Source organism: Candidatus Polarisedimenticolaceae bacterium (assembly GCA_036275915.1).
Lineage (GTDB): Bacteria > Acidobacteriota > Polarisedimenticolia > Polarisedimenticolales > DASRJG01 > DASRJG01.
In genome coordinates, this window is sequence record DASUCV010000009.1 from 55,538 (window position 1) to 170,880 (window position 115,343).

Sequence of the window (115,343 nt, forward strand, 5' to 3'; positions counted from 1 at the left end):
GACGTCGTCGTCCTCGACATCTCGATGCCCGGCGAAGATCCGCTCGAGGTCATGAGCGCGATCAAGCAGAGCGACTCGCACGTCCGCTTCCTCGTGTTCAGCCTCCGGGACGACGAGGCGACGATCGGCCGCGCGCTCGCCGCCGGCGCCGACGGTTACGCCGTCAAGGAAGGCAGCTTCGAGGCCCTGGCCCAGACGATCCGCAAGGTGGCGCGCGGCGAGTCGGTCATCGCGCGCGGCGGAGCGACATCCCTGAAGTAAGATCGACCCGTGGGCCTCGTCCCGGGAGAAAAAGTCGGTCCGTATGACGTCGTCGCCCCCCTCGGCAAGGGGGGCATGGGCGAGGTCTACCGTGCGCGCGATCCGCGCCTCTCGCGCGAAGTCGCGATCAAGGCGCTTCCCGCCGAGGTCGCGCAGGATCCGGACCGGCGCGCGCGGTTCGAGCGCGAGGCGCAGCTCCTCGCTTCCCTGAACCACCCGTACATCGCCGCGATCCACGGACTCGAGGAGGCCGGCGGAGCCAAGTACCTCGTCCTCGAGCTGGTCCACGGCCGCACGCTGGGCGAGGTCATCGGCGACGGGCCGCTCCCGCCCGACGAAGCGGCGGCGCTCGCGCTCCAGATCGCCGAGGCGCTCGGCGCCGCCCACGAGAAGGGGATCATCCACCGCGACCTCAAGCCCGGCAACGTCATGGTCACGGCCGACCACCAGGTCAAGCTCCTCGACTTCGGTCTCGGCAAGTCGATCGAGAGCGATGCCAGTGCGAGCAGCTCGGCGCACTCGCCGACGATGACGATCGCCTCGACGCAGGCCGGCCTCATCCTCGGCACCGCCGCGTACATGAGCCCCGAGCAGGCGAAAGGTCGTCCCGCCGACCGCCGCAGCGACGTGTGGGGCTTCGGCTGCCTCCTCTACGAGATGCTCGCGGGCAAGCCCGCGTTCGAAGGCGAGGACGTCACGGAGATCCTCGCGCACGTCGTGCGAGGCGAGCCCGACTGGTCGAGGCTCCCGCCGGGGACGCCGGCGTCGCTGCGCGCTCTCTGCGAGCGCTGCCTCGCCAAGGACCGCGCGAAGCGCCTCTCCGACATGTCGGTCGTGCGCTTCGTTCTCGAGGAGCGCGCCGCCGTCGCGGCGGCGATCCCGCCCGCGGCGCGCGCGCAGCGCTGGCCCCTCATCGCAGCGCTCGTGATCGCGGCGGTGCTGGCGACGGCGGGCGTCACACGTTTTCTCGGGCCGAAGCCCGCGGCATCCACGGGCGTGACGCGCCTCTCCGTCGTCCTCCCCTACGGCGACGAGCTGAGGCTGACGAACTTCCGCCCCGTGGCGATCTCGCCCGACGGCGCGACGATCGTCTACGTTGCGCGGAACTCCGACAACGTCACTCAGCTCTATCGCCGCGCGCTCGACACCGGCGAGACGGCGCCGATTCCCGATACGGACGGGGCGCGCACACCCTTCTTCTCCCCGGACGGCCGATGGATCGGCTTCTTCGCACAGGGCAAGGTCAAGAAGGTCTCGATCGACGGCACAGGCGTCGCGACGCTCGCCGATGCCTCCGATGCGCGCGGCGGGTGCTGGGCCCCGGACGGCACGATCTACTTCGCGCCGACCAACATGGTCGGCCTCTCCAAAGTCAGCGCCTCCGGCGGCGAGACGGCCGTGGTCACCACTCCGGACCGTTCGGCCGGTGAGATCAGCCATCGCTGGCCCCACATGCTGCCCGACGGCAAGTCTCTCCTCTACACCGTGTGGGCCGGACCGGGGACCGACGAGCACTCGGTCGTCCGTCTGGACCTCGGAAGCGGCGCGCGGAGCGTGCTCATCAAGGGAGGCGACGACGGCTCCTACGTCGCTCCCGGGCACCTCGTCTACGGCCGCCTCGACAACCTCCTCGCCGTCCCGTGGAATCCCGGAGAAAGAGCGCCGGCCGCATCCGCGCCGATCACGCTCCACGAGACGCCGCGGATGGAGAACGAAGGCGGCTCCGCGTACGACGTTTCGCCGGCCGGGACGCTCGTCCACGTGCCCGGTGGTCCCGACCGCCTCTCCCGGCAGATCGTCTGGGTCGATCGCTCGGGTCACGAGGAGCCCGTCGCCACGCCCGCGCGCGACTTCGAGGGGATCGCGCTCTCTCCCGACGGTAAGCTTGCGGCGGTGCAGATCTCTTCAGGGACGACCGAGATCTGGCTCTACGACTTCGCCCGCGGCACGATGACGCCGTTCGAGGTGAGCGCCGCGCACAGCAGCCAGGCTCCCGTGTGGTCGGCCGACGGCCGCACGATCTTTTACCGCGGCACGCGGAACGGCCAGCGCAACATCTATGCGAAGGCCGCCGACGGGACCTCCGCCGAAGTTCGCCTCTCCGAGGCGGAAGGGGTGGTGCAGTCGCCGACCTCGGTGAGTGCCGACGGCAAATGGCTCTTCTATACGGAGGGCGGCGCGAGCGTGAAGGGCCGATGCTGGGTGATGAGCCTCGATGGAAGCAAGACCGCGCATCCGATCCTCGACCCGGGGGATATCGACGGCCAGATCTCTCCCGACGGACGTTGGCTATCGTTCGAGTCGGGACGATCGGGTCAGCAGGAGCTTTACGTCACGCCGTTTCCTGGCCCGGGGCCCTCGCGGCAGGTCTCGGTCGGCGGCGGAGTCCAACCGCTGTGGTCGCGCGATGGGCGCGAGCTCTTCTACTCGAACGGCGCGAGCGTCATGGTGGTCGACATGAGCGGTGCCGTGGGCACGCCACGGGTGCTGCACGACGATCGGTACCGGCCGAGCCTGAACGCGAACACCGCGTACGGCATCTCGGCCGACGGCAAGCGCTTCCTTCGGATCCGCCAGACGCGTCCGGAAGGCCCGCTCAACCACATCGATGTCGTGCTGGGGTGGGCCGATCAGCTGAAGAAGTAGTCGATCCGTCTTCGCGATCGCGCGGTGCCGCGCGCCTGCGGCGCTCAGGGTGAATCACCGGGAAAAGTGACGGATTCAGTCGGCCGATCCGGAGTCCGCAGGTGCACGACGGCGCACGAGGCCCGACAATGCTCGAGGAGGGTTCGTCATGAAGATCGCGGAGTTCATGACCCAGGGCGTTTACACCGTGCACTCGCACGACACTCTCGAGAAGGCGGCCGGCGTGATGTGGGAGCACGACTGCGGCGCGGTACCCGTCGTCGATGACGACGGCCGTGTCGTCTCGATGATCACCGATCGCGACGTCTGCATGGCCGCGTACACGCAGGGACAACTCCTCGCCGCGATTCCGGTGGCCAGCGCGATGTCGCAACGGTGCGTCTCGTGCAATGCCGAGGAGACCGCGCAGGCGGCCGAGCGCGCGATGCGCCAGCACCAGATCCGCCGCCTGCCGGTCGTCGACGACATGGGCCGCCTGGTCGGCATCGTCTCGATCAACGACATCGTGCTTGAGGCCACGACGAAGCCCGCCGAGATGGCGGTGACGCTCGCCGCGATCTGCCGGCACCACAATCGCGACCTGTCGCCGGTTTCGACTTAATTCCGGGACGCGCGTATCACCCTCCCTGGGTCCAGGAGGGCTCGAGGGAGGGTGCATGCTAAGGTTCGCCGTCGCTCTTCTCGCTTTCGGGTCCGTCCTCGCGCAGCAGGGCCCTCCGCCCCAGGTCCGCGCCGCGATCCAGTCCGTGGAGGGCATGCTCGAGGGAACGGACGACGCCTCGCTCAAGTCTTTTGCCGACGAGCATTTGAGTCCGGCCTACCGTGCGAGCTTCGGCCCCGACGCGCTCATGGCGCACCTCAAGTCGCTTCGCGCGGCGGTCGGCGGACAGATCGGCGGGCTCCGCGTCGAGCGCGCGGAGGACGGCCTTCGGCTCATGATCCAGGGCGCGAAGGAGGCGACCTTCGCCTTGAAGCTCGACGATGCGGGCCGCGTCGCGCTTCTCGACCTCGTCCCCGGCGAAGCGAAGCCGCCCTCGCCCGAGGCCGCGATCTTCGAGAAGACGACATGGGAGTCGCTGTCCTCCGACCTCGCGAAGTTCGCGGACACCGGATTCAGCGGCGTCGTCCTCGCCCGGCGCGACGGGAAGGAAGTCTTGCGCTCGAGTTACGGCCTCGCCGACCGAGCGGGCGGGCGGCACACCGCCGGCGACACGATCTACTGCATCGGCTCGACGCCGATCGACTTCACGATGACGGGGATCCTCCTGCTCGGTCAGCGTGGACAGCTCGGCCTCGACGATCCGGTCGCGAAGTTCATCCCCGGCGTCCCCGACGACAAGAAGGCGATGACGATCCGGCAGCTCATGAGCGGCAAGTCGGGCCTGCCGAACTTCCACCACATCGAGGGAAAGGACTGGGACGCCGATCTCGCCTGGATCGATCGCGAGACGGCGGTGCGACGGATCCTCTCCCAGCCTCTCCTCTTCGCTCCCGGCGCGGGCGAGGCTCACTCGCACTCGGCGTTCGTCCTCCTCGCGGCGGTGATCGAGAGCATCACCAAGACCAGCTATCAAGGCTTCGTGCGCGGCGAGATCCTGAAGCCGCTCGGGATGGCGCGCACCGGCTTCTACGGAGAGTCGCTGAAGCTCGACGCCTCGCAGTTCGCGGTCGGCTACGGCGCGTCGTCGGTCGGCGTTCCCAACATCCCGCCGAACTGGGGGCCGGTCTCCTGGCTGGTAATGGGAAGCGGCGGGATGTTCTCGACGCTCGACGACATGGACCGCTACGATGCCGCGATCGCCTCGGGCAAACTTCTCACCGGACCCTGGGCGAAGTGGCAGCAGGGCCAGCAGGCGAACGCCGGCGGCTCGGACCGCGGCTTCTTCATCTTCCACGTCACGAACGGGCGCGGAACCGAGGTCCTCTTCCTCATGAACGGCGAGGGACGCGCGGCGGGAGCGCGTGCGATGACGCGAGCGATGGAGAAGCTGGTCAACAGTTGACAGTCAACAGTTCAGAGACCGTCAACTGTCAACGGTCAACTCCCCGCCCGAGGACGCGCCTCAACCCCTCCAGCTCTGAAGGATCTGCATGTAATTGACCCGCTCGTACGCCTTCGGATCGGGGCAGCGTGTCAGGCTCATGCTGCCGCGAACCTGGTCGAGCGAGTCGTACTCGTTGTCGGCGAGCGCGCGCTCGAGCTCGCGGCGGACCTCGGTGAGACGCCCTACCCCTTTCATGAGGAGCGACGACACCATCTGCACGCCGGAGGCCCCGCACATGACAGCCTTCAGCGCGTCGACGCCGGTGTGGACGCCGCCGGTGACCGCGAGCGGAAGCCGCGTCGCGGCGGCGACGATCGCGAGGCCGTGGAGGCGCGGCAGCAGCTCGGAGGACCGCGAGAGCGAGAGCATGCGGAGCACGGTCTGCTCCCGGACGTCGATGTCCGGCTCGTAGAAGCGGTTGAAGAGGACGAGACCGTCGACGTGCTCGGCCTCGAGCCGGCGCGCGAAGTGGGCGACCGACGTGAAGAACGGCGACAGCTTGACCGCGAGCGGGATCGCGATGCACCCGCGGACGGCATGGACGAGCGCGACGAGGCGGTCCTCGATCGCCGCGGCGGACTCCGCGGCATCGGTCGGCACGAGGAAGAGATTGAGCTCGAGCGCATCCGCTCCGGCGTTCTCGAGGGCGTGAGCGTACTCGACCCAGCCGCCCGGCGTCGTGCCGTTGAGCGAGGCGACGACGGGGACGCCGACGGCGCGCTTCACCCGCGCGAGGTGCTCGAGGTAGCTCCCCGGCCCGAACCGGAACGCCTCGGGCGACGGGAGATAGGAGAGCGCTTCGGCGAAGGCGTTCTCGTGCGCATCGATGCCGTGCTGCGCCGCCATTTGCTCGTGGACAAGCTGCTCCTCGAAGAGGGAGCGCAGGACGATCATCGACGCGCCGGCGTCCTCGAGGCGGCGCACGCCGTCGATCTCGTCGGCGAGCGGGGAGGCGCCCGGAATGAGCGGATGCGGGAGGCGGAAGCCGAGGTAGCTCGTCTGAAGGCTCATGGGGCTTCCTTTCCCGCCGTCTCGGATTCGGGCGGCGGCGCCGGCGAGCGGACGTCCTGGGCGACCTTGATCCCGGCGAGCTGCTCGTAGATCGCGACGCGGTGTGCCGCGTGCGCGGCGGCACTGTTCAAGAGCGCCTTGAACCGCGCGGGGTCGATCATCTCGACCATCCGGAAGCGCGCCTCGTTGCGCATGTAGGTGATCGGCGAGACGGTCGGTGCCGCGGCATCGAGCTGGAGGGGCGCCTCACCGCGCGCGCCGCGCTCGGGGTCGAAGCGGTAGAGCGGCCATTGCCCGCTGTCGACCGCGAGCTTCGATTGCTGGCCGGAGAGCGCGAGATCGTACCCGTGCGCGATGCACGGGCTGTACGCGATGACGAGCGACGGCCCGGGATGGGCTTCGGCCTCCGCGAACGCCCGGACCGTGTGCGCGTCCTTCGCCCCCATCGCGACCCGAGCGACGTAGATGTGCCCGTAGGTCATCGCGATCAGGCCGAGGTCCTTCTTCGGCATCTCCTTGCCGGCGGCGGCGAACTTGGCGGAGGCGGCGAGGGGCGTCGCCTTCGACTGCTGGCCGCCCGTGTTCGAGTAGACCTCGGTGTCGAGGACGAGGACGTTGACCTTGCGCCCCGAGGCGAGCACGTGATCGAGCCCGCCGAATCCGATGTCGTACGCCCACCCGTCGCCGCCGACGATCCACACGCTCTTGGGCACGAGGTAGTCGGCGATCGCGTCGAGGGCGGCCGCCTCAGGATCGTCGAGCCTGAGCAGGCGCGCCCGGAGCTCCACGACCGCCGCGCGCTTCCTCCTCACGAAGAGGTCGTCGATCGCGCCTTCGGACGTCAGCTCGCGGACGACCTCGTCGCCGATCCTCCCGGCGAGACGGGAGAGCAGCTCGAGCGCGAGCCGTCGATGCGCGTCGACGCCGGCCCGCAGCCCCAGGCCGAACTCGGCATTGTCCTCGAAGAGCGAGTTCGACCACGCCGGCCCGCGCCCCTCGCGGTTGACCGTCCACGGTGTCGTCGGCAGGTTGCCGCCGTAGATCGACGAGCACCCGGTCGCGTTCGCGACGAGGAGGCGGTCGCCGAACATCTGGCTCAGCAGCTTGAGATACGGCGTCTCGCCGCATCCGGAGCACGCCCCCGAGAACTCGAAGAGCGGCTCGGCGAGCTGCGTGCTCTTGACGTCCGGCGTCATCCACGCACGGTCCATTTCGGGGAGGCCGAGGAAGAAGTCGAAGCTCGCCGCCTCCGGCGCGCGGTGCGCGGCGTGCGGCTCCATGTTGATCGCCTTGTGCTTCGGATTCGACCGGTCGCGCCCCGGGCACACCTGGACGCAGACGTTGCAGCCGGTGCAGTCCTCCGGCGCGACCTGGATCGTGTACTTGAGCCGCGGGTGCTCGCGCGACTTGAACTCCTGCGTGCGGAACGCCGCCGGTGCGCCGTCGAGCGCGCCGGGGTCGTAGATCTTGGCGCGGATCGCGGCGTGCGGGCAGACGAGCACGCACTTGTTGCACTGGATGCAGAACTCGGGATCCCAGATCGGGATCTCGGCCGCGAGGTTGCGCTTCTCCCACTTGGCCGTCCCGGTCGGCCAGGTGCCGTCGACCGGGAAGGCGCTCACCGGAAGTAGGTCCCCCTTTCCTGCCAGGATCATCGCGGTCACGCGTTGCACGAAGTCGGGCGCCTGAACCGGCACGACGGGAGGACGGCTCGACGTCGCGCTCGCCGCCTTCGGCACGGAGACCTCGTGGAGGCGCGAGAGGGCGGCGTCGACCGCCTCGACGTTGCGCTTGACGATCTCCGATCCCTTCTTCTCGTAGCTCTTGTGGATCGCCTGCTTGATCTTGGCGATCGCCGCCTCGCGCGGGAGGACGCCGGAGAGGGCGAAGAACGCCGCCTGCATGATCGTGTTGATGCGGCCACCGAGTCCGGCCTCGCGGGCGGTCGCGGCCGCGTCGATGACGAAGAAGCGAAGGCGCTTCGCGACGATCGTCTGCTGGACCTCGCGCGGGAGGTGCTCCCACACGTCGTCGGGCGGGTACGGCGCGTTCAAGAGGAAGGTCGCCCCCGGAGCGGCGAGGTCGAGCATCTCGTACCGCTCCACGAAGTTCCACTGATGGCAGGCGACGAATCCCGCGCTCCGGATGAGATACGGGGCGCGGATCGGCCGCGGCCCGAACCGGAGGTGCGAGATTGTGATCGCCCCCGACTTCTTCGAGTCGTAGACGAAGTACGCCTGCGCCTCCTGCTCGGTCTCCTCGCCGATGATCTTGATCGAGTTCTTGTTGGCGCCCACCGTCCCGTCCGCGCCGAGGCCGAAGAACACCGCGCGCACGACGTCATCGGGCTCGATCGTGAACTCGGGGTCGTCGTGAAGGGAGGTGTGCGTGACGTCGTCGACGATCCCGACGGTGAAGCGGCGCTTCGGCTGTGCCTTCCGCAGCTCGTCGAAGACCGCCGCGACCATCGAGGGCGTGAACTCCTTCGAGGAGAGCCCGTAGCGCCCGCCGATGACCGGAAGATCGCGGCCCTCCTCGCGGAGCGCCGCGACGACGTCGAGCCAGAGCGGCTCGCCGACCGCCCCCGGCTCCTTCGTGCGGTCGAGGACCGCGATCGCCTTGGCGGTCTTGGGGATCGCGGCGGCAAAGTCACCCGCCGAAAACGGCCGAAAGAGGCGCACCCTGACGAGTCCGAGCTTCGCGCCCTTGGCGTTCAGGTGCTCGATCGTCGCCTCGGCGGTCTCGGCGCCCGAGCCCATCATGACGAGGACCTGCTCGGCGTCCTCGGCCCCGGCGTAATCGAAGAGGCGGTAGCGCCGGCCCGTCCGGGTGTGGAGCGCGTCCATTGCCGCGGCGACGTGACCGGGAACCGCCGCGTGGAAGCCGTTCGCCGCCTCGCGGGCCTGGAAGAAGACGTCGGGGTTCTGCGCGGTGCCGCGGAGGACCGGGCGATCCGGCGTCAGCCCGCGGCCCACGTGCTCGCGCATCCGCTCGGCGGGAAGGAGCGCGCGCAGGTCGTCGTCGTCCAGGAGGCGGACCTTCTGCAACTCGTGGCTCGTGCGGAATCCGTCGAAGAAGTGGACGAACGGCACCCGCGAGGCGAGCGTCGCCGCATGGGCGACCGCTGCGAGGTCGTGCGCCTCCTGCGGCGAGTTCGAGCACAGCATCGCGAACCCAGTGGCGCGGCACGCCATGACGTCGCTGTGGTCGCCGAAGATCGAGAGCGCGTGTGTCGCCACCGTGCGCGCCGCCACGTGCATGACGAACGGCGTCAGCTCGCCGGCGATCTTGTACATGTTCGGAATCATGAGGAGGAGGCCTTGGGACGCCGTGAACGTCGTCCCCAGGGCGCCCGCCTGGATCGCGCCGTGGATCGCCCCCGCCGCCCCGCCCTCGGATTGCATCTCGATGACGTCCGGCACCGCGCCCCAGAGGTTCGGGCGTCCCCTCGACGCCCACTCGTCGGACAGCTCGCCCATCGGCGACGACGGCGTGATCGGGTAGATGGCGATGACCGAGCTGGCGCGATAGGCGACGCTGGCGGCCGCTTCGTTTCCGTCGACGACCTTCGTGGCCATGTGGTTTTCTCCCGGCGGGTGGACGGTCATTCTGTTTCCCGAGCGATCTGCTCGCCGGAAGATTCTGGACCAAAAGAGGCGAGAGGGAATGAGCCTGTCCCCATTTGCGGGGACGGTTCCTCCGTGACCGTCCCCGGGGAAGAGCGCGGCGCGGGAGAAGGGTCAGGCCGCCCGGAGGAACTGCTCAGCGACCTCCCGCCAAGCCTCGGGAGAAAGGAGCGTCGCGGGAGTGCCCGTGAGCGCGCCGCCGTCGGCGGCCGTCAGGCCGAGCCGCGCTTCAAGGAGTCGCGAGAGACGGAGGCTCTCGCCGTTCAGCCACGCCTTCGCCTCGGGCCCCTCGTGGAGACCCTTGGCGGGAGGCGCGTCGCTCTCGACGCGGAGCATCCATCCACGATGGTAGGGTTCGCGCTCGAACAGCGACGGGTGGTCGGTCAGCGCTCGGTTGCGCTCGACGATGACGCCGGCGACCGGCGACGGGATCGCGACCAGGCGGTCGCCGCAGCGGACGGCCGCGATGAGATCCCCTTCGCGGAGACGCAGGCCGATCGGAGGCAGCGCGATGCTCGAGACGCCCGCCAGGACACGCCTGGCGACGTCATCGAGGCCGACCTTCACTTGCCTGCCCCACTGCCGCTTGACCCACGCGTGCGCCGCGGTGTAGGCGACCCCCGGCTTGTAGAAGACGCCGCCGGCGTCGACCGTGCCTCTGACGCGCGCGCGCACCGAGACTACGCCCTGCGCCGCGAAGACGATCGCGGCGACGGGGACCGCGAACGCCGCGAAGAGAAGGACGAAGAGGAGGAGACGGATGCCGAGACCGGCGAAAAACACCATCACGCTTTCCATGACACACCTCCTCCATCGGCGAAGAAGAACTCGCTCTTGATCCGCTCCCACGCCTCGGGCGGAAGCTCGGCGGCGAACCCCGAGACGGGAAGTCCGCCGTCGGCCAGCGCCGGTCCGAGCGTCGGCGCCACGACCCCGCGCAGGCGCTCGGCGACGTCTTCCATGAACGCGCGCGCGGTCGAGCCCGTAAGGAGCTGGCGCCCGTTGGCGGCGAGACGCGGCGCGTGCACGCGGAGAAGCCATCCGTCGCCGTACGGATCGCTCTCGACGGCGTGAAGCCGCGCCGCCGGGTTGCGCGCGACGACGAGCCCGTCGACGGGAGAGACGACGGGAAGCGAGCCCGCGGCTCCGCGCAGCGTGATCGCCGGCTCGCCCTGGCGAATGGGCGTGCCGGCCGCCGGAAGGTCGACGTCGCCGATCGGGCCGATCACCGCTCGGGCGAAGTCGTCGACGCCGACGACGACCTCGCCGTCCGTCGCGGACCGCGCCCAGGCGTGGCCCGGATGCAGCGCGACGCCGTCGGGGACGTGAAACCAACCGGTCGGCACGCGCGCCGCCCGCCGCGCCGGCTGCGCCTCGAGGGCGGGACCGCGCGGCTCCGCGAAGCGCCAGAAGGGAACGAAGAGGACGAGGAAGCCGACCGCGAGCAGGTACTCGATGGTCTTGGCGGCTTGCAGCTCGGCGAGCATCCCGTTGTTCATCGCTCACCTCGCGTCGGCGCCTAGGATCGGCATCCGGTTGACGATCCACCGGAAGGTCATGACCCCGAGCGTGACGATCGTGATCGACCCGATGACTTCCATGACGCTGGGCACGTACTGGAACGGCTGCTTCCAGTTGAAGGCGATGATCGAGACGTCGACGCGGTTCAGGACGACCCCGAGGACGGCGAGCACCGCGGCGATCCGGACGGCCTTCACGTTCCGCGTGCGCGAGCCGTACGCGAACATCAGGGAAGGGACGAGGAAGAGCCCGCCGACCTCGACGAGCCACAGCGCTCCCCAGCCGGTCGCGAGCATCGCCCACGTCCCGCTCTCGGCGAGACCCTGCAGGCGGAGGAAGACGTACGCAAAGAGGACGATCGCCGCCGCGCGCCCGAGCGTCAGCGCGATCCGGTCGACGTCGACGGGGCGTCCTGATCCCGCCCGGTCGTGGAAGATCTTGTGCGAGACGCCGCTCTCGAAGATGACCATCGCGAGACCCGCCGCGATCGAGGAGACGAAGAAGAAGACCGGGATGTACGGTGAGTACCAGAGCGGGTGGATCTTGCCGGGAGCCATGAGGAAGAGGGCGCCGAGCGACGACTGATGCAGCGTCGACAGGACGATCCCGAGCACGATCGCGCCGAGCTCGATCCGATGGAGCGCCCGGAGCGGCACCTTCCAGCCCATCCATTCGAAGAACGCAGGGAGGAACTCGAGTGCCAGGACCGTCGTGTAGAGGGCGACGCACCAGCCGACCTCGAACATCACGGAGGTCGTGCCCCACGAGTAGACGATCGGATAGGGGATCCGCCACGGCTGGCCGAGATCGCAGAGGAGGCCGATCACGGCGAACACGTAGCCCAGGAACCCGGTCAGGATCGCCGCGCGGACGACCGGCTTGAGCTCTCGGAAGCCGAACATGTAGACCGCCGCGGCCAAGGTGTAGCCGCCCGCCGCGAGTGCGACCCCGCAGAGCATGTCGAAGCCGATCCAGAGTCCCCACGGCGTCGCCTGCGAGAGGTGGGTCGCCGCCCCGAGCCCGAAGGCGAAGCGGTAGACGATCACCGGGATCCCGATCGCCAGGATCAGCGCGAACGTCAGGTCGACGGCGTTCAGGTGCCGCCGCGCGTACGCCTTCCACCCCGTTCCGAGGAAGAGACGTCCCGCGAGGGTCGTCGTGGCCTCATTCATGGTCGTTCTCCTCGTCGCGGCGCCGGCTGGCGGTGTAGAGGCCCATGAGGAGCGGGGGCCAGAGGGTGATCACGAACGGGACCGCGCCGAGCGCGCCCCGCGTCTTGTCGAAGCGCGTTTCGTCGCCGACGTCCCTCGGGAGGCCGAAGTCCGAGAGCGGCCGGTCGGCGATATACATCCACGACGTGCCGCCGGCGTCGTGCTCGCCGAAGATCTCCGGAACGTACGTCGAGCCGGGCGCGTAGATCCGGCGCTTCGCCTCGGCGAGCAGCTCGCTGCGCTTGCCGAAGGTGAGCGCCTCCGCGGGGCAGTTCTCGACGCAGGCGGGCTTCCCGCCCTTGGCCAGCCGGGTGGCGCACATCGTGCACTTCCTCACGTAGGGAATCGCGCGGTCGTACTGGTACTTCGGCACGTCGAACGGGCAGGCGACCATGCAGTACCGGCACCCGATGCAGCGGTCCTCGTGGTACACGACGGGGCCGGCTTCCGTCTTGTCGAGGGCCTTCACCGGACACGCCGACGCGCACGCCGGGACGAGGCAATGGAGGCACTGCGATTTCGCATAGCGGTCCTCTCCCCCGCCCTGCGCCTTGTTGACGACAGTGAACTGGCCGGGGGACGTCGTGCGGTGCGTCGCGAAGATCGCGTCGTCGCCCATCGCCTCGGGCGCGGCGAGGCCGTTGGCCTCGGCGCACGCCGCTTCGCAGGTGCGGCAACCCAGGCACTTCGTCGTGTCGACGAGAACGCCGGCCCCGTCGGGCACGGGAGCCGTCTCGCGCGCGGACGCCGGCAGAGCGCTCGCGGCGCCTGCCGCGCCGATCGCGGCGCAGCTCTTGAGGAACGTCCTGCGGGCGATGCGCATCGCCTCACCTCACCCGCGCGGGGCGCGTCGCCCACCAGCAGAAGGCGACGAGGACGAGTCCCATCCACCAGAATGCGGCTGCGAGGATCATGGCCTGGCCTCCGTTTCTCGAACCGACGCGAGACGCGCGATCTCCCGGTACAGCGGGCACGACGCGTAGTCCGACGACGAGCACGGACCGAGCGAGACGACCTGATTGCGCGGGAGGAGCTTGTGCTGAGGGCAAGCGTCGCAGTACAGCATCACGACTTCCCTCAGGAAGGGGCAGGGCGTCTGATCGTTCGTGAGCTTCATGGCGACCGTTCGTACTGCGATTCGCGTGCCGGCGGAAAGCGCGCCGCGGCGTCGCGCAATGACGAGGTTCTCGACGTGCGGGGTGTGAACGCGCGGTGTCGCGGCGCGTGAAGTCGCGGTGCGGACAGCGGTTACGGGCGCTGGTGGAAAATGCGACGGACCGTCGCGATCTTCAACGGCGGGCGATCGGCTCCGGGTCGTCCTCCCGCCTGAGGTCGTACTTGCGGATCTTCGCGTAGAGCGTCGCGCGATCGATGTCGAGGACGCGCGCCGCCTGCGAGACGTTGCCGCCGGTCTGGCGGAGCATCGCGGCGATGTGACGCCGCTCGACATCCTCCAGGGACAGCGGCTTCCCAGTCCCCTCTCCGGCGTCGAACGGGCCCAGATGCTCGGGCCTCAAGACCGTTCCCGACGCGAGCACGATCGCACGCTCGAGGACGTTGCGGAGCTCGCGCACGTTCCCCGGCCAGTCGTGCGCGAGGAGGTGGGACATCGCCTCCTCCGAGACCCCCTCGACCGCCTTCCCGGTCTCGATCGCCAGGTGCTCGACGAGGTGGGCGACGAGGAGCGGGATGTCCTCCTTCCGCTCGCGCAGGGGCGGGAGGGTCAGCGGGATGACGTTCAATCGGTAGTAGAGGTCCTGGCGGAAGGCTCCGTCGCGGATCGCGCGGGGGAGGTCGCGGTTCGTCGCCGCAACGACGCGCACGTCGACCGGAATGGCGACGGTGCCGCCGACCCGCGTGATCTTGCGCTCCTCGAGGACGCGCAGGAGATCGATCTGGAGCTTCGGGCCGATGTCGCCGATCTCGTCGAGGAAGAGCGTGCCCCCGCCGGCCGCCTCGAACTTCCCCTGGTGGCGGTCGACGGCACCGGTGAACGCACCTCGCTCGTGACCGAACAGCTCGGACTCGAGGAGCGTCTCGGTGAGCGCGGCGCACGAGACGGCGACGAACGGCTTGGCCGCGCGCAGGCTCTCGGCGTGGATCGCGCGGGCGAGGAGGTCCTTCCCGGTGCCGCTCTCGCCGAGGATGAGGACGGTCGAGCCGCTCTTCGCCGCGGCCCGCGCCAGCTCAAAGACCGCCTGCATCGCCGGCGATTTGCTCACGAGGTCACGGAAGGTGTAGCCGCGCTTCAAGACCTTCCGGAGGATGAGGTTCTCCCGCCGGAGCGACTGCTGCGCGACGATCTTTTCGACCATGAGCGAGAGCTCCTCGGGGTCGAACGGCTTCATGAGGTAGTCGTAGGCGCCCAGCTTCATCGCGCGTACCGCGGTGTCGACGGTGGCGTACGCGGTCATGATCACGGCCGCGGCGGCGGGACGGATCGTGCGCGCCTCTTCGAGGACCTGGAGTCCGTCCATCGGTGTCATCTTCAGGTCGAGGAGGATCACCGACCACGAGTCCTCGCCGCGGAGCATCGCGAGCGCGGTGGGCCCGTCGGCCGCCGCCGCGACGGTGTAGCCGTCCTTTCTGAGCCAGCTCGTGAGCGACTCGCGGACGATCTCCTCGTCGTCGACGACCAGGATTCGAACGGCTTTCCGGCTCATGCCATCACCTCCCGTGGCGGCGCGACTCGTCGTAGAGCAGTCGGCAGTCCCGGCAGAACGTCTCGCCCTTGACGTCGATCTCCCGGACGCCCGGCGAGCGCGCCATCACGCACCCCGGGCTCCCGCAGTGCACGAGACCGTAGACGTGTCCCAGCTCGTGCAGCGACTCCTTCCGCAGGCGCTCCGCGAGACGTCCCGGCTCCCGCGCCGCGAGGCGCGCCGTCGAGACGACCGCCGCGCGGCCCGCCAGCTGCGCCTCGCCGAAGACGAAGGTCAGGATCGGAATGAAGAGATCGACGTCGGTGATCCCGATCACCTTGGCCGCCTCGGGATGCCTGGTCCCGAGCCACTCGAGGATCGCCCCCGAGTCGTACTGGCCGCGTCGCGGATCGCGCGCCACGCGGGGACGCTCCGGCTCGAAGCCGAGACGGACGCGCTGACGCAGCTCCAGATGGAGGTGCCGGACGAGCGGATCGCAGAGACCCGGCCCGGGGTCGCCCTCCCCGATCCAGCAGGCGACGACGCCGTCCATCGCTCACGCCACCCGCGCTCCGACGGGGACGAGGGGCAGGCGGATGCGCACCGTCGTTCCCAGACCGGGCTTGCTCGCGATCTCGAACTGGCCGCCGAGGTTCTCCACGATCCCGTAGACGACCGAGAGGCCGAGACCCGTCCCCTTCTCCTTCGTCGTGAAGAACGGATCGAAGATCCTGTCGAGATGCTCGGCGTCGATGCCGCTTCCTTGATCCGAGATCACGACGACCGCGTCGCGACCGTCCGGATCGCCCTCGGGCCGGATCCGGATGACGCCGCCTTTCGACGAGGCCTCGATCGCGTTGACGAGGACGTTGACGAACGCCTGGCGCAAGCGGCCGAAATCCGCCTTCACGATCGGGTGCGGCTCGAACGCGAAGTCGATCGTCAGGCCCTGCATCTCGGCCTGGTGCGTCACCAGGTGCACCGATTCTTCCAGGACGGCGCGGACGTCGATCTCGCGGAGGTCGAGCGGGCGCTGGCGCGCGAAGTCGAGGAGGTTGCGCACGATCGCGCTGCAGCGCTCGGTCTCGCGCTGGACGAGCCTCAGACGGGCGAGCGCCTCGCCGCGTGTCTGCTGATCGATCGTCTCCTGGTCGAGATCGCGGACGAGCAGCTTCGAGAACGTCAGGATGCCGGCGAGCGGGTTGTTGATCTCGTGGGCGATCGACGCCGATAGCTTGCCGAGCGACGCGAGCTTCTCTCCTTGAAGGAGCTGGGCGTGGGCCTGTTTGAGCGCCGCCGTGCGCTCCTCGACCTGGCGCTCGAGCCCGCCCAGCAGGCCGTCGATCTCGGCACGGGCGTCCCGCAGCGAGAGGCGCATCCCGTCGAACGACGTGGCGAGCGCTCCCAGCTCGTCGTCGGTGCGCGGGTGGACCGGTTTGTCGAGGTTGCCGCTCCCGATCTCCTGCGTCGCGCGCACGAGCGCCTTCACCGGCTTCACGATGAAGCGCCGGCTCACCTGCAGGATCACGCCGACGAGGAGGAACGTCAGCAAGATCCCGACGCCGAGCGTCTTGAAGCGGAGCGCGGCGATCTCCTCGTCCATGCCGCGGAGCGAGACGCCGAGGTCCACGATCCCGAGGATCGGCTGCTCGGCCGTCGTCGCATGACAGGCCTGACCGGCGCAGGCGGGCTCGTTCCTGATCGGCGTCATGAAGCCGAGGACGCGGTGGTCGCCCGAGCGCACGATGCGCGCCCGCGCCGCCTCGTCGAGCGCCGCGAGCGGCTTCGGCCCGGCGTGGCACGAGGCGCAGAAGTCGGTCGCTCGAGGGAGCGTCGTTCCGATCTCCGCGGGGTCGGTCGAGAAGGTGATCCGCCCTTCCTTATTGATGAGGCGCACCTTGTCGATGCGGGGCAGGCCGCCGATCTCGCGGATGACCTGGTACGCCTCGTCCTTCCGCGCCCGCAGCATCTGGTCGTGCGTCGCGCGGGTGATGCTGTCGCCGAAGAGCGCGGCGCCGTCGATCGCCTGCGCGATGAGGTGGCGCTCCTGCTCTCTCACTCCCAAGACGACCGCGATCGAGATGGCGCCGAACGTCGTCGCTGCGACGAGCGCCGTCAGACGCGTTCCGATGCGGCGGTGCCATGGGACCATCGAGAGACCCCGTGGAGAAATTCAACGTAGGACTTCGCCACGGAGGGTTCAAAACCGAGCTTGTCCGTTGTGTCGTCGCTTTTCGTCCGGGGAACAGCCGCCGGCCCAGCGCCCCCCCGCGCCCCGGCTGTTCCCTCCCTCCTTCGTTATGATGGGGTGTGGCGCTCACCCCGTTCCATCCCACCGTTCAACGCTGGTTCGCCGAAAGGGTCGGCACGCCCTCCCTTCCCCAGGTCGAAGGGTGGCCGCGCATCCGGAGCGGCCGGCACACGTTGATCGCCGCGCCGACCGGGACGGGAAAGACGCTCGCCGCGTTCCTGTGGGCGATCGACGGCTTGCTTCGTCGCGGTCGCGATCTCGAGGACAGGACGTACGTCCTCTACGTCTCTCCCCTGCGCGCCCTCGGCAACGACGTTCAGAAGAATCTCGAGCGGCCGCTCGCCGAGCTGCGCGCGATGCATCCCGATTTCCCCGAGGTCCGCGTGCTCGTCCGGAGCGGCGACACGCCGTCGTCCGCGAGGGCCGCGATGACGAAGAAGCCGCCGCACATCCTGGTGACGACGCCCGAATCGCTCTCGATCCTGCTCACGAGCGACGGCGGCCGGACGATGCTCCGGACGGTGCGGACGGTGATCCTGGACGAGATCCACGCCGTCGCCGGCAGCAAGCGCGGCGCGCACCTGGCGATCTCGGTCGAGAGGCTCGAGGCGCTCGTCGAGGCGCCGCTCCAGCGCATCGGCCTCTCGGCGACGCAGAAGCCGGTCGACGACGTCGCGCGTCTCCTCTGCGGGGTCGACCGTGCGTGCGAGATCGTCGACGTCGGTCACCGTCGCGACCTCGACCTCGCGATCGAGATCCCCGACGGTCCGCTCGAAACCGTCTGCTCGCACGAGACGTGGGGAGAGATCGTCGCGAAGATGGCCGCGCTCATCGGCGCGCATCGCACGACGCTCGTCTTCGTCAACACGCGCAAGCTCGCCGAGCGCATCTCCGCGCGGCTCAGCGAGGCTCTCGGCGAAGGGCTCGTCACGAGCCACCACGGGAGCTTGGCGCGCGAGCGGCGGCTCGACGCGGAAGCGCGCCTCAAGGCCGGGGCGCTCCGCGCGCTCGTCGCGACTTCCTCGCTCGAGCTGGGGATCGACATCGGCGACGTGGACCTCGTCATCCAGGCCGGGGTCACCGCCTCGATCGCCACGCTCCTCCAGCGTGTCGGGCGGAGCGGCCACACGCTGTCGCGCACGCCGAAGGGCCGGATCTTCCCGCTCACGCAGGACGACCTCGTGACGGCCACGGCGCTCGTCGACTCGATCCGCCGCGGCGATCTCGACCGCACGCCGCAGCCCGGGCACCCGCTCGACATCCTCGCGCAGCACATCGTCTCGGCGTGCGTCCCCGAGACGTGGGAGGCGAGCGCCCTCTTCGACGTCTTCCGCCGCGCCTCCCCGTACCGCGATCTTACGCGGGACGACTTCGACGCGGTCGTAGCGCTCCACACCGAGGGACGTTTCGCCCTGCTCCACAAGGACGGGATCCACGGCCGGATCCGCGCGACGAAGCGCGCGCGCATCACGGCGCTGACGTCGGGGGGCGCGATCCCCGACACCGGCCAGTATAAGGTCCTCCTCGAGCCCGAAGGGATCCAGGTCGGGGCCTTGGACGAGGACTTCGCCGTCGAGTCGAACGGGGGCGACGTCTTCCAGCTCGGGAACGCCTCGTGGCGCGTGCTCAAGGTCGAGCCGGGGATCGTCCGCGTCGCCGATGCGCAGGGCGCGCCGCCGAGCCTCCCGTTCTGGCTTGGCGAGGCGGCGGCGCGCACACCCGAGCTCTCGGAGGCGATCGGGCGCGTGCGGGAGAGCGCGCGCGATACGGCCTGGTCCGAGGACGAGCCGCGCCTCTCGCACGAAGCGGCGGTCGAGCTGGCCGCGTACCTGAACGAGGGCGCACGCACGCTCGGCGCCGTCCCGACCCCGAGGCGCGTCGTGGCCGAGCGCTTCTTCGACGAGTCGGGCGGCATGCAGCTCGTGATCCACGCGCCGTTCGGCGGGAGGATCAACCGGGCGTGGGGATTGGCGCTGCGGAAGCGTTTCTGCCGCGGCTTCGGCTTCGAGCTCCAGGCGGCGGCCAACGAAGAGGCGATCGTCCTCTCGCTCGGACCGCAGCACAGCTTCCCCCTCGAAGAGGTCTTCGACTACCTGCACCCCGACACCGCGCACGACCTCCTCGTGCAGGCGCTCCTCGCGGCGCCGATGTTCGGGACGCGCTGGCGGTGGAACGCGACGCGCGCTCTCCTCCTGCCCAGAACGCAGCAGGGCGGGAAGCGCGTGCCGACGCCGCTCCTCCGCATGCGCGCGGAAGACCTCCTCGTGCGCGCGTTTCCCCAGGTCCTCGCATGCCCGGAGACGCTCCCGGAGACGGAGCTGCCGGTCCCGTGGGACCACCCGATCGTCCGCCAGACGATCGAAGATTGCCTGACCGAGGCGATGGACGCCGACGGCTTCCTCGACGTCTTGCGCGACCTCCGCGCGGGACGGATCGAAAAGCTCGCCGTCGACACGACCGAGCCTTCCGCGTTCGCGCGCGGCATCTTGAACGCGATGCCCTACGCCTTCCTCGACGACGCGCCGCTCGAGGAGCGTCGGACGCAGGCCGTGGCCAACCGGCGCACCCTCGACGCGAAGACGGTCGACGTCCTGGGCGCGCTCGACCCGGACGCGGTGGCGCGCGTCCGCGAAGAGGCGTGGCCCGCGCCGGAGAGCGCCGAAGAAGTCCACGAGGCGCTCCAGTGGATGGGCTTCGTCACGCGCGAGGAGGCCGATCGCTCCGGTTGGAGCGCGTGGCTCGACGAGCTACGGAGCGACGGCCGCGCCGCGCTCGAAGACGACCGCTGGTACGCCGCCGACGCGACGCGAGACCCCAAGGCGATTCTCAAGGGAAGGATGGAGGCGCAGGGGCCTCTGCTCGCTCCCACAGCTGATGAGGAAATACTGCTCGCGCAGCTCGAGGTCGAGGGCCACGTCCTCCGGTGCCGTATCGCCGGGCGTTCCGCGTGGTGCGAGCGGCGCCTGCTCGCGCGCATCCACCGTTACACGCTCGAGCGGCTGCGGCGCGAGATCGAGCCGGTCACCGCCGCGGACTTCTGGCGATTCCTCGCCTGCTGGCAGCACGTCGATCCCGGCTTCCGCCTCGAAGGTCCGCGCGGCCTCCACGAGGTGATCCGCAAGCTCGCAGGGTTCGAAGCGCCGGCCGCCGAGTGGGAAGCGGCGCTGCTGCGCGTGCGCCTGCGCGATTTCCGCTTCGACACGCTCGACCACCTCACGCTCACCGGTGAAGTCTCGTGGGGCCGCCTGTGGGGACGCGGCGACAGCCCGGTCCGCTCGACGCCGGTCTGCCTCGTGCTTCGGGAAGATCTCGACATGTGGAAATCGCTCGCGACGCGGAAGGGCGGCGAAGGCCCGCTCGGCACCTACGCGACGGAGATCCTCACCGTCCTCGACCGGCGCGGCGCCTCGTTCACGCAAGACCTGAAGCGCGAGTCGGGCCTCCTTCCCGACCACTTCGAGATGGGGCTCACACAACTCATCGGCCACGGCCGCGTGACGAGCGACTCGTTCGGCGGCCTGCGCCGACTCATCACGCCGCCGAGCAAGCGCCGCGGCGCGATGGCGAAGGCGCCGCTCACCTCCGCGGGCCGCTGGTCGCGCTTCCGCGACGACGACGCGCCTCCCAGCTCCGCCACGGAAGACCAGGTCGCCTTCGTCGGCCAGCGCCTCCTCGACCGCTACGGCGTCGTCTTCAAGAAGCTCCTCGAGCGCGAGCGCATCCCGGTGCCGTGGCGCGACCTCGTGCGTCACTACCGCCTCCTCGAGCTACGCGGCGAGATCCGCGGCGGCCGCTTCGTCCAGCGCTTCTCGGGCGAGCAGTTCGCGAAGGCCGAGGCCGTCGACCTCATGCGCCGCCGTCGCCGCCTCGCCGCGAGCCGGCCGGAGCCCGCGCCGAAGCTCGAGGTCGCCGCCACCGATCCCCTGAACCTGCAGGGCGTGCTCACGCCCGAGCCGAGGATCCCGGCGCAGGCGCGGGGGCGGGTCGAGGTCGCCTGAGCCGATTGGACGATGCTTACCCCCTAAGCGTATATTACGGGCGTGAAGCTTCCCGAGAACATCAAGGAACGCTTTCGACGTTACGGCCGTCAGGGCGGCCAAGAGCGCGCGTCGCGCCTGAGCGCGGTCGCTCGCCGGCGCATCGCGGCCCGAGGCGCCTCCGCTCGTTGGATCCGCCAGCGATTCGGATCGGACCGCTTCGAGAGCCTCGGGCTTCCGGGCGGCGACCTGGTCGATCGCGGATTGAGCGACCTGGCCGCGGACCGCGTCTCGGTCGAGAGCCTTCTCGTCTCGCTCGCCGCGCCGCGCTTGCGGCGTGAGGGCATCCCGGTCGGCGCGACTCTGCCCGAACCGGAACGGAAGCTTCAGGAGCTGCTCGCGCGAGAGGACGGCGACTCGGCGCACTTCCGCTACAACGCCTATCGACGCCGGATCGTCTCATTCGCGGATTCCTGCCGTTTCGCGCGGCGCGATCGGGAGTGACGTGCGTCAGCCGCTGACGCCGGCGCGTGTCCAAGCGTTCCTGAAGGAGCTTGCGCGTTCCGCGCCGGATCGCGGCAGCTATCGCGTCTTCGTCGTGGGCGGTGGGACAGCGATCCTCTTGGGTTGGCGTCCGTCGACCTTCGACCTCGACCTGTACGCTCGCGATGAGCGCGTCTTCCGTGACATCCAGGGAATCAAGGAACGGCTCGACATCAACGTCGAGTTCGCCCGGCCCGAGGACTTCGTGCCCCCGCTTTCGGGGAGCGACGATCGGCACCTCTTCGTGGAGCGCGTCGGCCGCGTCGAGCTCTATCACTACGATCCCTACGCGCAGCTCCTTTCGAAAGTCAGCCGGGGGTTCGCGCAGGATCTCGACGATGCTCGCCGTTTCGTGACCAGCGGCATGGTCGACCCGGAGCGATTCCGCGCCCTCGTCGCCGCGATCCCCGACAAGACCTTCGCGAAATACCCCGCGCTCTCGAAGTCCATCCTCCTCCGGTCCGTCGAGAGGTTCTTGGCGTCGCTCGACGGACTCACGCGATAGACTTCGTCAGCGGATCCCGCGCACGACGCTCAACACCAGCTCCACCAAGATCAACGCAACGATCGCCGCCTCGAGGAGGAACAGCCGCCGATCGCGCGCGACGCCGATGAGCAGCTCGAGCGCGTCCTGGACGGCGTGGAGCTTCGCCTCGAGCGAATCGAAGCGGTCGACGAGGTCGAACTCGGCGCGGAGGTCGTCGTAGATACGGTCCATCGCGGGGTCGTCCCACGTCGCGTCGGGCTTGTCCAGGAGGTAGAGCGTCGACAGCACCTCGCTGCGGCGGCCGACCGCTTCGCCGATGAACCGGTGAAGGTTGCGGGTCCGCATCGGGACCACACCACGCGTCTCGAGGCGGCCGAGCAGCTTCCGCGTGCGGCCGAAGAGATCGTCGACGATGCGCTCGTAGGCTTCCATCGCGGCGCTCTGAGCGACGATGAGCGCGACCACCGCCGAGCGCGTTGGGCGCAGGTCGTCGACGATGAGCTGGCCGTCGGCGAAGCCGACTTTGGCGTCGGGGATCTCGCAGACCGTGAACTCCTCGCGGATGACGTCGGGGATGAGTCGCGGATGACGCGTGCGCAGCTCGTTCCTGAGAGCATCGCGCCGGCCCGGATCGACGTCGTGGAAGACGAGCGCGCCGAAGGAGAACGCGAAGACCTCGCCTCCTTCGGGGAGGGACGCGCGCAGCTCATGAGGCGTGACCTTCGGATGGGGAAGGAGCGCCGCGACCCAGTCGAGCGGCAGATCGTCGACGAAGGCGACCGCGACGAAGGCGTGCGCACGCTGAGTGCGAAACTGCGGTAGGACCACGGCGGCTCCTCTCACTGCATCCTGCCGCTTCGCCCGCCGGGGCGCCAGTCGGATTGTTGCGGAGTTGTAACGTTCGCCGCGTGCGATCCGATGGAACGTTGGAGTTGGGGGTCCATGCGCGCCATTCGCGAACTTTCCGGCCAGGGGCTGCACTGGTCCAGCATCAGCCCATGGCAGCGCCGCTTCGCGCTGCACGCGGCGGGCGAATTGGTGGCGCGCCTCCGCTGGGAGAAGGTGTTCGGCTCGCTCGCCGTCGCCGAGACGTCGGACGCGACATGGACGTTCAAGCGTTGCGGATTCTTGCGACCGGCGGTCTCGGTGCGCGTGTCCGGCGCCGAGTCGGATCTCGCGAGGCTCGAGATGGGATGGGGCGGACGGGGCGTGCTCCACGGCCCCGAGGGGCGCGCCTACGGCTGGGTCAAGACGAGCTTCTGGCGCTCGTCGTGGAGCTTCATCGATGCTTCGGAACGGCCCGTCGTCCTGTTCGAGCCGGAGTTCCTGAAGCGCGCCGCTTCGGTGAGGCTCGAGACCGGAGCGATCGAATCCCCCGACCTCGCCCTGCTCGTCTGCTTGGGCTGGTACCTCATGGTCCTCATGGCCGATGATGCGGGCGCCGTCGTCGCCGCGGCGGCCAGCTAGGAGAGCTCGAGATGACCGAGATCGCGCTCATCGAGGCGACCGATGCATTCACGCACGTGGCCCTGCGCGGGCCGCTCGACAACGTGGGCGTCGGCGCCGTCGAGCTGAAGCTGACGACCCAGACCGTGGCGCGCCGCAAGCCGGCGATCATCGATCTCACCGGCGTCGAGGTGCTCACGTCGCTCGCGATCGGCATGCTCGTCACGATCGCGCGGTCGATGCACGGACACGGCACCGGTCTCGCCGTGATCGCGACCGGACGCGCGAAGCAGATCCTCGAGTCGATGGCGCTGCAGCCGCTGCTTCCCGTTCATCCGTCGCGCGAGGAAGCGCTGCGGTCGCTCGGACTCACGAACCAGAGCGTGTAGGAAAAACTCGGTTCCTGTCCCCTATCCCACTCTAACCGAGAGCATCGAGATGGAGCCGCCGTCGACTCCTTCGACGGGAAAGTTGATCCCGTCGTCGCTCTGGCGCGTGCCGAGGACGTAGAGGAGCGGGAGATAGTGGTCGGGCGTCGGGATCGACAGCATCGCGTCGCGCCCGAGCGTCTCGTAGTTGACGAGCGGTGCGTGATCGCCCGAGGCGAGGAGGCCTCGCGCCTCCGCCTCGAAGCGGACGGCCCAGTCGTACGGCTCGGGCTCGTGGCGGCCCCACGCGTACGTGTGCAGGTTGTGGACGATGTTGCCGCTGCCGGCGATGAGGACCCCTTCGGCGCGGAGCGCTGACAGCTTGCGTCCGATCTCGAAGTGGAACGAGGCGGGGCGGGCCTCGTCGATGCTGAGCTGGACGATCGGCACGTCGGCCGCGGGGTAGACGTGCTTCAAGACCGACCAGGTGCCGTGGTCGAGACCCCACGACTCGTCGAGCGCGACCGGGAGCGGCGCGAGCATCGCTTGGATGCGGCGCGCGAGCGCCGGATCGCCGGGGGCCGGGTACTGGACGCGGTACAGCTCGCGCGGGAAGCCGCCGAAGTCGTGGATCGTCCGCGGCGACGTGCTGACGGTGACGCCGGTTCCCGGCACGTACCAGTGGGCCGAGATCGCGAGGATCGCCTTCGGCTTCGGGATCGAGCGTCCGATGCCGTTCCACGCGTTCGTGTACGCGTTGGTGCTGATCGCGTTCATCGGATTGCCGTGACCGAAGAAGAGGGCGGGCTGGATCGTGCTCATGCGCTCCATCGTAGCGCCGCCCGCCCGCCCTGCTCGCGCGGATCGCCTTGCCGATCTTGAACCGGCGCTTAACGGCCTACGGCGGCGTGGTCGAGCGTTCGACGGCCGGACTTTTCTGACGGTGCACGACGTCACGACCTCGCGCGCCTGGATGACGCTTCCGCCGGAATTCGGGGGAATGCTCGCACGCCTGGTCTGAGTCACCGTAGAATCTCCGGTCATGCGCCCCGGCTTTCTCGTAACGGCCCTCGCGGCCCTCTTGGCCACGAGCGCCTGGGCGCAATCGAGCGGCGGCCTCAAGATCCGCGTCATCGACAACGCCGACAAGGCGCCGATCATCGGCGCTTCGGTGACGATCTCGAACGCGAATCGCCTCGTCGCGACGACGACGCTGGTCGCCGACCGGAACGGCGTGGCGCTCTTTCCGGTGCTTCGATCCGGATCGGGATATGTCGTGACCGTCATCATGGACGGCTACGCGGGGATCCGCCAGGAGACGAGCGTCGGCACCGACGCGCTCAAGGAGCTCGTCATCGCGATGGTTCCCGAGCACGTCGAGCGGGTGACGATCGTCGACGAGAAGATCCCCGTCGACCTCGATCAGAACGAGGCGTCGACGCGATTCACCGCCGAGTTCATCCAGGACCTTCCGGTCGCGGGGCGTTTCTACCAGAACGTGCTCGCGCTCGCGCCCGGCGTCCAGGATCCCGACCACGACGGGAATCCGAATGTGAACGGCGCCAGGGAGCGCGACTTCAAGACGTCGGTCGCGGGGATCAGCAACGTCGATCCCCTCACCGGCCAGTACCTCAACATCATCAACCCGGACTCGATCGAGGACCTGAACGTCGTGACCGCCGGCGCCGGCGCCGAGTTCAGCCGCGCCCAGGGCGGCTTCGCGCAGATCGTGCAAAAGCAGGGATCGAACGATTTCGAGGGCGTCTTCGGGTTCCTCTACTCCTCGCACCTCCTCGACGGGAGCGGGTCGACCGGCATCTCTCAGAAGTTCCTCCCCGATTTCTACCTCTACCAGCCGTCGATCCAGATCTCGGGGCCGATCCTCCGGGACAAGCTCTGGTACCGCCTCTCGCAGGAGTACATCGCGCGCCAGGACCCGGTCGTGCTCGCCACCGGCGGGACGATCCAGACGCAGGGCGTCGAGCAGGTTTCGTCGGACAACCAGATCACCTGGCAGGTCAGCAACCGGAACAAGCTCTCCTTCAATTTCCGCACCGACCCGAAGACGCAGACCCACGTCGGCATCAGCTCGCTCGAGACGGTCGACTCGACGGAGGAGTTCCGCTTCGGCGGCCCCACGTACACGCTCACCTGGACCGCGCCGTACTCCCCGAGCCTCCTCATCGACTCGACCGTCGCTTACCAGAACACGCACCTCGACATCACGCCGACGGCGACCGGGGTCCCGAACAACTGCGGAACGCCGGCCTGGCTCCAGTACGCTCAGTGCTTCAACGTCGACAACGGGACGACGAGCGGCTCGTCGCCGCGCGACTGGGCCGACGTGCGCCAGCGTCTCACCGTGAGGAGCGATGCAACGTACTTCCTCGGGAAGAAGTGGGGCGCGACGCACCAGATCAAGTTCGGCCTGTCGATCGAGAACGAGCGCTACTCGCGCACGCTCGACCGCGGGCCGACGTTTCTGCAGACCTCCGTCTACAACCCATTCGCGCACAAGGCCGTCGTGAACTACGCGATCACCACCGCGGTGACTCCCGGCACCGTCCAGACCTCCACCGGCACGACGTGGGGGATCTACGGCGAGGACATCCTCCGTCCGATCGCGAACGTCTCGATCACCGTCGGGGCGCGGATCGAGAACGAGCAGATCCACGCGCAGGGGTACCAGCCGTTCGACCCGCAGGCCGAGCAGGACGCGTTCCTCGCGGCGGCGGGGAACCGGCCGGCCTCGGAGATCGTCGCGCTCCTCCAGCAGTCGTTCACGACCTACGAGGACGTCACCGGCGCCATGGGCGACGTCGCCGTGCAGTTCCCCGGTGCGACGTTCCAAGGCAGCGGGTACACGTCGCAGCTCGCGTTCTGGCAGAAATTTCGCCGCCCGAGCGACATCGACCTCAACAACGTGAACGTCGCGCCGCGCTTCGCCATCGCGTGGGACCCGTGGAACGACGGCAAGACGAAATTCTCGGCGTCGGCGGGCCGCTACTTCGACAAGATCTTCCTCGCGATCCCCGCAGCGGAGGCCGAGCCGGTCCTCGTCACCTTCAATACCGGCGTCGATCCGACCGTCCCCTTCGATCCCACCTTCTCCTACTCCACCGTCGACCGCAATCTCAAGACTCCCTACCAGGACGAATGGTCGGTCGCGGTCGAGCGCGAGGTCTGGCAGGAGAGCACCCTCTCGCTGCGCTACATCCACCGGAGCTTCAAGAACCAGCTCCAGGACGTCGACATCAACCAGGCGCCGAACGACTACGGGAAGTGCCGCATCCCGCCCGGCGTCGGTCTCTCGTCGCTCGTGCCGAGCCCCGGCGTCGGCCCGGTCGTCGACCCCTACACCGGCCAGACGTACATGGACACCGACCCCGGGATCGGCGATGGACGCCTCGACGACTGCACCGGCCGGCAGGAGAATTTTCCCGGCGCGTTCGGTCCCGGCGCGCCGACCTTCTCGCGCGGCGACGGCTTCGCCGACCTCTACATCCTCGATCCCGGCTGGGGGAACATCTTCAAGATCGGGAACTACAACCAGTCGCAGTACGACGGGGTCACGCTCGAGTTCGTGAGACGCCAGTACAAGAACTGGCAGATGGAGGCGTCGTACACGCTGTCGAAGGCGACGGGGAACGGCGAAGACTACAACCTCATCCTCGGGAACGATCAGTCGACGCTCCACGACGAGGCTGGTTACCAGTCCTACGACGTGCGCCACTCTTTCAAGCTCAACGCGACCACGATCATCCCCGGCGGCTTCCGGCTCGGGGGCTCGATGCAGTACCAGTCCGGGCTCCCCTACTCTCTCCTCTACCGCGATCTCTCCGCGACGACCGGCTCGCCGCGCGTTCCGATCCTCCACACGTTTTACGGGGTCCGCACGGTCTACCCGACGCACCAGCGGAACGACCAGCGGAACGTCGGCGCGTGGAACTTCGACACGAAAATCACGAAGGAGCTGACCCTCGCCAAGGGGATGAACCTTCAGCTCACCGGCGAGATCTTCAACCTCCTGGGCGAGAACACCTACACGATCTACAACTCGTACACGAAGTCGGGCCAGCAGATCAACGGCACGAACGACGCCTACCGCCGCTTCGGCCGCCAGTACCAGGTGGGAATGCGGCTCGCGTTCTGAGAATTGTCCTATGATTCTCGGCACGGGAGCCGTCGCATGACCGAACGCACCGCCGCGGAGCGCCGCCTTGCCGCGCAGCACGCCGCCGCGCTGGCGCTGGCAAGGTCCGCCTCGCTCGCGGACGCGGCGCCCGAGGTCCTGCGCGCACTGTGCCAGGCGCTCGGCTGGGCGCACGGGGCGCTCTGGAACGTGGCGGCCGACGCGGGTGTCCTCCGCTGCGTCACGACGTGGCACGAGGAAGGGGTCGGTGCGTTCGACACGGTGACGCGTGAGAGCGAGTTCCCGCGAGGCGTCGGCCTCCCGGGGCGCGTCTGGGAGAGCGCGAAGCCGGCCTGGATCCACGACGTCACGAAGGACGCGAACTTCCCGCGCGGCCAGATCGCCGCCGCCGACGGGCTCCACGGCGCCTTCGGGTTCCCGATCCGCATCGGGCCGCAGGTGTTCGGCGTCATGGAGTTCTTCAGCCGCGAGATCCAGGAGCCGGATCCTCCGCTGCTCGCGATGCTCGGCACCGTCGGCATCCAGATCGGCCAGTTCCTCTCGCGCAAGCGGGCCGAGCAGCAACTCGACAAGTTCTTCACGATGTCGCTCGACCTCCTCTGCATCGCGGGGGCCGACGGCTACTTCAAGCGGCTCAACGGCGCGTGGGAGAAGACGCTCGGCTTCACGATCGCCGAGCTGCTCGCGAAGCCTTACCTCCACTTCATCCATGTCGACGATCGCGAGGCGACCCTCGGGCAGGCCGCCGGCCTCGCGCGCGGCGAGAACGTCATCTCGTTCCAGAACCGGTACCTCTGCAAGGACGGCTCGTACCGCTGGATCTTCTGGAACGCGACCTACGATCCCAAGGAGGAGCGCGTCTACGCGATCGGGCGCGACGTCACCGAGCGGCGACTGGCGCAGGAGGCGCAGGAGGAGAACGCGCACCGGCTGGCGCTCCTCGTCACCGAGCTCGAGCGCGCGCGTCACCGCGCCGAAGAGGCGGCGCGGGTGAAAGCCGACTTCCTCGCCAACATGAGCCATGAGATCCGCACGCCGATGAACGCCATCATGGGCATGACCGATCTCGCGCTCGGGACGAAGCTCTCCGGCGAGCAGCGCGGCTACTTGACGACGGTGAAGGGCTCGGCGAAGGCGCTCCTGGCGCTCGTCGACGACATCCTCGACCTCTCCAAGATCGAGGCGGGGAAGCTCGAGCTGGACAAGGTCGCCTTCGACTTCCGAGAGACCGTCGAGGACGCGATCAAGGTGCTCGCCGTGCGCGCCGGGGAGAAGGGGCTCGAGCTCGCGTGCCGCATCGCCCCCGAGGTGCCGCCCGCGGTCGTCGGGGACCCGGGGCGCCTCCGGCAGGTGGTCGTCAACCTCGTCGGGAACGCGATCAAGTTCACGGCGAAGGGCGAGGTCGTCCTCGAGGCCGCGGTCGTCACCGCGGGCACCGACGACGTCGACATCAAGGTCGCCGTGCGCGACACGGGAATCGGCATCCCCGAGGACAAGCGGCGGCTCATCTTCGGCGCCTTCACGCAAGCGGACACGTCGACGACGCGCCGGTTCGGCGGCACCGGTCTCGGGCTCGCGATCGCGACGCAGCTCGTCGAGATGATGGGGGGCACGATCGAGGTCGCGAGCGCGGTCGGCCAGGGAAGCACCTTCTCGTTCACCGCGCGGTTCGGCATCACCGAGGACGTGCCGGAGCCGCGACGTCCCCATGCCGAGCCGGCGAATCTCGCCGGCCTTCCGGTGCTCGTCGTCGACGACAACGCGACGAACCGGCAGATCCTCTGCGAGATGCTCGCGAACTGGAGGATGTCCCCGGTCTCCGCCGAGGGCGGAACGGCCGCGCTGGCCCGCATGAAGGCGGCGGAGGCGTCCGGCCGTCCGTTCCGTCTCATCCTCTCCGACGGTCAGATGCCGGAGATGGACGGCTTCATGCTGGCGGCGGCGGTGAAGGGCGATCCCATCCTGAGGCACCTGCCGATGATCCTGCTCACCTCGGCCGGGCGCCCGGGCGACGGCGCGAAGTCGCGCCGCCTCGGGATCGCCGCGTTCCTCACGAAGCCGGTGAAGCAATCCGACCTGCTCGACACGATGACATCCGTGTTGACCGGCATGGAGACCGCCGAGCCCGAGGCGGTGCCAATCGCTCCGGCGGCGCGCCCCCTGCGCATCCTCGTCGCCGAGGACAATCCGCTCAACCAGCGGGTCGCCCGGCACATCCTGGAAAAGCGTGGCCACACCGTCGTGATCGCTCGGAACGGGCGCGAGGCGATCGACGCCCTGGCGCCGGGTGCCGCGCCCGGGTTTAACCTCGTGCTCATGGACGTCCAGATGCCGGAGCTCGACGGGTTCGCGGCGACGGCGGCGATCCGCCAGCGGGAGGCCGGGGCGAAAACGCGGATCCCGATCCTCGCGATGACGGCGCACGCGATGGAGGGCGACCGCGAGCGCTGCCTCGCCGCGGGGATGGACGGATACGTCACGAAGCCGGTCGAGGCCGACCGCCTCCTCGAGGCGGTCGAGGGCGCGGTCGCTTCGTTCGATCCGGCGACCGCGATGGCGCGCCTAAAGGGCGACCGCGCGCTCCTCCGCGAGATGATCGAGATCTTCCTCGCCGATGCGCCGGCGATGGTCGGCGCGATCCGATCCGCGCTCGAGGCCGGCGACGCCGAGACGTTGCGTCGCGCGGCTCACGCGCTCAAAGGCTCGGTTGCCAACTTCGCGGCCGCCCGCGCCGTCGCCGAGGCGAAGACGCTCGAGACGATGGGCGCGTCGGGCGATCTCAGCGGAGCCGCCGCGGTCCTGGCCCGCCTCGAGAACGCCCTCGAGCGGTTCCGGACCGACGCGCTCGAGGAGACGGCACCATGAAATCGATCCTCGTCGTCGACGACGACCGAGTCACCCGTCATCTCCTCTCGTCGGTCCTCGAAAAGGCCGGGTTCCGGGTCACGAGTGCGTCCAACGGCCCCGAGGCGCTCGAGCGCGCGAAGGCGAATCCCGATCTGATCCTTCTCGACATCTGGATGCCCGGCATGTCCGGGCTCGACGTCCTCGAGCGGCTCCGCGCCGACGGAACCTCTTGCCCCGTCGTCGTGACGACCTCCGACGACACGCCCGACACGCTCCTGAAGGCGCTGCGCGGCCAAGCGCTCCATTTCCTCTCGAAGCCGGTCGATCCCGCGGCCCTCGTCGAGATGGTCGAGACGGCGCTCTCCGGCGACGGCCTTCCGGGCATCGAGGTCGTCTCGGCGACGAAGGACTGGGTCGAGCTGGTCGTGCCGTGCACGCGCCAGGCGGCGGCTCGCATCGAGGGATTCCTCGCGCACCTCGACGCGCACCTCACCGCCGACGTCCGCGAGTCGGTCGGCTACGCGTTCCGCGAGCTGCTCCTGAACGCGGTCGAGTGGGGCGGGAAGCTCGACCCCAACCGCAAGGTCCGGATCGCCTACCTCCGGGCCAAGCGGATGCTCCTCTACCGCATCGCCGACCCCGGCACCGGCTTCCGCCTGGAGGATCTCTCGCACGCCGCGATCGCGCACGAGAACGACCCGATCGAGCACATGCGCATCCGGGAAGAGAAGGGCCTCCGCCCCGGCGGATTCGGCCTCCTCCTCGTGCGCGCCAAGGTCGACGAGCTGATCTACAACGAGGCGCGGAACGAGGTCGTGTTCGTCAAGTATCTCGAGGAGCCGAAGGGCTGACCTACTTCGCGGAACCGCCCACGGTCACGTCGACCGGCGCGCCGTCCCGGATCACGGAGATCACGAGCGGACGGAACTGGAAGAGCTGGCCGATCTCGGAGAAGCTCAGCTCGCCGACCGGACGCCCGTTGAGCTTCGTGATCTGATCCCCTTCCTTCACCCCCGCCGCTTCCGCGGGCGATCCGGGGACGACCTTCTCGACCGGCAGCTTTCCCTCCGCGACGCCGTGCGTCATGATCCCGAGCCTCGGCCGCTCGGTCGGCGCCATCGGCTTTCCGTTCGAGACGAGGCGCACGCGCTCGTGCGCGCGGTCGACGGTGACGACGAGCGAGCGGAGGAGATCGCCGCCGATGTTCGCCTGCGGCAGGTCGACGAAGCGGATCTTCGGCTTGTCGAGCGTGAGACTGCCGATCCGAACGGTGCCGTTCAGGCCGGCTTCGAGCACCGGGTAGTCGCCGCTCGCGGTGCGCGCGCGGCCCACCTGATGCGGCGGCCCGTCGAGCGGGAGCTTGTCCGCCGCGGAGAGCGGGAGGCCGATGAACCCGGTCGAGCCCGAGTCGAGGTGCGCCTTGAACGGCGTGCCGGCGACGTCGATCGGGACCGACGGGATGCCGTCGTCGAACGACGCCTTGAGGACGGTCTTCCCGTCGGGCTCGGGAAGCGGCGCAGGCTCGATCGTGATCGACCCGCCGTCGCCGTCGATCGTCACCGGCCGCGGCGCGAACAGGCCGAGGCCGACGACGCCCCGTGGTGCTTCCGGGCCGAGGATGTCGCGCTTCCATGAGATCGTCTCGACGCTCCTCAGGGTCAGCTCGCCGCACTGCACGCGATCGACGTTCAGGAGCTTCGCCTCGATCGCTTCCGGCGTGTTGGGATCTCCGATGCGCCGCGTGCCCGAGGGCGCGAGGCTCAGCGCGTTCGCCAGATCCTCGTCGATGATGAGGCCGGCGCCGGACCCCGTGTCGAAGAGGAACCGGTAGGGCCCTTGATCGTTGAGCTTCAGCTCGATCGTCGGTCGGCCGAAGCTGAGGGTCATCGGCACCTTGACCGCGGCGGGGGCGGCCTCTGGCGCTGGAGCGGATGTTGCGGCGAGCAGACCAAGGCCGAGCGCGAGGAGCAAGGATCACCTCCCGATGGACGCATCATCGTAATACGTCCGCGCGGGGAGGTTGGACGATGGAGCCGGCGGGCGCTTTCTGTCCGAATCATCGGTGAACGCACGCTGGACGCGCGGCGTCCATCGCGAGAGGATGTGGGCGTGCACGCACGGGGCCTCGTGCTCGCGGTTCTCGTCGCCACGAGCGCGGCGCGCGCCGGTGATGCGCCCGCGCCCTGGGCCGGGACGCTCTTCGCGCGTGAGGCGGAGGATCAGCCCGCCCCGAAGCCGGAGAAGAAGGGCTGCGGCTGCTCAGATCCGGAGACGCGCGCGCGTCATTTCAAATGCTTCTTCCACCTCCTGGGGCACGACTTCGTCCGCGTGTTCACGGCACCGGCGCGCTGGGAGAAGAAGGATTGGTGGTACGCCGCCGCCGGCGTCGCGGGCGTCGGGCTTCTCTTCGTGGTGGACGACAACATCCGCGCCACCGTGATCCACCACGACGACCGCTTCCAAGACGACGTCGCCAGCACCGTTCAGCCGCTCGGCACCTGGGCCTCGTTCATCGTCATCGGTGGGTTCACGTTCGGTGGTCTCGCAGCGCACGACGACAAGGCGTACGGAGCCGGGATCGACGCCCTGTCCGCGAGTGCGATCTCCGGCCTCGTCATCGTGCCGGTCATGAAGAAGGTCATCGGGCGCTTCCGGCCCAACGCGGGATACGGGCCCTATCACTTCGAGCCGTTCAAGCACGGGCCGTCGTTCCCGAGCGGCCACGCCGCCCAGGCGTTCACCGTCGCGTCGGTCATCGCGACCGAATACCCGAACCGGTGGGTGAAATTCGGGTGCTACTTCCCCGCCTCGCTCGTCCTCTTCGCCCGCGTGCGGCACGACGCCCACTGGGCGTCGGACGTCGTCGCCGGCGCGCTCATCGGCTATGGCACCGGGCGGGAAGTCGCGCGCACGAACCTCGCCGAGCGCGAGGGGCGGCCCAAGGTCCGACTCGTACCGACGGTCACGCCGCGTGGGCCCGCGATCATGCTCGCGGTGCGCCTGTGACGCGCATTCGCCTCGTCGTCCACGGCACGGTGCAGGGCGTCGGCTTCCGTTACGCCGCGCGCGAGGCGGCGTCGCAATGCGGCGTCCTTGGCTGGGTGCGCAACCGCGCCGACGGCTCGGTGGAGATCGTCGTCCAGGGCTCGGCTGCTTCCGTCGCGCGGATGACGGCGTGGGCCGAGTCGGGCCCCGCATACGCCGACGTGCTGCGCGTCGACGTCGCGCGCGAGGACGCGGCGCCGGACCTCGAGGGGTTCGAGATCCGGCGCTAAACGCCGGCGGTCACGACGGTCGAGGCAACGCCCGCTCGCTCCGTGCGCGCGAGCCGCTTGCGGAATCTCAGGTGCCGACGCCGCGTCAGCTCGACGAGCGGCCGCCAGACGGCGTGGACGAGGTGCCGCCGGATGAGGAACCGCCAGAAACGGTTCGACCGCTTGTAGAGATACGACATCGCGAGATACGCCGGCACCGCGCGGACGTCCTCGGGGCGCCGCCTCCAGATCGATGCGTGGGAGAAGAGGCGCTCGTAGATCCAGGCGTAGCCCTCCTCCAGCTCGTCCGGGGTCATGTGCCTCGGGCGGAAGACGCAGTGCGCGGTGTCGTAGAGAGACCATTCACGGTGGAGGAGACGACCCTCGGACTCCATCTGCCGGAAGAGCGGCGTCGCGGGGTAAGGCGTCATGATGTGGAACGTCGCGCACTCGAGACGATTCGCCTCGACCCATTCCGCCGTGCGCGCGAACACGTCCTTCCGGTCGTGATCGAAGCCGAGGACGAACGACCCGTTGACCTGGATGCCGTGGTCGTGGAGGAGGCGCACGCGGCGCGCGTAATCCTCGGTGCGCGGCGTCTTCTTCCTCGCCTCCACCAGGTTGTCGTCGGTGAGCGACTCGAAGCCGATGAAGACGCCGGTGCAGCCGGCGAGCGCCATCTCGCGCACGAGCGACGGATCGTCGGTGACGTCGATCGAGACGGCGGCGCTCCAGATCTTCTCCAGAGGCCGTATCGTCCGGCAGAGCGTGCGCAGGTAATCGGGGCGCGAGCCGAGGTTGTTGTCGACGAAGACGGCGTACGGCTGCCCGTCGGCCGTGAACTCCGCCGCGATCTGCTCCGGGTCGCGCATCCGATACGGCATGCGTAGGCCTTCGGTCGCGAGATAGCAGAAGCCGCAGCGATTGTGGCATCCCCGCGTCGCGATGAGGCTCGTCGTCGTCAGGAAGCTCGAGCGCGGAAGGAGCGCGCGCTGCGGCGCGGGGTCGTCGCGGTATTCGTTGTCGTAGTGCGCGGCGTAGCGCGGCTTCAGGTTGCCCGCCTCGATGTCGGCGAGGATGCGCGGCCAGAGCTGCACGCCATCGCCGACCGCCAGCGCGTCGGCGTGCGGCGCGCACTCGTCGGGACACGAGAGGACGTGGAGGCCGCCCAGGACGACCTTGCTCCCGCGCGACCGGTACCAATGGGCCAGCTCGAACGCGCGCTTCGCGAACGTCAGGTGGACGCTGATCCCGACGACTTCGGGTAGCGGATCGAACGGCGGCCGCCCGTCGAGCAGATTCTCGTCCCAGTAGCTCACCGTCCAGTGCGACGGCGTCGTCGCTGCCAGGCTCGTGAGGGCCAGGCTCGGCGTGAGGACGTGCTTGCCGAACGAGGCGTTCGGATCCTTGGGATAGAAAGGGTTGATGAGGAGGGCGTGTCGGCGCCGGAGCGACCCCGCCTGCGCCATACCGAGCGCGGGCGGGGTCGTCATGTCATGCGGAAGCCAGCGGCCTTTGCTCATGCAATGTACTTTGCATTGCAAAGTCTCGCCTGTCAAGCGCCGCGTTTCGGACGTGCGGCGCTTCTAGGAAAGTCTTACTGCGGAGCGCACTCGGGACACGGGACGCCGTTTCTCACGCAGATCGGCTGCGCGGTACAGCCATAGCAGCAGTGCGTGCCGCTCGAGCAGTGCTTGGTGGCGCAGGTCGCGCCGCCCGCGACCGCCGGCTGGGTGAGCGTCATCGCGCCCACCGTGATCGAGACGACCGCGAAGACGAGAGCCGAGAACGAGATCAGACGCTTTCTCATGGTTTCCTCCGTGGTGCCGCGGATCGTACACCCGACGGACGCATCAGCAACCCTTGATGTCGAAGTTGGGATTCTCGGCCTTGATCTCCGCCAGGAGCCGGTAGAAACCCGTGAATTGAAGGAAGAACCGGAGCTTGCCGTCGTCGTGCTTCAGCACGTAGAGATTGTTGCCGAAGCCGGCAGGAGCGATCGAGACGAGGCGCCGAGCTTGGACGCTCACGTTTCGCATGAGCGCGACGAACTCGATCGTGCCGTCGTCGTGCACCCGGATCGTGTGCGGCATGCGGAGGATCCACCACCACCAACCGCCGACGACGAGCAGCCACGGAAGGAGGACCACGCTCATCGAAGGATCGGCTTTCGGATCGTTGAGGATGATCGGGAGAAGGATCGCGGGCAGACCGGTGATGAAGGCGAGGATGCCAAAGATGTAGATCTTGAAATAGAGGGGGACCGCGAGCTTGAGCACGTCGGGCGTCATCGACACGAACTCCTCCCGTCAGCATAAGCCCGTTTCACGCCCCGTCGTCTTAGAATGCGCGCCATGACCTCCACACCTCGCATCCTCATCCTCGGCGCCGGCTTCGGTGGGCTCGAGCTGGCGTCGCTCCTTTCCGAACGCTTCGGCGAGCGCATCGATGTGACGCTCATCGACAAGGCCGAGGGGTTCGTCTTCGGATTCGCGAAGCTCGACGTCATGTTCGGGTACAAGACAGCGGAGGGGGTGCGCCTCCCCTACCGTGACGTCGCGAAGCCCGGCGTGCGCATGCTGCGCGAGACGGTCATCGCGATCGATCCTGCGGCGAAGCGCGTAACGACGGACGCCGGAACGCACGAGGCCGACGTCCTCGTGATTGCGCTCGGCGCGGATTACGACGTTTCGAAGACGCCGGGCGTCGTGCTCGGCCAGAACGAGTTCTATTCGGTCGAGGGAGCCGCGCATCTGCGCGAGGTGCTGCCGTCGTTCCGCGAGGGTGATGCGGTCGTCGGAGTCTGCGGCGCCCCCTACAAGTGCCCGCCGGCGCCGAGCGAGTGCGCGCTCATGCTCCACGACTACCTGTCGCGCCGCGGCGTGCGCGATCGATGCACGATCACGCTCGTCAACCCGCTGCCGAGCCCGGTGCCGCCGTCGCCCGAGACGTCGAAGGCGCTTATCGAGGCGTTCATGGAGCGCGGCATCGTCTACTTTCCCGGGCACCGTCCCGTCTCGGTGGATCGCGCGCGGAAGATCGTCACGCTCGACGACGGCCGTGATCTTCCGTGCGATCTCTTCCTCGGCATTCCGAAGAACACCGCGCCCGCGGTCGTGGTGGCGACGGGTCTCACGCAGGATGGGTTCGTCATGGTCGACCACCACACGCTCGAGACCAAGGTCGAGAACGTCTACGCGATCGGCGACGTCGCGAACAACGGGGCGCCGAAGGCGGGCGTGTTCGCCGAAGCGTGCGCGAAGACCGTCGGCGCGAATCTCATCGCCAAGCTCGAGGGACGCGAGCCGACCGCCAAGTATCCCGGCGCGGGCTCCTGCTACATCGAATTCGGCGCCGATCGCGTCGCGCGCGTGGACGTCGATTTCTTCTCCGGCCCGAAGCCGACCGGCACGTTCCACGCGCCCTCCGAGGCGCTGCGCGCCGACAAGCGCGAGTTCGGACGCAGCCGGCGCCTGCGGTGGTTCGGGTTACCCAAGTAGCCCACGGTTCGCCGCGAGGAACTGCTCCCTCCAGCGATAGTGCGCCAGCAGTTCGGGGCGCAGGCTCCCGAGGATCACCGTCGCGGCGTAGAGCGCCTCGACCGAGGCGAGACCGCCCTCGGGATCGGGGACGAGCTTGCTCCTGCGCGGAAACGCGGTGACGAGTCGAGGGAGCCGGCGCCGCAGGAGATCGCCGTCGATCCGCCGGGACAGCGCTCCGATACGCCGCCACGTGCTGTCGATGAGGAGGAGATCGAGGCCGCGATCGTCGGCGGTCAGCTCGTCGCCGTCGATGGCGAGCCAGATTCTCCGTCCGGCATCGAGGCGCCTCGCGGGATGGAGCGGCACGAAGCGAACGCCGGCCATGCCGCGGAGCGGCGTCACCGAGCACTTGTTGCGCGGCTCGCGCCGATCGTGCGCGATCAGGATGTCCATTCAGGCCTTGCGGCGGGGGCCCGCCAATCTCTTGATGAGCGGGCGGGTCGCGCGCGCATCGGCGACGGCGATGAAGATCGTGTCGTCGCCGGCGAGCGTGCCGAGAACCTCCGCCCACGCGAGCCGGTCGATCGAGACGGCGACGCGCTGCGCGTCGCCGGGTGAGGTGTGGACGACGACGAGGTGGTCCCCCGCCGCTTCGGCCGTGAGGATCCCCTCGCGGATCCGCGCTTCGTCGGGATCGCGTCCCGCCGCGGCGCCCGCAGGACGTTGATAGCCGTTCTTCCCCTTGACCAGCTTGAGCGCCTGGATGTCGCGGCTGACCGAGGACTGCGTCACCTTCCAGCCTTCGGCGGTCAGCGCCTGCGCCAGATCCTCCTGCGTGGCGACCCGGCGCGTGCTGACGATCTCGAGGATACGCAGGAGCCGCTTGGGACGCTCACGGCTCACGGCGCCCCCGCGAGCGTGCGGACGGTCCGCGCGAGCGCACGCTCGCGCGCGACGGCGAACCGTGCGACGGCGACGGCTCTTGCGCGGAGCGGACGGAGGTCGGCGCGCGGTACCTTGGTCGTCCGCCCGGCGTCGCGCCGGCCCTCTTCGACGGATTTCGAGACCGTGCGGTACGCCTCGCGGAACGGAACTCCTGCCGCGGCCAGCTCGAGCGCGGCGCCGGTCGAGCGGACGCCGCCGTCGAGCGCCGCCGCGCATCGCGCGCGATCGACCGTGAGACCGGAGACGCCCAGCCGCAACATCTCGAGCATCTCCGAGGTCCTCGGCAATGCGCGCATCAAGGGCTCCTTCAGGAGCTGGAAATCGCGATGGTATCCCGAGACGAGCTTGGCGCGGAGGGCGAGCGTCGCGGCGAGGTCCCCTTCGGTCGCGGCGGCCCGGCCCCGGCACAGCTCGAAGAGGTCGGGGTTGCGCTTGTGGGGCATCAGGCTCGACCCGGTCGCGAGCCGCCGGTCCAGCTCGAGGTAGCCGTACTCGCCCGCGGTGTAGTGAATCGCGTCGCTCGCGGCCTTCGCGGTGTCGTGCGCGAGCTGGACGCACCAGAAGAGCGCGGCCGCCTCGAGCTTGCCGCGCCCGTTCTGGACCGCCGTGACCGGAGATTCGACCGCCTGGAACCCCAGCGCGGCCGCGGTGGCGGCTCGATCGAGCGGGAGCGGCACGCCGTAGCCGGCGGCGCTCCCGAGGGGCGATCGATCGACCGCGGCCCAGAGCGACGGGAACGATTCGAGCGTGTCGATGAGTCCGGCCGCGTGGCCCGCCGCCCAGAGCCCGAGGGACGAAGGCATCGCCTTGCGGCCGTGCGTGTAGCCGGGGAAGGCAACCGAGGCATGCCTCGTCGCGAAGGCGAGCAGGGTTTCGACGAGCTGCCGGGCTTCGGCGTGGACGTCGAGGAGCGCGCGCTTGAGGTAGAGGCGGAGGTCGCACGCGATCTGGTCGTTGCGAGAGCGCGCCGTGTGGAGCTTCGCGCCGGCGCGTCCCGCGCGCTTCGTCACCCAGCCCTCGACCGCGCTGTGGACGTCTTCGTCCTCCTTGCCGATCGTGAAGCGCCCGGACGCGGCCGCGCGGAAGGCGGCACGCAGCGCCGCGCGGAGGGAGGCGCGATCCGCCACCGTGATGAGGCCGGACGCGTAGAGGCCCTCGACGTGTCCGAGGCTTCCGAGGATGTCCCATGCGAGAAGACCCGCGTCGACCTCGCGGTCGTTGCCGACGGTGAGCGCCAGCATCCGCGGATGCGGGCGGACGTGCTGGGACCACAGGGTCGACTTCACGCGAGGTACTCCTTGGCGAGGGCGGCGTAGAACGTCCGCGCGAGGGCGACCTCGTCGAGCCTCACGCTCTCGTTCGCGCGATGGGAGAGCGCGCTGTCCCCGGGCCCGCACTTCAGCGCGTCGAGATCGCGGAGGAAGACCCAGTCGCTGCACGTCGGGCTCCCATACGAACGCGAGGCAGGACGGACGCGTCGCGCGACCCCGAGCAGCTCCGACCGGTCTGGGGTCTCGCACGGAACGAGCCGGTCGGAGATCACGCGAACCTCCGAGCGCATCGCTTTGCCCAGCTCCTGGACGACCTGCTCGTGGCTCCAGTCCGGGGTCGTCCGCACGTCGAGCGTCGCGACCGCCTCGCCCGGGATCACGTTCCTCGCGACGCCGGCCGCGAGCATCGTCGGCGTCGCGGCGGCGCGCCCGAGGAGCGCGTGCGAGCGTTCCGCGAACAGCTCCCCGACCCGGAGGAGATCCGAGGCGAGCGTCTCGATCGCGTTGGTCCCGGCGCCTGCGTGGCCCGCGTGCCGCTGCGCGCCGCGCGCGTGAAGCTCCGCGACGACGAGACCGCGCTGCGCGACGGCGAAATCGAGGCCGGTCGGCTCACCGACGACGGCGGCGTCGATCGGGCCGGCGGCGGACACCGCGTCCGGCATCGTCGAGGCGCGCGACTCCTCCCCGCGCGTGAGGAGGACGAGGAGCCGGCCGCGCCGCGGACCGCCGCTCGCCGCGACGTCGCGCGCGGCCAGGAGCATCGCGGTCACCGAGGCTTTCGCGTCGCCGGACCCGCGCCCGATGAGCCGCCCGTCCTCGACCGCCGGAACGAACGGCTCGCGCTGCCAGCCGTCGCCAGCCGGCACGACGTCGAGATGCGACGCCAGCGCGAGCGTCCGCCCGGGCTCTCCTCCGGCGATCTCGATCCGGATGCCGGTGTCGTCCTGAACGACCGGCAGGCCCGCACGGTCGCACCAGCGGCGCACGTGGCCGGCGATGCCGTCCTCGTCCCCCGAGAGCGACGGAATCGCGACCAGCTCCGCGAGGAGGCGCGTCGTCTCGTCAAGCCGGCTGATCACTCGGCTCCAGGGCCGCTGCGGCGGCCTTGCGATGGACGATCATCGTTCCCGATCCCTCGCCGGTGAAGACCTCGACGAGGAGCGCGTCGGGCGCGCGGCCGTCGACGATGTGCGTGCGCTCGACCCCGCGCGCTGCGGCGCGCAGACAGGCCTCAACCTTCGGACGCATCCCCGACGCGACGGCCCCCGACACGAGGAGCGGCGCCAGGTCGCCGGCATCGGCGAACGTCACGAGGCTCGAGGGATCGCGCGGATCGCGCAGGAGGCCGCGCGTCCCGGTGAGAAAGACGAGCTTCCGCGCCGCAAGCGCGACGGCGAGCGCCTCCGCGACCGTGTCCGCGTTGACGTTGTAGACCGCTCCGTCGGCGTCGCCCGCGAGGCTCGCGACGACCGGCACGAAGCCTCCGTCCAGAAGGTGGAGGACGATCGCGGGGTCGACGTCGTCGATCTCCCCGACGTGTCCGAAATCGACGACCTCTTCGGTGCCGTCGTCGAGACGGACCAGACGCGGCGGGCGGCGGTGCGCCGCGAGGAGCTCGGCGTCGACGCCTGAGAGGCCGACGGCCTTGACGCCGTGACGGCGTAACGCGGAGAGGGCGTCGACGTTCAAGCGGCCCGCGTAGACGTAGGTCGCGACCTCCAGGTCGACATCGCCGGTGACACGGCGGCCGGCCACGAGCCGCGGCTCGTGACCGAGCCGCCGCGACAGCGCCGAGGCTTGCGGTCCGCCGCCGTGTACGACGACGATGCGGATGCCGAGCGAGGTGAGGAGCGCGATCTGCGCCGCGGCGCCGTCGAGAGCGGCCGCATCGGAGAGGATCTCGCCGCCCAGCTTGACGACGAAGATCTCGTGCCGGTAGGCGCGCACGTACCGGAGCGTTCCCTTGAGCGCGGCGATCGCCGCGTGGGCGGAAGCGCTCATCGTGCGGCTCCGGCCAGCGTCAAGAGGAGCGCCCGTTGCGCGTGGAGACGGTTCTCGGCCTGATCGACGACGGCCGACCACGGCCCGTCGAGCACCGCGTCGTCGACCTCGACGTTCCGGCGGACCGGCAGGCAGTGGAGGAGCGCGCCGCGTCCGTCCCGCGTGCGGCGCATCCAGTCCTCCGTCACCCGCCAACGCCGGAGCGGGGCGCGCAGGACGCTCTCGGCCGCGGCGTCGCCGAAGAGATCGAGCGCTCCCCACGACTTCGCGTAGACGACGTCGGCGCCCGAGACCGCCTCGGCGGGATCGTCGACGACGGTGACCGTCCCACGGCGCGCGGCGGCGATCGACCGGATCGTCGCCATGTCCTCGGGATCGAGGTCGTAGCCGTCCGGCCTCGCGATGACGAGCTCCATGCCGAGCCGCGCCGCGGCGAGCGCCGCGCTCACCGGCACCGCCGTCGGGAGAGGCCTGGGATGCCACGCCCAGACGAGCGCGAAGCGGCGCCCCGCGGGATCGGGGAGGCGCTCGCGGATCGTCTGCAGGTCGCCGAGCTCCTGGCAGGGATGACGCCGCGACGACTCGAGGTTGATGACCGGCTTCTCGCAGTGCTCGGTGAAGCTCGCCAGGATCGGGTCGCGCCGGGCCTCGGCCCAGCTCGCGCCGCGCGGGAACGAGCGGAGCGCGACGAAATCGGCGTACCGGCCGAGAACGCGCGCCGCCTCGACGACGTGCTCGATGCGATCGCCGTCCATGATCGCGCAGCGCTCCGTCTCGAACGGCCAGCTTCCCTTCCCCGGCTCGATCGTGAGCGCGACCCCTCCGTGGAGGAACATCCCGGCCTCGAGGCTCGTCCGCGTTCGAAGGGAAGGGTCGAGGAAGACCATGGCGAGGACCTTGCGCTCGAGTCCGCCGGTGATCTCGCCGGCCTTCACCCGGGCGGCGAGCGCGAGCATCCGGTCGACCTCGTCGAACGAGCGGTCCTCGACGGCGGTGAAGTCCTTCTTGACGGCGACGTTCAGCATGGGAACACCCCCGAGAGCCTGAGGCCGGCATCTTCCGGGAGGCCGAGGGCGAGGTTCATCGCCTGGATGGCCTGACCCGCGGCGCCTTTGACGAGGTTGTCGATCGCGACGTGGATCTGGATCTCGTCGCCGGCATCGGACACCGCGGCGTGGACGAGCGCCATGTTCGTGCCGACGACGTGCGCCAGGGCCGGCGGCTCGTCGACGACGCGCACGAACCGTCGCCCTCCGTACGCGTCGGCGAGCAGGTCGCGCCCCGGCCGCTCGAATTTTCCGCGCGCGTGGAGGGTGAGATAGATCCCGCGCACGAACGGCCCCTGGTGCGTGATCAGCCGGGGCCGCGCGGAGCCCTGACCCCCCCAGACACGCCAGCGCTCCATGATCTCCGCCTCGTGCCGGTGCCCGAGGACCGAGTAGGCCTGGACGTTCGAGGCGCGCCGCGGGTGGTGCGTCGAGTCCTTGGGCTGGGTCCCGGCGCCGCTGCTCCCAGTGATCGCGAAGAGAACGGGAGACGATCCGGACCCGGAGACGGGGCGCAGGGCGAGCGCGGCGGCGGTCGCGAAGCATCCGGGCACGGCGAGGGCGTCCCGTCCCTCGAGCGCGTCCCCTTCCACGTCGGCGAGCGCGTACGTGAAGCGCGGAAGGAGCGCGGGATCGGCGTGCTCGCCGTAGTACGCGCGGTAGAGCGACGTGTCGTGCACACGGAAATCGGCGGCGAGATCGACGATGAGCTTGGGGCCGGCGTCCATGACCTCGCGCGCGATTCGCGACGAGGCGCCGTGCTCGAGCGCCAGGAAGACGACGTCGCATCCGCGCGCCAAGCCGCCGGGCTCGAGCGGCGCGAACCTCGCATCGGTGAGCCCGGCGACGCCGGGGTGGAGATCGCCCCACGGCCGGCCCGCCTGCGAGCGGCTGCCCGCCGTGAGCGACGTCACCTCGGGGTGCTCGAGGAGGAGGCGCAGGAGCTCACCGCCGGTGAAGCCGGCCGCCCCGAGGACCGCGACGTTCATGCCGTCACCGCGGTGGCGAGCCGCGCGCGGACGGCGGCGAGCAGACCGGCGGGATCGCGGCGCGCGTTGTGGGACGGGAGGCCCAGGTCGCGGCGCACCGCGGCTTGGCCCACCTCGTTGTCGGTGACCGGTCCGGTCACCGCCGCGATCGGCTGCCGGAAACGGTCGCGGTAGAGCATCGCCGCCCCCCACGCCGCGACCGGATCGGGCGCCGCGACGACGTGCGCCGCCGACGCCTCCATGAGATCGGCGTCGTGCAAGACGTCCTGGACGCCGTACTCGCCGAGGATCCCGTCGCCGAGCTCCGCGACGATCACGTCGGGAAGGGCGCCGCGCAGCCGGTTGAGGATCCCCTTGGCGAGCGGCACCGTCGATCCGGACGCCGTCGACGCCGCTCCCGCGTCGTTGAACGTCAGCGCGGCGAACGCCCCTGCGTCGAGCATCGAGAGCGCATCGCGCATGAGCGCCACGCCGGTCAGCTTCGCGGCCGCCACGCGGAGGCCCGCGCGCGCAAGGCCGCGGACGAGTGCGGTCGCGGCGACGGTCTTTCCGGCGTTCATGCACGTGCCCGCGACGTAGACGACCGGCGCCCCGGGGACGAGCCGGTCGGCCGGGGGGACGGCGCCGTCCTTGATGTGCGCGGGCCGGCCGATGCGGTCGCCCAGCTCCGGAAACGCGAGCACCGCCCCCAGGACCTCGGCGCGGAACGGCGGCCCCAGCTCCGGATGCGCCGTCGTGTTGGCGCCGAGGATGCCGCCCAGGTTCAGGACGTCGATCGTGTCGCCGGCCTCGATCCGCTCCGGCACCGCGCCGGCGTAGCCGAAGAGCGCGCGCCGAGCGCCGAGCGTGCCGGCGAGCACGTCGCCCTCGCGGAGGGGGACCATCCGCCCGTGCACGTCCTCGACCGTGTTGTAGGTCGTCTTGTCGTTCAGGATCCGGACGGCGAGGACGTAACCCTCGGCGGCGACGATCGAGCGGCCCACCGTGACCTCCCGCGCGAGCCGCGCGTTCCGCGTGGAGCTCGAGATCCGGTCGACCGCGACGCGCGTGGTGTCGTGCACGTTACGACCGGCGTGCGGCGAGGAGGTCGGGAACGGCGGAGATCCGCGCGAACGCGCGCGCCTCCTCGCCGCTCCAGAGGTGCGGCTCTTCTCCGTACACGGCGATCTCGGGAGCGAAGAGCGAGTGCGGGCTCCGCGCCCCGGTGACGAGGAAGCGCCCCGTGTCCAGCCGCACCCGCGTCTCGCCGTCGACCGCGCGCTGGGAGCTGTCGATCAGAGTCTCGATGTCGCGAAGGGCCGGGTCGAACCAGTGGCCCTCGTGGAGACGATCGCCGTAGAAGCGGCCGAGGTGGTCCTTCCAGAACGCCTGCCACCGCGTGAGGACGAGCTTCTCGAGCTCGCGATGCGCCGCGACGAGGACGAGCGCCGCTCCGGCCTCGAACCCGATCCGGCCCTTGATCCCGAGGGCGGTCTCGCCGATGTGGATCCCGCGGCCGATGCCGTGGGCGGCGCAGCGCTCCGCGAGGCGGCGGACCAGCTCGGGCTCCCAGAGCGCCTCACCGTCGAGCGAGACGGGGACGCCGCGCGTCCAGCCGATGATCGCGTCCTCGGGGCCGGGTGCGTCGGGCGGGGCCGAGAGCCAATCCTCCGGCGGCCCCTCCCACGCGTCGTGCGTCCATCCGCCGCCGTAGGTCGCCCCCCAGAGGCCGCGGTTGATGGAGTACGCCGCCGACGGCGCCGGCACCGGGAGGCCGCGCTCGACGAGGTAGCGCGTCGCGGCCTCGCGCGTGAGCGAGACGTCCCGCACCGGCGTCACGACCCGCATCTCGGGTGCGAGCACCCGGAACGCGACGTCGAACCGCACCTGGTCGTTTCCCGCGCCGGTCGAGCCGTGCGCGAGCGACGCCGCCCCGATCTCCCGCGCCCGCTCGACGACCGAGATCGCCTGCTGCGTGCGCTCGGCCGCGACGGAGAGCGGGTAGACCTCGCCGCGGAGGACGTTGCCGCGGATGAGCACGCGCACGAACCGGCGGAAGACCGCATCGCGGGCGTCGATCGCGTGGTGCGCCTCCGCTCCGAGCGCCTCCGACCGCTTCGCGATCTCGTCGCGCTCGCTCTCGTCGACGCCGCCGGTGTCGACGTACACGGTGTGGACGACGAAGCCGTCCTCGCGCAGGCGCGCGACGCAGTAGCTGGTGTCGAGACCCCCGCTGAACGCCAAGGCGACGATGTTTTGCATAACGCATAGTTATGCATACTCGCGCGGCGCGCGCAAGACCCTCTACGATTCAGGGTTCGGCGAGGGTTCAGAGTTCAGAACCATTACCGTCCTAGAATCGGTGGCGATGCGACCGATCGTTGCCCTGGTCTCGTTCCACGCGGCGTCCGGGGCGCGCGTTGCGATGCGGGCGGCCGTCCCGCTTGCCGGCGCGATCACCGTCACCATCGGGCTGACCCCGAACCCGTACGGCAGCCTTCGTGCGATCGTCGCCGAAACGGCGGCGCCTCGCGCGTCGGTGAGCTTCGACGTGGCGGCGGCTGCGCTCGCGTTCTCGCTCGCGGCGTGGGCGGCGCCGCGACTCACCTCGGGCGCTGAAGGATGGATGGCGTCGCTGCCGGCTGGCGCCGCGTCGAGGCGCCGCGCACTCGTCCTCGGCATCGCCCTGGCCCAGGCGCCGCTCGTGACGGCCGTCGCCGGGTTCTCCCTCTTTGGCGGCTTCAGCGTAGCGCGGATCGTGACTCTCGTCCTCGTCACGATCGGCACCGCCTACGCCGTTCTCCCGCGGCGCCGGCTCCTCGTCGCACCGCTGGCGGCGGCGGGAGCGATCGCGTCGTTCTCGAGCCTCGCCGCCGGCGCAGCGCTCGTCATCGCCGCCGATCTCGTCGCGGGGCGCGAGACGCGATCGCGCGCCCGCGCCCGCCGCACCGTCGGGATCGCGTCGGCGTGGCGCCTCGCGTGGCGCGCGACCGCGAGAGCGATGCCCGAGGTGTGGGCGCTCGCGGGAGTGCCGCTCCTCGTCGCGCTCCTCTTCACGAGGAACAACACGCTCGTGCCCGAGGCGGCGGCGCGCGCTTCGCGGCTCGGCGCGGCGGCGGCGATCGTCGTGAGCCTGTCCGCCCTTGCCGGCCGTCTCGCCATGGCGCGCCCGCCCTGGCGGTGGGCGCGCTCCCTCCCGTGGACCTCGAGGCACCGGATCGTCGACGACGCGGTCTATCTCGGCGCCGTCGCGGTGCCGATCGTCCTCGTCGCGGCATTCGCGGCGCCGCTCCCGGCGACCCTCGCCGCTCTGGCGCTTCCTGCCGCGGCGATCCGCGCGGCCGGGGCGATTCGTCGCGGCCGGCTCTCCTCGTTCTTCCTGGAGGGGATGCTCGGCGCCATGACGTTCGCGCTTCTCCCCTGGGTCGTCGTGCTCGCCGCCGCGGCAACGCCGTGGCTCCTCGCGGTCGCCGCGCGGGATGAGGCGCGACTTCCCGTGAGCCGTTTCGTGCCGCTCGCGCATCAGGCGGGCGGCGATCCCGCGTCGTGGAGCGGACGGTGATCGTCCTCGACGGCGTCCGCTTCGGGTACGACCGTGCGGCTCCCGTGATCGCGGTCACCGGACGGCTGGAGATCGAACCCGGGCTCACGCTTCTCCTGGGGCCGAACGGAACCGGCAAGAGCACGTTCCTGCGGCTCATCGCAGGGGTCGAGCATCCCGATGCGGGAACGATCGCGATCGGTGGGATCGATCTCTGGAAGGACGAGGCGGCGGCCCGGCGCACGCTGGCCTACGTCCCGGAGCAGCCCGAGCTGACGCCGTTCGCGAGCGTCCTCGAGGTCCTGCGCCTCGTCGCACGCCTTCGCGGCGAGCCCGCGAGCGCAGCCGGCGCGGCCCTCGAGCGCGCGGGTCTCGGCGCGCTTGCGCGCCGCTCGATCCGCGAGATGTCGATGGGCCAGAGGCGCCGCGCCATCCTCGCCGCTGCGTGGATCGGCTCGCCGCGCGTCGTCCTCCTCGACGAGCCGCTCGAGGGAATGGATCGCGACACCCAGGACGCGATCCTCGCCTGGGTGCGCGATCTCGATGCAACCGGCGCCACCGTCGTCGTCGCGACGCACGACCTCGACCCGTTCGTGGCGACGGCACGAAGCGCGATCGCGTTCGCCGGCCCGGAGCCGGGCGTCGTCGCCTTGCCGGCGGACGGCGAGCCGAAGCGCCGCGCGCTCGAGGCGCTCGCTCGTTCCCCTCAGTAACCGCCGCCGCCTCCGGTCGCGACCCCGCGCAGGGTGGCGCTCACGCCGTCGAACGTGACCGCGCCGATCGGAGTGCGCGTCGAGCTGAGCGCCTCGGGCCGTTCGTTCCCGATCCCGACGAGCGTGAGGCTCGTGGCACCGGGTCCCGTGAGGTCGAACGACAGCTCGATGACGACCGCCGACGCGCCGGGGATCCCGTTGCCCGGCCCGCCTCCCTGCGTGTCGACCCTGACCGCGACGACGGACGGATCCGACGCGCCGTCGACGTCGATCGCGATCGTCTGCCCGGCCCCCGCGACGAGCGCCGTCTGGCGGTACATCGTCTGCGGCGCGAACCGGGCGATGCTCGTCTCGCCGATGCGAACGCCGAAGGCGAATCCGGCGAGGTCGAGCGCGGGCTCGGGGCCGTAGATGACGGCGTCGACGACGACCCTCCCGCCCGAACCCGACTTGCGCACGAGCTTGACGAGCCCGGGCGACGGTGCCGTCGCGCTGGCGGTGAACTGACCGGAGATCATCGTCGTACCACCACCGCAACCGACGAGTGTCGAGGCGAGGAGCAGAGTCGCTGGCAGAACGTGTCTCATGACGAAACTCCTTTCTCTCAGGCAAGGCTGGGGGGACGGACGCCCGGCACCACGGAGAGGCCCGCGGGGAGATCGGGGTGGGTTGGCTCCCTTCGGGCCAAGCCGGAACGGCGTCCCCCCATGGGGTTCAGCGATCATCCGAATCACGGCCGTCGGAGACGGGCACCTCGGGAACGACCGGGTGCACGGATCCGTTGAGGATCCAGGCGCGCTGGCTCGGCGCGAATCGCGGCGCCAGCAGGCCGTCGTTGATCTCGCGCGTCACCGCGAAGCGATCGAAGCTCGTCGCCGGGAGGAAGAGGCGTGCGTTGTCCTCGAAGCCGTCGCTCGCGGAGTCGACGTCCCCCTCGACCGCGGAGATGACGCCGTCGCCGTTCTGATCGACGCGCGCCACCTCGGCCGCGTAGGCGTCGAACAGACGCTGCGGGAACGTGACGCCGGGCTCGAACGACGCCGGCCTCTCGTACACGTCGAGGAGGATCTCGTGGGCGAGCCCGCTCGGGATGAAGCGATTGCGGAACTCGCGTTGATTGTCGGCGTCACCGTCGAACTTGTCGGGATCGCGCGGGAGCGCCGGGTCGTCGCCGTAGCGGACCGGATCGTTGCGCACGCCGGAGGGCCCGGACCCGGGCACGACGTCCCGCAGGTCGGCGAGCCGCCCGGACTCGAACGTGCCGGGAATCCCGCCGGTGAACGGCAGCTCGTAGAGCGGGAAGACCCAGTTCGTCGTGTAGTTGAACTCCCAGTAGGAGTGAACGTCGCTCTGCTGGAGCGCGTTGTAGGCGCCCATGCTCAAGAAGATCGGCACGAGGTTGCTCTGGACGTCCGGGAAGTGGTCGGTCTCTGCGGGGAAGTGCACGTCCTTGCCGTCGCTCGTGAAGAGGACCCCTGCCGTTCCGTCGTGTCCGACGCCCATCGCCGCGAGGAGCGCCGCGTCCGCCGGGAGGATCGTCCCGAAACGCGCGTGACCGTCGGCACGCGCGGTTCCGGTCGGGGCGACGGTGAGGTCGTGGATCATCCACCCTTCGTACCAGCCGCTCTCGTTGTTGATCACGAAGAGCGGGTCGATGTCGGTGAAGAGGTCGATGAACGCCCGCGGATCGCTCGGGTCGGTCGGCAGGCCGGGCTTCGGCTCGAGGACGAGGCGGACGGCTCCGATCGTCGGGATGCCGCAGTCGGCGCCGGTCGCGGTGAGCATGACCTGGTCGTTGACGCCGGGGAAGATCGTCGTGAAGACGTTCGGCTCGAAGCCGTGAGTGTCGAGAAGGTAGTACTGGAAGAGGCGGCTCGGCTGCCCCGACTCCGCGAACACCTGGAGCGGTACGGCGGTGTGAGGCCGCCCCGCGAGCCGCACGAGCTGTTGTTTGAGCGGGGTCGGCAGTAGCCTCACATCAGTCCTGCTCGCGATCTGGACCATGTCGGTGATCGCGTGCGGGTTGGGGTGGCACGGGGCGGGGATCGTGTCGGTCGCGAGCCGCACCGGCGTCGTCGCCGACGCCGCATCGCTCGCCGCGGCCGCGACGACCGCAGCCGCGAGCGCGATCGCTTTCACCATCTTGAACATCGGAGCCTCCTTTGCGCCCGCTTCCGTAGCGCGCGCGCTTCATCGAATCGCAGGAGGCGTGCCAGGGGATCGAGCGCGCCGTCCGGATGGAATCGCGTCGCGTGTTCCCAGCGGCTGGCAATTTGCCGGCTGGCCGTCAGGCGGTCCTGATCCCCTCGGCCGCGAGGATGCTCGCGACGATCTCCGAGCATCCGGTGATCGTGACGCCGGCCCGGTCGAGCCGCGAGAGCGCTTCGAGCCCTGCGCGATCGACCACCGAGACTCCGGAAAGGTCGAGAACGACGGTGTCCGCGGCCGCGAGCGCCGCCCGGCCCTCGTCCTCGACGAGCGCCGCGAACGACGCGATCAGTCGTCCTTCGGCCTTGAGCCTCACGCCCGGAGACGGATTGGGGTCGCGCGAGATCCGGAGCAGCATGACGAGCACCTCGCTCGTCCTTCAGGCACGGTCCGTGCCATCACGCGCGACGGATGTCCCTCGCCGCCGCCGTCTTGCGCACGATCCCGAGACGCTGCATGCGGCCCTCGAGGGTGGTGCGCTTCAGGCCGAGGATCTTGGCGGCGCCGCGCTCGCCACTGACCCGCCAGCCGGTCTCCTCGAGCACCGAGAGGACATGATCCCGCTCGACGTCCTCCAAGGTGCGAGGGCGCCGGCTCGCCGGTGCCACGGCAGCGGCGATCGCGATGTCGCCGGGCTCGATGCGGCCGCGCGACGAGAGGATGACCGCCCGCTCGATGACGTTCTGGAGCTCGCGGACGTTACCGGGCCAGCGGTAGGCGGTCAGGCGCGCGAGGACGGCGTCGCTCGGCGCACCGACCGTTTTCCCCATCTTCGCCGCGTAGAGCATGACGAAGTGGCGTGCCAGGCGCGGCACGTCGTCCATCCGCTCGCGCAGCGGCGGAATGTGGATCGGGAAAACGTCGAGCCGGTAGAAGAGATCGGCACGGAACTTCCCCTCGGCCACGGCGAGGTCCAGATCGCGGTTCGTCGCGGCGACGAGGCGGACGTCGACCTTGATCGTCCGGGTGCCGCCGACGCGCTCGAACTCCCCGTCCTGGAGGACCCGCAGCAGCTTGGCCTGGAGATCGAGCGGAAGGTCGCCGATCTCATCGAGGAACAGCGTCCCGCCGTGCGCCAGCTCGAACCGCCCGAGCTTGCGCTGGAGCGCGCCGGTGAACGCACCTTTCTCGTGCCCGAACAGCTCGCTCTCGATGACACCGGCGGGGAGCGCGGCGCAGTTGACCTTGACGAGGATCTTCTCGCTGCGCCGGCTCGCCTCGTGGAGCACGCGGACGATCATCTCCTTGCCGGTCCCGGTCTCGCCGGTCACGAGGACGGTCGAGTCCGTCTCCGCGACCTTCCGGACACCGGCGAGCACGCCTGCGATCGCGCGCGACGCGCCGACGACGTCGCCGAACGACGATTCGGCCTTCGCCTCCTCCTGGAGATAGAGTTTCTCTTCCTCGAGACGCGCCTTGAGCGCCGCGATCTGCTCGTACGCGAGGAGGTTCTCGAGCGCGAGCGCGATCTGCTCGCCGATCGCGAAGAGGAGCGACGCATCGGCCTCGGTGTAGCGTCCTCGCGTCTTGCTTCCCGCGTTCAGCGTTCCGATGATCTTCCCTTTGACGGCGAGCGGGACGGAGACCGCCGAGAGGATCCCTTCTTGGACGAGCCGCTCGTGCTCGAAGAACACCGGTGGCTTGCGGAGGTCGTCGGTGAGGAGCGGCTTGCCGTGATCGACGATCCACCCGGCCCGGCTGCCGGCATGGGGCCACTCGGTCCCGAGCGGGATGATCGGCGGCGTCGGGACCGTCCCGGCGACGCCGAGCACCGTGAACACATCGCGCACGGGATCCCTCAGGACGAGCGCCGCGCGATCGAACGGGATCACCCTCGCGAGCGCCGCCGCGGCGGCCTCGAACAGCGAGTTGCGATCGAGGCAGGTCACGACGGCGTTGTTGACGTCGAGCAGGACGCGGAGACGCTCGGTGCGCGCCTCGACGAGCGTCTTGAGTCCCGCGCTGACGCCGCTCAGCTCGCCGGCGAGCCGGCGCAGCTCGATCTCGGACAAGGTGGAGGCGGCGAGCACCTCGAGAAGAGCGACCTCGCCGTCGGTCCACCGGCGCGGCGCATGATCGACGACACAGAACGATCCGAGCGCGTGCCCCTCCGACGTGATGAGCGGGATCCCGGCGTACGCAATGATCCCGTGCGCGACGACCGCCGGGTTCGCCTTGAGAATGGGATGCTCCCGCGCGTCCTCGACGAGGAGCGGACGTCTCGACTCCACCGCGTGCTTGCAGAACGAGTGCGACAGCGGCGTCTCGCGCGCGAGGGCGAGCGGCTCGGCGAGGCCGCGCTGACTCTTGAAGAACTGGCGATGATCGTCGACGAGCGAGACGTACGCGACGGGGACGTGCAAGAGCGTCGTCGCGAGCGAGGTCAGGCGGTCAAATGCGGCCTCCGGGGGCGAGTCGAGGAGACACGTGCGGCGGAGCGCGTCGAGTCGTGCCGGGTCGAGAATGGCGTCGAGTTCACTGTCGGCCACGCGGTCACCTTCCTACCCCCTGCACCTCTAAGTACACGTCATCATGACGATCGTTGGCGACCCCGCAAGGTCGCCGGCGAGGTTCGGGGACACCGGAAGGAAGGTGTGGCCGGCCGTCCCCCGCAAGCGGACGGATCCGGCCACCGAGCGGTCCATTCAGCGCGCCTCCGTCGCCCTCGGCAGGACGACCGCGGCGGACGCCGTTCGAGCCGGCTCGCTGAGATCGAGATCGAGACGCGCATGCGCGAGGACCAGGCGGACGATCTCCTCTTTCCCCGCCGCATTCGTCCTGGAATGGACCTCGTCGCGCGTCACCGGCACCACGATCGCGGTCGCCTTGCAGGCCGCGGTCGCGAGCACTCTGTGATCGCGCAGGATCTCGATCGCGTCGAGCGCCCGGCTCATCTGAAACCGGTACTCGCCGGGGGCGAGCAGAACGCCATTGAGCACGAAGGGGTCATGGAGCAGGAGCAGGTCGGGCGGGGCGGCGAGCGCCGCGGGAGCGAGCGCCCCGGCGACCAAGAGTGCGAGGGTCAGCGAGCGTTTCATGGCGGGCCTCCTTGTGGGTTGCACTGCGTCGTCGCAACGCAATCGCAGAAGGCGTGCCAGGCGGGTCATAGCGAGGCGGCGCGCTTTCAGTCTGTGCGCTGCCGGCATCTTGGGAAGATGCCGGCAGCATGGCGCCGTCAGTTGCTGCTTCCGTGCGGGTTCTCCATCTTCTTCATCACCTCTTCGATCGCCTTCTTCATGCTCAAAGTGTCCGCCCCCTGGCTGGGCGGGAAGTCGACGAGGCTCTTGAGGTGCGCCGCGAGGAACGGGCCCGCCGCCGTCGGGGCCCACAGCTTCTGGGCGACGAACTTCCGCCCGACGTACTGCCACTCCTCGGAGTCCGGCGTCATCCGCTCCATGGGGTCCATGAGGAGGTTCACGACGTACGGCACGCTGGGATAAGCCTTCTCGTCGAACCACGACCCGTGATGCTTGACACCGATGTGCAGCTTCCAACCATCGACGCGGACCGCCATCAGATCGGTCTCGTCGTAGTAGAAGATCTCGTGTCGCGCCGACTTGTCGGTCTTTCCGGTCCACAGAGGCAGGTTGTCGTAACCGTCCAGATGGACCTTGTAGGTCGTCGCGCCGAGCTTCTTGCCGGTCAGCAGCTCGTCCTTCAGACTCGGCAGTCCGGCCGCCGACGCCAGCGTCAGGAACAGGTCCTCATGGTTCTGGATGCCGTTCGAGACGCTCCCCGCTTTGATCTTGCCCGGCCAGCTCACGAGGCACGGAACACGGACGCCGCCTTCCCAGGTCGTCCCCTTCTCACCGCGAAACGGCGCATAGCCGCCGTCGGGCCAGAGCAAGAGCTCGTAGCCGTTGTCGGTCGTGTAGACGACGATCGTGTTGTCGGCGACGCCGAGCTGCTTCAGCTTGTCGAGGAGCTGGCCGACTTGCTCGTCGTGCTCGATCATCTTCGCCCGCACCACGTCTTGCTCGGCGCGCCCCTCGTCGACCGCCTTCTGGAGGTACTTCTCTTGCGGGTGCGACCAGATGTGGATCGCCGTCGTGTTGAACCAGCAGAAGAACGGCTTGTCTCCCTTGCCGTTCTTGTCGAGCCACTTGAGCGTCTCCGCCGTGACCTCGGCGTCGAACGTCTCCATCCGCTTGCGGGTCAGAGGCCCGGTATCCTGGATGCGCTGCTTGCCGACCTTGCCGAACTTCGGGTCGACCGTGGGATCGTCGGTGTCGGTCGCCCACGTGTGGAGGGCGCCGCGGGGGCCGAACCTCTTCGTGTACTCCGGATTCTTCTGACCCGGGTAGTCGAGCTCTTCCGGCTCTTCTTCCGCATTCAGGTGGTAAAGGTTGCCGAACCACTCGTCGAAGCCGTGGACCGTCGGCAGGAACTCGTTCCGGTCGCCGAGATGGTTCTTGCCGAACTGCGCGGTCGCGTACCCTTGCGCCTTCAAGACCTCGGCGAGCGTCGGATCCGACTTCTGGATCCCGCGCGTCGAGCCGGGGATGCCGATCGTCGTCATTCCCGTGCGGATCGGGAGCTGGCCCGTGATGAATGCGGCACGGCCCGCCGTGCAGCTCGGCTGCCCGTAGTGATCGGTGAACAGCATCCCCTCGTTCGCGATGCGGTCGATGTTGGGCGTCTTCCCCATCATCCCGTGCGTGTAGGCGCCGACGTTCCACATGCCGATGTCGTCGCCGAAGATGACGAGGATGTTCGGCTTCTTGGCTTGCGCGTGCGCGTTACCGATCGCGAGCGCGACGCACCATGCGATGAAGAGATCTCTCTTGCTGCTCCGCATGCGGCCCCCTCCTCCACCCCCAGATGTGGTCACAGCATACGCGGGGAGCCGCGGAGGGCGGGTGTTAAATCATGGACACGCCCCGACGGGCCCCGGGGGCCGTTGTAGAGTCCGCGCATGATCCGCCGCCGGCAGTTCCTGGAAACGAGCACGCTCGCCGCGCTCGGGACGATGCTCGCAGGCTCGACCCGTGCCTTCGCGGCGTCGGAGCCGGCGCACGACCTGATCGTGCGCAGCCTTCTCCCCGAGAATCTTGAGACGCCGATCGCGTGGTTCGACCGGCTCGTCATCCCGAACGACGTCTTCTTCGTGCGGAGCCACTTCGGTGTCCCGCGCGTCGGCGCCGCCCACACATTGCGCGTCGAGGGAACGAAGCCGCTCGATCTGACGCCGGCCGATCTCGCCGCGATGCCGCAGACGACCGTCGTCGCGGTCCTCCAATGCGCCGGCAACGGCCGCTCGCTGATCGAGCCGCGCGTTCCGGGGGTGCAGTGGGGCCACGGCGCGATGGGCCAGGCGTCGTGGACGGGTGTGCGCCTCAAAGAGATCCTCGACCGTGCGGGCGTTCCCGCCGACGCCAAGCACGTCCAGCTCGAAGGCGCGGACGCCCAGCCGAAGCCCACGACGCCCGCCTTCCACCGCTCCATCCCCCTCGATCGGGCGCTCGATGTGACGACGCTCGTCGCGCTCAAGATGAACGGCGAGCCTCTCTCGCACGCGCACGGCGCCCCGTTCCGCCTCGTCGTCCCGGGGTGGGCCGGCGATCATTGGATGAAGTGGCTGCGCACGATCCGGCCCCAGGCCGCCGAGGCGGCCGGCTTCTACATGCAGACCGGCTACAAGATGCCCAAGTCGCCGGTCGAGCCCGGCGCCGCCGTGAAGCCCGAGGACATGGCCTCGCTCACCACCTTCCCCGTGAAGTCGGTCATCGCGCGACCGGCCGACGGCGGGAAGGCGCCGCGCGGCACGCAGGAGGTCGCGGGTGTCGCCTTCTCGGGGCTCGCGCCGATCGCCGGAGTGGCCGTCTCGACGGACGGCGGATCGACGTGGCAGACCGCGAGCCTCGAAGGCGAGGCCGGGGTCGGCCGGTGGCAGGTCTTCCGCTACGGGTTCAAGGCCTCACCCGGCAACGCGCAGGCGATGGCGCGCGCGATCGATGCGAAGGGGAACACGCAGCCCGAGAAGCTCTCGTGGAATCCGAGCGGCTACTTCTGGAACGCGTGGCACCGCGTGCAGTGGGAGGTCGTGTGAGGGCGGCGATCGTCGCGATCGCACTCGTCCTGACCGGCGCGTGCACGGCTCCTCCTCAGCAGGTGCAGCACGTGCCCGAATCCCATCCCGTCGACACCGCGTTTCTCAAGAACGATTGCGTTGCCTGCCACACCGCCGACCTCGTCGCGCAGCAGCGCCTGACCGACAAGCAGTGGCCGAAGAGCGTCGACAAGATGCGCGGGTGGGGCGCTCCGACCGAGGACGACGAGGTTCAACCGCTCCTGGCGGGACTCCTCGGAGTCGCCTCGCGCGACGCCGGTCCTTACGTGCCGAAGACGATCTCGGCTCACGAGGCGGCGCAGCTCTTCACGACCGCGCCCGACGGCAAGCTCGGCGGCGGCGACGTCAAGAAGGGTCGCGACCTCTACGCCGACCGCTGCTCCCCCTGTCATGCCGACGACGCGCGCGGCGGCACGATGGGCGTCGCCCTCGCGGGGCGGCACGTGCTCGACCGCGCGCCCGACTTCGCCCGAGCGATCCGCGCCGGCCGTGGGCGCATGCCTGAGTATCCCGAGACAACCGACGCCGAGATCGCGGACATGATCGCGTACCTGAGGTCGATCAAGGCGCCGTGAGCGCCGGCGCCGCCGCGGCCCTCGTCGTGCTCGGGCGGGCCGCGAACGAGTCGATCCGAGGCATCATGAAGACGAGAGGACGCCGACCATGAAAATGCTCGCCATCTTTGCCGTGTCGATCGTGCTGTCCACCTGCGCCTTGGCGGCGGATCTCGCCGAAGGCCTCAAGCCGTACGTCAAGGTCCAGGCGAAGCGCGTCGTGCTCGCGCACGTGCGCGTCATCGACGGCACCGGCAAGCCCGCGATCGACGACCGCAACGTCACGATCGAGAACGGGAAGATCGCATCGATCGCACCGGGTGCCGACCTCGCGTCATCGAGCGACACGACGGTGCTCGACATGAAGGGCAAGACCGTGCTCCCCGGCCTCGTCGGAATGCACGATCACATGTACTACGTCGCGCGACCGAACCTCGACGCGACCGGACACTCCGAAGACCCGCTCGTCGTGCCGCAGATGACCTTCTCGGCGCCGCGCCTCTACCTGGCGAACGGCGTGACGACGATCCGCACGACGGGCAGCGTCGAAGGGTTCGCCGACATCAACCTGCGCGACCTCATCGACGCGGGGCAGCTCCTCGGTCCGCACATGGACGTCACTGCACCCTATCTGCAGGGGAAGAGCACGCTCTTCATGCAGATGTATCAATTGAAGGACGCCGACGACGCGCGCCGCTTCGTCGATTTCTGGGCCGACGCCGGCGCCACGAGCTTCAAGGCGTACATGCACATCACGCGCGCCGAGCTGAAGGCTGCCGCGGACGAGGCCCACAAGAGGCACCTCAAGATCACCGGCCACCTCTGCTCGGTGACCTATCCCGAAGCGATCGAGGCCGGCATCGACGACCTCGAGCACGGCTTCATGGTCAACACCGACGGCGCCACGGACAAGAAGCCCGACGAGTGCCCGATCGCCCATTCCGACGCCTTCATCGACCGCATCGAGCCCGACGGCTCCGAGGCGAAGGCGCTGATCGACAGCCTTGTCGCGCACCACGTCGCGATCACATCCACGATGCCGGTCTTCGAGAACAGGATGCCGAATAGGCCGCCGTTGAACCCCAAGGCGATGGACTCGCTGACGACGGAGGCGAGGACGGCCTACATGTATGCGCGCAATCGCGCCGCGTCGCAGCCCGCAGAGTCCGCCGCGCGCGTCACCCGCAACTTCCAGCGCGGCCTCGCCATGGAGCACGCCTTCGCGAAGGCCGGCGGCCTCCTCCTCGCCGGCTGCGACCCGACCGGCAACGGCGGCACCATCCCCGGCTTCGCCGACCTTCGCGAGGTCGAGCTTCTCGTGGAGGCCGGCTTCACCCCAGCCGAAGCGATCCGCGTGGCGACGCTCAACGGCGCGATCTTCCTCGGCCGCGACAAGACGATCGGCAGCATCGAGGCCGGCAAGGACGCCGACCTCTTCGTCGTCGGCGGCGATCCTTCGACCAAGATCGGGGACATCAACAATGTCGAGATCGTGTTCAAGGACGGCATCGGGTTCGACACGGCGAAGCTGCTCGAGAGCGTGAAGGGACGTTATGGCCAGTATTGATCGTGCTGCCGCCGCGCTCGCCCTCTTGCTGCTAGCCGGCGCCGCCCACGCGCAGACCTTTCCGTTTCTCGGCGACGAAGCCAGGAAGCGCGGCATCGATCTGCCCGAACCGTTCGGCGTCGGGGTCGTCTACTACTACCTCGACCGCTCGATCGACATCCAAGACGTCCGTGTCGGACGCAACGGCAACACGCCGCAGTCGGTCAGCAACTTCGCCGCGTTCGGCGCCCAAGCTCGCGTCAACAACGCGAACCTCAAGTTCGACGTCTGGCTTCTGCCGTTCCTGAACGTCTACGCGATCGCCGGCTACATCTGGAACGAATCGCAAACGACGATCGACGTGACGTTGCCGCCGCTCCTCCCCAACGGGCCGCCGCGGCAGCGCACCCTGACCGTTCCCACATCGATGACCGGCACCGTCGGTGGGATCGGGGTGACGGTCGCCGGAGGCTACGGCCCCTTGTTCTTCGCCGGCGACGTGAACATGGCGCAGGCCAACCTCGGATTCGACGATCGTTTCCACGCCGTCGTGACTTCGGTGCGCGCCGGCTGGAACGGCAAGGCCGGCGGCCGGCCGATCCGCACGTGGATCAACGCCACGTATTGGGACACGTTCGCCAAGGCGACCGGCACCGTTGCCGATCCCGACGGCGGCACGCTCTCGTTCGAGGTCGACCAGGGGCCCGCGCATCCGTGGACGTTCGGTGTCGGCGCAGCGTACGGGGTGAAGAAGTGGCTCGACGTGGCGATCGATGCCGGCGGCGACTTCAACGGCGGCTACTACGTCGCGGTGGTGCCGGTCTTTCGGTTCTAGGGCTTCGCCGACCATCCCTCCACGACATTGATCCTCGTCGGGATCGCGCTCGCGTCGAGCAGATGCACGAGGAGACGCTTGCCGTCGGATGAGACGGAATAGCCGGGCAGCAGGATGCTCCGGCCCGGGGCCGCCTTCATCGCGAAGAGCTTCTTGGCGTCGCCCACGGTGACGGCAGAGCCGGAGGTCGTGACCGGTACTGCGAAGAATGCGTCGCCGCTCCGGAAGTACACCGCTTTGCCGTCGGGCGCCCAGCGCGGACCGTTGCCGCCTTCCGTCGAGACGGGGACGGCCTCGCCGCCATGGAAGGGACGGACGTAGACCTCTTCGCGCCCGCTCTCGTCGGACACGTACGCGACCAGGCGCCCGTCGGGCGAGAATTGGCCGCAGGCTTTGCCGGCGGGCTGTGCGTCGAGAAACGGCGTGACGGTGCCGTCCGGGGCGAGCGTCAGGAGATCGGTCCCGATCCTGCCTTTCGAGCGCTCGGCGAACATGAGGGTTCCGTCGGGAGCGATCGACTGCGGGAACTGGTTGCCCTCGCGCGTGAGCACCTTCTTCGCGGGGCCGCCGCCGGAGGGAACCGAGTAGAGCTCCCAGTCTCCACTGCGGTTCGACGTAAAGAAGATATGAGAGCCGTCGCGCGACCAGACGGGATAGCCGTTGGTGAGCTCGTCGTCGCGATTCAGCCTCAGGCGCGTGCCGCGACGCACGTCCATCGTCCACAAGACATCGTCCTTGTCCTGGAAAGCAATGCGCTGTCCGTCGGGGGACAGGACGGCATCGCTCAGCGAGATCGGCTTGTCGAGGGTGGGCATCGTGCGGCCGTCCAGGTCCACCCAGGTCAGCGTTCCGAGTATCGGGTCTCCGGGGACGTAGACGAGCGTTCCGCTCTCGGAGACGGTGAACCACGAGTCGGACCACGCGATCGGGTAGTAGACGTCATCGAGCACGAACGTTTCGGGATTGAGACGCTGCGGATGCGCGGGATCGAACGCCGCCGAACGAACACCCTGGGGGCCGGACATCAAGAGCCGGCCGTTGGGTGCATAGCGCACCGTTCCGAAGCCGGTCGTGATGCGCGTCCATGCGGCGGACTTCAGGTCGAGGACGACGGAGCCACGCTCGTCGACCTTCGACCCACCCCACTGGGTGAACAGGAGCGTCTTGCCGCCTGGGAGGAAACTCGGACGGCTGTGGGCGTAACCCATGGCACCTCCGTCGGGCTGCGTGAGCTGCTGTGCGGTGCCGCCGCTAGCGGGGACGCGCAGCAGGCCGGCCGACAGCGAAGGTGCGAAGACAACGGTGCCGTCCTCTCCCCACGTGCCTCCCATCGCCTGATTCGAGGCGTCGGCGATCGGCGTAGGCGCACCGCCGGAGACGGCGGCGGTGAGCATCTTGCCGTGCGCAAAGAAGCCGACCCGCGATCCGTCCGGAGAGAAGAAGGGCGCTTGCGCGCCGTCGCTTTCGGGCACGGCGGCGGCCTCGAAGCGATCGAGAGAGCGCAAGTACAGGCGCGCGACGCCGGAGCTGTCGCGCGCCGCGTAGGCGATGAGCCGTCCGTCGCGCGTGATCGCGGGGCCACCGTTCCCGGAGAGGACCTGGCCGGGCGGGAGCGCGATCGAGAGGCTCGTCTTCTGCGGTTTCGCGGCCGGGTGAAGCACTCCCCATCCGAAGGCACCGACGGCCGCCGCAGCGATCGCGGTGACGATGACGATCGGTACGGGTGACGCCTTCTTGGTCGCAACCGGCGTCGTTGCCACCGCTGCGAGCTCCGGCGTCGTGTCCTCGAGAACGAGCCTCGCCTCGCCGATGTCACGGAGGCGCTTCTTCGGGTCGCGCTCGAGGCAGCGCCCGAGGAGACGCTTCACGCGGGATGGAGTGTCCGTCGGCAGCGCGCTCAGCGTGATGTCTTGCCGCAGCACCGACGCGAGCGTGTCGCTGACCGTCTCGCCTTCGAAGAGGTGCTTGCCCATGAGCATCTCGCAAACGACGACGCCGAACGACCAGATGTCGGCGCGCTTATCGACGGCGCGCGCCCGGGCTTGCTCGGGGCTCATGTACGCGGCGGTGCCGAGGATGAGGCCGGCCTCGGTCATCGCGTGCGTCATCGTCGGCGAGTTCATCGAGTCGGTGCTCGACGTGTCCGCCTCGTACGCCTTCGCGAGACCGAAGTCGAGGATCTTCACCGTGCCGTCGCTCGTGATCTTGATGTTCGCCGGCTTGAGGTCCCGGTGGACGATCCCCTTCTCGTGAGCGGATTCCAGGCCTTCGGCGATCTGGCGCGCGATGCCGATCGCCTCGGCGACCGGGATGGGTTCCCGCTTCAGGCGCTGGGCGAGATCTTCGCCGTCGACCAGCTCGAGCACGAGTGCGACGCGGCCGTCGGCCTCTTCGAGCCCGTGAATGAGCGCGATGTTCGGGTGATTGAGCGCAGCGAGGAGTTGCGCCTCGCGCCGGAAGCGCGCGACGCGCTCGGGATCTTGCGTCAGGAGCGCGGGCAGCACCTTGATCGCGACGTCGCGGTTGAGACGCGTGTCGCGGGCGCGGAAGACTTCGCCCATGCCTCCCGCTCCGATCGGAGCGAGGATCTCGAAGGGACCGAGTCGTGAGCCGGGAGACAGCGACATGCCGCGCGGAGTCTATCCCGGAGTAGACTCGAACGATGAACCTCCCTCTGACCGGCGGCTGCGCGTGCGGCGCCGTGCGTTATGAGTGCACCGCGCCGCCGATCGCGATGTTCAACTGCCACTGCCGGACCTGTCAGCAGGTCTCCGGCGCAGTTTCCGTCCCCGTGGTGCTTCTTCCCTCGAATGCGTTCCGCGTGACGAAGGGCGCGTTGCGCTACCACCTCCTCCCGAGCGAGAGAACCGGGCAGCACAAGCGCGGCTTCTGCGCGGACTGCGGCTCGCGCATCACCGGCGGCGAGACCACCGAGCCTCGCGACTGGGTCGGCGTCACCGCGTCGAGCCTCGACGACCCGAGCGTCTTCCGTCCGGCGTTCGACATCTTCGTCTCGAGCGCGCAGCCGTGGGAGCTGCTCGACCCGAAGATCGCCAAGCACGCGAAGTATCCGCCGCGTTAGCTCACGGGCACGGCGCCATTGTCGCGTCCGCCAGGCTCGATCCCCACGTGCCGGTTCCGCAGCTGTTCCTCGCGCGCGACAGGTAGTAGAACAAGCTGTGGAGTTGCGGATCGGCGTAGATGTCGATGAAGCTCGTGCCGCCGCCGGATTCGAGGCACGCGGAGTTCGAGAAGACGGGTGGGTTGTACAGGTATCCCACGACGAGGTCGTAGACCGTCCCCGGCCCGCTCGTGCCGGCCTGGCTCGCCCAGGCGATCGACGTCGGGTGTTGCCCGCTGACGGTGAGCCCCGTTACTCCCGCCGGCGGGTGCCAGACGGTACCGTCGAGGTCGTTGCAGTCGTCGCCGCCGGGACAGCCGGCGACGATGTGGCCGTCGGCGTCAAGATCCTTCGGCGCCGTGCCCGGCTGACACGCCCCGGCCGAGCAGCTCCCCATCGTGCAGGCGTCGCCGTAGTCGCATCGCGCACCGTTCGCGAAGAACGGCAGGTCGAGGGCCACGTTGACGGCTCCCTGTCCCCTGTTGACGACGACGAGGTCCGGGCTGCCGTCGCCGTTCACATCGCGCGCGAGGAGCATCGCCGCCGAGAGCCCGAGATACGTCCCGACCTGCTGCTTTCCGAAGCGCCCGCCTCCGCCGCCGGAGAGGAGCGTGAGCGTGCCGTCGGATCCCGCGATCGCGAGATCGGGACGGCCGTCGCGGCTGAAATCGGCGGCGGCGATGGAGAGCGGGCTCTCATCGAGCGCAATCGGCGAGCCCGGCGCCGGGAAGAACCCGCTGCTCCCTCGGTTCAAGAGGATCGAGACATCGCTCGAGTCGCGGTTCGCGACCGCCAGGTCGAGCGCGCCGTCACCGTCGAAGTCGCCGAGCGCGACCCCCGAGGGCGCCCTTCCGACGCGGAACGGCGAGCCGGTCATCGCGTGAAGTCCTCCCGTGCCGTCGCCGAGCAGAATCGTCACGTCGTTCGAGCCGCCGCCGGTGACGGCGAGATCGACGAAACCGTCGCCGTTCAAGTCGCCGGCGGCGATCGACGTGAGCCCGATGCCGGCGGGTTCCTGCCAAGAGAAGTAGAGCTGGTTCGGCGCGACGTTCAGGAGGATCGAGACGCCGCCGTTCAGCGCCACGGCGAGATCGTCGTGACCGTCGCCGTTGAAGTCGGCGGCGATCATCGCGGAGGCTCCGTTACCGCCGTAGTACGTGGACCCCATCGGGGTGAAACCGAACGGCGAGTAGAGGGTCACGAGACCGGTCTGAGCGTCCGCGACGGCGACCGAGTGAAGGCCGTTCCACGTGAAGTCGCCGGTCGCGACCGCCGAAGGCTCCGGGCCCACGGGAACCGTTACGGTGGACGAGAACGCGCCGCCCCCGAGACCCACCACGAGCTGGAGCGTCCCCGCCGTTCCGCCGACGACCGCGAGATCGGGGATCCCGTCGAAGTTGAGATCGTCCACGGCTGCCGCGACCGGGCCTGAGACCGCCACCGGGGTCGCCGTCGTCGTCGACGACTGCGCGACGCACACCCCGGAGCGGCACGCATCGCCATAGACGCAGGGGTCCCCGTCATTGCAAACCGTGCCGTCGGGCCGCGCGGGGCAGAGGCCGGTCGCGGGATCGCACGTGCCGGCGGCCGAGCACGCGGTCGCGGCGCACACCTTCGGGGTTCCGCCGACGCACGCCCCGGCCTGGCAGCTGTCGCCTTCCGTGCACGCGTTCCCGTCGCTACAGAGTCCCCCGTTCGGAACGATGACGACGCCCGTCGCGACGATCTCGGTCGGAACGCCGCCGACGGTGTGCGTGAGCGTGTAGATCCCCGCCATCGCGGCCGTGACGTTCGAAAGCACCGGGTTCTTCGTGGAAGAGGTAAAGCCGCTCGGACCGGTCCACGTGTACGTGCCGGTCTTCGGACCGCGCGCCGCGAGCTGGAGCGTCCCGCCCGCGCACACCGGACCGTTCGAGACGGCGGTCACCGGCCCCGGGCAGCCCGGGAACTTGAACGCGCCGACGCGCGTGTCCCAGTTGAAGTAGCCGTCCGCCGGCTCGTACTCGCTCGTGTACCAGAACGTGCAATCGTCCGCCGGATCGACCGCCATCATGCTGTAATCGCCCCAACGGAAGTAGCCTTGAGAGCCGGCACCGGCGAAGAGCGTGGCCTCGCCCTGAGGCGTCGTGCCGCGAGGATCCGACACGAGCCGCCCCGCGTAACGAATCTGGGGAGTGAGCGCGCTGCTGGAGAGGCTGTACCCGAGGGCGATGTCACCGGCCTGATCGATCGCCGCGCTTCCCATCCACCGGTACGCGCCGTCGTCGGCCCACTGCGTGCCCTGCTGGAAGACGAACGGCTTCGTGAACGGCGACCGGATCTCGTACCAGCGGACCCCGGTCGTGGAAACGGGTGTCCCGGGTGTCTCGACGGTGTGATTCACCACCAGCGCGTCGTGGTCGCCGAAGTTCCGGTACGCGAGCCGGTACATGAGGCGATCGTCGATGGCGGACAGATCGTCGCCGTTCGGCTGGGGAACGCACGGGTAAGACCCGCAGTGCTGATACCAGGTCGGGACCGGAATGTTCGGCATCGGCACGAACGTCGAGAGTCGCCAGGGATCAACGAAGTCCACGTGGAAATTCCAGGCGAGGAGCGAGGCGCTGTCGCTCGGGTTGATCGCGACGAACGGCATCGGCGCGCCGGGCGGAGGAAGAACGTCCCCGTCGAGGTCCGCCGGCAACAAGCCGGCGGTCTGCACGTCGACGCACACCTGGGTCGCGTAGTGTCCGACGAGCATGCTCGCGCGGTCCAAGGCGCAGACCTTTCCGCCGACGAGGTGATTGGAGCTGTCGAACATGTTGTAGCTGACGTAGTACGCGTCCGGCCACACGCCGAGCTTGGGATAGTCGGGAAGCTGATCGTAGGAGAACGCGTAGCGATACCACTGCCCCATCGGATCCCCCGTCGCCGAGACGGCGACGCACTCGAGGTATCCGGACGTCAGGTGGATCGAGAACTGCGATATCACCCAGCGATTGGCGATCGGATCGTAGAGCACGATGCCGTCGCCGTCGTTGTGGTCGCCGCAATCTGGAACTCCCTGCCAGATTCCGGCCGTGGCGTAGGGGCCGTACAACGGCTTCCCGGACTTGTCGAAGACCTCGAACGAGCTGTTGACGAGCTGGATGTAGTGCTGCGGGCCGACATCACCGTTCGTGTCAGGGGGCATGGCGCCGACGTAGTACCCCGTCCAATCCTGGCCCTGGCCGAGGACGTTCACATTCGTCGAGGGCATGGCCGGTCCGGCCGGTCTCATCTCGTTCCGGTCCGGCTCGGTCCGGCCCGAGGCTCCTGCCGGCGTTCCGGACAGCGGAATCCGTCCGGGTTCGTGCTCGATGTACGGAGCGGGCCTTTCCGGCAGAGGCATGAGCATGAGCGGCGGCGAGATGTCGTGGAACACCTCGCGGCCGACCGTCATGTCGCCGCGCTTCCCCTCGGCCGGCGCCTCGGATTGTCCCCACGAGACCGAGCTCGCCATCAGGGCGAGCGCCAGCGCCAGCGATACGCTAAGAGTGCGTTTCATCTCGAAGCCCCCCACACTGAGCTCGTCACGGACAGGTCGCCATCGTCGCGTCTTCCTGAGCCGATCCCCACGTCCCGGTGCCGCAGCTGTTGCGTCCGCGGGACAGGTACCAGTACGCCTGTCCGGGGGCGGGGTTGGGGCGTGTGTCGGCATAGGAGGTCCCGCCCCCGGACTGCAGGCAGATCGACGCTGCGAAGTTGACCGGCTTCGTGAGCGAGCCGGAGACGAGGTCGTACGCCGCCGTGCCGATCCCCGACTGCGGGTCCCACGAGACGGTCGTCGTCGCCTTGCCGCTCGCGACGAGCCGTCGCATCTCACGCGGTGCATTCCACACGTTGGGATCGTTGTCGTTGCAATCGCTGCCGTTGGGGCAGCCGAGCGGAGTGCGCCCGTCGCCGTCCTGGTCGAGCGGCGTGGTTCCGCCGACACACGTGCCTGCGGAACAGGTGTCGCCGGTGAAACAGGGGTCGGCGTCCTGACAGGCGGTCCCATTCGGGGCGAGCGGAGCGGCGTCCATGAAGGTGTGCACCGCCCCGTCGGCGTGCAGGCCGACGACGAGGTCGGGGTTGCCGTCGAGATTCAGGTCGGCCGCGATCAGTCCTCGCGGGTCGTTGCCGACGAAGCTCGAAAGAGCGAACGGCGCCGCGAACTTGCCGGTGCCGTCCCCGATCAACCCGTCGACCTCTCCATCGGAGTTGCTCAGCACGGCGAGATCGCTCTTCCCGTCGCGGTTTAGGTCGGTGGCCACGATCGACTTCGGGATCGACGTGAGCGCGACCGGAGTGCCCGCCGCCCGCACGAATCCCGAAGAGCCTCTATTGAGCCAAACCGAGACGTCGGACGAGAGCTCGTTCGCCGCTGCGACGTCGAGCATCCCGTCCCCGTCGAAGTCGCCGATCGCGAGGCCGGAAGGCGATCGTCCCGCGCCGAGCGGCGAGCCCATCCCCGGCGCGAATCCTCCTGCTCCGTCGTTCAACAGGACCGTGACGTCACCCGAGCCGCCGTTCGACACGACGATGTCGGGCCGGCCATCGAGGTTCAAGTCCCCCACCGCGACACCCGTCGGCGTGTCGTCGGCGCTCCACGTGCCGAGCACGGAGAGAGACGGCGCGAAGGGAGTCCTGAGAAGAACCGTCACGGCATTCCCCGTCGCGTCGGCGACGGCGAGATCGGTCCAGCCGTCCTGGTTGAAATCGCCGGTGGCCACGGCGACCGGGCCGCTCCCCGCGTAGACCGTTCCCATCGGAGTGAACCCATAGTTGAGGTCGCCGAAGAAGAGCTCCACGAGATTGCTGTCGTGATAGGCCACCGCCACCAGCGTCTGTCCCGGTAGGGCCGGGTCGAGGATCGCGACGCCGACCGGAGAGGCGTCGAGCCCGACGAGGTACCCCAGCGTGTAGAAGGTCCCATCACCCAGTCCGAGGTGGGTCCACACGAGCTGGTCACCCGTGGTGAGGAGATCGGGAACGCCGTCGAAGTTGAGATCGGCGGAGGCAAGGAACGCGACCGACGGCGCGTAGCCCGAGGTTGCGCCGCTCATGGACGGCACCGACACGCAGAGGCCGTCCTGGCAGCTGTCGCCGGTCACGCACGCGTTGCCGTCGTTGCACGTCAGGCCGTCGTGAGCGATCTCTTCGCATCGTCCCGTCGCCGGGTCGCAGGCGCCGGCGGCGCACCCGAACGCCGCGCAGTCGACCGGGCTCCCGCCCACGCACGCTCCCGCTTGGCAGGTGTCGACCCGGGTGCACGCGTTGCCGTCGTCGCACGCTCCGCCGTTCCCGACGACCACGACCGACACCGACTCCGACCCGCACGGAGAGCCGAACGCCGTGCACGAGACGTTGTAGATCCCTGCGTTCGCGGCGGTCGCCGCAATCGCCGGGTTGGCGAGCGACGACGTGAAGCCGTTCGGTCCCGTCCACGCGAACGTGGCGCCCACGGGTCCGGTGACGGAGAGGTGGATCGAGCCGCCGGCGCACGCGGGTCCCGCCGATCGTGCGCGCAGAGGCGGCGGGCAGCCCGGAAGCTTGAACGAGGCGATACGCGTGCTCCACGGCTGACCGGTGACGGTGGTGTACTCCGTCGTGTACCAGAAGGTGCAGTCGTCGGATGGGTCGACCGTCAACATGCTGTAATCGCCCCAGCGGTTGGAGTTCGTCTGCGAGCCGGTACCGTCGACGATCGTCCCCTCACCCTGTGTCATCTGACCCAGCGGATCGTCGGCCAGGCGGCCGGTGTAACGGATCGACGGGTAGACGTCTGGGCTCGAGAGGCTGTAGCCCGCCGCCAGGTTTCCCGCCTGGTCCATGGCGGCGCTTCCGAAGAAGCGATTGGCGTCGTCCGTCCCGAAGATCCCCTCCTGGTACATGACGGGAGTCGTCGCGGGGGATCGGATCTCGAACCAATCGATCTGGGCGTTATCGAACCAAGTCGGAACCCGGACGCTGCGGTTCGCCACGAGGGATTCGTGGTCGCCGAAATTGCGATAAGCGAGCCGGTACATCAGCCAGGAGCCGAGCGTCGACAAACACTGTGTGGTTCCCGGTTGCGCGACGAGATCCAGCGCCGTGGGACGAAGGTCGAGGAACGGCAGCGCAGTGGGGCCGGTCAACGTGCTGCTTCCCGGCGCCGTCCAGTCGACGTGGAACCTGAAGAAGTTGAGCGTGTCGGCGTTGGGCAATGAGAGCTGAAGAATGTAGTTGGGAGACCCCGGCGGTGGGAGAAGACGCCCGTCGAGATCGGAGGGGAGCGGGATGCCGTCGTTCGGCAAATTGAAGCACTGCTGGGTCGCGGCAAGTCCCGCGAGCATCTTGGCCCGGTCCATGGCGCAGACGCTCGTCGGGCTGGTGTCCAGCCCCACGTAGTAGCCGTCCGGCCACACGGCGAGCTTGGGAAAGCCAGGGAACGTATTCGGATACGAGAACGCGTAACGATTCCAGGCGCCGGTCGGATTCGAGCCCTGGGAGACGGCGACGCAGAGAAGGTTGGGGGCGGCGATCTGGGAGAGCACCCAGCGATCGGAGATCTGGTCGTACAGTACGGTCCCTTCGCCGATGTTGTTGATCTCGCAACCTCCGCCGAAGCCGCTCCAGAGCGTGTTCGTAGCCACTGGGCCGAAGACGGTGTTGCCGGTGGCTTTGTCGAAGATCGCGAACGCGGCATTGACGATTTGAACGTAGTGACTCGGCCCGACGTCCCCGGCCGTGTCCGGCGGCAGGCCGTAGGTCACGCTGCCCCCCGGAAACCCGTAGCCGAGGCCGAGCCAGTTCGTTAGGAGCGGAGCCGCGGCTCGGGGAGACGGCGCCTGTGTCATCGTCGACGCTTCCGATTCCCAGGGCGTGATGGCGCTCTCGGAGTCCAGTTCCTTCTCGATCTCGGGTCCAACGTTGTCGAACGGCGAGGGCGCGGCAGGCGGGATGAGCCAGAGCGGAGGCGACGTATCGAAGTGGATCGCCGGCTGGACCTTCGCCCCGAGCAACACCTTCGGCTCCGTCGCTTCCTGAGCCGCGAACGCGGACAACGAGAGCACGAGACCGACCAGAGCCGCCGTCATCGGATGCTGCTTCATGACAATTCCCCCACGCGAATCACGGACATGTCGCCATCGTCGCGTCTTCCCGCGCGGTCCCGAATGTCGCGGTCGCGCAGCTGTTGCGTGCGCGCGCGAGGTACCAAAAGGCCTGGCCGGGGGCGGGGTTGGGGCGTGTGTCGCTGTAGGAGGTCCCGCCGCCCGGCTGCAGGCAAGAGGAGGCTGCGAAGTTGACGATCACCACCAGGGTCGATGCCAGGATCGTTCTCATGGCTCATGCCTCCCCTGCCTCGCCTCGAGCAAACGTCCGAGCTGCAAGAGGTCCCGCTTCGCGACGAACGCCTCCATGCCGGCCTCGCGCGCCGCGCGTTTGACGTCGTCGTGATCGTGGTCGCTGACCGCGATGATTCGCGCCTTCGGGTGGGCCGCGCGCAGGGAGATCGCCGCGGCGATCCCGTCCATCCGCGCCATCCGGAGATCCATGAGCACGAAATCGGGCGCGAATGCCTCGAACGCGGCGATGACCTCGTCGCCGTCCTCGCACTCCTCGATGACCGGGCTCAGAGGCGAGAGGACCTCGCGGATCGTCCGCCGGACACGCGCGTTGTCGTCCACGACGAGGAGGCGGAGCAGCTCGGTCATCATCATGGCGAAAGGATTACGGGGACGGACCTCCCGGGTCCATGGAGGTTGACGCAGGAGTTCCACACGTGTGGAACCACACGGACGCGAAAAGCGAGGCTAGATCAGGCGGTCGCGGTGGAGGGCGGCGAAGCGGACGAGCGCGTGGCTCCCCGTGAGGCCGAGCTTGCCGGCAATCGCGGTGCGGTGGTTCTCGACCGTGCGGTAGTGGATTCCCAGCTCGTCCGCGATCTCCTTGCTGCTCTTGAAGTCGGCGATGAGGCGCAGCACGCGGCGCTCCGCGGGGGTGAGCGCGTCGAGCGAGACGGGATCGGCCTTCTTCGTCAGCAGGCTCGCGGAGAGCGACGAGCTGATGTACGGCTGGCCGGCGCGCACCGCGCGGATCGCGTCGATCACGTCGAGAAGCGAGCCACCCTTGGCGACGTAACCCTTCGCGCCGAGATCGAAGGCGCCGCGCAGCAAGTCTTCCCGGCCATGCATCGTCATGAGCACGAACTCCGGCCTCGGCGTCGTGTCCTTGAGGGCGCGCAGCACCGCGAAGCCGTCCTTCCCGGGCATGTCGACGTCGAGAACGACGACGTCGGCGGCGATCTCTGCGATCGCCCGCAGCACGGCGTCGCCGTCGGCGCATTCGGCGACGACAGTGAACCCGGGGACCTCCGTAAGGATGTCGCGCACGCCCTTGCGCACGACCGCGTGATCGTCGGCGACGATGATGCGCACCTTCTCGATCATGCGCTGCCACCCCGCGTGGGAAGCGAGACGACGATCTTCGTCCCCCGCCCCGGCAACGACTGCACCGTGTGACGTCCCCCGAGAATTCTCGCACGCTCCGCGATCCCGGCGAGGCCCATCCCCGGCCGGTCCGCCGGAAGGCTCGCGGGATCGAAGCCGCGTCCGTCGTCCTCGACGGTGATCTCGACACGGCCCTCTCCGGCCTTTGCGGTGACGCCCGCCCGCGTCGCGTGGGCGTGCCGGAGCATGTTGCTCAGCGCTTCCTGCACGATTCGGTAGACGCCGATCTCGTCGCCCTCGGCGAACAGGCCGTCCAGGGGATCGAGGTGAGAGGCGATCGTCATGCCCGACGACTCCGCCGTCTGCTCGACGAGAGCCTCGATCGCGCGCGTCAGACCAAGCCGGTCGAGCTGATACGGACGGAGGTTGTACGCGACCTTGCGGACCTCCTCGATGCCATCGCCGGTCGCTTCGACGATCTCCTCCATCTGGCGGCGCGCGTCGTCGGAGGTCGTCCCGTCCCGAAGTCCCATCTGGGCACGGTTGCGGATCACGACGAGCGTCTGGCCGATGCCGTCGTGAAGCTCGCCGGCGATCCGCTTGCGCTCGGCTTCCTGCGATGCGATGAGCTGGCGCGAGAAGAGGTCTTGCTCCTCGCGGCGGCGCTTCAGGCGCTCGAAGCGCGAGCGAACGCCGAGGCCCACGAGGCCGAGCCCGAGCACCACCGTTCCGCCGCGGAACCACACGGTCTGCCACCACGCCGGCGTCACGCGGATCGCGACCGACGCGCCCTTCTCGTTCCAGACGCCGTCGGCGTTCGCGGCGGCGACGTGGAAGACGTAGTGTCCCGGGGGGAGATGCGAGTAGCGGGCGAACCGCGCCGTCCCCGCATCCTCCCACTCGTCGTCGAGCCCCTCCATCCGGTAGCGAAACCGCGCCTGCTCCGGCCGCACGAAGGTCGTCGCGGTGAAGCGCACCTCGAGCCGGCTCTCCGACGGATCGAGCGTCGCCTCCCGCGCGACGTCGTGCGCCCGGCGCTCGCTCGCGATCTCCTCGATCGCGACGTTCGGCGCAACGGTGTTCTCGCCGACGAGACGCGGATCGACGATCGCGATCCCCTGCTGCGTGGCGAACCACAGCGTGCCGTCGCTCTTCCGGAACCCCGCAGGCTGATAGCCGCCGTTGCACTCGGCGCTCGCCATGCCGTCCATGCGCCCGAAGGCGAGAGACGTGACCGACCTTGCACGACCCTCGGCAAACGCGTCGAGCTCCGCCCTGGCGACGGCGTAGATTCCGCGATTGCAGCTCATCCACAGCCGCCCCGTCCGGTCGTCCACGATCGCGAAGGCGCCGTCGTCGAAGAGGCCGTCGCGCTTGCGGATCACGACCAGCTTCCCGTCCGCGAATCGCGTGAGCCCTCCGTCGTAGGTTCCGATCCAGAGGACGCCGCGCTCGTCCTCGTAGAGCGCTCGGATCGTCTCGCTCGAGAGGCCGTCCTTGATCTTCCACGTCGTGACGCGGTCGCCGTCGATCCGGCTGAGCCCCCCGTAGCACCCCGCCCAGATCGCGCCCGACGCGCGCTCGATCAGCGCACCGACGCGCGCTCCCGCAAGTCCGTCGGCAACCCCGAAACGCCGGATCGCGCCCGACGGATCGATCCGGACGAGGCCTTCGGACGTTCCGGCCCAGACCGTGCCGCGGCGGTCGTGGAGGATGTCGAGGACCGTCCCCGGCAGGCGGTAGACCGTCTCCACGCGTCCGTCCGATCGCTCGCGCCGGACCCCGTCATTGTCGCCCACGAGCACGGAGCCGTCGGCCTCCGGCCGGACCGCGGTGAAGAACGTTGCGCTCCGTGTGAAGCGGTCGCCGTCGACGCGGAACGCCATGTTCTGACTTCCCGCCCAGACCGCGCCTGTGCGGTCCTCGGCGATCGGATAGAAGTTGTGCTCATCCCCCGGCGCCTCGGGAGCAACCGTCCTGACCGGCGTCGGGAACGCCTGGACGAGACCGCTCTCACCGCCGATCCAGAGGGAGCCCTCGGCATCCTCGATCATCGCGATCGGGTTCGTGGCGGCGGCAGGCAGATCGGGGCCGAAGGTCCGCCATGAGCCGTTCTCCAGCACGCTCAGCCGGCCGTCGAGCAGCAGCCACGTCCTCCCGTCCTTCCCTTCGGTCGCCGCATACCGCAAGTTCGTCGACGGCGGACCCGGTGCGACGGGAGCCGCCAGCTCGGTCGTGCGGCCGTGCTCCGATTTCAGCAGCGTGTGCGCCGTCGTGCGGCTCCAGAGCGCCCCGCGCGGGTCCAAGAACTGGGCGATCGGCCTGTGGCCCTCCGGCCAGACGTAGTCCGCGAGCTTTCCGTCCGGCTCGAGGAACCGCACGCCCGTATCGCGAACGAACGCGACCCAGTAGAGCTCCGTCTTTTCGCCGGGCCGCGCCGTGACCTCCTGCGTTCTCACGAAGCGGACGCCGTCGAACACGGCGAGGCCGCGCATTGTCGAGACCCAGATCCGTCCTTCCGCGTCCTGCTGGATGCCGCCGACGGCCGCATCCGGCAGTCCGTCCGCGACGCCGAACGTGCGGAACTCGCCATGTGTCATCCGCGTGACGCCGCCGTCCTCCGTGCCGATCCAGAGGCTCCCCTCGCGATCGACGCGGAGCGCCAAGATCCGATTGGAGAGGATCTCCGGAACCTCGGCGTGATTGACGACGGTCATGCGATGGCCGTCGAAGCGCACGAGACCGTCCCGTGTCGCGATCCAGAGGTAGCCGTCGGGGGTCTGGTCGATCGCGTAGACGGAGTTCTGCGGGAGGCCGTTGTCGGTCGTGAAGACCCGGTAGCTCAAGCCGGGCGCGGCGAGCGCCGCCGCCAGGAGAGGCGCCGTCAACGCGGTCATCGTGGCGAGAGACTACATCAGCGGCCGCAATCAAAAAAACGGCCGGACGGCCTCTTGTGGAGACCGCCCGGCCTGCTCGGGGGGCAGCAGAAATAACGACCGAAGTCGTTCCTTCAGTGCCGGAGAGAGGGTACGAAGTGAAGCCTTCCCTCGCACGAGGGAGAACCCCCGGATCGCGAAAGAAGAACCCTGGGACGAAGCGGACGGCCGCCGAATTTCGAGACGAGGCGGAAGGTCTTTTTTTGGGGGAGTTTCGGAAGCTGTCCCCTCAGGACTCCGAAGAGACGAGCCCGACGCGAATCGCGAAGCGCACGAGGCCGGTCAGATCGTGGACGCCGACGCGATCCATGATCTGGCTGCGATGCGACTCGACGGTCTTCACCGAGAGATCGAGGAGCGCCGCGATCTCCTTCGACGACTTCCCTTCCGCGACGAGCTGGAGGATCTCGCGCTGGCGTGTCGTCAAGCCGGCGAGCGGGTCGGGCTGCGCGGACCCCGACTGGACGTAGCGCTCGACGACCTGGCGCGAGATCTTCGGGCTCAGGTAGACGTCGCCGCGGCCGACCGCCTTGATGGCGAGGGGCAGCTCGTCGTCGGCGGCATCCTTCAAGAGGTAGCCCGCGACACCGGCGCGGAGGGCCTGCGCGACGTACGCCTCGCCGGCGTGCATCGAGAGGATGAGGATCTTCGTGCGCGGCGACGCCTGCGCGCTGCGCGTCGCGACCTCGAGACCGTTCAGGCCGGGCATCGTGATGTCGAGCACCGCGAGGTCCGGGCGGAGGCGCTCGATGAGCGCGAGCGCCTCGCGGCCGTCGGCGGTCTCGGCGACCACCTCGACGCCGGGCAGCGAGGTGAGGACGGCGTGGATCCCCTTCCGCACGACGGCGTGGTCGTCCGCCAACAGGACCTTCATGAGCCGGCCTCCTCGGAGGTCAATGGTACGCTCGCCCGGATCTCCGCTCCCTGCCCGATGGAAGAATCCAGCTCGAGCCGCCCGCCCAGCGCCTCGACGCGCTCGCGCATGCCGCTCAAGCCGAGGTGCCGGCCGGTCGCCGCACGCTGGAGCGCCTCGGCGACGTCGAATCCGCGCCCGTCGTCACGGACGCTCAGGAGCAGACGGCTTGAGTCGACGCGCACCGACACGGTGATGTGCCGCCCCTCGCCGTGCCGGACCGCGTTGTGCACCGCCTCCTGGACGATCCGGAAGGCGGCGATCGCGGTCTCGGGTTTGAGGCGCTCGGCGTCGAAGTTCGCCTCGACTTCGATCGCCGCTCCGGTCCTGACGGACTGCCCCTCGGCGTAGCCGCGCAGCGCGACGATGAGCCCCAGCTCGTCGAGCATCGGAGGCCTGAGGTCGAGCACGATCTCGCGCACGTTGCCGATCATGTCGTCGACGAGACCGATCGAGTCCGTGAGCCGCGCGCCCCGCTCGGGCGAGGCGTCGGGGAGGCGGCCGAGCGCCTTGAGGTTGATCTTGATCGCGCTCAGCACCTGGCCCATGTCGTCGTGCAGCTCGCGCGCGATACGCCGCTTCTCCTCTTCCTTGGCGTCCTCGAGGCGTCGCGTCAGCCCACGCAGGCGATCGTACGTCCCGTGAAGCTCGGCCTGGCTCTGCCGCGCCTCGAGGAGCGCCTGCTCGCGGGCGAGCTGGAGCGTCTCGAGCTCGCGGTTCCTCTGTTTCAGCCTTGCCGTCCGGGTGGCATAGACCGTGGACACGATGCCGATGAGGCCTGCTCCCGCGGCGAGACGGAACCACCACGTCATCCAGTACGGCGGCGTCACGTGAATCGCGAGCGGCGGCGTCTCGCTCCACGCGCCGCGCGCGCTCCGGCCGCGCACACTCATCGTGTAGCCGCCCGGCGGAAGGTCGGTGAGCGCGATCGTCTGTCCGGGGAGGTCCGTCCACGCGTCGCTCCGTCCTTCGAGTCGGTAGGCGAAGTGATGCGGGGTGCGGAAGTCGAGGACCGCGAAGCTGAACGAGAGCGGCGTGCCGTAGGCGACGTCGATGCTCCTGGTCTCCCACGCCGCCGCGGGGAGGCGCATGGGGCCCTTGAGGGTGCGGATGTCGGTGACCACCGTCGGCGCCACCGGCGGATCGACGAACGGCGAGCCCGGGCGGATCGCGAGGAGCCCTCCCGAAGTGCCGAGCCAGAGCACGTCACGTCCGTGACGGGCCGCCCCCGGGTTGAATTCGACGCCGGGTAGCCCGTCGGCGAGACCGTAGTTATGGAAGCGCCCGGACGCGGGGTCGTACCGGGAGAGCCCGTGGCGCGTGCCGATCCATATCGTGCCGTCGTCGTCCTCGACGAGCGACGTCACGTTCTGGTTGACCAGTCCGTCGTCGGTCGTGATCCGCTTCACGTCGAAGCCGCCGCCGGTCTTCCCCGTGATCCGCGCGAGCCCGCCGCCGTTGGTTCCCGCCCAGACGACTCCGCTCCTCGATTCCAGGACCTGCGAGATGTGCTGGTGGCCGATCGTCGCCTGATCGGTCGTCGACGGGAGAAGGCGCACGGCTTTCCCCGTCTTCGGATCGAAGACGTTCAAGCCGCCGGAGCGCGTTCCGATCCACAACGCTCCGTTCGATCCGACGAGGACACTGGTCACGAAGTCGTCGCTCAGGCTCGAGGGATCGGCGGAATCGGCGTGGAAGCGTGTGAACGAGCGGCCGTCGCGCTCGAGGCGGAAGAGACCGCTCCCCCCGGTGCCGACCCAAAGCGTCCCGGCGCGATCGACGGCGACGGCGTTCCTGTAGCCCGTGCTGGGGACCGGAATCGCCGTTGCGGTTCCGCGAACCGGGTCGATGCGCGTGAGCGACGCCATCGACGCCGCCCACATCGTGCCGTCGGCCTGTTCGGCGAGGCTGAGCACCGTCCTCAGAGCGAGCGGGGGGTCGTCGGGCGGCGCGATGCCGGAGAAATCGCCGTTTCGGCCCAGCCGGAAAAGGCCCTTCCCCCACGTGCCGACCCAGAGCGTGCCGCTCTTGTCCTCGTCGAGGGCGGTGATCTCACGGTAGGGAAGCTTGGGCTCGAGCGTGACGTGGAAGAGATCCCCGGTCGCCGAGAATCTTGCGAGGCCGCGCCCCCATGTTCCGATCCAGACGTCTCCCGAGGCGTCCGCCACCACCGCCGCCAGCCGGTCGGCGCCGAGGCTGTCCTCGCGCTGCGGGTCGTTTCGATAACCGTGGCTCGCGCCCGTCGTGGTGTCGAAGGCGATGAGGCCGCGGTTCCACGTGGAGATCCACAACGTGCCGTGGGCGTCGCATGCGATCGCGGTGACGATCGGAAAGTCGTCGCCGGGGGCGAGCTCGGGCGCGGCGACGCTTCGCGCCGATCCCGTCGCGGGGTCGAAACGGTAGAGATGACGCTCGGTGCCAAACCAGATCCCGCCCGAAGGATCCTCGGCGATCGCGAAGGCGTTGTCGTCGCGCTCGTCGGCGACCGGAAGGCGCGTGACGCGGCGCGTCTTCGGGTCGAGCCATGCGAACCCGCCGCCCACCATCGCCAGCCACATGCGCTTCGACCGGTCGAGCTTCAGCGCATAGACGTACTCGTTCGGGACGCCCTCCACGCGCTCGAATGCTCGCGTCTTCGCGTCGAAGCGATTCAATCCATTCTGCGTGCCGACCCAGAGCGCGCCGTCCGCGTCCTCGGCGATCGCGTAGACGCTGTCGTGGCTCAGGCTTTTCGGATCCTTCGGATCGTTGCGGAAACGCTCGAAGCGACCGGTCGTGCGATCCAGACGCGCGAGGCCGCCGGAGTTCGTCCCGACCCAGAGCTCGTTGCTTCGATCCTCGTAGATCGTCCGTATCGAATTGTCGGGGAGCGAATCCGCGTTCCCGACCTCGTGCTCGTAGACGCGCACCGAGTAGCCGTCCCAGACGGCGAGGCCTTCACGCGAGCCGACCCACAGGAAGCCGGCGTGATCGCGGTAGAGCGCGGTGATCGTCTCCGACGGGAATCCGCGCTCCTCGCCGAACCGGTCGAAGATCAGCTCGCTCGGGACCGCGAACGCGGGCGACAAGCACGCCGTCACGAGGAGGGCGCAAAGCAGCCGATTCGATCGGAGCATCGGTGAAGTCTAGCGTTTTTTCGCCGGGAAGATCTTGGCGACGCTGAGGGTCGCCGCGATATCCGCCGTGTTCTCGAACGTCAGCAGGTTCTCGGTCAGGGCGAGCCGCCAGACCCACGTCTTGACGAGCCCCTGGATCCCGAGGGAGGTCAGGTACTTCGTCGCCTTGAGCTCGCCGAGATCGGTGTTCCTTACGACGCTCGGGCTCGAATAGAGCTGGACGATCCCATTGACGCCACGGCCGAGACCGAACTCCCACGCGCCGGTGACGGTGGGGACCCAGAGGTTTTCGTGGTCGACGCCCTCGAGGCGGACGCCTCCGAATCGCACCGCGCTGCCGCTGACGTAGAGCGCCTGCCGCCGCAAGAACCACTGACCCGAGACCTGGACGCCGTAGTCGGTCTGGCCGCTCGAGAGGTACGGCTTCGCCTCGCGCAGCACCGGCTTCACCGCCGTCTCCACGATGACGTTCCACCGCTCGGGCTCGGCGACGACCGAGTAACGCGCGCCGAGCACCGGATCGGCCAGCCCGTTCGAGGGAGGCGACGTGAACACCAGGGTCCCGCTCTTGGTCTTGCTGACCACGAAGAACTGGTTCCTCGCGACGAGGTCGCGATCCTCTTGGCCGACGCCGACCAGGTCGTGGAAGCCCTCGATCGTCCCGTCGAGGAAGCCGCCCTGGAACGTGAGCGCGGGAATCGTGAGGTAGCCGCCCCAGTGCCGGGTGAACCGGTGGTGAATGTTGAAGTCCATGACACCGAGCTCGCCGTCGACGATGTAGGCCTCGCCCGGCAGCGCGAGGATCGCGGCGACGTCGGAGGCGTCGTAGCGCACGCGGTGGCCCGCGCCCTTCGCGCGCAGGTAGTCGGCGACGTTCTCGCTCAGCACATACGTGTTCTGGTAGCTGACATTCAGCTCGAGCGCCCATGTCCCGGGCGTCGCGCTGACGGCGTGCGCCGGGAGGAAGTCCATCCTCAAGATGCCGAAGGGCGTGAGATCTCGGATGCGCAGGGGCCCGAGGTGGAACCAGGGCCGGTCATCGGACGGCTCCGCCGCGCGCGCGGCGAGCGCGAGGCCGAAGAAGAACGCTACGGCGAGCCGGCGGGGTGCCCCCATCGACGGCGAATTCTAAGTGCGCCGTGCTGCTAGAGTCATGTCCCCATGCCCCGGAACGGCCCTCTCCTCCTGTTCCTCTGGGTGCTCGCCGAGCAGCTCGGCGCGCCGATCCCCGCATTTCCCGCGCTCCTCGCCGCGGGTGCGATCTCCCGCACGTCGGGCGAGTGGCTGTGGCTGCCGCTCACGATCGCCGTGACGGCGTCGCTCCTGGCGGACGTGCTCTGGTACGCGATCGGACGTCGCCGCGGTGCCGGCATCATGCGCTTCATCTGCCGGATCTCCCTCGAGCCCGACTCGTGTGTGCGCCGGACCGAAGACGTCTTCGAGCGTCGCGGCGCCGCCACACTTCTCGTCGCGAAGTTCGTCCCCGGGCTCTCGACGGTGGCCCCGCCGCTCGCGGGGATCGTGAGGATGCCGTTCTCCCGCTTCCTCCTGTTCAACACCGCCGGCGCCGTGCTGTGGGCGGGAACATCGCTCCTGGCCGGCTTCGTCTTCAGCCGGCAGCTCGAGGCGATCCTGACGGCGGTGTCGCGCGCCGGCGACTGGCTCCAGCTCACGATCATCGTCCTGGCGGTCTATCTCGCCTTCAAGTGGTGGAGCCGGCAGCGATTCCTCCGCTCGATCCGCGTCGGACGGATCCGCCCCGAGGAGCTGAAGGAGATGCTCGACGCCGGAGAGGAGATCGTCGTCGTCGACCTGCGGTCGTCGCGTGAGTTCGAAGAGTCCCCGCAATCGATCCCCGGGGCCATGCGCATCGCCGCCGACGATCTCGTCCGCGACCACGGAAAGATCCCCCGCGACCGCGACGTGATCCTGTTCTGTACGTGACCCAGCGAAGCCTCGAGCGCCCGTGTGGCGCTCTTGCTGCGAGCCAAGGGCATCAAGCGCGTGCGTCCGCTCGAAGGCGGCCTCGACGGTTGGCGCAAGCTCGTCGACGCGTGAATGGGGACAAAGGGGACAGTAACCAAGTTTTTCTTACGCGCGCAGTCCGCGCGTAAGAAAAACTTGGTTACTGTCCCCTTTGTCCCCATTTACATTCCCCGACGCTCGCGCATGCGTAGACGCAGACGCTCGCGCTCCTCGTCGGTCATCCTCGTCCACCGGTTCTCCTCCATGCGTTGGCGCATGCGAGAGCCGGCGTTCGTGCGGACGCCGAGGCCGCCGAACAGAATGCGCGCGAGTGCCAGGAGCCCGAGCCCTTGCCAGAAGCCGATGCGCGGGACGTGAAAGAGGTCGGGAAGAAAGACGTTCCACAACCACATCACGCTCGCGCCGCCGAGGACGATGCAGCCCGCGAGGGCCAGGATTGCGAACGGTGCGATCCAGAGGATCTTCTTCAATTTCGGTGTCATCGATCGTCCCTCATGCTTTCTTCAACTCGTCGTAGAGCTCTTGCAAACGCTCGCGGAGAAAGAGCACGGCGGTGTGCTTGCGCGATAGGAGCGTGTTCACGGCGACGCCGGTTCTCTTCGACATGTCCTTGAAGCTTTCGCCGTCGATCTCGTGCGCGACGAACGCGTCGCGTTGCTCCGCGGGAAGATCCGCGAGCGCGTGCTCGAGCTCCTCGAGGACGAGCGATCGCAAGTACCGCTCGTCCGGCCCTCCGCCGGAGGACGGCAAGAGGTCTTCGAAATCGCTCGCGCTCTCCTCGTGCGGCCTGCGGAAGAGATCGACGATCCGGTTGCGCGCCACCTGGAACAGCCAGCCGGTGACGTGCTCGATCGGCATCAGCAGGCGGTTCGCCTCGAGGAGCTGCGCGAACACGTCCTGCAGGATGTCCTCGGCGTCGCTCGGATCGGCGACGCGCCGGCGGATGAAGCGGCCGAGGCGCGAGCGCTCGCGGAGAGCAGCCTCCTCGATCCGCCGGTCCATGGGGTCAGAGTAGCTCGGAGTGCGGTTCGGGAACCGGGCGGTAGCGACGGCGGCCGCCGCCCGAGCGGAGTCCTCCGAACAGGATCCGCGCGAGGACGAGCAAGCCGAGCGCCTGCCAGAAGCCGAGCATCGGCCACCCCAGGAGAGGCGGGAGCAGCCAGTTCCAGAGCACCTTCACCAGCTCGCCGCCGATGAAGACGAACGCCGCGATCCCGAGGAGCGCGAGCGGCGCGATCCAGATCAGCTTGCGTTTTCGGGGGTTCATACGGTCCTCCTCATCGCTGTCTTCACCGAGGAAGACGGATGGGGAGGACCGATATTGTGGGGGGACGAAAAAAGACTACGAAGCGGGCTCGACGGTGAGCTTGTCGCCGCTCATCTTGACGCGGAGCTCGATCCCCTTCGTGTGCGAGACCTCGAGGTCATACACGCCGGAGAGGTAGGTCTTGCCCTTCGTCGAATAGACCTTCGCGGTGAGCTTGTGCTTCCCGGGCGAGACCTGGATCGGATCCCAGGTCGTCGTCTGCGAGATCAGGAACGGCGGTTTCTTGAACTCTTCGTTGAAGACGGGGACGTCGTCCAGGATGACGACGAGGTTGCCGTGGGTGATGTGACTCGTGATGCTGATCGTGATCGGCTGCTTCTGCGTCGCCGATTTCGCGGCGGCCTTCGGCGCCGGCTTCGCGGTGGCCTTCGCCGCCGGCGCGCGATGGGTCGACGTCGTCGATCCGCTCCCGTCCGACAGCGCCGCGGAAGCCGCCGTCGCGACGAGGATCGAAGCGGCCAGTGCCCCGAGCATCCTTCTCTTGATGAGCGTCATGGTCCCTCCTGCGAGTACCCACCGAGAATAAGTCCGGGCCGGGCATTCGACCAGCGCCCCTTTTTGTCCCGCCGAAGTTCAGTCTCGTGATCGTGCAGGCGTAGAATCGCGCGCCATGCCGCTCTCTTCCGGATCCCGCCTCGGCCTCTACGAGATCGTCGCCCCTCTCGGTGCCGGCGGGATGGGCGAGGTTTACCGCGCGCGCGACACGAAGCTCGGCCGCGACGTCGCCATCAAAGTGTTGCCCCCGGCGTTCGCCGCCGATCCGGAGCGCCTCGCCCGCTTCGAACGTGAGGCGAAGGTGCTCGCGTCCCTGAGCCATCCCAACATCGCCGGGATCTTCGGACTTCACGAGGAGAACGGGACCGGCTTCCTCGCGATGGAGATGGTCGCCGGCGAGGACCTCGCCGAGATCCTGAAGCGCGGCCCGCTTCCCTCGAGCGAAGTGGCCGACATCGCGCGGCAGATCGCCGAGGCGCTCGAGGCGGCGCACGAGCAGGGCATCGTTCATCGCGACCTGAAGCCCGCGAACGTCCGCATCACGCCCGACGGCAAGGTCAAGGTGCTGGACTTCGGGCTCGCGAAGGCGCTCGAGAGCGCGACCACGTCGGACTCCGGCGCGGGCATGTCGCCGACGATCACGTCGCTCGGCACCGTCGCCGGCGTGATCCTCGGAACGGCGGCGTACATGGCACCCGAGCAGGCGCGGGGCAAGGGCGTCGACAAGCGCGCCGACATCTGGGCGTTCGGGTGCGTGCTCTTCGAGATGCTCTCGGGCAAGCGCCCGTTCGACGGCGAGACCGTCTCCGACACGCTCGCCGCGGTCCTCGCCAAGGACGCCGATTGGAGCGCGCTCCCCGCGAGCACGCCTGCGAAGGTTCGTCATCTTCTCGAGCGATGCCTCGAGAAGGATCCGAAGCGGCGCCTCCGCGACATCGGCGACGCGCGGCTCGAGCTGGACGAGGTTCTCGCCGATCGTACGGCGTCGGGACGCGTTCGCGTTCCTCCGGCCGCCGAGGTGACGGCGCCGGCGCGATCGCGATGGGCGATCCCCGCCATGATCGCGTGCCTCGTCGTCGGCGGCGTCGTCGGCGCCTTCGCGATCCCGAGGAAGCCGGCGGCCGCGGGGGGCACCGTCCGCCTCGATCTCGAGTTCCCGAAGGACGTCAAGGTCGCCTACTACGCCGTCAACGCGGCCGGCTCGACGATCGGGGCGATCGGCAAGCCGCGCGTCGCGCCGGGCGAGCCGGACCAACCGGCCCGGGTCTACGTGCGCGGGCTCGGCAGCGGATCGTTCTCGGCGGTGCCGGGAACGGAGGGAGTCGTCGGCTTCGGCTTCACGGCGGACGGCCGATCGCTGACCGCCGCGGTCCCTGCGACGGTCGGCTCCTCGCAGCTCAACATCGTCCTCTTCTCCCTCGACGGACAGCGACCACCGCTCACCGAGGTTCCGTTCAACCCGAGATGGAGCGCGTTCGGCGATCTTCGGAGCGGCGGTTTTCTCGCGCTCCGGGACAGCAGCGAGCTGGATCGATTCGACGCTGCGAGCGGCAAGCTCGAAGCGCCGGTCAAGATCGATCGCGCCGGCGAGACCGGCCCGATCACGCTCGTCGGCATGGCGCTCCCCGGTGACGAGGCGATCCTCCTCCACGCGATCGCGTACGGCGAGAAGGGTTGGTATTACCGGGTCGGCGTGCTCGATCTGCGGAGCCACAAAGTCACCTACCTCCTCGACGACGCTGGGTTCCCGCGATACTCGCCCACCGGGCACATCGTCTTCAGCCGCGGCGACACACTGCTCGCGGTGCCGTTCGATGCCAAGAGTCTGAAGCTGACGGGAGCGCCGGTTCCGATCGCGAACGGCATCCAGACCCAGTACGCCTTCATCCCCGCACAGTTCGGCCTGTCGGACAACGGCGTGCTGATCTACGAGCCGGGCGGCAGGACGGCGGAGACGAGGCACCTCGGCGTCATCGACGCCGCCGGCCGTGTGACGCCGATCATCGACGAGCCCCACGCCTATCAGTCGGTGCGCGCCGATCCCAGCGGCGGCGGCCGCTTCATCGCGACGATCACCAACGGGCATGGGATCGACGAGATGTTCACGGGCCGTGTCGACGAGGGCGGCCTTCGCCGTGTCCAGGCGTACCCGCAAGCCGACATCTTCACGCCGGTGATCGCGTGGGACGGTCACACCGTCTGCTTCGGCCGGCGCGGGCGCGACGCCGACGACGGCTTCTACGTCAAGGATCTCGACGGCACGGCGGAGCCGCGCCGCATCGCCCCCCTTCCACCCAACGCGAACAATCAGACGATCATCGGCGGAGTCACGCGCGACGGCGCGGGGTTCGTCCTCACGCAGCAAGGCGTCGATCAGAAGGGAGACATCTACTACGTCCCGATCCCCGCGCCCGGTGCTCCCCTCTCCCAGCCGAAGGCGATCGTGAGCGGTCCCGCCGACGAGAGCTTTGCGGGTCTCTCCCCGGATGGGCGGTTCCTCGGCTGGATCTCCGACGAGTCGGGCCGGAAGGAGTTGTACGTGGCCACGTTCGGCGCGGGCGGAGCGGTCGGGACGCCGGTGCGCGTGACGAGAGGCGGCGCAGATCAGTTCGTTTGGTACCCGGACGGGCGCGGGGTCCGTTTACGCGATGCGGACGGACGATTCTTCGATCTGCCGCTCACGACCACGCCGTCGATCGTCGCCGGAGCGCCCAAGCTCCTCTTCGAGGGCGCGAAGCCGAACGTCCAGACGGCGAACCTCTTCCCCGACGGACGGCAGCTCCTCCTGATCCGGGGCGAGAACGAGCTGAACGGCGAGGTCGGCCGGCTCGCCGTCGTCCTGGGGTTCAACGATGAATTGGCGGCGAAGATGAAGGCGGCAAGATGAGAGCACCGGTCCTTCTCGCGACGGCTCTCGCGCTCACCGCGTGCACGCATCGCGAGCCGTCGTCGTTCCAGGGATACGCCGAGGGCGAGTTCGTCTACGTCGGCTCGCCGGTCGGCGGGCGTCTCGAGAAGCTCGACGTGACGAAGGGACAGAACGTCGAGGCCGGAGCGCCGCTCTTCACGCTCGAGTCGGTGCAAGAAGCGGCCGCGGTGGCGCAGGCCGAGCAGAACCTCCATGCCGCGCGGGCGAAGCTCGCCGATCTCGGCACCGGCAAGCGCGCGCCCGAGCTCGCGGTGACGGAGGCGCAGCTCGAGCAGGCGCAGGCGAAGGCCGCGCAGTCGGAGGCGGCGCTCGCGCGCGACACGGCGCAGCTCCAGGCGGGCGGGATCGCGCGGAAGGATCTCGAGGCGACACAGGCCGCGCACGACACCGATGCCGCGAGGGTCCGCGAGCTTCAGGAGCAGCTCCAGGTGGCGCGCCTCGCCGCGCGCCCTGAGCAGATCCAGGCGCAGAGCTCGGAGGTCGCGGCGGCGCAGGCGGAGCTCGACCAGGCGAAGTGGAAGCTCGATCAGAAGCGCCTCGCGGCCACGAAGCCCGGACTCGTCTTCGATACGCTGTTCCGCGAGGGTGAGTGGGTGCCCGCGGGGAGCCCCGTCGTGCGGATGCTCCCGCCGGAGAACGTCAAGGTCCGCTTCTTCGTGCCGGAGACCCTCGTCGCGCGGTTCGCCGCCGGGCAGAAGCTCACCGTCCGCTGTGACGGCTGCGCGTCGCCGATCGACGCCGCGGTGAGCTACGTCTCCGCGGAGCCGGAGTACACGCCGCCGGTCATCTACAGCAACGAGACCCGCTCGAAGATGGTCTTCATGATCGAGGCGCGTCCGTCGGATCCGCGCAAGGCGAATCTCCGTCCCGGCCAGCCGGTCCAGGTCGCGCTGCCGTGAGCGACGCCCCCGCGCTCGCGATCGACGTCCGGGGGCTCAACAAGACGTTCGGCGACAAGCACGTCGTGCGCGACGTCTCGATGCAGGTGCGCCGCGGCGAGATCTTCGGCTTCCTCGGCCCGAACGGCAGCGGCAAGACGACGACGATCCGCATGATGTGCGGCCTGCTCACCCCCGACTCGGGCACCGGCACGTGCCTCGGCTTCGACATCCTGAAGGAGAGCGACCAGATCAAGCGTCACGTCGGGTACATGACGCAGCGCTTCTCGTTCTGGGAGGACCTCTCGATCCGCGAGAACCTCGACTTCGTCGCGCGCGTCTACGAGATGCGCGATCGCAAGGCCAAGGTGGCGAAGGCGCTCGAGGATCTCGGGCTCGCCTCGCGCGCCTCCCAGCTCGCGGGAGCGCTCTCGGGCGGCTGGAAGCAGCGGCTCGCGCTTGCGGCGTGCATGCTCCACGAGCCGGAGCTGCTGCTCCTCGACGAGCCGACCGCCGGCGTCGACCCGAAGGCGCGGCGCGATTTCTGGGACGAGCTGCACCGCCTCGCCGCGGGCGGGATCTCGGTTCTCGTGAGCACGCACTACATGGACGAGGCCGAGCGCTGCCACAAGCTCGCCTACATCTCGTACGGCGTCCTCATGGCTCAGGGCAGCGCCGCCGAGATCGTCGCCGCCGAGAACCTGACGACGTGGACGGTGACCGGCGGCGACCTCGCGGCGCTCTCCGCGACGCTCCAGGGGAAACCGGGAGTCGAGCAGACCGCCGTCTTCGGCGCCGAGCTGCACGTGACGGGGCGCGACGCCGCGGCGCTCGAGGCGACCCTGCGCCGCGAGACGGCGAACGGCGGGTTCCGTATCGAGCGCAGCGAGGTCGGCCTGGAAGACGTCTTCATCCATCTCATGTCGCGGTCGCAGGACAACTACGGGAGCGCGGCATGAGGCGTTGGTCGTTCATGCGACTCTCGAGCATCATGCGCAAGGAGTTCCTCCAGCTCCGGCGCGACCGGCTCACCTTCGGGATGATCATCGGCATCCCGATCGTGCAGCTCATGCTCTTCGGGTACGCGATCAACACCGATCCGAAGCACCTCAGGACCGCCGTCATCCAGGCCGACCGGAGCGAGTTCACGCGCAGCTACCTCGCGGCGATGAAGACGACCGGCTACTTCGATTTCGTCCGCGAGCTGCCCGACGAGGCGGCGGGAAGGGACGCGCTCGCCCGCGGCGAGGTTCAGTTCGTTCTCAACATCCCCGCCGGCTTCACGCACGATCTCCTGCGGGGCGACAGGCCCGCCCTCCTCCTCGAGGCCGACGCGACCGATCCGTCGGCAACCGGTCTTGCCGTCGCGTCCGTGCGTGAGCTCGTGCTCGCGGTCGCGAAGCGCGACCTCGTCGGCCCCCTCGCGCCGCTCGCCGGGGCGACGGCGCCCGCCTTCGACGTGCGCGTGCACAAGCTCTACAACCCGGAAGGGCTGACGCAGCGAAACATCGTTCCGGGGTTGATGGGCGTCATCCTCGCGATGACGATGGTCATGATGACCGGGCTCGCGATGACGCGCGAGCGCGAGCGCGGCACGATGGAGAACCTCCTCGCCACGCCCGTGCGGCCCCTCGAGGTCATGGTCGGGAAGATCGTCCCGTACGTCCTGATCGGCCTGGTCCAGATCTCGATCGTCCTCACCGCGGCGCGGTGGATCTTCGGCGTGCCGATCGTCGGAAGCCTCGCCGCCGTCTACGTCGTGGCGCTCGTCTACGTCGCCGCGAACCTCACGGTCGGGATCACCCTCTCGTCGCTCGCAAGGAACCAGCTCCAGGCGATGCAGATGACCTTCTTCTACTTCCTGCCGTCGATCCTGCTCTCCGGCTTCATGTTCCCGTTCCAGGGGATGCCGCCGTGGGCGCGCGGCATCGGCAGCCTCCTCCCCTTGACCTACTTCAACCGGCTGATCCGCGGCATCCTCCTCAAGGGGAACGGCTGGATCGACCTGTGGCCGAACCTCTGGCCTCTGCTCGTCTTCATCGTCGCGGTCATGGGGATCGCGCTGCGCTTCTACCGGAAGACCCTCGATTGATGCGCCGCGCCATCGCCGCCGGTTGTTGTCTCTTGCTCGTCGCGTGCACCGTGGGGCCCGACTACAAGGCGCCCGAGCCGCCGACCGTCACCCGGTACCGCAGCGAATCCGCGTCCGAGCCGGCCGGCCCCGGGCGCGACGTCCCGGCCGCGTGGTGGACCCTCTTCGAATCGCCCGCGCTCGACGCGCTCGTGCGGGAAGCGCTCGAGAAGAACCCGAAGCTCGAGGGGGCGCAGGCCGCGCTCCGGAAGGCGCAGGAAGACGTCGCCGGCAAGCGCAGCGCCCGCTATCCACAGATCGATGCGCGCGGCGCCGTGAACTCCGTCGACGTGAATGCGAAGTCGCTCGGCGCTCCCGCACTTCCCTTCGACACGCCGCTCACCCTCTACGACGCCTCGGTGAGCGTGAAGTACACGCTCGACCTCTTCGGCAAGACGCGGCGCGAGCTCGAGGCGCTGTCGGCGCGGGCCGAGTACCAGACCTTCCAGCTCGAAGGCGCGCGTCTCATGCTCGCGGGAAACGTCGTCACCGCGGCGATCCGCATCGCGGCCCTCACCGACCAGATCGAGCTGACGCAGGCGATCGTCGACGTGCAAGGCAAGCGGCTCGAGGTCGCGCAGAAGCTCGAGTCGCTCGGCGGCGTCCCGCACCTCGAGGTCGTGAGCCAGTCCGGCGACCTCGCACGCACGCGCGCGACGCTTCCCCCGCTCCGCGACCAGCGTGACAAGGCCCTTCACCGGCTTGCGATCTATCTCGGCAAGGCACCGGGCGAGACGGAGCTTCCCGCGCTCCGCCTCGCCGATCTCAAGCTCCCCGTCGAGCTGCCGCTCTCCCTCCCCTCGGAGCTGGCGCGCCAACGACCGGATATCCGCGCGGCGGAAGCGCTCCTCCACGAGGCGAGCGCGCGGGTCGGCGTCGCGACGGCGAACTTCTACCCGCAGATCACGCTCTCGGCGACCGCCGGCTCGCTCGCAACCGCGCTCGGCGATCTCCTCTCGAGCGGGACCGGCTTCTACTTCATCGGCGCCTCGCTCCTGCAGCCGATCTTCCACGGCGGCCAGCTCAAGGCGGAGAAGCGCGGCGCGGTGGCGGCATTCGACCAGGCGGGCGCCGCTTACCGCGAGACGGTGCTCACAGGACTTCAGGACGTCGCCGACACGCTGAGCGCGCTCGAGCACGACGGCACCGCGCTCGAAGAGAGAGCCGATGCGGCGAAGCTCGCCGACGAGGCGCTCACGATCACCTCGCAGCGCTACGACGTGGGCGGCGTGAGCTACATCTCCCTCCTCGACGCCCAGCGTCAGCACCGCGAGGCGGTCCTCGCGCGTGCCGAGGCCGACGCCGCGCGCTACGCGGATTCCGCCGCGCTCTTCCAGGCGCTCGGCGGCGGATGGTGGACGGAGAGAGAGAAGCAGAAGGAGAAGGAGAAGGAGAAGACCGAATGATCGCCGTGCTCCTGGCCGCCGAGGTCCTCCGCTACGTCCCGAAGCACGAGGAGCTGAAATACACCTTCGGCGGCGCGGCGCCGACGCACCACATCAAGCCGGGAACGCGCATCCTCTCGTGGAGCGAGGACTGCTTCGACGGGGCGCTTACGAAGCCCGGGCAGAAGCCGAGCGAGGTGCTGGTGCCGGGCCACGACAACCCGCAGACCGGCCCGTTTTATGTCGACGGCGCCGAGCCGGGCGACACGCTCGCGATCAAGATCGAGAAGCTCGAGCCGGCGCGGGACTACGGCCTCTCGGTCGCCTTCGCCGGCTTCGGCGCGCTCAAGGGGTCCGACCGGACCGCGATGCTCGGACCCGAGCTACCGGAGACGGTGTGGTTCTACACGGTCGATCGCGCGAAGGGGGTCGCGCGCACGCGCTCGCAAGACGGCAAGCTGTCGTGGGAAGTTCCGCTCGCCCCGTTCCTCGGCTGCCTCGGCGTCTCCCCCGCCTACGGCGAGGTCCGCTCGACGATCGTCCCCGATTCCTTCGGCGGCAACATGGATTGCCCCGAAGTGCGCGCCGGCAACACGGTCTACCTCGGCGTGCGCGTTCCCGGCGGACTCCTCTCGTTCGGCGACGGCCACTATGCGATGGGCGACGGCGAGATCATGGGCACCGCGATCGAAGGCGCGATGAACGTCGAGATCACCGTCGACCTCATCAAGAAGAGAGACACGCCGTGGCCGCGCATCGAGAACGCCGACTGGATGATGTCGGTCGGCGCCGCGCGCCCGCTCGAAGACGCGGCGCGCGTCGCCTTCAAGGACATGGTGCGCTGGGTGCAGGAGAAGACCGGCCTCTCCGAGATGGACGCCTACGAGTTCGTCTCGCAGAACGCCAAGGCGCCGATCACCGAGATCGTGGACCCGGAGTACACGGTGACGGTGAAGATCCCGAAGGCCCGTCTCCCGAAATAAGGGGACAGCTTCCGAGACTCGAACTTCAGAGTTTCGGAAGCTGTCCCCTTATTCCCCTACGGCTGCTCGACCGTAGCTGTCGTCTCGGGGAACAGCACCGACCCGAAGAGCACCGAGCGGACCGTGCCCACCGCCTCGTTCAAGATGAGAGGCGGCACACCGTCCTTCGCGAGCGCCTCGAGCCGCTTCTGAAGGGCGGCCACCTTCTCCGGATTGGACGCGGAGAGGTCGGTCGTCTCACCCGGATCCTTCGAGAGATCGAACAACTCGACCTTCGACGGCAGGGTCGTCTGCCAGACGAGCTTCCAATCGCCCTGGCGCACCGCGCCGCGGAACGGCTCGACGTCGTAAACGACCTCGGTGCGCGGCGACGGCTTCCCCTCCGCGATCGCCGGCCAGACGTCGAGCCCGTCGAGCGGCTTGTTCTTGCCGAGCGTGGCTCCGGCGAGACGCCCGAGCGTCGGGTACATGTCGACGACATGGATCGGCCCATCGACGACCGTGCCGGCCTTGATGTGCCCGGGCCAGCTCACGACCGCGGGGACGCGGGTGCCGCCCTCGTAGAGGCTCCCCTTCCCGTCGCGATACGGCCCGTTGTCGCAGGGGATCGTGGCGTGCGACATATCGACCTCGCCGGTCACTTTCGCCGAGCGCGGACCGCCGTTGTCGTTCTGCCAGACGACGACGGTGTTTTCCCTCATTTTTTTCTTCTCGAGCGCGGCGAGTACGCGGCCGACCTGATCGTCCATCGCCGTGATCATCGCGTCGTACGCGCGCACCGACGGGTCCGCGACGGACGCGTAGCGATCGAGATACTCCTTCGGCGCTTGGTACGGCGCGTGCGGCGCCGTGAAGGCAAGGTAGAGGAACAGCGGCGTCTTCGGATCGTGCCGCTCGATCACCTTGACGGCGTCGTTGCCGATCAGCTCGGTGGCATACCCTTCTTCGTCCAAAGGCTGGTTGTCGCGAAACCAGTCCCGCGTCCCGTGCGCGGTATGCTTGAAGTAGTCGATCTCGCCGATGAGCGGGCCGTATTGGTAGTCGAAGCCGCGCTGGCGCGGCCAGTACTTCTTGTCCGCGTGACCGAGATGCCACTTGCCGACGATCGCCGTCTCGTACCCGGCCGACTTCAGGAGCTGCGGCAGGATCCACTCGTCGGTGGGAAGGCCGTACGTCCCCGAAGACGGGATCACGAGCGTCTGGAGGCCGTAGCGGTGCGGGTAACGCCCCGTCATGAGCGCGGCGCGCGTCGGCGTGCACATCTGCTGCGCATAGAACTGATCGAGGCGTGCCCCTTCGCCCGCGAGGCGGTCGATGTTCGGCGTCTTGATTGCGGAGCCGTGGTAGCCGACGTCCTTCCACCCCATGTCGTCGACGATCACGTAGACGATGTTGGGGTGCTGCACGGGAGCTTGGGCGAAGGCCGAGAGGAACGCGGCGGCCCCTACGGCGAGAGCGGCGAGGTTTCGCATAGGGCGCGGAGTATAGTCGCGGCGGACGAAGGGAGACACCATGAGATACGTCGCTCGATTCGCCGTCCTCCTGATGCCTGCGCTCGCCATGGCAGCCGAACACCACGGCAAAGAGGCTCCGCACTTCACCTACGAAGGCGCCGAGGGGCCCGAGCACTGGGGCGATCTCGACCCGTCGTTCCAGGCGTGCAAGCTTGGCAAGCTCCAGTCGCCGATCGACATCCCGGCGTCGACGCTCAAGCCCTCGGCGCTCGATCCGATCACGTTCGACTACAAGCCCTCACCGCTCAAGATCACCGACAACGGGCATACCGTGATGGCCACCTATGCGCCGGGAAGCGTCATCCACGTCGGGCCTCAGACTTACGAGCTGCAGCAGATCCACTTCCATCGCCCGAGCGAGGAGACGATCGACGGAAAACCACACGCGATGGTCGCCCACCTCGTCCACAAGAACAAAGACGGGAAGCTCGCGGTCGTCGCCGTGCTCTTCGACGAAGGGGCGGCGAACCCGGCGGTTCACAAGATCTTCTCGCACATCCCTTCGGAAAAAGGGAAAGAGAGCTTGGTGTTCGGGGAGACGATCGACGCGAAGAACCTCCTCCCCGCGACGAAGTCGTACTTCACGTTCATGGGCTCGCTGACCACGCCGCCCTGCTCCGAAGGCGTCCGGTGGTTCGTCCTCGGGACCTCGGCGACCGTCACGCATCAACAGATCGAGACGTTCGCGAAGCATTACCCGCACAACGCGCGTCCGACGCAGGCGCTCGGCGGCCGTGAGATCAAGGAGAGCCAGTAGAGTAGAATCCCCGTGGCTTGAAGGAAGCCGCCGGGTCCGCGGGAAGGGTTCAACCCAACTTCATTCGACAGGCCGAATCGTTCACTCCGTGCCGCCCGTCTGCGGACCTCGGGCTCGACGCATGGGGTGTCTCATGAAGAAGCAGCTTCCGTCCCGGCCCGACCTCGACCACCTTCGCCGCCAGGCCAAATCCCTTCTCTCGGCGCTCGCGACCGGCGACGACGGCGCCGCCAAGACGCTGATCGAGCACCTCCCCGCCGCGAAGGAGCAGACGATCGCCCAGGTCGGGAACGCCGGCTACCGCCTGGCCGACGCGCAGAGCGCCGTCGCGCGGAAGTCGGGGTTCGCGAGCTGGCCCGCGCTCGCACGCCACGTCACGCAGCTCCGCGGCCTCGAGGGCACGTGGGAGTTCACGAGCCTCGAGATCGAGGGGACCAAGATGCCGCGCGCCGTGCTCGCCTCCTCGCGGCTCATCATCGACGGCGACCTCTTCCGGACCGAGTCCCCCGAGGCGATCTACGAGGGCGTCTTCAACATCGACGTCGAGGCCGATCCGCCCCGCATCGACATCGAGTTCGTGCAAGGTCCCGAGGCGGGCAACTGGTCGTATGGAATCTACGAGCTCGGCGGTGACGCGCTCACGATCTGTCTGGGGCTCACCGGCGCCTCTCGTCCCACGAAGTTCGTCACGACTCCCGGCTCGAAGCACGCGCTCGAGACGCTGACGCGTCGGCGGGCGGGCTCGACCACGCCGTCCCCCGTCGCCTTCGAGCCCAGCTCGGCCGACGATCTCACCCCGATGAGCGGCACGTGGAAGGCCGTCTCGGTCATCATCGACGGGATGGCGCTCCCGAAGAGCGTGCTCGCCACGGGATGGCGCGAGGTCGAGGGCAACCGCACGCGCGTCGCCTTTGGCGGAGCGCCGATCCTCGATGCCCCGACGCGCGTCTCCGGGTCGAACCCCTGGGAGGTCGATTACCTCCAGGGCGGGCGGATCCAGCGCGCGCTCGTGCGCATCGTCGACGGGGATCTCGAGTCCTGCATGGCGCCGGCGGACGCGCCGAGGCCGACGCGCTTCGACGGTGCGAAGGGGACGGGCTGGACGCTCAGCCGCTGGCGGAAGTGACCTAGCGCGTCAACGGGCCCTCCCACACACGCGCGAGGATCTCCTTCAGGCGCTCGAAATCCTTCGCCCCGAGCTCCGCGCGCCACGCGCGTTCGATGTCGCGCAGAACCTCGTGGAGCTTCGCGTTCGCCGCATGGCCGCGCCTCGTGAAGCGGACGACGCGCGCGCGGGCCTCGTCGGGGTCGTCTCCGCGGCTGAGATAGCCGAGGCTCTCGAGGCTTCCGAGGAGCTGGTTCATCGCCTGCTTGCTCATGCCGGCGCGCTCGGCGATCGCCCCCGGCCGGGCGCCGTGGGGCCCCGGGAACTGGAGGACCGCCATGTGGGCGAGGCGAAGATCGTCGAAGCCGGCGGCGTTCAGCTCGGCGATGATCCGCCGGTGGATCGCCTGGGCCGGCACCCGGAGGAGGGCCCCGATGAGCATCTCCGACGCCTTGATTTCCTTCTTCTTTTCCCTTGACGGCATGGTCAATTCCATTTACCTTTCTTTTAGTAAACGGAATTTACCACAAGGAGCACCGCGATGCCAGAGCAAACCATGACCGACGAGACGATCCACCTGGGGCCGCTCACCGTCCGCTTCCTCGTGACCGGTGCCGACTCGAACGGCAGCCTGGCCGCGTTCGAGCTCACCGTTCCGGGCAGCGAGAAGCTGATGGCGCCCGCGCACAGCCACGACGCCTTCGAGGAGTCGATCTACGGCCTCGAGGGCACGCTCACGTGGACGGTCGACGGAACTCAGGTTCCGGTCGGGCCGGGCCAAGCGCTCTGCATCCCGCGCGGCGCCGTCCACCGCTTCGACAACACCGCCGGGAAGGACGCCAGGGCGCTCTGCATCCTCACCCCCGCCGCGATCGGGCCCGACTATTTCCGCGAAGCCGCCGAGGTCCTCAATGCCGCCGCCGGCGGACCGCCCGACCGGGCGAAGATGATCGAGATCATGCGCCGCCACGGCATCACGCCGGCCTGAAGGAGGCTGCGATGTATCACATGGTGAATCCGAGCGAACGGCCGGCCGGCGCTCTCGCCGCGGTCGCCTTCGAAGGCGAGCGCTACGGCGCGGGCGTGTCCTACTTCCGTGGCGAGCTACCGCCGGGGAAAGGGCCGGGGCTTCACCGGCACCCCTACCCCGAGACCTGCATCGTTCTCGCGGGGCGGGCGGAGATGGTGGTCGACGGTGAGAGGCTCGTCGCGTCCGCCGGCGATACGGTCGTCATCGCGACGGGGACGCCTCACGCGTTCGTCGCGATCGGGGACGAGCCGCTGGCGATGGTCGCCGTCCATGCGTCCGATCGCATCGTCATCGAGTGGCTGAGCGAGCAGCACTAGAAAAAGAGAACCGGGCGGCACCCCGAAGGGCACCGCCCGGTTCCCTCCCCCACACGACCTTCCCTGACTAGGAGCCCTGGCAGGCATCTCCGATGCCGTTGTGGTCGGTGTCCGCCTGGTCCGGATTCGAGACGTTGGGACAGTTGTCGCAGGAATCGCCGACCTGATCGCCGTCGAGATCCGCTTGATCCGCGTTCGGCACGGTCGGGCAGTTGTCCACCGCGTTCGGAACGCCGTCGTTGTCGAGATCGCTGTCGCAGGCATCGCCGATCCCGTCGTGGTCGAGGTCGGACTGGCTCGGGTTCGAGACGCTCGGGCAGTTGTCGCAGTCGTCGCCGTGGCCGTCCTGGTCGATGTCGGACTGCGACGGGTTGTAGATCGTCGGGCAGTTGTCGGCGACGTTCGGCACGCCGTCGGCGTCGTCGTCCGGAGCCGGCTGCGGGCAGTAGGCGTCGTTGGGACGCTGCGACCCGTTGCTCTCCTGTCCGAGGCTCGACTCCGTGCACGTGCCCTCGTCGCGGGTGACGAGGTAGTAGAAGACCATGCCCGGCGCCGGGACGGCCGTGTCGGTCACGGTCGTCGCCGGATCGAGGTACGCGAAGCAGACCTGGTTGTAGCTCCAGGCGCTGCCGGTCGTCAGCGATCCGCGGTAAACGTTGAACGGACCGGGCTCGGTCTCCGCCGACCACGTGATCGCCGTTCCGCTCAAGCCCTGCGAGACGAGCACCGTGTCGCCGACCGGCTGGCTGCCGTTGACGACGTCGGCCGGGCAGCTCCCGTTCGATCCGGAGCAGAACTCCGCCGGGTCGCAGGCCGCCGAGGACGGACGGCACTGGACGGTCGACGGCTGGAAGGCGTCGAGACAGGTGTTGCTGTCGCCGGCGCAGTGGTCGGCGCCGTCGCACGGGCCGCCGTTCGAGGTGCCGGTGCAGGCGGTCGTCGACGGTGCGAAGGCGTCCGCTGGGCACGTGGCGCTGTCGCCGGTGCACGATTCGGCCACGTCGCAGTCGCCCGCTGCGGCGCGGCAGACGGTCGACGACGGGAGGAAGGCATCGGCCGGGCAATCGACCGAGGTGCCGGTGCAGCTCTCGGCCTGGTCGCAGTCGCCTGCCGCGGCGCGGCAGACCGTGGTCGCAGGCTCGAAGGAATCGGGCGGGCACGTGGCACTCCCGCCGGTGCAGCTCTCCACCGCGTCGCACGGTCCCGCCGAGGGCCGGCAGACGGTGGTCGCCGGCGCGAAGGCGTCGGCCGGGCATGCGGCGCTCGCTCCGGTGCAGCTCTCCGCGGCATCGCAGTCGCCCGCGGACGGACGGCAGACGGTCGTCGCCGGTGCGAAGGAATCGGTCGGGCAGGTGCTGCTCGACCCGGTGCAGGTCTCGGCGACGTCACAGGCTCCTGCCGAGGGACGGCAGACCGTCGTGTTCGGGGCGACCGCATCGGCGGGGCACGCCGCGCTCGCTCCGGTGCAGACCTCGGCGACGTCGCAATCGCCCGCCGAGGGGCGGCAGACGACGTTGGCCGGAACGAACGTGTCCGCGGGGCATGCGGTGTTCGTGCCGTCGCAGGTCTCGGCGACATCACAGGCACCGCCCGCGGCGCGGCAGACGGCGCCCGAGTTCGCGGCGACGTAGCTGCACGAGCCGTCGTGCGGGTTGCACGAATCGGTCGAGCAGATGCTGCCGTCGTCGCACGACTCCGCCGCGATCGCGACGTGGCAGCGCACTTCGTCGGCGCCGATGTCCGGCGTCGTCGCGTTGCGGAGATCGCCGTCGACGTCGTTCGTGACCGCCGCGATCGGGGTGCCGACGTTCTCGACCGGCGTGGCGCCGCCCGAGACGTTGATGTGCAGGTCGGTCGAGGAGACGAACTGCGGGTTGGCCGCGAGCGAGCTCACGTCCTTGCCGGTCGCCGTCTTCCACGCCGTGAGGTCGAGCTTGTCGTTCGTGGCACCGGCGGACCCGAGGTGGCCGACGAGCGGCGTCCCGAGACCTCCCACGTAGTAGTCGTTGAAGTCGATGCTCGTGAACGCGGTGTTCGCCCCCAGCGAGTAGATCGCAAAGCTCTGGTCGTTCGCCCCCGAGAGCGAGTTGTCGTACGTGTTCGACAGGACGTTGTCACGGATGTCGAGAGAGGTGACCGAGGAGCTGGCGATGAACAGCGCGGCGGAGGCGCCGGTGGAGGGGGAATTGAGGCCGGGGTGCGACCCGAAGAGGTTGATCGAGTTCGAGTAGACCTTGTAAGTGTTCCCGGCGTCCAAGCTGATCCCGAAGGGCCAGCTCTGGTTGGAGGTGTTCTGGTTGCAGTAGATGTCGCTCACCGTGTTGTTGGCGATCGTGAGGTTCGCCGAGGCGGATCCGTTCACGGTGATGCCGCGAGCCCCGCTGTTCCCCGTCACGGTGGGGTTGTTGTTGACCACCGTCTGGATCCGGTTCCCCGACACGGTGACGCCGGTCGTGTTGGCTCCGACGAAGATGCCGACGATCGAGTTGGTGCCGCCCGCGGCGGCGCTTGAGGTCACGTTGGTGATCGTATTGTTGGCGACCGAGCCGCCGGTGACGACATTGTTCAGGTAGATCCCGCCCGCACCCGTGTTCGTCGCGGTGAGATTGCGCACCACGTTGCCGGAGATCGTCACGCCGGCCACGCCCTGGACGAAGATCCCGTTCAGCCCGGTATTGTCGGCCCCCGAGGTCAAGGGGCCGATCGTGTTGTTCGAGATCACGAGGCCGTCGACCGTCGCCGGGAGGGCGGTCGCGCCGTTCACGTAGATCCCCTGGTAGACCCGGCTGATGAGGTTCCCCTGGATCGTGACGTTGTCGTTGTCCGCGCCCACCGAGTTGAGCACTGGCCCGGAAACGGTGGCCCCGGAGAGGTTGATCCCGTAGACCCCGACGGTGGTGGCGCCGCCGACGATCGTCAGGTTCTTGATCGCATCGTTCGTCGCACCCGCACCCGTCCCGAGAGACGTCAGTGTGATCGTGGACGAAAGGTTCGCGGTGCTCGTGTTGCTGACCGTCAGGCTGTTGCCGCCCGAGTTCAGCCCGTCGAAGGTGACGCGGTCAGCACCGTTCAGCCGGATGAGCGCCCCGGCGATGGAGCCCGAGACGGTGCGGGCCGCGCCGCCGCCGGGCCGGAACGTGACGGTGTAGTTGCTGGCGGGGGGATCCTCGACCCACTCGCCGAGGGCGTTGGCGCCCGTCTCGGCCGTGGAATCGCCTTGGATCTCGACGACGTAGTTCCCGGTGACGACGTTCGCGTTGATCGTCGCGAACGCGCCGCCCGCGTTGGTCAGCGACGTGTAGGTGCAGCCGGTCGGGCACACGGACTGCGTGCCGGTCAGCGACATCGGGACCACGTAGTTGTTGATCGTCCCGCCGATCGGGAACGCCGCCGACGTCAGCGCAACGCTCGAAGGCTGTGCCGCGAAGGTGCCCTGGTAGATGCCGACGTTCGGCGTCGCCACCGTGTCCTGGGCGACGACGAAGTACTGGATGACGTCGCCCGCGCTCACGCCGCCCGCGTTGAGCAGCGAGTAGTCGATCGTGAACGTAAAGGGCGAGCCTCCCGTCCCGGCCGCTTCCGTGTACTTCCATCCGGTCGCGTCGTTCGGGTCGGTCGACTTCTTGTAGTAGACGCGCGGACGGAGGCCGACGGCGGTCTCGACGCCGGTCCGATCGGTCGCGGTCGCGGTGAAGGATCGCGACGTGACCGGCGGCAGCGCCTCCCGGCCGAGGAACGTGTAGGCGACGGCGGGTGCCGTCAGATCGACGTTCGTCCCGGCGAACTCGTCGGCGCCCACGTCGGGCGTGCCGCCGCGGACGTCGCCGTCGAAGTCGTCGGTGATCCCTGCGACGGTGACGCCGCCGCTCTCGAGCTGCGTGTTCGAGCCGGGCGTGATGTGCAGGAAGCCCGGATCGGAGCCGAGCGTGCTCACGAACGGCGGGTTCTCCGAGAAGGACGCGGCGTCACGGGGTGAGACCGCCGACCAGAAGGCGCCCATCGTCGGGTAGGCCGTCGTGCCGTCGAAGTAAACCGTCGAGGCGAGGAAGTCGTTGTTGTTCGAAGCGGCGTCGTAAGAGGCAAGCGGCAGAAAGTTCCGCCAGAGGCCCGTGGCCATCCCGGTGCCTTGGGGCGTGGACGCGTTGACGAGAACGTTGTTGCGAAGCGCCAGGGTCGGCGTCCCGAACCCGTTCGTCGCGAACACGGCGGCCGTCGAGAACGGCGAGCCCGAGCTCGTGCCCGCGAGGTACACCGAGTTGAAGCTGAAAGCCGACGTCGTGCCGTCGGTGGAGGCGAGCCCTCGGATCGTGGGCGTGGAGCCCGACGTCGCAGCCGGCGCGCGCAGATCGCCGACCAGGTTGTTGTAGACGCTGACGATGTTTCCAGCCGAGCTGACCCCCGCGACCGTGCCCGACGCCGCGGAAAGCTGCAGGTCGTAGATCTTGTTGTCGAAGAACGTTCCGTTGGACACGCCGCCCGTGACGTTCACACCCGTGACGTTCGACCCCGCGAAGTCCGCCGAGAGCGTCTTGACGGTGTTTCCGTTGACGGTCGCCGTCGTCGCCACCTGCTGAGGGTTCGAGTCCCCGACGCTGATGCCGATGACGTTCGCGGCAGCGGTGGCGGACGCGGCGCTCAGATTGCTGACGTTGTTCGAGGTCACGCTCATCGTGAGCGCTTGGCCGAGGTTCGAGGGTGTCGCGAGATGGATCCCCCTCAACCCGGTGGCACCGGGGTTCGTCGAGGTGAGGCCGCTCACCGTGTTCGACGTCACGGAACCGATCGGGTTGTTTCCCGTGTCTCCATTCACCAGGATTCCCGTGATGGTGCCCGCGCTCGTAAAATTGGTGATCGTGTTGGACGTGATCACCGGCGCCTTACCGCCGTTCACGGTGATGCCGGTAAGGGATCCCGTGGTGCCGCCGCCCCAATTGCTGCACGTGTTGTTCTGAATCGTCTTGAGCGGGCCGTCGAGGTTGCTCAGACACGTGCCGTTGCTCGCCCCGGCGAGCGTGACGTTCGAGAAGTTGTTGTTACTGTTGCTCGCCGTCTGGCCGTTCGGCGCGATGGCGATGGTCACCGCCAAACCGAACATGTTGCCGGACGCGCCGAGCCTGGTGAAGGTCCCGGCGATCGAGTTGTTCGTGATCGTCTGAATGCCGGTCGAGTTCCCGACGAGCGAAGCCCCGACCCGGATGAGCGTGGTCTGTCCCGTGGTGTTCACCGACAGGCTCGTGAACGTGTTGTCCTTGATCGTCTCCGTGGTGAACGTGCCGGCCGAGGCATTGATGTAGTCGTTCGAGTTCGACGAGGCGACGGCGTAGCTGATCCCACGGAAGTCGTTGCGCTGGATTGAAAGCGCCGGCCCCGCGGCCGCGCCCCCGCTGTTGAGGATGCCGGTGAGAGCGCCGCTCGTCGCCGCCGTGTACGACACGAAGCCGCCGGTCGCGTCGCCGAGCTTGTTGTCGTCGAGGTTGATCGCTGTGGTCACGCCGGCGCTCTGTTCGATCCCGCGGAACGCGCCGGAGGCGGCCGTCAGGGTCATCTCGCGAACCGTGTTGTTCGTGATGTTGACGGTGGCCGCCGCGACGCCCGAGATGATCCCGTCGCTCGTGGACGTGCCACGAGTCGTATTCGCGATGATGCTGTTGCCCGTGATGTTGATCGTGCCGGTGCCGCCGGCGTTGGCGATCCCCTGGAAGATGGACGCGCCCGAGCCGTTGTTCGAGCAGTTCCGAACCGTGTTGTTGGTGATGGTGATCGTCGTGCCCGCCGCCGTGCTCAGGATCCCGTTGAACGTCGTGGCCGCGGTCGTCGTCCCGGCGACACCGAGCTGGATGGAATTCGCGGTCGTCGTGCTGCCAATCGTGTTACCGCTGATCGTGGGGTTGGAGCCGGCCGTCTCGATCCCGTGGAGCGCCAGAGCGACCGTGACGGTCGGGTTGCTGACCGTGATGCCTCCGACAGCGTTGTTCTGGATGCTCAAGTTGGTCGACGTCGCGTAGATCCCGTCGACCAGCCCGTTGTTCGTGGTGGCGTTCGACGTGACCGTGATCGCACCCGTCAACGACGAAGACCCCACGACGTTGGGGGTGGTCGCCCCGATGTTCACCGCGCCGCCGAGGACGCTGATCCCCGCGAAGATTCCGGGAGACGTCGCGGAGGCGCTGGTCGTGGTGAAGGAGATCGCGGTGACCGTGTTCCCCTGGATCTGGGAGACGGGGGCGGCTCCCACCGTCAGCTCGATGCCGCGGAAGAGGCTCGCAACGGCGCCGCCGTACGTCGTCGTCCCCGTGCCGGCGGAGGTCGCGTAGCCGACCGTGTTGTTCGAGATGCTGTAGCCGCCGCCGGTCGAGGTGACGATGTTGATCGCGCGCATCGTGACCGCCGCGGTCGGGGTGCGGGTTGCGGTCTGGAAGAACCGGTTCCCGCTGATCGTCCACGAGGCGCTGCTCGCCGCGATGAAGATCCCGTTCGAGTTGGCCGTCGCGCTGAAGTAGTCCTGGATGTTGTTGTTCGTGATCGCGGTCCCGGTGTTGAAGGCCGACCCGGACGAGTAGATCGCGTTGACCGGGAGATTGCCTCCCGACGACGTGATCGTGTTCCCCGCGATCGTCTCGTTCAAGTTCCCGGTCGACGTCCCGGTGGAGACGACGATCGTCCCGGAGGCCGTCCCCGTGTTCGCGCCCTTGACCGTGCAGTTCTGCACCGTGTTCGCGGACGCGTCCGCGATGAAGCGGATCGTCGACGCGGTCGCCGTGCTCGAGTTCTCGATCGTCAGCGCGTTCCCGCCGCTGTTCAGGCCGTCGATCACGACGTTGTCGGCGCCGTTCAAGTCGACGAGCGCCCCGGCCACGTTCCCCGAGATCGTGCGCGCCGCACCGCCCGCGGGGGAGATCGTGACCCCCGTGTAGGACGCGCTCCCGGAGCCGCTGGCGTTCAAGACCGCGCTGCCGGCCTCGGTCGAGTCGCCGCAGATGTCGATCGTGATCGTCCCGGTGTAGCTCCCGTTGTTGATGTCCGCGAACGCGGCACCGAGCGTGGCGTATCCCGCGGGGCCGATGAGGCCGCCGGTGGATTCGAGCTCGATGGGGCCACCGGGCAGGGACTCACAGGTCCCTGGGGTCGCCGCCGCTTTCCCCGCCGACAGACCGAGCGCGAGGAGGACGGTAAGAAGCCAACTGAAAGTCGAGACGCGAGACGATCGCATGACAGATCCCTTTCCGGGGGGGTCGAAGTGCCCCCTAGCCAACTAGTTGGGGCACGAATACAAGCTCGTTCCGATTTCTTGATCGCGCGTGCTGTGCTGCGAGGGGACTCCCTCGTCGTAGGCGCCGAGTCCCGTGCAGCCGACCGCCCGCATCAGGAAGAACTGTCCGTTGCCGGCGGTCGGGCTTCCGGGCAGGGTCATCGAGGTGCCGGCGACGTCGTTCCCATAGCAACTGGCCTGAGTCAGGTTCGTGTAGTGGCCGCCCGCGGCCCGCAACTCCCCGAGGTCACCGGAGATGATGTCGTACTGGATCGCGTTGGGCACCGCGTTCCATGACATGGTGACGTTGCCGGCCGACTTCGACATCGTCAGGGTCAACGGCCCGGTCGGGTGCGGGACGCCGTCGTCGATCCGACCGTTGCAATCGTCGTCGATCCCGTTGCAGGTCTCCGTCGTCGCGCCGGTTTTCGTCGGATCCGAGTCGAGGCAGTCGCCCGCCCTCGTGATGTAGCCGGGAGGAGGGAATTGGCCGGCGCACAGGTTCAGCTCCGTCGTCGGATCGCCGTAGCCGTCCCCGTCGGCGTCGAGGTAGTAGTCGGTCGTGGGGAAGCAGTTGAGGTCGACGGTCGCGGCGCTCACGCCCGGATCGAGATAGACGTTGATCGCCAACGTGCCGGTGTGGGTGAGTGCGAGAGCCCTGCCGTCGGAGTTGCCGAACTGGACGAGCCCCCCGGCCTGGGTCTGCGGCCTGAACACGCCCGGTGAGACCTGCAGGTTCTGGCCCTGTCGAAAGACGAGGAAGAGGCCCTTCGTCGGCGTCCACGCGACGACCGCCCCCGAATTGTGGCCCGGAAAGACGTCGGGGCCCACGAGGTCGCAGGGGAAAACGAAACCGAAGTCGCTGAAGTCCGTGACGTTCGCGATGATTTGCTGACACATCGATCCGTTCGAGCCCTGGACCTGCGTGATGCCGGCGCGTGCGACCAAACTCAAGGAGCCCGGGGTGCCGCGCCAGATGCCGTTGTCGTTGGTCGGATTCTCGGTGCCGCCGGTCAACGTCGCCTGGAATGCTCCGACGCCGGCGTCGGTCACTTGGTTGAAGAAAGGGCTGAATCCCCTGAACACCGACGTGGTGCCGGGGGCCGGAGCCCCTTTGCGCGCGAGGAGCGCGACAGCACCGGTCGTGTCCGCGATGAAGATCCCCTGGTCGTTCGCCGAGGTGACGTCGCCTCCGGAAAGACTCGTGACGAACTCGAATCTCCCGCTGCTCGTCATGCCGCTGCTCGGCAGGCTGAAACCGCCACTGAACACCGCGCCCGTCGTCCCAGGCGCCGGGTCCCCTTCGCGCAGGAGGAGCGTGTTCCCCGAACCCGGGGTGTAGAGCCACAGCGACTCGTCGTTGGCGGTCGTGACGCCGGCTCCCGCCAGTTGCAGGCTGTAGATGATCCGGTCTCCCGCCATCTGCACGCTCCCGGATAATGCGGCGGCCGTGACGCCGGGAAGCATCGTGTCGCCCAGGCGCACCGCGATCGTGAGCGCGCCGGGTGTCCCCGTGTACACCGCGAGGTTGTTGGTCGTCCCGTTGACGTCGCCTCCCACGAGCGGGACCACGAACATCACCCGGCCGTTGCGATTGATGCCGTCGTACTGGGTGATGACGGTCGGGGCGCTGACAGGGATGAAGTCGCCGAAGAGCGCCCCAGAGGTGCCCGGCGCAGCGTCCCCCTCCCTCGCGACGAGAGACAAGGAACCTGCGAACCCGCCGAAGATGGCCGTATCGCTCGTCGCCGGAAGGTTGTGCGCGGCGTTGGTGAGACGGCTGGCGAAGAGGCTCCGGCCGTCGGGGCTGATTCTGACCGCATCGCCACCGATGCCGGAGTTGCCCGCGTTGTTGACCAAGCTGAGCCCCGGAAGACCGGGTGCCGGATCGGCCGATTGAGCCACCACGGACAGGTCGGCGGACGTCGTCCCTTGGAAAAGCGCCCGGCTGTTCGCGCCTGTGATCTGCGGTCCGGCCATGTTGGAGAGGAACAGAACCGTGCCGTCGTCGGCCAGCACCGGAAAGCCGATCTGCGACCCGAACGTCGTGAACAGCGGCATCCCCGGAACGGCGCCGTCGGTGTAAGCGAGCACGTTCCCGTGGTTCGTCACGAGCGACAACGGATCCGTCGCATGGGCCGCCGTCAGTAGCCCCAGCAGCGCCGCGGCTCCGAGACCGAACCTGAGTCCCTTGGTCATTTCAACTTCTCCTTAAGGGCACGCATACAAGCTGGAGCCGATTCCTTGATCGCGTGTGCTGTGCTGAGAGGGAACCCCTTCGTCGTACGAGCCGAGCCCCGTGCAGCCGACCGCCCGCATCACGAAGAACTGTCCATTGCCTACGGCCGGGCTTCCGGGCAGGGTCATCGACGTGCCGGAGACGTCATTCCCCGCGCACTGGGCCTGAGTCAAGAACTGGTAGCCGCCCGCGCCCCGCAGCTCCCCGAGGTCGCCGGAGATGACGTCGTACTGGATCGCGTTGGGCACGGCGTTCCACGACATGGTGACGTTGCCGGCCGACCTCGACATCGTCAGGGCCAACGGCCCGGTCGGGTGCGGGACGCCGTCGTCGATCCGCCCGTTGCAATCGTCGTCGATCCCGTTGCAGATCTCCGTCGTCGCGCCGGTTTTCGTCGGATCCGAGTCGAGGCAGTCGCCCGCCCTCGTGATGTAGCCGGGAGGAGGGAACTGGCCCGCGCACAGGTTGAGCTCCGTCGTCGGGTCGCCGTAGCCGTCCCCGTCGGCGTCGAAGTAGTAGTCGGTCGTGGGGAAGCAGTTGAGGTCGACGGTGGCGACGCTGATGCCCGGATCGAGCCCGACGGTCATCGCCAACGTGCCGGTGTGGGAGAGTCCGAGCGCCCTGCCTTCGGTGTTGCTCATCTGAAGAGAGCCAGCGAAGATCTGCGGCCTGAACACGCCCGGCGAGACCTGCAGGTTCTGGCCCTGCCGCCAGACGAGGAAGAGGCCCTTCGTCGGCGTCCACGCGACGAGCGCTTTCGAATCGTGGCCCGGAAAGACGTTGGGGCCCACGAGATTGCACTGGACAACGAAACCGTAGTCGCTGAAGACGATGGGGAGCGAGACGAATTGCTGGCACGTCGATCCGCTCGGCGCGCCCGGGACCTGCGTGACGCCGGAGCGCGCGACCAGGCTCACCGAGCCCGGTGTGCCGGCCCAGATGCCGTCGGCGTTGGTCGCGTTCACGGTGCCGCCGGTCAACGCCCCTGTGAATATTCCGACGCCGGAGCTGGTCACGAAGGTCTGGAAGACGTTGAAGTTCTTGAACGTCGCATCGGTGCCGGGAGCGGGAGCTCCCGTGCGCGCGAGGAGCGTGGCAGCACCGGTCGTGTCCGCGATGTAGACCGCCGAGTCGTTCGTCGCGCTGGTGTCGCCGCCGGCGAGACCCGTGTAGAACGTGAATCTCCCGTTGCCCGCGACCGCGGTGGCGGCCAAACTGAAACTGCTGATTCCGGAGCTGTCGGCGAAGACCGCGCCGGCCGTCCCGGGCGCCGGATCTCCTTCGCGAAGCAGGAGCGTGTTCCCCGACCCGGGGGTGTAGAACCAGAGCGACTCGTCGTTGGCGGTGGTGACGCCGGCTCCCGACAGGACCAGGTTGTACAGGATCCGGTCGCCCGCCATCTGGTTGTTCCCGAAAAACGTGTTGCCGTACAAGGAGAACCCCGCGGCCGTGACCGGGCCGGGGAGCACCGTGTCGCCCTTGCGCACCACGATCGTGAGCGCGCCGGGCGTCCCCGTGTACAGCGCGAAGTCGTTGGTCGTTCCGACGACGTCGCCTCCCACGAGGGTGGCCGGGAACATCACTCGGCCGTTGCGATTGATGCCGGTGAACTGGGTGGTGAGACCCGAAAAGTCACCGAACAGCGCCCCCGCGGTGCCCGGTGCGAGGTCCCCTTCCCTCGCGACGAGCCCGAGGGATCCGGCGAACCCGCCGAAGAGGGCGGTGTCGCTCGTCGCCGGAAGGTTGTTGCTGGCGTTCGTGAGCCAACTGGCAAAGAGCGTCCGGTCATCGGGGCTGAATCCCACGCTGCCGCTCAAGATGCCGGAGGTGCCCCCGCTGTTGACCAGGCTGAGGCCGGGAAGACCGGGTGCCGGATCGGACCACTGAGCCGCCGTGAACAGATCGTTCGCCGTCGTTCCTTGGAAAAGCGCCCGGCTGTTCGCGCCGGTGATCTGCGGTCCGGCCAAGTTGGAGAAGAACAGAACCGTGCCGTCATCGGCCAGCATCGGATTGTCCATCCTCGACCCGAACGTCGTGAACAACGGCATCCCCGGAACGGCGCCGTCGGTGTAAGCGAGCACGTTCCCGTGGTTCGTCACCAGCGACAGCGGTTCCGTCGCGTGGGCCGCGGCCAGGAGGCCCAGCATCACGGAGGCGCCGAGACCGAGCCTGAGCCCCTTGATCATTCCCTGTCTCCTCGTGGTCATGGGCAGGCGTAGGGGGACGCGGCGATCCCCGCGTCGCGCGACGCCACCTGCGAGGGCGCACCCGAGTCGAACGACGCCGCGCCACCGCAGTTCGTGGCGCGGACCAGGTACCAGTAGCCGTCGCCAGGATCGGGCGTATCGGCGTCGTCACGGGAGGTCTGGTTCAGGTCGTCTTCGAGGCAGGCGTCGGTGGCGGCGCTGAAGTCACCGCCCCTCGACCGCAGCGTAGAGAGCCTGCCGCGCACGATGTCGTAGCCGGTGGCGTTCTCGACGGCATCCCACGCGATGCGCGCCGTCCCCGGCAGCGTCTTGTCCGCGGAGAGGACCGTAAGATCCGTGGGAGCCGCGGCGCTGCATTGACAGAGACCGAGCGTGTCGCCCTGCAGGATCGCGGCGTTCATCCCTTGGGGGAAGCTGACGGTCTGCGTCTGACCCGCGTGGCAGACGAGGACGGTTGGGATCTTGACGACCCAGGGGGTGTATCCGTACTGCGAGACCATTTGGCCGACGATCGTCTTGCCGTCGCCCGACACCGCGGTTGCGGCCAACGGGAACGCTCCGGTCGTGCTGATCCCCTGAGTGCCGAACAGTTGATTCAGATCCGACCAGCGCAGCCCGCTCGTCCAGATCGCCGGCCCGATGATCCCCACTTGGGTGCCGGTCGCGTACCCGGTGACGACCTCGTGGTCGTCGCTGATCCCGTTGGTGACGCCGCCGTCTTGTGCCGGCAGGAGGCCGAGCCGCTCGACGCCGGTCGGCGCGGTGGCGTGATAGCGCCACGCCTCGCCGCTGGTCGCGGAATTGATCGAGCCGACGACGTACTGTCCGTCGCGCGACACGTCGAGGGCCTCGCCCACGGACTGCGTTCCATTCTTGATGAAGCTCGCGGTGCCGTTTCTCCACTGCACGGCACGCCGGAGCCCGGTCGAAGCTTGGTCCCAGCCGACGATCACGCTGCCGTCGTAGTTGACGGCGTTGGCCCGCCCGGGCTGGTCGAAGGTGTCGATCTTCGGGAGCGCGACGGTGCCGCCGGCCTGGGTCCACTTGAAGCCGCGGGTCGTGGCGGCGTAGCACCCGGCGGCGCCGTAGGAGAGCCCGACGACCGTGCTGCCGTCACCGGAGATGTCCTGAACGCTCGTGTAGAAGGGAGCGCCGAGGTCGTTGCAGGGAACGCCTCCGGGGACCGGAGGAAGCGGCGTCCAGGCGCCGTTCTCGAGAATCGCGGCCTTGATCGTGCCGTCGCTGTCGACGATGTTGCCGACGATCCGCTTCCCGTCGTCGGAGATCCTGGCCTTCGTCACGGCCCCGCCGATGTCTTCGAACGCACCCGAGTTCAGGTCCCAACGGAAGCCGCCCCCGGGATGGGCTGGATCGGAACCATCGATGAACCCAACCACCACGGATCCATCCGGGGTGACGTCCGTCGGGATTCCGGGTGCGCGCGGGGTCGGCTGAATGAACTCGGGCGCGCCGGGAAACCGGTCGAACGTGATGTTGGCCGTCACGGGCGCCCCCGGCCTGACCTGCACCGTCGTCCAGCTGCAGCGGTTGTCGGTCGATCCGTCGGCGCTTTCCATCTCCCCGTTGAAGTACTCCTCGGGGCCGGGGAGCACGATCATCGGTGGCACGGCAAAGGCGCCGTTCAGCAGGTTGTCGACGTAGAGGACGTAGCTCGCGCCCGGGGTCAGGTCATTGAACGTGAACGTGCCGTCGGGACCGGCGTCGCCCTTGCTGATTTGCCCCGAGATGTAGGACGAGCAGTCGTTGAAGGGGTCGGCGACGTTTCTCGCGATGACGTTGACGCCGGTGACGCGGTTCCCCGAGGCGTCGAGGATCAGCCCACGGATCGTACCGCGCTGCTCGGGATACCCCGGCGCGGGATAGATATCGGACAGCGCCGACCGGTCGTCGAGGCGATCGACGGTGCCCATGTACTCACCGGTCCCGCCGGGCTGGGGGTCGCTGAAGGGGTACATCGTCTCCACTTGCGTCACGGACGGCCCTCCGGACCACGGCGCCGCACAACCGGTGGGCTGGGCAGGGTCGAGGAGCTGAGGGTTCTCTGCAGCCCCGTTGGCCTGGGAGTGCCCCAGGTTCAGCGCGTGACCCATCTCGTGCGTGACGACGCCCTGGAAGCCGATGCCGTTCGGGTCGGTCGGCTTGATGCCGGGGCCGCTCAGGACCATCCACGCCTCGAGGATCTCCGGCGAATCTTGTGATGACGTGTACTCGATGTTCGTGATGCCGAGGACGGAGGTCGGGTCGACGCCGAAGAAGTTCGTCAGGATGCTGCCGTCCGAGTCGTAAACCACATCGATCCCGCCACCGTTGTAAGTGCCGATGACCGATTCGATGTTCGAGCCGTCGATGTTGGGGAGACCGATCGACGCGAAGTCGCCGTTTACGGCGACGCGCATGCTCGAGGTCGGAACGCTCGACCACTGGTGTGCGGCGATTTGCACCATCTTGCTCACGCGGTAATTCGGGATCGGGCCGAGATTCCCGAGATCGGTGTAGAGGGGAACGCGGTTGTTAGGCCAACGGGTGAAGTTCCAGTGGTAGGGGATCCGGTTTTGCGGATCGAACGTGTACAAGGGCCCGCCGGCGAACGCCGCCGTCGCGAGGACGGCCGCAAGGACGGCGAGCGCGGATCGACGGAGCGCGGTCATCGGCCGCTCCTCGGCAACGCGGGCTTCACGTCGGCTCTCCGCATGCGCCCGTTCTCGACCCAGTGCTCGCGCACGGCCTTGCGCAGGAACGACAGGAATGTGTCGGGGTTGGCGGGTCCGCCCGCCTTCATCATCTGCTTCTCGTTCTCGTTGACGAGGCCGTTGTCGAGCTGAACGCCGCGGAACAACCCTTCGTTGTTCGTGTCGTTGGCGACGCGCCCCGGGCCGAGCTTGAACTTGCCGACCGTGACGCCGGCCGGCATGCGGAAACCGGTCCACTTCGCCGAGGGACGGAGCATCAAGACGACGTCTTCGCCGACGGCGTACTTCGGGAAACCGGGAGGCGCCGGCATCATCGTCCGCTTGCCGTCCCCGACGGGGCGCGGCTTCAGGAGACCGAACTGCCGGAACTTGTACTCGTCCCCGAGCGTGCCGCGGATCGACTCCGTGACCTGGAGCGTGATCTCCGTGTACGGGATGCCTTTCTCGTCGAGGCCGTCGGTCACGTTGGCGACCTTGCCGACCACGATGTCTTGGGACTGCTGGAGAAGCTCCACGATGTTGTTGTCGTGGCCCGTGAGCGTCATCGCCCGCGCGCCGCCGATCCCGGCGGCCAGCACGGCGGCGAGAACTACCGCTCTCCTCGTCATCCGGTACCCCCCTTTTCGAGCCGCGGAAGACGATTCCGCGGCGAGCGCCCTTGGTTTACGACGCGGCCGGGGGTCGATCCATCGGGGTATACCCCCGGGTATTCGGAGAAGCACCCGGGGGTGGGCGCCGCCGGGACCCCCTCCGGGGTCGATTCGGCCGGGAGCGGGGGTTTACCCCGATGGTACGGGGAAGGCTGTCAACGAATACTCCCGGCCCGGAGGATGAGGGTGGTCACTGGGGGGGTCATGCGGGTCCTGCTCGTCGACGACAGCGAACGCTTTCTCGAGAGCACGAAGCGGTGGATCCAGTCGCGACACGATCTGGAGCTCGTCGGCACTGCGTCGACGGGCGTCGAGGCGCTCGACGCCGTCGCTCGCTTGCGGCCGGATCTCGTCATCGTCGAGGCCGCGCTCACCGGCATGGACGGCTTCCGCGTCGCGCGTCAGCTCAAGATCAAGGACGCGTCGCCGCTCGTGCTCCTCGTCTCCTTCTACCCGAGCGTCGCCGCGAGGAACGAAGCGTTCGCCGCCGGCGCGGACGCCTTCCTGGCGAAGGACGATTTCTCGGACGAGATCGAGTCGATCCTCGAGAGGTGGCGCGCCGCGCGACCTGTGGAGGACCAAGCGCCGGCCGCGCGAGCACGGCGCGAGCTCAGGGACGTGCCGGAGGCCTAGATTCGCCTCACATCCCCGGCGGCGGCTCCCACAGCTCGACCTTGTTGCCTTCGGGATCGATGACCCAACCGAACTTCCCGTAGTCGGAGTCGTCGACCTTGTCGAGGACCTTGCAGCCCTCGTCCTTCAACGCCTTCAGCAGCGCACGGAGATCCGCGACGCGGTAGTTGACCATGAACGACGCGTCGCTGGGCGCGAAGTGGTCGGTGTCGGCGGGATCGATCGACCACGCCGTCGCGCCGCCGACCGGCTTCCCTTCGTCATCGGTCCAGTGGAATGCCGCGCCTCCCCACGGCTGAACGTCGATGCCCAGGTGTTGCTTGTACCAAGCCTGCATCGCCTTCGGATCCTTGGCCTTGAAGAAGATGCCGCCGATGCCGGTGACACGTTTCATGACGACCTCGATGGAAAGTCGGGAAGTATCCCCCGCCGGTGAGCAAATGAGAAGGCCGGATTCAATAAGGGAGATCGTCCGGGCCACGGCCCACGAAGTCGGGCTCGGGATCCTGCTCGAACTGAACCGCTTCGATCTCGGTCCGGTTCAAGAGCAGCGCCTTCGCGACGCGGTGCCGTCCGTCCATCACCTCACCCGTCGCGGCGAGAATGATCGGAAACGACAGATCGGCCTCGTCGATCAGCCTCACGTGCTCGACCATCGCCCGCCACGTGGGCGGGTTGGACCAAGCCTCGTCCAGCTCCCGGATCGCCTTCAGCGGAACCAGCTTCTTGGGAAAGCTCGAAGTGAGCCGGACGAGGCGGTCCACGTCCCAGGCCAGGAGCCCTCGAGGCGATTTCCGGAAGTAGTACTGTTTGCGCACGGTCAGCGAAGATAACGATCGTAGACCGCGCGATATCCCAACGCCTCGGCGAGCCGGCCCAAGGTCGCGCTCAGACCGACTTGAAGCGCGATCGGGATCGACGCATCGAAGCCGCCGTGCTTCGTGAGCGCGCGTCCCGTCGCGGCGAACTGGAAGAGGTTCTTCGGCATCCCCTTCTTGCCGACCCGCCCCTCGCGCGCGAGCCCGAAGATCGTCGCGAACGCGCCGAGCACGTCGTGCACGGCCTCCGGCGTCGACGCGCCGAAGTCGTTCGTCTGCCGGTAGACCATGACGCCCGACCCGGTGTTCCAAGGATGAACATGCGGGACCTTGGGCGGCATCACGATGCGTTCGCCGACCGTCAGATCGCCTTGCGCCGTTCCGAGCCGATACGTTGCGGAGCCCTGAAGGATCTCGAATGTTTCCGTCCAGGTTCGATGCATGTGCGCCAAGAACGCAGGCGGCGCCCCCTCTGGACAATGGACCTCGATCACCCAGCCGCGGCCCGACGTTTCCTTCGCCCCTTGAATCACGACGATTCGAGTCTGGGTCTTCGGGTCCGTCGTCTCGAACCCTGGGCCGATCGTGCTGCTGCCGGCAGCCACCGCTACCTCCTCGGCTGAGCGAGCTGCCCGGCGACGTGCTCGGCATCTCGGCCAACGCCGAAGATGAGCCCCGATCCGCGCGTGTGCATCCAGTGCAGGCCGACGAAGTAGAGCCCGGGAAACGCGGTGACGCCCTGCCGCTGGGTTGGATACCCGTACTCGTCGAACACCGGCAGATCGACCCATCCGTAGTCGAATTCGTAGCCCGTCGCCCACAGCACCGTCGATATCCCGGACCGTCGCAGGTCCACGTCCCCCTCGGCGCGCGCGATCGGCGCCGAGCGAAAGAAGTCGGTCTCGTCTGCTGGCGCGCTGATGCCGCGCTCGCGGATGAAGGCGTCGATCTCGGCGATGAGCTTCCTCGCCATGGCGTCGGCGCGGGCGAGGTTCCCGTCCAGGTCGTCGGAGAATCGGACATGTCGACCTTCGGCGCCGATGAAGCGGCCGGCGAGCGTCACGCCCATCGCAGCGAGCGTCCGCAGGTTCAGGTCGTGGCCGCCGGCTCGTCCCGTCTGGATCGGCGGGGCGCTCATGCGGTCCTTCTTCGAGGCCAGAATATCGACGGAGTGCTCGAACCATCCCATCTGCGAGCGCCACAACACGTTGTCCCTGCCCCGGTAACGGCGCGGGAACCACCCGACGTCGCTGGTCGAAAGGGTGACATCCCGGCCGGCCTCCCGAAGGTCCTCGGCGATCTGACACCCCGTCTGCCCGGATCCGACGACGAGCACCGCGCCGTCGGGGAGCTGCGACGCGTTACGGTAGTCAACGGCGTGAAGTTGGAAGACGCCGTCGAGGCCCGCGGCTTCCCGCGGCACCTTCGGCCGCTGATAGGGGCCGGTGGCCACCACCACGTTCTTCGCCCCGATGACGCCGTCTCCGACTTCGATCATGTATCGGCCGACGGCCTCGTCACGCCACAGCCTCCGTGCTTCGACCCCCTCCCGAACCGGCACGTGCGCCATGCGGGCGTACCGATCGAAGAAGCTGACCAGGTCGTCCTTTCCCATGTATCCGTCGGGATCGCTGCCCTCGTACGGAGCGCCCGGCAGCGTGCAGGACCAATTCGGCCCGATGAGGGTGAACGAATCCCACCGCCTCGAGCGCCATGCGTCCGCAACCTTCGATCGCTCGAGGACGAGATGCTCGCACCCGCGCTCTGAGAGGCAGTAGCTGGTGGCGAGGCCCGCCTGACCGGCACCGATGACGACGGTCTCGAGGCCGATCATCGTATCGCCTGCACGAGATTACTTTACCGCGTCGCGCCGCCATGCGGCCGGCGCGTCGGACCGGTAACCTTCGAACAGCGGACCGCCGGCATCTCGGAGCAGATCCTCCGCCAGGCGAACGACAGGTCCCGAGTCGTGGTGCTCGAACAGGCGATCGAAGGCATCGCCGTATCGGACCGAGAGCGCCGGGTCGGCGCTCTGTAACGCACGTGCGACGCTCTTCCCCCTCCCCGACCAGTGTCCGGTTCGGCGCAAGTGATAGTCGGCCAGGAGCTCGTACAACCGCGTTCCGGCACCGATCAGCTCGTCATGGGTTCTGGGTGCGCGCAGATCATCGAGAAGGTCGGAGACGGAGTACCGCATCCGTCGCTCGGTGTCGACATCGAGAGCGGGTGGCCCGGCGGCGATGACGCTCCTCGCCATCTCCTTCAACATCCGTGACGTCGAGGACGGACCGGGGACCTCGAATCCTTCGACCACCATCTGCGGGAGAGAGGGAATACCGCTCGGCCTATCGACCTCCAGGAAGAAGTATTCCAGTGTCGCGGGGTCATGCACGAAGGCTTCCACCGGATAGCCCCCGCGTCGGAACGATTCACGATAGGCCTGCGGAACCTGTGGGTACACGACCACGAGATCGAGATCGGAGAATGCCGTGCCCTCTCCACGAACGATCGACCCGGCGGCGAAAACGACGTCGGCGTCCGGGTACTGTTTCAACCGGATCTCGTCTACCAACTTCTCGATGCCTTCGTCCATCGCAATCTGCCTTTGTCATACCGCGAAATGCGGTCCTTATGTCCAGTATCGGCCAGCTCCTCAGAGCGCGAGGCAGGCGTCCGCGCACAGCCAGAAAAGTCGCTCGCGTGCTTGCTCTCGCGATTGGCCGGCGCGGGCGTCGTGGTCGGCGCCGCTGAGATCGTCGCCACCGTAGAGGAGCTGACCGAAAGCGACGTTGCGGAACCGGGCGACGGCCGTCAGCGCCGCGCATTCCATCTCGACCGCGATGCAGCCTTCGTCTTTGCGACGAGCGATCTTGGCCGCCGTCTCGCGATAGGGTGCGTCGGTGGTCCATGTCTTCCCGCGCCTGTAAGGCGTGCCTCGCCGATCGAGCGTGTTCGCGAGCGCGATGATCGCGGTCTCGTCCGCGATCACTTCACGGCCTGGAGGGAGGTAGTGGTACGAGACGCCTTCGTCGCGGACGGCGCTGGTGACGATGATGGGCGCTCCGACGGCGATGCCGTGCTCGAGGACGCCGCAGCCGCCGCAGGCGATGAACTTCCGGCAGCCGAGCGCGATGACTTCTTCGAGCAACCCGGCCGCCAAGGGCGCGCCGACTCCAGGATGGAAGAACGCGAGTCGTCGATCGAGGTGCGTGGTCTCGTACACGGGATGATCGCCATCTTCCCAGCGTTGGGTCGCGACGAGGCGAGTACGGTGATCGGCGACGACCTTGTCGATCACCTCGCGGAAAAAGCAGATGACGCAGTGCTCGGGAACGTCGCGCGGCTGGATCGCCCGCGTAGGCTCGATGAGAGCGGTCGGTGCAGGGTCATGCTCGAGGATCGGGATGCTCATGGCGGCATTGTGAGGCCTTGCCACCGAGAGGTGAAGAGCGTCCGAGGTTCGTCAGCGCCTTCGCGCCGGCATCGCCTCCTGCAGATCGTCGAAGAGGGACTGGAGGTCCCACGGCCCGTCGACGCGCGTCCCGTTGATGAAGAACGTCGGCGTGCCGTTGACGCCGCTGCGCGCGCCGGAGGAGAAGTCTTCCTCGACGGCGCTGGCGTAGGTGTGTGCAGACAGGGCTTGCCTTATCTCGTTCGGGTCGATTCCGACCTCGGTTCCGTAGCTCGCCAGGTCCTCGTCTTCGAGGTGCTTCTGGTGGGCGAAGAGCGTGTCGTGCATCTCCCAGAACTTGCCGTGCGCGGCGGCGGCTTCGGCGGCCTCCGCGGCATGGCGCGCGTGCGGGTGGCTGTGCTCGAGCGGGAAGTGGCGGAAGACGAAGCGGAGGCTGCCGGCCATGCGGCGGCGCAGCTCGTGGACGATCGGGTGCGCGCGCATGCAGTGCGGGCACTCGAAGTCGCCGTACTCGACGAGCGTGACGGGCGCGTCGTCGGGGCCGGCGGTGTGGTCGGCCTTCGAGACTGCCGGGCGCAGGCGGCTCATCGGGCCTCGGTG

94 protein-coding genes (2 of these 94 running past the window's edge) are annotated in these 115,343 nt (G+C 68.7%); 34 read left to right on the plus strand and 60 right to left on the minus strand.

The genetic code is table 11. The features are described from left to right. The 4 genes from VFV19_07275 to VFV19_07290 form a co-directional block, all read left to right on the plus strand. A protein-coding gene (locus tag VFV19_07275; protein HEX4824098.1) for a response regulator transcription factor crosses the window boundary here: on the plus strand, window positions 1-261 show its 3' portion. The gene continues 159 nt to the left of window position 1, outside the view; 261 of the gene's 420 nt are visible here — the last part of the coding sequence; the start codon falls outside the window, past its left edge; the stop codon is at window positions 259-261. A 9-nt stretch (window positions 262-270) separates the two neighbouring features. Next, complete coding sequence (locus VFV19_07280; GenBank protein HEX4824099.1) at window positions 271-2,907, plus strand: protein kinase; 2,637 nt, start codon at window positions 271-273, stop codon at window positions 2,905-2,907. Window positions 2,908-3,055: 148 nt separating this feature from the next. Beyond that, window positions 3,056-3,508 carry a CBS domain-containing protein gene (locus tag VFV19_07285; GenBank protein ID HEX4824100.1) on the plus strand — a complete coding sequence of 151 codons (453 nt, stop codon included), beginning with the start codon at window positions 3,056-3,058 and terminating at the stop codon, window positions 3,506-3,508. A 55-nt stretch (window positions 3,509-3,563) separates the two neighbouring features. After that, window positions 3,564-4,910 carry a serine hydrolase domain-containing protein gene (locus VFV19_07290; protein ID HEX4824101.1) on the plus strand — a complete coding sequence of 449 codons (1,347 nt, stop codon included), beginning with the start codon at window positions 3,564-3,566 and terminating at the stop codon, window positions 4,908-4,910. A 60-nt stretch (window positions 4,911-4,970) separates the two neighbouring features. On the opposite strand, the gene VFV19_07295 is transcribed toward VFV19_07290, so the two are convergent. The 10 genes from VFV19_07295 to VFV19_07340 all read right to left on the minus strand — a co-directional run bounded on the left by VFV19_07295 (window position 4,971) and on the right by VFV19_07340 (window position 17,115). Then, complete coding sequence (locus VFV19_07295; GenBank protein ID HEX4824102.1) at window positions 4,971-5,963, minus strand: dihydroorotate dehydrogenase-like protein; 993 nt, start codon at window positions 5,961-5,963, stop codon at window positions 4,971-4,973. Next, complete coding sequence (gene nifJ / locus VFV19_07300; protein ID HEX4824103.1) at window positions 5,960-9,541, minus strand: pyruvate:ferredoxin (flavodoxin) oxidoreductase; 3,582 nt, start codon at window positions 9,539-9,541, stop codon at window positions 5,960-5,962. Before nifJ ends, VFV19_07295 begins: the two co-directional genes overlap by 4 nt. 162 nt (window positions 9,542-9,703) lie before the next feature. Further along, the gene (locus VFV19_07305; GenBank protein ID HEX4824104.1) at window positions 9,704-10,387 is read right to left on the minus strand and encodes a glycine cleavage system protein H; all 684 of its coding nucleotides are present in this window, start codon (window positions 10,385-10,387) and stop codon (window positions 9,704-9,706) included. Next, entirely contained in the window at window positions 10,375-11,088 is a 714-nt protein-coding gene (locus tag VFV19_07310; GenBank protein HEX4824105.1) for a glycine cleavage system protein H, read from the minus strand. The genes VFV19_07305 and VFV19_07310 overlap by 13 nt, the downstream gene beginning before the upstream one ends. A 3-nt stretch (window positions 11,089-11,091) precedes the next feature. Continuing rightward, window positions 11,092-12,282, minus strand: a complete 1,191-nt coding sequence (gene hybB / locus VFV19_07315; GenBank protein ID HEX4824106.1) for a Ni/Fe-hydrogenase cytochrome b subunit — start codon at window positions 12,280-12,282, stop codon at window positions 11,092-11,094. After that, window positions 12,275-13,144: a 4Fe-4S dicluster domain-containing protein gene (locus VFV19_07320; protein HEX4824107.1), complete on the minus strand. Its 870-nt coding sequence runs from the start codon at window positions 13,142-13,144 to the stop codon at window positions 12,275-12,277. The genes hybB and VFV19_07320 overlap by 8 nt, the downstream gene beginning before the upstream one ends. Window positions 13,145-13,231: 87 nt before the next feature. Beyond that, window positions 13,232-13,438: a hypothetical protein gene (locus VFV19_07325; protein HEX4824108.1), complete on the minus strand. Its 207-nt coding sequence runs from the start codon at window positions 13,436-13,438 to the stop codon at window positions 13,232-13,234. A gap of 172 nt (window positions 13,439-13,610) precedes the next feature. After that, complete coding sequence (locus tag VFV19_07330) at window positions 13,611-14,984, minus strand: sigma-54 dependent transcriptional regulator (GenBank protein HEX4824109.1); 1,374 nt, start codon at window positions 14,982-14,984, stop codon at window positions 13,611-13,613. A gap of 4 nt (window positions 14,985-14,988) precedes the next feature. Next, window positions 14,989-15,516 carry a hypothetical protein gene (locus VFV19_07335; protein HEX4824110.1) on the minus strand — a complete coding sequence of 176 codons (528 nt, stop codon included), beginning with the start codon at window positions 15,514-15,516 and terminating at the stop codon, window positions 14,989-14,991. Window positions 15,517-15,519: 3 nt separating this feature from the next. Then, window positions 15,520-17,115, minus strand: coding sequence for an ATP-binding protein (locus VFV19_07340; protein ID HEX4824111.1), 1,596 nt, complete (start codon window positions 17,113-17,115; stop codon window positions 15,520-15,522). A 158-nt stretch (window positions 17,116-17,273) separates the two neighbouring features. On the opposite strand from VFV19_07340, the gene VFV19_07345 reads away from it, so the two are divergent. From VFV19_07345 to VFV19_07355, 3 genes are read left to right on the plus strand one after another with little or no spacing between them, the layout of a single operon-like run. Further along, window positions 17,274-21,212: a DEAD/DEAH box helicase gene (locus VFV19_07345; protein ID HEX4824112.1), complete on the plus strand. Its 3,939-nt coding sequence runs from the start codon at window positions 17,274-17,276 to the stop codon at window positions 21,210-21,212. 42 nt (window positions 21,213-21,254) lie between these two features. Continuing rightward, window positions 21,255-21,695: a hypothetical protein gene (locus VFV19_07350; GenBank protein HEX4824113.1), complete on the plus strand. Its 441-nt coding sequence runs from the start codon at window positions 21,255-21,257 to the stop codon at window positions 21,693-21,695. 1 nt (window position 21,696) lies between these two features. Beyond that, window positions 21,697-22,239: a DUF6036 family nucleotidyltransferase gene (locus tag VFV19_07355; protein ID HEX4824114.1), complete on the plus strand. Its 543-nt coding sequence runs from the start codon at window positions 21,697-21,699 to the stop codon at window positions 22,237-22,239. A 6-nt stretch (window positions 22,240-22,245) separates the two neighbouring features. Here VFV19_07355 and VFV19_07360 read toward each other — a convergent pair whose 3' ends face one another. Beyond that, window positions 22,246-23,049 carry an RMD1 family protein gene (locus tag VFV19_07360; GenBank protein HEX4824115.1) on the minus strand — a complete coding sequence of 268 codons (804 nt, stop codon included), beginning with the start codon at window positions 23,047-23,049 and terminating at the stop codon, window positions 22,246-22,248. A 114-nt stretch (window positions 23,050-23,163) separates the two neighbouring features. Between VFV19_07360 and VFV19_07365 the strand changes: the two genes are divergently transcribed. Then, a complete protein-coding gene (locus VFV19_07365) occupies window positions 23,164-23,688 on the plus strand; it encodes a hypothetical protein (protein HEX4824116.1) in 525 nt (174 codons plus the stop codon). A gap of 11 nt (window positions 23,689-23,699) precedes the next feature. Further along, a complete protein-coding gene (locus VFV19_07370) occupies window positions 23,700-24,056 on the plus strand; it encodes an STAS domain-containing protein (GenBank protein HEX4824117.1) in 357 nt (118 codons plus the stop codon). Between the two features lie 21 nt (window positions 24,057-24,077). On the opposite strand, the gene ygiD is transcribed toward VFV19_07370, so the two are convergent. Continuing rightward, a complete protein-coding gene (ygiD, locus tag VFV19_07375; protein ID HEX4824118.1) occupies window positions 24,078-24,857 on the minus strand; it encodes a 4,5-DOPA dioxygenase extradiol in 780 nt (259 codons plus the stop codon). Between the two features lie 220 nt (window positions 24,858-25,077). Between ygiD and VFV19_07380 the strand changes: the two genes are divergently transcribed. From VFV19_07380 to VFV19_07390, 3 genes are read left to right on the plus strand one after another with little or no spacing between them, the layout of a single operon-like run. Further along, window positions 25,078-28,188 (plus strand): hypothetical protein, encoded by a 3,111-nt coding sequence (locus VFV19_07380; protein ID HEX4824119.1) that lies wholly within the window; start codon window positions 25,078-25,080, stop codon window positions 28,186-28,188. A gap of 36 nt (window positions 28,189-28,224) precedes the next feature. Further along, window positions 28,225-31,053 (plus strand): response regulator, encoded by a 2,829-nt coding sequence (locus VFV19_07385; GenBank protein HEX4824120.1) that lies wholly within the window; start codon window positions 28,225-28,227, stop codon window positions 31,051-31,053. After that, entirely contained in the window at window positions 31,050-31,886 is an 837-nt protein-coding gene (locus VFV19_07390; GenBank protein HEX4824121.1) for a response regulator, read from the plus strand. Before VFV19_07385 ends, VFV19_07390 begins: the two co-directional genes overlap by 4 nt. 1 nt (window position 31,887) lies before the next feature. Here VFV19_07390 and VFV19_07395 read toward each other — a convergent pair whose 3' ends face one another. Then, window positions 31,888-33,006, minus strand: a complete 1,119-nt coding sequence (locus VFV19_07395) for an aspartyl protease family protein (protein HEX4824122.1) — start codon at window positions 33,004-33,006, stop codon at window positions 31,888-31,890. A 138-nt stretch (window positions 33,007-33,144) separates the two neighbouring features. Between VFV19_07395 and VFV19_07400 the strand changes: the two genes are divergently transcribed. Further along, entirely contained in the window at window positions 33,145-34,041 is an 897-nt protein-coding gene (locus VFV19_07400; protein ID HEX4824123.1) for a phosphatase PAP2 family protein, read from the plus strand. Beyond that, window positions 34,038-34,310: an acylphosphatase gene (locus tag VFV19_07405; GenBank protein HEX4824124.1), complete on the plus strand. Its 273-nt coding sequence runs from the start codon at window positions 34,038-34,040 to the stop codon at window positions 34,308-34,310. Before VFV19_07400 ends, VFV19_07405 begins: the two co-directional genes overlap by 4 nt. Here the strand turns inward: VFV19_07405 and VFV19_07410 are convergent. The 3 genes from VFV19_07410 to VFV19_07420 form a co-directional block, all read right to left on the minus strand. Beyond that, on the minus strand, window positions 34,307-35,812 hold the full coding sequence (locus VFV19_07410) for a radical SAM protein (protein HEX4824125.1): 1,506 nt from the start codon (window positions 35,810-35,812) through the stop codon (window positions 34,307-34,309). The genes VFV19_07405 and VFV19_07410 overlap by 4 nt on opposite strands. A 74-nt stretch (window positions 35,813-35,886) precedes the next feature. Further along, entirely contained in the window at window positions 35,887-36,099 is a 213-nt protein-coding gene (locus VFV19_07415; protein ID HEX4824126.1) for a hypothetical protein, read from the minus strand. A 43-nt stretch (window positions 36,100-36,142) separates the two neighbouring features. After that, on the minus strand, window positions 36,143-36,586 hold the full coding sequence (locus VFV19_07420) for a hypothetical protein (GenBank protein ID HEX4824127.1): 444 nt from the start codon (window positions 36,584-36,586) through the stop codon (window positions 36,143-36,145). A gap of 57 nt (window positions 36,587-36,643) precedes the next feature. On the opposite strand from VFV19_07420, the gene VFV19_07425 reads away from it, so the two are divergent. Continuing rightward, window positions 36,644-37,789, plus strand: coding sequence for an FAD-dependent oxidoreductase (locus tag VFV19_07425; GenBank protein HEX4824128.1), 1,146 nt, complete (start codon window positions 36,644-36,646; stop codon window positions 37,787-37,789). On the opposite strand, the gene VFV19_07430 is transcribed toward VFV19_07425, so the two are convergent. From VFV19_07430 to argG, 9 genes are read right to left on the minus strand one after another with little or no spacing between them, the layout of a single operon-like run. Beyond that, window positions 37,778-38,224 (minus strand): DUF367 domain-containing protein, encoded by a 447-nt coding sequence (locus VFV19_07430; protein HEX4824129.1) that lies wholly within the window; start codon window positions 38,222-38,224, stop codon window positions 37,778-37,780. The two genes, VFV19_07425 and VFV19_07430, sit on opposite strands and share 12 nt — an antisense overlap. Beyond that, window positions 38,225-38,674, minus strand: coding sequence for a hypothetical protein (locus VFV19_07435; GenBank protein ID HEX4824130.1), 450 nt, complete (start codon window positions 38,672-38,674; stop codon window positions 38,225-38,227). Continuing rightward, window positions 38,671-40,002, minus strand: a complete 1,332-nt coding sequence (locus tag VFV19_07440; protein ID HEX4824131.1) for a lyase family protein — start codon at window positions 40,000-40,002, stop codon at window positions 38,671-38,673. The genes VFV19_07435 and VFV19_07440 overlap by 4 nt, the downstream gene beginning before the upstream one ends. Continuing rightward, window positions 39,999-41,066, minus strand: a complete 1,068-nt coding sequence (locus tag VFV19_07445; GenBank protein ID HEX4824132.1) for a M20/M25/M40 family metallo-hydrolase — start codon at window positions 41,064-41,066, stop codon at window positions 39,999-40,001. The genes VFV19_07440 and VFV19_07445 overlap by 4 nt, the downstream gene beginning before the upstream one ends. Beyond that, window positions 41,050-41,988 (minus strand): acetylglutamate kinase, encoded by a 939-nt coding sequence (gene argB / locus VFV19_07450; protein HEX4824133.1) that lies wholly within the window; start codon window positions 41,986-41,988, stop codon window positions 41,050-41,052. The genes VFV19_07445 and argB overlap by 17 nt, the downstream gene beginning before the upstream one ends. After that, window positions 41,985-43,013 (minus strand): N-acetylornithine carbamoyltransferase, encoded by a 1,029-nt coding sequence (locus VFV19_07455; GenBank protein ID HEX4824134.1) that lies wholly within the window; start codon window positions 43,011-43,013, stop codon window positions 41,985-41,987. The genes argB and VFV19_07455 overlap by 4 nt, the downstream gene beginning before the upstream one ends. Beyond that, the gene (argC, locus tag VFV19_07460; protein HEX4824135.1) at window positions 43,007-44,023 is read right to left on the minus strand and encodes an N-acetyl-gamma-glutamyl-phosphate reductase; all 1,017 of its coding nucleotides are present in this window, start codon (window positions 44,021-44,023) and stop codon (window positions 43,007-43,009) included. Before argC ends, VFV19_07455 begins: the two co-directional genes overlap by 7 nt. Further along, window positions 44,020-45,084, minus strand: a complete 1,065-nt coding sequence (locus tag VFV19_07465; protein HEX4824136.1) for a hypothetical protein — start codon at window positions 45,082-45,084, stop codon at window positions 44,020-44,022. Before VFV19_07465 ends, argC begins: the two co-directional genes overlap by 4 nt. A 1-nt stretch (window position 45,085) precedes the next feature. After that, window positions 45,086-46,264, minus strand: a complete 1,179-nt coding sequence (gene argG, locus VFV19_07470) for an argininosuccinate synthase (GenBank protein HEX4824137.1) — start codon at window positions 46,262-46,264, stop codon at window positions 45,086-45,088. A 106-nt stretch (window positions 46,265-46,370) separates the two neighbouring features. On the opposite strand from argG, the gene VFV19_07475 reads away from it, so the two are divergent. Continuing rightward, entirely contained in the window at window positions 46,371-47,564 is a 1,194-nt protein-coding gene (locus tag VFV19_07475; GenBank protein ID HEX4824138.1) for a hypothetical protein, read from the plus strand. Then, window positions 47,561-48,256 (plus strand): ABC transporter ATP-binding protein, encoded by a 696-nt coding sequence (locus tag VFV19_07480; GenBank protein ID HEX4824139.1) that lies wholly within the window; start codon window positions 47,561-47,563, stop codon window positions 48,254-48,256. Before VFV19_07475 ends, VFV19_07480 begins: the two co-directional genes overlap by 4 nt. Here the strand turns inward: VFV19_07480 and VFV19_07485 are convergent. The 6 genes from VFV19_07485 to VFV19_07510 form a co-directional block, all read right to left on the minus strand. Then, window positions 48,250-48,843, minus strand: coding sequence for a hypothetical protein (locus VFV19_07485; GenBank protein HEX4824140.1), 594 nt, complete (start codon window positions 48,841-48,843; stop codon window positions 48,250-48,252). The two genes, VFV19_07480 and VFV19_07485, sit on opposite strands and share 7 nt — an antisense overlap. A 127-nt stretch (window positions 48,844-48,970) precedes the next feature. Next, complete coding sequence (locus VFV19_07490) at window positions 48,971-50,407, minus strand: hypothetical protein (protein HEX4824141.1); 1,437 nt, start codon at window positions 50,405-50,407, stop codon at window positions 48,971-48,973. Between the two features lie 136 nt (window positions 50,408-50,543). Then, the gene (locus VFV19_07495; GenBank protein ID HEX4824142.1) at window positions 50,544-50,822 is read right to left on the minus strand and encodes an STAS domain-containing protein; all 279 of its coding nucleotides are present in this window, start codon (window positions 50,820-50,822) and stop codon (window positions 50,544-50,546) included. A gap of 40 nt (window positions 50,823-50,862) precedes the next feature. Continuing rightward, window positions 50,863-52,953, minus strand: coding sequence for a sigma 54-interacting transcriptional regulator (locus tag VFV19_07500; GenBank protein ID HEX4824143.1), 2,091 nt, complete (start codon window positions 52,951-52,953; stop codon window positions 50,863-50,865). Between the two features lie 156 nt (window positions 52,954-53,109). Further along, complete coding sequence (locus tag VFV19_07505; protein ID HEX4824144.1) at window positions 53,110-53,502, minus strand: hypothetical protein; 393 nt, start codon at window positions 53,500-53,502, stop codon at window positions 53,110-53,112. A 137-nt stretch (window positions 53,503-53,639) separates the two neighbouring features. Next, window positions 53,640-55,262, minus strand: a complete 1,623-nt coding sequence (locus VFV19_07510; protein ID HEX4824145.1) for an arylsulfatase — start codon at window positions 55,260-55,262, stop codon at window positions 53,640-53,642. 117 nt (window positions 55,263-55,379) lie between these two features. Here VFV19_07510 and VFV19_07515 point away from each other — a divergent pair, with 117 nt between their 5' ends. From VFV19_07515 to VFV19_07530, 4 genes are all read left to right on the plus strand, one after another. Beyond that, window positions 55,380-56,513 carry a sulfite oxidase gene (locus VFV19_07515; GenBank protein HEX4824146.1) on the plus strand — a complete coding sequence of 378 codons (1,134 nt, stop codon included), beginning with the start codon at window positions 55,380-55,382 and terminating at the stop codon, window positions 56,511-56,513. After that, window positions 56,510-57,109 carry a c-type cytochrome gene (locus VFV19_07520; protein HEX4824147.1) on the plus strand — a complete coding sequence of 200 codons (600 nt, stop codon included), beginning with the start codon at window positions 56,510-56,512 and terminating at the stop codon, window positions 57,107-57,109. Before VFV19_07515 ends, VFV19_07520 begins: the two co-directional genes overlap by 4 nt. Window positions 57,110-57,197: 88 nt before the next feature. Beyond that, complete coding sequence (locus VFV19_07525; GenBank protein HEX4824148.1) at window positions 57,198-58,655, plus strand: amidohydrolase family protein; 1,458 nt, start codon at window positions 57,198-57,200, stop codon at window positions 58,653-58,655. Continuing rightward, a complete protein-coding gene (locus VFV19_07530) occupies window positions 58,642-59,469 on the plus strand; it encodes a hypothetical protein (GenBank protein ID HEX4824149.1) in 828 nt (275 codons plus the stop codon). Before VFV19_07525 ends, VFV19_07530 begins: the two co-directional genes overlap by 14 nt. Here the strand turns inward: VFV19_07530 and VFV19_07535 are convergent. Then, the gene (locus VFV19_07535) at window positions 59,466-62,096 is read right to left on the minus strand and encodes a protein kinase (protein ID HEX4824150.1); all 2,631 of its coding nucleotides are present in this window, start codon (window positions 62,094-62,096) and stop codon (window positions 59,466-59,468) included. The two genes, VFV19_07530 and VFV19_07535, sit on opposite strands and share 4 nt — an antisense overlap. A 35-nt stretch (window positions 62,097-62,131) precedes the next feature. Between VFV19_07535 and VFV19_07540 the strand changes: the two genes are divergently transcribed. Beyond that, on the plus strand, window positions 62,132-62,551 hold the full coding sequence (locus VFV19_07540) for a GFA family protein (protein HEX4824151.1): 420 nt from the start codon (window positions 62,132-62,134) through the stop codon (window positions 62,549-62,551). Window position 62,552: 1 nt separating this feature from the next. Here the strand turns inward: VFV19_07540 and VFV19_07545 are convergent, their stop codons facing one another. The 9 genes from VFV19_07545 to VFV19_07585 form a co-directional block, all read right to left on the minus strand. After that, window positions 62,553-66,116, minus strand: coding sequence for an FG-GAP-like repeat-containing protein (locus VFV19_07545; protein HEX4824152.1), 3,564 nt, complete (start codon window positions 66,114-66,116; stop codon window positions 62,553-62,555). Between the two features lie 25 nt (window positions 66,117-66,141). Further along, a complete protein-coding gene (locus VFV19_07550) occupies window positions 66,142-69,684 on the minus strand; it encodes a VCBS repeat-containing protein (GenBank protein ID HEX4824153.1) in 3,543 nt (1,180 codons plus the stop codon). 19 nt (window positions 69,685-69,703) lie between these two features. Further along, window positions 69,704-69,916 carry a hypothetical protein gene (locus VFV19_07555; GenBank protein ID HEX4824154.1) on the minus strand — a complete coding sequence of 71 codons (213 nt, stop codon included), beginning with the start codon at window positions 69,914-69,916 and terminating at the stop codon, window positions 69,704-69,706. Next, entirely contained in the window at window positions 69,913-70,293 is a 381-nt protein-coding gene (locus VFV19_07560; GenBank protein ID HEX4824155.1) for a response regulator, read from the minus strand. The genes VFV19_07555 and VFV19_07560 overlap by 4 nt, the downstream gene beginning before the upstream one ends. Before the next feature lie 93 nt (window positions 70,294-70,386). Then, window positions 70,387-71,022, minus strand: coding sequence for a response regulator transcription factor (locus VFV19_07565; GenBank protein HEX4824156.1), 636 nt, complete (start codon window positions 71,020-71,022; stop codon window positions 70,387-70,389). Next, a complete protein-coding gene (locus tag VFV19_07570; GenBank protein ID HEX4824157.1) occupies window positions 71,019-73,919 on the minus strand; it encodes a two-component regulator propeller domain-containing protein in 2,901 nt (966 codons plus the stop codon). Before VFV19_07570 ends, VFV19_07565 begins: the two co-directional genes overlap by 4 nt. A 268-nt stretch (window positions 73,920-74,187) precedes the next feature. Further along, entirely contained in the window at window positions 74,188-74,832 is a 645-nt protein-coding gene (locus tag VFV19_07575; protein ID HEX4824158.1) for a response regulator transcription factor, read from the minus strand. Further along, on the minus strand, window positions 74,829-77,987 hold the full coding sequence (locus VFV19_07580) for a two-component regulator propeller domain-containing protein (GenBank protein HEX4824159.1): 3,159 nt from the start codon (window positions 77,985-77,987) through the stop codon (window positions 74,829-74,831). The genes VFV19_07575 and VFV19_07580 overlap by 4 nt, the downstream gene beginning before the upstream one ends. Window positions 77,988-77,996: 9 nt before the next feature. Beyond that, window positions 77,997-79,103 (minus strand): DUF3187 family protein, encoded by a 1,107-nt coding sequence (locus VFV19_07585; GenBank protein HEX4824160.1) that lies wholly within the window; start codon window positions 79,101-79,103, stop codon window positions 77,997-77,999. A gap of 45 nt (window positions 79,104-79,148) precedes the next feature. Here VFV19_07585 and VFV19_07590 point away from each other — a divergent pair, with 45 nt between their 5' ends. Then, window positions 79,149-79,931: a VTT domain-containing protein gene (locus VFV19_07590; GenBank protein ID HEX4824161.1), complete on the plus strand. Its 783-nt coding sequence runs from the start codon at window positions 79,149-79,151 to the stop codon at window positions 79,929-79,931. 203 nt (window positions 79,932-80,134) lie between these two features. Here VFV19_07590 and VFV19_07595 read toward each other — a convergent pair whose 3' ends face one another. From VFV19_07595 to VFV19_07610, 4 genes are all read right to left on the minus strand, one after another. Beyond that, a complete protein-coding gene (locus tag VFV19_07595) occupies window positions 80,135-80,455 on the minus strand; it encodes a hypothetical protein (GenBank protein HEX4824162.1) in 321 nt (106 codons plus the stop codon). Window positions 80,456-80,465: 10 nt separating this feature from the next. Beyond that, window positions 80,466-80,975, minus strand: coding sequence for a sigma-70 family RNA polymerase sigma factor (locus tag VFV19_07600; GenBank protein ID HEX4824163.1), 510 nt, complete (start codon window positions 80,973-80,975; stop codon window positions 80,466-80,468). A 4-nt stretch (window positions 80,976-80,979) separates the two neighbouring features. Further along, complete coding sequence (locus tag VFV19_07605; protein ID HEX4824164.1) at window positions 80,980-81,240, minus strand: hypothetical protein; 261 nt, start codon at window positions 81,238-81,240, stop codon at window positions 80,980-80,982. Between the two features lie 75 nt (window positions 81,241-81,315). Then, a complete protein-coding gene (locus tag VFV19_07610; GenBank protein ID HEX4824165.1) occupies window positions 81,316-81,795 on the minus strand; it encodes a hypothetical protein in 480 nt (159 codons plus the stop codon). Window positions 81,796-81,910: 115 nt separating this feature from the next. On the opposite strand from VFV19_07610, the gene VFV19_07615 reads away from it, so the two are divergent. The 6 genes from VFV19_07615 to VFV19_07640 are packed head-to-tail and all read left to right on the plus strand — an operon-like array spanning window position 81,911 to window position 90,101. Then, window positions 81,911-84,682 carry a protein kinase gene (locus VFV19_07615; protein ID HEX4824166.1) on the plus strand — a complete coding sequence of 924 codons (2,772 nt, stop codon included), beginning with the start codon at window positions 81,911-81,913 and terminating at the stop codon, window positions 84,680-84,682. Continuing rightward, window positions 84,679-85,623 carry an HlyD family efflux transporter periplasmic adaptor subunit gene (locus VFV19_07620; protein ID HEX4824167.1) on the plus strand — a complete coding sequence of 315 codons (945 nt, stop codon included), beginning with the start codon at window positions 84,679-84,681 and terminating at the stop codon, window positions 85,621-85,623. The genes VFV19_07615 and VFV19_07620 overlap by 4 nt, the downstream gene beginning before the upstream one ends. After that, entirely contained in the window at window positions 85,620-86,561 is a 942-nt protein-coding gene (locus tag VFV19_07625) for an ABC transporter ATP-binding protein (GenBank protein ID HEX4824168.1), read from the plus strand. Before VFV19_07620 ends, VFV19_07625 begins: the two co-directional genes overlap by 4 nt. Next, on the plus strand, window positions 86,558-87,694 hold the full coding sequence (locus tag VFV19_07630) for an ABC transporter permease (protein HEX4824169.1): 1,137 nt from the start codon (window positions 86,558-86,560) through the stop codon (window positions 87,692-87,694). Before VFV19_07625 ends, VFV19_07630 begins: the two co-directional genes overlap by 4 nt. Then, window positions 87,694-89,139, plus strand: a complete 1,446-nt coding sequence (locus tag VFV19_07635) for an efflux transporter outer membrane subunit (GenBank protein HEX4824170.1) — start codon at window positions 87,694-87,696, stop codon at window positions 89,137-89,139. The genes VFV19_07630 and VFV19_07635 overlap by 1 nt, the downstream gene beginning before the upstream one ends. Then, the gene (locus VFV19_07640) at window positions 89,136-90,101 is read left to right on the plus strand and encodes an acetamidase/formamidase family protein (protein HEX4824171.1); all 966 of its coding nucleotides are present in this window, start codon (window positions 89,136-89,138) and stop codon (window positions 90,099-90,101) included. Before VFV19_07635 ends, VFV19_07640 begins: the two co-directional genes overlap by 4 nt. A 56-nt stretch (window positions 90,102-90,157) precedes the next feature. Here VFV19_07640 and VFV19_07645 read toward each other — a convergent pair whose 3' ends face one another. Continuing rightward, the gene (locus VFV19_07645; protein HEX4824172.1) at window positions 90,158-91,573 is read right to left on the minus strand and encodes an arylsulfatase; all 1,416 of its coding nucleotides are present in this window, start codon (window positions 91,571-91,573) and stop codon (window positions 90,158-90,160) included. Between the two features lie 40 nt (window positions 91,574-91,613). Between VFV19_07645 and VFV19_07650 the strand changes: the two genes are divergently transcribed. Together VFV19_07650 and VFV19_07655 are read left to right on the plus strand one after the other, a co-directional pair. Continuing rightward, window positions 91,614-92,372, plus strand: coding sequence for a carbonic anhydrase family protein (locus VFV19_07650; GenBank protein ID HEX4824173.1), 759 nt, complete (start codon window positions 91,614-91,616; stop codon window positions 92,370-92,372). A gap of 133 nt (window positions 92,373-92,505) precedes the next feature. Beyond that, window positions 92,506-93,498 carry a TIGR03067 domain-containing protein gene (locus VFV19_07655; GenBank protein ID HEX4824174.1) on the plus strand — a complete coding sequence of 331 codons (993 nt, stop codon included), beginning with the start codon at window positions 92,506-92,508 and terminating at the stop codon, window positions 93,496-93,498. A gap of 1 nt (window position 93,499) precedes the next feature. Here VFV19_07655 and VFV19_07660 read toward each other — a convergent pair whose 3' ends face one another. Beyond that, window positions 93,500-93,973: a MarR family winged helix-turn-helix transcriptional regulator gene (locus tag VFV19_07660; protein HEX4824175.1), complete on the minus strand. Its 474-nt coding sequence runs from the start codon at window positions 93,971-93,973 to the stop codon at window positions 93,500-93,502. Window positions 93,974-94,018: 45 nt separating this feature from the next. Here VFV19_07660 and VFV19_07665 point away from each other — a divergent pair, with 45 nt between their 5' ends. Next, a complete protein-coding gene (locus VFV19_07665; GenBank protein HEX4824176.1) occupies window positions 94,019-94,465 on the plus strand; it encodes a cupin domain-containing protein in 447 nt (148 codons plus the stop codon). Window positions 94,466-94,476: 11 nt separating this feature from the next. After that, complete coding sequence (locus tag VFV19_07670; GenBank protein HEX4824177.1) at window positions 94,477-94,824, plus strand: cupin domain-containing protein; 348 nt, start codon at window positions 94,477-94,479, stop codon at window positions 94,822-94,824. Between the two features lie 67 nt (window positions 94,825-94,891). Here the strand turns inward: VFV19_07670 and VFV19_07675 are convergent, their stop codons facing one another. The 5 genes from VFV19_07675 to VFV19_07695 are packed head-to-tail and all read right to left on the minus strand — an operon-like array spanning window position 94,892 to window position 109,838. Next, a complete protein-coding gene (locus VFV19_07675; protein ID HEX4824178.1) occupies window positions 94,892-102,034 on the minus strand; it encodes a thrombospondin type 3 repeat-containing protein in 7,143 nt (2,380 codons plus the stop codon). Window positions 102,035-102,076: 42 nt separating this feature from the next. Beyond that, complete coding sequence (locus tag VFV19_07680) at window positions 102,077-104,272, minus strand: putative metal-binding motif-containing protein (protein ID HEX4824179.1); 2,196 nt, start codon at window positions 104,270-104,272, stop codon at window positions 102,077-102,079. Window positions 104,273-104,284: 12 nt separating this feature from the next. Next, on the minus strand, window positions 104,285-106,498 hold the full coding sequence (locus tag VFV19_07685; GenBank protein HEX4824180.1) for a putative metal-binding motif-containing protein: 2,214 nt from the start codon (window positions 106,496-106,498) through the stop codon (window positions 104,285-104,287). A gap of 17 nt (window positions 106,499-106,515) precedes the next feature. After that, window positions 106,516-109,188 (minus strand): hypothetical protein, encoded by a 2,673-nt coding sequence (locus VFV19_07690; protein ID HEX4824181.1) that lies wholly within the window; start codon window positions 109,186-109,188, stop codon window positions 106,516-106,518. After that, a complete protein-coding gene (locus VFV19_07695; GenBank protein ID HEX4824182.1) occupies window positions 109,185-109,838 on the minus strand; it encodes a hypothetical protein in 654 nt (217 codons plus the stop codon). The genes VFV19_07690 and VFV19_07695 overlap by 4 nt, the downstream gene beginning before the upstream one ends. 246 nt (window positions 109,839-110,084) lie before the next feature. Here VFV19_07695 and VFV19_07700 point away from each other — a divergent pair, with 246 nt between their 5' ends. After that, entirely contained in the window at window positions 110,085-110,513 is a 429-nt protein-coding gene (locus VFV19_07700; protein ID HEX4824183.1) for a response regulator transcription factor, read from the plus strand. A gap of 7 nt (window positions 110,514-110,520) precedes the next feature. Here the strand turns inward: VFV19_07700 and VFV19_07705 are convergent, their stop codons facing one another. The 8 genes from VFV19_07705 to VFV19_07740 all read right to left on the minus strand — a co-directional run. Continuing rightward, a complete protein-coding gene (locus VFV19_07705) occupies window positions 110,521-110,907 on the minus strand; it encodes a VOC family protein (protein HEX4824184.1) in 387 nt (128 codons plus the stop codon). 61 nt (window positions 110,908-110,968) lie between these two features. Then, window positions 110,969-111,331, minus strand: coding sequence for a hypothetical protein (locus VFV19_07710; protein ID HEX4824185.1), 363 nt, complete (start codon window positions 111,329-111,331; stop codon window positions 110,969-110,971). A 2-nt stretch (window positions 111,332-111,333) separates the two neighbouring features. Further along, entirely contained in the window at window positions 111,334-111,936 is a 603-nt protein-coding gene (locus tag VFV19_07715; protein ID HEX4824186.1) for a hypothetical protein, read from the minus strand. A 2-nt stretch (window positions 111,937-111,938) separates the two neighbouring features. Next, window positions 111,939-113,165, minus strand: a complete 1,227-nt coding sequence (locus VFV19_07720; protein HEX4824187.1) for an NAD(P)-binding domain-containing protein — start codon at window positions 113,163-113,165, stop codon at window positions 111,939-111,941. Window positions 113,166-113,183: 18 nt separating this feature from the next. Next, entirely contained in the window at window positions 113,184-113,924 is a 741-nt protein-coding gene (locus VFV19_07725; GenBank protein ID HEX4824188.1) for a nucleotidyltransferase domain-containing protein, read from the minus strand. A 60-nt stretch (window positions 113,925-113,984) separates the two neighbouring features. Beyond that, window positions 113,985-114,743 carry a nucleoside phosphorylase gene (locus VFV19_07730; GenBank protein ID HEX4824189.1) on the minus strand — a complete coding sequence of 253 codons (759 nt, stop codon included), beginning with the start codon at window positions 114,741-114,743 and terminating at the stop codon, window positions 113,985-113,987. 51 nt (window positions 114,744-114,794) lie between these two features. Continuing rightward, window positions 114,795-115,331 (minus strand): thioredoxin domain-containing protein, encoded by a 537-nt coding sequence (locus VFV19_07735; GenBank protein ID HEX4824190.1) that lies wholly within the window; start codon window positions 115,329-115,331, stop codon window positions 114,795-114,797. Beyond that, a protein-coding gene (locus VFV19_07740; protein HEX4824191.1) for a redoxin domain-containing protein crosses the window boundary here: on the minus strand, window positions 115,328-115,343 show its 3' portion. 473 nt of this gene lie beyond the right edge of the window; only the last 16 of its 489 coding nucleotides appear in the window; its start codon lies beyond the right edge, outside the window; it ends in the stop codon at window positions 115,328-115,330. Before VFV19_07740 ends, VFV19_07735 begins: the two co-directional genes overlap by 4 nt.

Coding starts and splice junctions, on each gene's coding strand:
- VFV19_07285 (HEX4824100.1), top strand. CDS start 3,056: ATGAAGATCGCGGAGTTCATGACCCAGGGCGTTTACACCGTGCACTCG.
- VFV19_07290 (HEX4824101.1), top strand. CDS start 3,564: ATGCTAAGGTTCGCCGTCGCTCTTCTCGCTTTCGGGTCCGTCCTCGCG.
- VFV19_07295 (HEX4824102.1), bottom strand. CDS start 5,963: ATGAGCCTTCAGACGAGCTACCTCGGCTTCCGCCTCCCGCATCCGCTC.
- nifJ (HEX4824103.1), bottom strand. CDS start 9,541: ATGGCCACGAAGGTCGTCGACGGAAACGAAGCGGCCGCCAGCGTCGCC.
- VFV19_07305 (HEX4824104.1), bottom strand. CDS start 10,387: ATGGAAAGCGTGATGGTGTTTTTCGCCGGTCTCGGCATCCGTCTCCTC.
- VFV19_07310 (HEX4824105.1), bottom strand. CDS start 11,088: ATGAACAACGGGATGCTCGCCGAGCTGCAAGCCGCCAAGACCATCGAG.
- hybB (HEX4824106.1), bottom strand. CDS start 12,282: ATGAATGAGGCCACGACGACCCTCGCGGGACGTCTCTTCCTCGGAACG.
- VFV19_07320 (HEX4824107.1), bottom strand. CDS start 13,144: ATGCGCATCGCCCGCAGGACGTTCCTCAAGAGCTGCGCCGCGATCGGC.
- VFV19_07325 (HEX4824108.1), bottom strand. CDS start 13,438: ATGAAGCTCACGAACGATCAGACGCCCTGCCCCTTCCTGAGGGAAGTC.
- VFV19_07330 (HEX4824109.1), bottom strand. CDS start 14,984: ATGAGCCGGAAAGCCGTTCGAATCCTGGTCGTCGACGACGAGGAGATC.
- VFV19_07335 (HEX4824110.1), bottom strand. CDS start 15,516: ATGGACGGCGTCGTCGCCTGCTGGATCGGGGAGGGCGACCCCGGGCCG.
- VFV19_07340 (HEX4824111.1), bottom strand. CDS start 17,115: ATGGTCCCATGGCACCGCCGCATCGGAACGCGTCTGACGGCGCTCGTC.
- VFV19_07365 (HEX4824116.1), top strand. CDS start 23,164: ATGCGCGCCATTCGCGAACTTTCCGGCCAGGGGCTGCACTGGTCCAGC.
- VFV19_07370 (HEX4824117.1), top strand. CDS start 23,700: ATGACCGAGATCGCGCTCATCGAGGCGACCGATGCATTCACGCACGTG.
- ygiD (HEX4824118.1), bottom strand. CDS start 24,857: ATGAGCACGATCCAGCCCGCCCTCTTCTTCGGTCACGGCAATCCGATG.
- VFV19_07380 (HEX4824119.1), top strand. CDS start 25,078: ATGCGCCCCGGCTTTCTCGTAACGGCCCTCGCGGCCCTCTTGGCCACG.
- VFV19_07385 (HEX4824120.1), top strand. CDS start 28,225: ATGACCGAACGCACCGCCGCGGAGCGCCGCCTTGCCGCGCAGCACGCC.
- VFV19_07390 (HEX4824121.1), top strand. CDS start 31,050: ATGAAATCGATCCTCGTCGTCGACGACGACCGAGTCACCCGTCATCTC.
- VFV19_07410 (HEX4824125.1), bottom strand. CDS start 35,812: ATGAGCAAAGGCCGCTGGCTTCCGCATGACATGACGACCCCGCCCGCG.
- VFV19_07415 (HEX4824126.1), bottom strand. CDS start 36,099: ATGAGAAAGCGTCTGATCTCGTTCTCGGCTCTCGTCTTCGCGGTCGTC.
- VFV19_07425 (HEX4824128.1), top strand. CDS start 36,644: ATGACCTCCACACCTCGCATCCTCATCCTCGGCGCCGGCTTCGGTGGG.
- VFV19_07430 (HEX4824129.1), bottom strand. CDS start 38,224: ATGGACATCCTGATCGCGCACGATCGGCGCGAGCCGCGCAACAAGTGC.
- argB (HEX4824133.1), bottom strand. CDS start 41,988: ATGAGCGCTTCCGCCCACGCGGCGATCGCCGCGCTCAAGGGAACGCTC.
- VFV19_07455 (HEX4824134.1), bottom strand. CDS start 43,013: ATGCTGAACGTCGCCGTCAAGAAGGACTTCACCGCCGTCGAGGACCGC.
- argC (HEX4824135.1), bottom strand. CDS start 44,023: ATGAACGTCGCGGTCCTCGGGGCGGCCGGCTTCACCGGCGGTGAGCTC.
- argG (HEX4824137.1), bottom strand. CDS start 46,264: ATGCAAAACATCGTCGCCTTGGCGTTCAGCGGGGGTCTCGACACCAGC.
- VFV19_07475 (HEX4824138.1), top strand. CDS start 46,371: ATGCGACCGATCGTTGCCCTGGTCTCGTTCCACGCGGCGTCCGGGGCG.
- VFV19_07485 (HEX4824140.1), bottom strand. CDS start 48,843: ATGAGACACGTTCTGCCAGCGACTCTGCTCCTCGCCTCGACACTCGTC.
- VFV19_07490 (HEX4824141.1), bottom strand. CDS start 50,407: ATGTTCAAGATGGTGAAAGCGATCGCGCTCGCGGCTGCGGTCGTCGCG.
- VFV19_07495 (HEX4824142.1), bottom strand. CDS start 50,822: ATGCTGCTCCGGATCTCGCGCGACCCCAATCCGTCTCCGGGCGTGAGG.
- VFV19_07505 (HEX4824144.1), bottom strand. CDS start 53,502: ATGAAACGCTCGCTGACCCTCGCACTCTTGGTCGCCGGGGCGCTCGCT.
- VFV19_07510 (HEX4824145.1), bottom strand. CDS start 55,262: ATGCGGAGCAGCAAGAGAGATCTCTTCATCGCATGGTGCGTCGCGCTC.
- VFV19_07515 (HEX4824146.1), top strand. CDS start 55,380: ATGATCCGCCGCCGGCAGTTCCTGGAAACGAGCACGCTCGCCGCGCTC.
- VFV19_07525 (HEX4824148.1), top strand. CDS start 57,198: ATGAAAATGCTCGCCATCTTTGCCGTGTCGATCGTGCTGTCCACCTGC.
- VFV19_07530 (HEX4824149.1), top strand. CDS start 58,642: ATGGCCAGTATTGATCGTGCTGCCGCCGCGCTCGCCCTCTTGCTGCTA.
- VFV19_07535 (HEX4824150.1), bottom strand. CDS start 62,096: ATGTCGCTGTCTCCCGGCTCACGACTCGGTCCCTTCGAGATCCTCGCT.
- VFV19_07540 (HEX4824151.1), top strand. CDS start 62,132: ATGAACCTCCCTCTGACCGGCGGCTGCGCGTGCGGCGCCGTGCGTTAT.
- VFV19_07545 (HEX4824152.1), bottom strand. CDS start 66,116: ATGAAACGCACTCTTAGCGTATCGCTGGCGCTGGCGCTCGCCCTGATG.
- VFV19_07550 (HEX4824153.1), bottom strand. CDS start 69,684: ATGAAGCAGCATCCGATGACGGCGGCTCTGGTCGGTCTCGTGCTCTCG.
- VFV19_07555 (HEX4824154.1), bottom strand. CDS start 69,916: ATGAGAACGATCCTGGCATCGACCCTGGTGGTGATCGTCAACTTCGCA.
- VFV19_07560 (HEX4824155.1), bottom strand. CDS start 70,293: ATGATGATGACCGAGCTGCTCCGCCTCCTCGTCGTGGACGACAACGCG.
- VFV19_07565 (HEX4824156.1), bottom strand. CDS start 71,022: ATGATCGAGAAGGTGCGCATCATCGTCGCCGACGATCACGCGGTCGTG.
- VFV19_07570 (HEX4824157.1), bottom strand. CDS start 73,919: ATGACCGCGTTGACGGCGCCTCTCCTGGCGGCGGCGCTCGCCGCGCCC.
- VFV19_07575 (HEX4824158.1), bottom strand. CDS start 74,832: ATGAAGGTCCTGTTGGCGGACGACCACGCCGTCGTGCGGAAGGGGATC.
- VFV19_07580 (HEX4824159.1), bottom strand. CDS start 77,987: ATGCTCCGATCGAATCGGCTGCTTTGCGCCCTCCTCGTGACGGCGTGC.
- VFV19_07585 (HEX4824160.1), bottom strand. CDS start 79,103: ATGGGGGCACCCCGCCGGCTCGCCGTAGCGTTCTTCTTCGGCCTCGCG.
- VFV19_07590 (HEX4824161.1), top strand. CDS start 79,149: ATGCCCCGGAACGGCCCTCTCCTCCTGTTCCTCTGGGTGCTCGCCGAG.
- VFV19_07595 (HEX4824162.1), bottom strand. CDS start 80,455: ATGACACCGAAATTGAAGAAGATCCTCTGGATCGCACCGTTCGCAATC.
- VFV19_07600 (HEX4824163.1), bottom strand. CDS start 80,975: ATGGACCGGCGGATCGAGGAGGCTGCTCTCCGCGAGCGCTCGCGCCTC.
- VFV19_07605 (HEX4824164.1), bottom strand. CDS start 81,240: ATGAACCCCCGAAAACGCAAGCTGATCTGGATCGCGCCGCTCGCGCTC.
- VFV19_07610 (HEX4824165.1), bottom strand. CDS start 81,795: ATGACGCTCATCAAGAGAAGGATGCTCGGGGCACTGGCCGCTTCGATC.
- VFV19_07615 (HEX4824166.1), top strand. CDS start 81,911: ATGCCGCTCTCTTCCGGATCCCGCCTCGGCCTCTACGAGATCGTCGCC.
- VFV19_07620 (HEX4824167.1), top strand. CDS start 84,679: ATGAGAGCACCGGTCCTTCTCGCGACGGCTCTCGCGCTCACCGCGTGC.
- VFV19_07630 (HEX4824169.1), top strand. CDS start 86,558: ATGAGGCGTTGGTCGTTCATGCGACTCTCGAGCATCATGCGCAAGGAG.
- VFV19_07635 (HEX4824170.1), top strand. CDS start 87,694: ATGCGCCGCGCCATCGCCGCCGGTTGTTGTCTCTTGCTCGTCGCGTGC.
- VFV19_07640 (HEX4824171.1), top strand. CDS start 89,136: ATGATCGCCGTGCTCCTGGCCGCCGAGGTCCTCCGCTACGTCCCGAAG.
- VFV19_07645 (HEX4824172.1), bottom strand. CDS start 91,573: ATGCGAAACCTCGCCGCTCTCGCCGTAGGGGCCGCCGCGTTCCTCTCG.
- VFV19_07650 (HEX4824173.1), top strand. CDS start 91,614: ATGAGATACGTCGCTCGATTCGCCGTCCTCCTGATGCCTGCGCTCGCC.
- VFV19_07655 (HEX4824174.1), top strand. CDS start 92,506: ATGAAGAAGCAGCTTCCGTCCCGGCCCGACCTCGACCACCTTCGCCGC.
- VFV19_07660 (HEX4824175.1), bottom strand. CDS start 93,973: ATGGAATTGACCATGCCGTCAAGGGAAAAGAAGAAGGAAATCAAGGCG.
- VFV19_07665 (HEX4824176.1), top strand. CDS start 94,019: ATGCCAGAGCAAACCATGACCGACGAGACGATCCACCTGGGGCCGCTC.
- VFV19_07670 (HEX4824177.1), top strand. CDS start 94,477: ATGTATCACATGGTGAATCCGAGCGAACGGCCGGCCGGCGCTCTCGCC.
- VFV19_07675 (HEX4824178.1), bottom strand. CDS start 102,034: ATGCGATCGTCTCGCGTCTCGACTTTCAGTTGGCTTCTTACCGTCCTC.
- VFV19_07680 (HEX4824179.1), bottom strand. CDS start 104,272: ATGACCAAGGGACTCAGGTTCGGTCTCGGAGCCGCGGCGCTGCTGGGG.
- VFV19_07685 (HEX4824180.1), bottom strand. CDS start 106,498: ATGATCAAGGGGCTCAGGCTCGGTCTCGGCGCCTCCGTGATGCTGGGC.
- VFV19_07690 (HEX4824181.1), bottom strand. CDS start 109,188: ATGACCGCGCTCCGTCGATCCGCGCTCGCCGTCCTTGCGGCCGTCCTC.
- VFV19_07695 (HEX4824182.1), bottom strand. CDS start 109,838: ATGACGAGGAGAGCGGTAGTTCTCGCCGCCGTGCTGGCCGCCGGGATC.
- VFV19_07700 (HEX4824183.1), top strand. CDS start 110,085: ATGCGGGTCCTGCTCGTCGACGACAGCGAACGCTTTCTCGAGAGCACG.
- VFV19_07705 (HEX4824184.1), bottom strand. CDS start 110,907: ATGAAACGTGTCACCGGCATCGGCGGCATCTTCTTCAAGGCCAAGGAT.
- VFV19_07720 (HEX4824187.1), bottom strand. CDS start 113,165: ATGATCGGCCTCGAGACCGTCGTCATCGGTGCCGGTCAGGCGGGCCTC.
- VFV19_07725 (HEX4824188.1), bottom strand. CDS start 113,924: ATGGACGAAGGCATCGAGAAGTTGGTAGACGAGATCCGGTTGAAACAG.
- VFV19_07730 (HEX4824189.1), bottom strand. CDS start 114,743: ATGAGCATCCCGATCCTCGAGCATGACCCTGCACCGACCGCTCTCATC.
- VFV19_07735 (HEX4824190.1), bottom strand. CDS start 115,331: ATGAGCCGCCTGCGCCCGGCAGTCTCGAAGGCCGACCACACCGCCGGC.